This window comes from Crateriforma spongiae, assembly GCF_012290005.1.
Classification (GTDB): domain Bacteria; phylum Planctomycetota; class Planctomycetia; order Pirellulales; family Pirellulaceae; genus Crateriforma; species Crateriforma spongiae.
Genome location: NZ_JAAXMS010000011.1, coordinates 57,672 through 168,102, shown reverse-complemented (window position 1 = coordinate 168,102; position 110,431 = coordinate 57,672). Strand labels below are relative to the sequence as shown.

The 110,431-nt window shown below is 58.0% G+C and carries 76 protein-coding genes; 37 read left to right on the top strand and 39 right to left on the bottom strand.

What is annotated here, in order from left to right; translation table 11 throughout:
* On the bottom strand, positions 1-264 hold a 264-nt coding region (locus HFP54_RS25355), incomplete at its 3' end, for a hypothetical protein (RefSeq protein ID WP_206036364.1).
* Positions 265-519: 255 nt separating this feature from the next.
* Between HFP54_RS25355 and HFP54_RS23540 the strand changes: the two genes are divergently transcribed.
* Positions 520-999: a transposase gene (locus HFP54_RS23540; RefSeq protein WP_168567025.1), complete on the top strand. Its 480-nt coding sequence runs from the start codon at positions 520-522 to the stop codon at positions 997-999.
* A 78-nt stretch (positions 1,000-1,077) separates the two neighbouring features.
* On the opposite strand, the gene lacZ is transcribed toward HFP54_RS23540, so the two are convergent.
* Positions 1,078-4,251 carry a beta-galactosidase, LacZ type gene (lacZ, locus tag HFP54_RS23535; RefSeq protein ID WP_168567024.1) on the bottom strand — a complete coding sequence of 1,058 codons (3,174 nt, stop codon included), beginning with the start codon at positions 4,249-4,251 and terminating at the stop codon, positions 1,078-1,080.
* 563 nt (positions 4,252-4,814) lie between these two features.
* On the opposite strand from lacZ, the gene HFP54_RS23530 reads away from it, so the two are divergent.
* Together HFP54_RS23530 and HFP54_RS23525 are read left to right on the top strand one after the other, a co-directional pair.
* Complete coding sequence (locus HFP54_RS23530; RefSeq protein WP_197137039.1) at positions 4,815-5,078, top strand: hypothetical protein; 264 nt, start codon at positions 4,815-4,817, stop codon at positions 5,076-5,078.
* A gap of 149 nt (positions 5,079-5,227) precedes the next feature.
* Entirely contained in the window at positions 5,228-6,490 is a 1,263-nt protein-coding gene (locus HFP54_RS23525) for a hypothetical protein (RefSeq protein WP_197137041.1), read from the top strand.
* A gap of 37 nt (positions 6,491-6,527) precedes the next feature.
* Here the strand turns inward: HFP54_RS23525 and HFP54_RS23520 are convergent, their stop codons facing one another.
* The 3 genes from HFP54_RS23520 to HFP54_RS23510 all read right to left on the bottom strand — a co-directional run bounded on the left by HFP54_RS23520 (position 6,528) and on the right by HFP54_RS23510 (position 9,054).
* Complete coding sequence (locus HFP54_RS23520) at positions 6,528-7,547, bottom strand: SGNH/GDSL hydrolase family protein (protein ID WP_168567023.1); 1,020 nt, start codon at positions 7,545-7,547, stop codon at positions 6,528-6,530.
* A gap of 11 nt (positions 7,548-7,558) precedes the next feature.
* Positions 7,559-7,975, bottom strand: a complete 417-nt coding sequence (locus HFP54_RS23515) for a bifunctional nuclease family protein (RefSeq protein ID WP_146413449.1) — start codon at positions 7,973-7,975, stop codon at positions 7,559-7,561.
* Positions 7,976-8,157: 182 nt separating this feature from the next.
* Positions 8,158-9,054, bottom strand: coding sequence for a PIN/TRAM domain-containing protein (locus HFP54_RS23510; RefSeq protein WP_390658187.1), 897 nt, complete (start codon positions 9,052-9,054; stop codon positions 8,158-8,160).
* 338 nt (positions 9,055-9,392) lie between these two features.
* Between HFP54_RS23510 and HFP54_RS23505 the strand changes: the two genes are divergently transcribed.
* Positions 9,393-10,781, top strand: coding sequence for a sulfatase family protein (locus HFP54_RS23505; RefSeq protein WP_235952259.1), 1,389 nt, complete (start codon positions 9,393-9,395; stop codon positions 10,779-10,781).
* A 63-nt stretch (positions 10,782-10,844) separates the two neighbouring features.
* On the opposite strand, the gene HFP54_RS23500 is transcribed toward HFP54_RS23505, so the two are convergent.
* The 4 genes from HFP54_RS23500 to xseB form a co-directional block, all read right to left on the bottom strand.
* Positions 10,845-11,720, bottom strand: coding sequence for an NAD(+)/NADH kinase (locus tag HFP54_RS23500; protein WP_168567022.1), 876 nt, complete (start codon positions 11,718-11,720; stop codon positions 10,845-10,847).
* Between the two features lie 8 nt (positions 11,721-11,728).
* The gene (gene dxs / locus HFP54_RS23495; protein WP_390658185.1) at positions 11,729-13,636 is read right to left on the bottom strand and encodes a 1-deoxy-D-xylulose-5-phosphate synthase; all 1,908 of its coding nucleotides are present in this window, start codon (positions 13,634-13,636) and stop codon (positions 11,729-11,731) included.
* Between the two features lie 98 nt (positions 13,637-13,734).
* A complete protein-coding gene (locus tag HFP54_RS23490) occupies positions 13,735-14,772 on the bottom strand; it encodes a polyprenyl synthetase family protein (protein ID WP_315853966.1) in 1,038 nt (345 codons plus the stop codon).
* A 95-nt stretch (positions 14,773-14,867) separates the two neighbouring features.
* Entirely contained in the window at positions 14,868-15,308 is a 441-nt protein-coding gene (xseB, locus tag HFP54_RS23485) for an exodeoxyribonuclease VII small subunit (RefSeq protein ID WP_168567021.1), read from the bottom strand.
* A 504-nt stretch (positions 15,309-15,812) separates the two neighbouring features.
* Between xseB and HFP54_RS23480 the strand changes: the two genes are divergently transcribed.
* Positions 15,813-17,150, top strand: coding sequence for a hypothetical protein (locus HFP54_RS23480; RefSeq protein WP_168567020.1), 1,338 nt, complete (start codon positions 15,813-15,815; stop codon positions 17,148-17,150).
* Positions 17,151-17,950: 800 nt separating this feature from the next.
* Positions 17,951-18,934 carry a hypothetical protein gene (locus HFP54_RS23475; RefSeq protein WP_206036363.1) on the top strand — a complete coding sequence of 328 codons (984 nt, stop codon included), beginning with the start codon at positions 17,951-17,953 and terminating at the stop codon, positions 18,932-18,934.
* A gap of 169 nt (positions 18,935-19,103) precedes the next feature.
* On the opposite strand, the gene ppk2 is transcribed toward HFP54_RS23475, so the two are convergent.
* The 9 genes from ppk2 to HFP54_RS23430 all read right to left on the bottom strand — a co-directional run bounded on the left by ppk2 (position 19,104) and on the right by HFP54_RS23430 (position 34,450).
* Positions 19,104-19,916, bottom strand: coding sequence for a polyphosphate kinase 2 (gene ppk2, locus HFP54_RS23470; RefSeq protein ID WP_168567018.1), 813 nt, complete (start codon positions 19,914-19,916; stop codon positions 19,104-19,106).
* Between the two features lie 219 nt (positions 19,917-20,135).
* Complete coding sequence (locus tag HFP54_RS23465; RefSeq protein WP_168567017.1) at positions 20,136-20,306, bottom strand: hypothetical protein; 171 nt, start codon at positions 20,304-20,306, stop codon at positions 20,136-20,138.
* A 267-nt stretch (positions 20,307-20,573) separates the two neighbouring features.
* Entirely contained in the window at positions 20,574-21,785 is a 1,212-nt protein-coding gene (locus HFP54_RS23460; protein ID WP_168567016.1) for a DUF1559 domain-containing protein, read from the bottom strand.
* A 747-nt stretch (positions 21,786-22,532) separates the two neighbouring features.
* Positions 22,533-23,207, bottom strand: coding sequence for a (d)CMP kinase (gene cmk / locus HFP54_RS23455; RefSeq protein ID WP_168567015.1), 675 nt, complete (start codon positions 23,205-23,207; stop codon positions 22,533-22,535).
* 117 nt (positions 23,208-23,324) lie between these two features.
* Positions 23,325-26,018 (bottom strand): transglutaminase TgpA family protein, encoded by a 2,694-nt coding sequence (locus tag HFP54_RS23450; RefSeq protein ID WP_168567014.1) that lies wholly within the window; start codon positions 26,016-26,018, stop codon positions 23,325-23,327.
* Positions 26,018-27,406 carry a DUF58 domain-containing protein gene (locus tag HFP54_RS23445; protein ID WP_168567013.1) on the bottom strand — a complete coding sequence of 463 codons (1,389 nt, stop codon included), beginning with the start codon at positions 27,404-27,406 and terminating at the stop codon, positions 26,018-26,020. The genes HFP54_RS23450 and HFP54_RS23445 overlap by 1 nt, the downstream gene beginning before the upstream one ends.
* A gap of 46 nt (positions 27,407-27,452) precedes the next feature.
* A complete protein-coding gene (locus tag HFP54_RS23440) occupies positions 27,453-28,349 on the bottom strand; it encodes an AAA family ATPase (protein ID WP_146414367.1) in 897 nt (298 codons plus the stop codon).
* Positions 28,350-28,504: 155 nt separating this feature from the next.
* Complete coding sequence (gene alaS, locus HFP54_RS23435; protein WP_168567012.1) at positions 28,505-31,336, bottom strand: alanine--tRNA ligase; 2,832 nt, start codon at positions 31,334-31,336, stop codon at positions 28,505-28,507.
* Between the two features lie 243 nt (positions 31,337-31,579).
* Entirely contained in the window at positions 31,580-34,450 is a 2,871-nt protein-coding gene (locus tag HFP54_RS23430; protein WP_168567011.1) for a sulfatase-like hydrolase/transferase, read from the bottom strand.
* A 546-nt stretch (positions 34,451-34,996) separates the two neighbouring features.
* Between HFP54_RS23430 and HFP54_RS23425 the strand changes: the two genes are divergently transcribed.
* Positions 34,997-36,022 (top strand): alpha/beta hydrolase family protein, encoded by a 1,026-nt coding sequence (locus tag HFP54_RS23425; RefSeq protein WP_168567010.1) that lies wholly within the window; start codon positions 34,997-34,999, stop codon positions 36,020-36,022.
* 50 nt (positions 36,023-36,072) lie between these two features.
* Here HFP54_RS23425 and HFP54_RS23420 read toward each other — a convergent pair whose 3' ends face one another.
* The 6 genes from HFP54_RS23420 to rfbB all read right to left on the bottom strand — a co-directional run bounded on the left by HFP54_RS23420 (position 36,073) and on the right by rfbB (position 44,306).
* Positions 36,073-36,690, bottom strand: coding sequence for a hypothetical protein (locus tag HFP54_RS23420; protein WP_168567009.1), 618 nt, complete (start codon positions 36,688-36,690; stop codon positions 36,073-36,075).
* A 127-nt stretch (positions 36,691-36,817) separates the two neighbouring features.
* Positions 36,818-38,371 (bottom strand): OprO/OprP family phosphate-selective porin, encoded by a 1,554-nt coding sequence (locus HFP54_RS23415; protein WP_235952257.1) that lies wholly within the window; start codon positions 38,369-38,371, stop codon positions 36,818-36,820.
* Between the two features lie 337 nt (positions 38,372-38,708).
* The gene (rsmH, locus tag HFP54_RS23410; RefSeq protein ID WP_168567039.1) at positions 38,709-39,605 is read right to left on the bottom strand and encodes a 16S rRNA (cytosine(1402)-N(4))-methyltransferase RsmH; all 897 of its coding nucleotides are present in this window, start codon (positions 39,603-39,605) and stop codon (positions 38,709-38,711) included.
* Positions 39,606-39,661: 56 nt separating this feature from the next.
* Positions 39,662-40,606, bottom strand: coding sequence for a sugar phosphate isomerase/epimerase family protein (locus HFP54_RS23405; protein ID WP_168567007.1), 945 nt, complete (start codon positions 40,604-40,606; stop codon positions 39,662-39,664).
* A 151-nt stretch (positions 40,607-40,757) separates the two neighbouring features.
* Positions 40,758-42,860, bottom strand: a complete 2,103-nt coding sequence (locus HFP54_RS23400) for a BBP7 family outer membrane beta-barrel protein (RefSeq protein ID WP_168567006.1) — start codon at positions 42,858-42,860, stop codon at positions 40,758-40,760.
* 426 nt (positions 42,861-43,286) lie between these two features.
* Positions 43,287-44,306, bottom strand: coding sequence for a dTDP-glucose 4,6-dehydratase (gene rfbB, locus HFP54_RS23395; RefSeq protein WP_168567005.1), 1,020 nt, complete (start codon positions 44,304-44,306; stop codon positions 43,287-43,289).
* Between the two features lie 214 nt (positions 44,307-44,520).
* Here rfbB and HFP54_RS23390 point away from each other — a divergent pair, with 214 nt between their 5' ends.
* The 9 genes from HFP54_RS23390 (at position 44,521) to HFP54_RS23350 (ending at position 59,269) form a co-directional block, all read left to right on the top strand.
* The gene (locus HFP54_RS23390) at positions 44,521-46,794 is read left to right on the top strand and encodes an alpha/beta hydrolase family protein (protein WP_168567004.1); all 2,274 of its coding nucleotides are present in this window, start codon (positions 44,521-44,523) and stop codon (positions 46,792-46,794) included.
* Between the two features lie 227 nt (positions 46,795-47,021).
* Positions 47,022-48,341 carry a Gfo/Idh/MocA family protein gene (locus HFP54_RS23385; protein WP_168567003.1) on the top strand — a complete coding sequence of 440 codons (1,320 nt, stop codon included), beginning with the start codon at positions 47,022-47,024 and terminating at the stop codon, positions 48,339-48,341.
* 620 nt (positions 48,342-48,961) lie between these two features.
* A complete protein-coding gene (locus tag HFP54_RS23380) occupies positions 48,962-49,825 on the top strand; it encodes an RnfABCDGE type electron transport complex subunit B (RefSeq protein WP_168567002.1) in 864 nt (287 codons plus the stop codon).
* Between the two features lie 108 nt (positions 49,826-49,933).
* On the top strand, positions 49,934-54,886 hold the full coding sequence (locus tag HFP54_RS23375) for a 2-oxoacid:acceptor oxidoreductase family protein (RefSeq protein WP_206036362.1): 4,953 nt from the start codon (positions 49,934-49,936) through the stop codon (positions 54,884-54,886).
* A 10-nt stretch (positions 54,887-54,896) separates the two neighbouring features.
* A complete protein-coding gene (rsxC, locus tag HFP54_RS23370; RefSeq protein ID WP_168567001.1) occupies positions 54,897-56,240 on the top strand; it encodes an electron transport complex subunit RsxC in 1,344 nt (447 codons plus the stop codon).
* Positions 56,237-57,280, top strand: a complete 1,044-nt coding sequence (locus HFP54_RS23365) for an RnfABCDGE type electron transport complex subunit D (RefSeq protein ID WP_168567000.1) — start codon at positions 56,237-56,239, stop codon at positions 57,278-57,280. Before rsxC ends, HFP54_RS23365 begins: the two co-directional genes overlap by 4 nt.
* A complete protein-coding gene (locus tag HFP54_RS23360) occupies positions 57,277-58,047 on the top strand; it encodes an RnfABCDGE type electron transport complex subunit G (protein WP_168566999.1) in 771 nt (256 codons plus the stop codon). Before HFP54_RS23365 ends, HFP54_RS23360 begins: the two co-directional genes overlap by 4 nt.
* The gene (rsxE, locus tag HFP54_RS23355; RefSeq protein WP_146413473.1) at positions 58,047-58,691 is read left to right on the top strand and encodes an electron transport complex subunit RsxE; all 645 of its coding nucleotides are present in this window, start codon (positions 58,047-58,049) and stop codon (positions 58,689-58,691) included. Before HFP54_RS23360 ends, rsxE begins: the two co-directional genes overlap by 1 nt.
* On the top strand, positions 58,688-59,269 hold the full coding sequence (locus tag HFP54_RS23350; RefSeq protein WP_145298543.1) for an electron transport complex protein RnfA: 582 nt from the start codon (positions 58,688-58,690) through the stop codon (positions 59,267-59,269). The genes rsxE and HFP54_RS23350 overlap by 4 nt, the downstream gene beginning before the upstream one ends.
* Here the strand turns inward: HFP54_RS23350 and HFP54_RS23345 are convergent.
* On the bottom strand, positions 59,262-59,495 hold the full coding sequence (locus tag HFP54_RS23345) for a hypothetical protein (protein ID WP_168566998.1): 234 nt from the start codon (positions 59,493-59,495) through the stop codon (positions 59,262-59,264). The genes HFP54_RS23350 and HFP54_RS23345 overlap by 8 nt on opposite strands.
* A gap of 47 nt (positions 59,496-59,542) precedes the next feature.
* Here HFP54_RS23345 and HFP54_RS23340 point away from each other — a divergent pair, with 47 nt between their 5' ends.
* The 4 genes from HFP54_RS23340 (at position 59,543) to HFP54_RS23325 (ending at position 66,233) form a co-directional block, all read left to right on the top strand.
* Positions 59,543-60,403, top strand: a complete 861-nt coding sequence (locus HFP54_RS23340) for a ferredoxin reductase domain-containing protein (RefSeq protein WP_168566997.1) — start codon at positions 59,543-59,545, stop codon at positions 60,401-60,403.
* 263 nt (positions 60,404-60,666) lie between these two features.
* A complete protein-coding gene (locus HFP54_RS23335) occupies positions 60,667-62,820 on the top strand; it encodes an ATP-binding cassette domain-containing protein (RefSeq protein ID WP_235952255.1) in 2,154 nt (717 codons plus the stop codon).
* The gene (locus tag HFP54_RS23330) at positions 62,817-64,154 is read left to right on the top strand and encodes an HlyD family secretion protein (RefSeq protein ID WP_168566996.1); all 1,338 of its coding nucleotides are present in this window, start codon (positions 62,817-62,819) and stop codon (positions 64,152-64,154) included. The genes HFP54_RS23335 and HFP54_RS23330 overlap by 4 nt, the downstream gene beginning before the upstream one ends.
* A 297-nt stretch (positions 64,155-64,451) precedes the next feature.
* Positions 64,452-66,233 (top strand): TolC family protein, encoded by a 1,782-nt coding sequence (locus HFP54_RS23325; protein WP_235952252.1) that lies wholly within the window; start codon positions 64,452-64,454, stop codon positions 66,231-66,233.
* A 916-nt stretch (positions 66,234-67,149) separates the two neighbouring features.
* Here HFP54_RS23325 and HFP54_RS23320 read toward each other — a convergent pair.
* The gene (locus HFP54_RS23320; protein ID WP_168566995.1) at positions 67,150-68,226 is read right to left on the bottom strand and encodes a hypothetical protein; all 1,077 of its coding nucleotides are present in this window, start codon (positions 68,224-68,226) and stop codon (positions 67,150-67,152) included.
* A 116-nt stretch (positions 68,227-68,342) separates the two neighbouring features.
* Positions 68,343-71,225, bottom strand: a complete 2,883-nt coding sequence (locus HFP54_RS23315; protein ID WP_168566994.1) for a hsp70 family protein — start codon at positions 71,223-71,225, stop codon at positions 68,343-68,345.
* Positions 71,226-71,269: 44 nt separating this feature from the next.
* On the opposite strand from HFP54_RS23315, the gene HFP54_RS23310 reads away from it, so the two are divergent.
* Positions 71,270-71,617 carry an MGMT family protein gene (locus HFP54_RS23310; protein ID WP_168566993.1) on the top strand — a complete coding sequence of 116 codons (348 nt, stop codon included), beginning with the start codon at positions 71,270-71,272 and terminating at the stop codon, positions 71,615-71,617.
* Between the two features lie 33 nt (positions 71,618-71,650).
* Here HFP54_RS23310 and HFP54_RS23305 read toward each other — a convergent pair whose 3' ends face one another.
* Positions 71,651-73,465, bottom strand: coding sequence for an Hsp70 family protein (locus HFP54_RS23305; protein ID WP_168566992.1), 1,815 nt, complete (start codon positions 73,463-73,465; stop codon positions 71,651-71,653).
* A gap of 54 nt (positions 73,466-73,519) precedes the next feature.
* Positions 73,520-74,413, bottom strand: a complete 894-nt coding sequence (locus tag HFP54_RS26280; protein WP_146413479.1) for a helix-turn-helix domain-containing protein — start codon at positions 74,411-74,413, stop codon at positions 73,520-73,522.
* A 381-nt stretch (positions 74,414-74,794) separates the two neighbouring features.
* Here HFP54_RS26280 and HFP54_RS23295 point away from each other — a divergent pair, with 381 nt between their 5' ends.
* The 4 genes from HFP54_RS23295 (at position 74,795) to HFP54_RS23280 (ending at position 80,076) form a co-directional block, all read left to right on the top strand.
* Positions 74,795-75,877, top strand: coding sequence for a sigma-70 family RNA polymerase sigma factor (locus tag HFP54_RS23295; RefSeq protein WP_235952250.1), 1,083 nt, complete (start codon positions 74,795-74,797; stop codon positions 75,875-75,877).
* Positions 75,878-75,990: 113 nt separating this feature from the next.
* On the top strand, positions 75,991-77,406 hold the full coding sequence (locus tag HFP54_RS23290; protein ID WP_315853964.1) for a TIGR01777 family oxidoreductase: 1,416 nt from the start codon (positions 75,991-75,993) through the stop codon (positions 77,404-77,406).
* Positions 77,403-77,852 carry a hypothetical protein gene (locus HFP54_RS23285; protein ID WP_168566991.1) on the top strand — a complete coding sequence of 150 codons (450 nt, stop codon included), beginning with the start codon at positions 77,403-77,405 and terminating at the stop codon, positions 77,850-77,852. Before HFP54_RS23290 ends, HFP54_RS23285 begins: the two co-directional genes overlap by 4 nt.
* Before the next feature lie 136 nt (positions 77,853-77,988).
* Positions 77,989-80,076 (top strand): M13 family metallopeptidase, encoded by a 2,088-nt coding sequence (locus HFP54_RS23280; RefSeq protein ID WP_168566990.1) that lies wholly within the window; start codon positions 77,989-77,991, stop codon positions 80,074-80,076.
* Between the two features lie 225 nt (positions 80,077-80,301).
* On the opposite strand, the gene HFP54_RS23275 is transcribed toward HFP54_RS23280, so the two are convergent.
* The 3 genes from HFP54_RS23275 to HFP54_RS23265 all read right to left on the bottom strand — a co-directional run bounded on the left by HFP54_RS23275 (position 80,302) and on the right by HFP54_RS23265 (position 83,166).
* Positions 80,302-80,970 (bottom strand): DUF8091 domain-containing protein, encoded by a 669-nt coding sequence (locus HFP54_RS23275; RefSeq protein WP_146413484.1) that lies wholly within the window; start codon positions 80,968-80,970, stop codon positions 80,302-80,304.
* Positions 80,971-80,997: 27 nt separating this feature from the next.
* Entirely contained in the window at positions 80,998-81,561 is a 564-nt protein-coding gene (pyrE, locus tag HFP54_RS23270) for an orotate phosphoribosyltransferase (RefSeq protein WP_146413485.1), read from the bottom strand.
* 174 nt (positions 81,562-81,735) lie between these two features.
* Entirely contained in the window at positions 81,736-83,166 is a 1,431-nt protein-coding gene (locus tag HFP54_RS23265) for a L,D-transpeptidase family protein (RefSeq protein ID WP_315853963.1), read from the bottom strand.
* Between the two features lie 224 nt (positions 83,167-83,390).
* Here HFP54_RS23265 and HFP54_RS23260 point away from each other — a divergent pair, with 224 nt between their 5' ends.
* Complete coding sequence (locus tag HFP54_RS23260) at positions 83,391-84,737, top strand: Gfo/Idh/MocA family protein (protein ID WP_168566989.1); 1,347 nt, start codon at positions 83,391-83,393, stop codon at positions 84,735-84,737.
* 26 nt (positions 84,738-84,763) lie between these two features.
* On the opposite strand, the gene HFP54_RS23255 is transcribed toward HFP54_RS23260, so the two are convergent.
* The 3 genes from HFP54_RS23255 to rny all read right to left on the bottom strand — a co-directional run bounded on the left by HFP54_RS23255 (position 84,764) and on the right by rny (position 88,380).
* A complete protein-coding gene (locus tag HFP54_RS23255; RefSeq protein WP_168566988.1) occupies positions 84,764-85,519 on the bottom strand; it encodes an apolipoprotein acyltransferase in 756 nt (251 codons plus the stop codon).
* Positions 85,520-85,715: 196 nt separating this feature from the next.
* Complete coding sequence (locus tag HFP54_RS23250) at positions 85,716-86,672, bottom strand: alpha/beta hydrolase (protein ID WP_146413488.1); 957 nt, start codon at positions 86,670-86,672, stop codon at positions 85,716-85,718.
* 139 nt (positions 86,673-86,811) lie between these two features.
* The gene (rny, locus tag HFP54_RS23245) at positions 86,812-88,380 is read right to left on the bottom strand and encodes a ribonuclease Y (protein WP_146413489.1); all 1,569 of its coding nucleotides are present in this window, start codon (positions 88,378-88,380) and stop codon (positions 86,812-86,814) included.
* Between the two features lie 320 nt (positions 88,381-88,700).
* On the opposite strand from rny, the gene tilS reads away from it, so the two are divergent.
* Entirely contained in the window at positions 88,701-89,786 is a 1,086-nt protein-coding gene (tilS, locus tag HFP54_RS23240; RefSeq protein ID WP_168566986.1) for a tRNA lysidine(34) synthetase TilS, read from the top strand.
* On the opposite strand, the gene bcp is transcribed toward tilS, so the two are convergent.
* Entirely contained in the window at positions 89,770-90,243 is a 474-nt protein-coding gene (gene bcp, locus HFP54_RS23235; RefSeq protein ID WP_146413491.1) for a thioredoxin-dependent thiol peroxidase, read from the bottom strand. The genes tilS and bcp overlap by 17 nt on opposite strands.
* A gap of 210 nt (positions 90,244-90,453) precedes the next feature.
* On the opposite strand from bcp, the gene rsfS reads away from it, so the two are divergent.
* From rsfS to HFP54_RS23220, 3 genes are all read left to right on the top strand, one after another.
* On the top strand, positions 90,454-91,092 hold the full coding sequence (gene rsfS / locus HFP54_RS23230) for a ribosome silencing factor (protein WP_235952248.1): 639 nt from the start codon (positions 90,454-90,456) through the stop codon (positions 91,090-91,092).
* Positions 91,093-91,098: 6 nt separating this feature from the next.
* The gene (argS, locus tag HFP54_RS23225) at positions 91,099-93,087 is read left to right on the top strand and encodes an arginine--tRNA ligase (protein WP_168566985.1); all 1,989 of its coding nucleotides are present in this window, start codon (positions 91,099-91,101) and stop codon (positions 93,085-93,087) included.
* A 1,122-nt stretch (positions 93,088-94,209) separates the two neighbouring features.
* Positions 94,210-94,611 carry a hypothetical protein gene (locus HFP54_RS23220; protein WP_146413493.1) on the top strand — a complete coding sequence of 134 codons (402 nt, stop codon included), beginning with the start codon at positions 94,210-94,212 and terminating at the stop codon, positions 94,609-94,611.
* Positions 94,612-94,758: 147 nt separating this feature from the next.
* Here HFP54_RS23220 and HFP54_RS23215 read toward each other — a convergent pair whose 3' ends face one another.
* From HFP54_RS23215 to HFP54_RS23205, 3 genes are all read right to left on the bottom strand, one after another.
* A complete protein-coding gene (locus HFP54_RS23215; RefSeq protein ID WP_168567032.1) occupies positions 94,759-95,220 on the bottom strand; it encodes a glycine cleavage system protein H in 462 nt (153 codons plus the stop codon).
* Positions 95,221-95,392: 172 nt separating this feature from the next.
* Positions 95,393-96,709, bottom strand: a complete 1,317-nt coding sequence (locus HFP54_RS23210) for a coproporphyrinogen-III oxidase family protein (protein ID WP_146413494.1) — start codon at positions 96,707-96,709, stop codon at positions 95,393-95,395.
* 166 nt (positions 96,710-96,875) lie between these two features.
* A complete protein-coding gene (locus HFP54_RS23205) occupies positions 96,876-98,057 on the bottom strand; it encodes a BamB-related PQQ repeat family beta-propellar protein (protein ID WP_168566984.1) in 1,182 nt (393 codons plus the stop codon).
* Between the two features lie 319 nt (positions 98,058-98,376).
* Between HFP54_RS23205 and aroD the strand changes: the two genes are divergently transcribed.
* The 7 genes from aroD (at position 98,377) to HFP54_RS23170 (ending at position 110,314) form a co-directional block, all read left to right on the top strand.
* Positions 98,377-99,867 (top strand): type I 3-dehydroquinate dehydratase, encoded by a 1,491-nt coding sequence (aroD, locus tag HFP54_RS23200; RefSeq protein WP_146413496.1) that lies wholly within the window; start codon positions 98,377-98,379, stop codon positions 99,865-99,867.
* 155 nt (positions 99,868-100,022) lie between these two features.
* Positions 100,023-100,460 (top strand): GNAT family N-acetyltransferase, encoded by a 438-nt coding sequence (locus tag HFP54_RS23195; RefSeq protein WP_146414376.1) that lies wholly within the window; start codon positions 100,023-100,025, stop codon positions 100,458-100,460.
* A 189-nt stretch (positions 100,461-100,649) separates the two neighbouring features.
* A complete protein-coding gene (locus HFP54_RS23190) occupies positions 100,650-103,400 on the top strand; it encodes a hypothetical protein (protein ID WP_168566983.1) in 2,751 nt (916 codons plus the stop codon).
* A gap of 762 nt (positions 103,401-104,162) precedes the next feature.
* Complete coding sequence (gene nusG / locus HFP54_RS23185; protein WP_146413498.1) at positions 104,163-104,714, top strand: transcription termination/antitermination protein NusG; 552 nt, start codon at positions 104,163-104,165, stop codon at positions 104,712-104,714.
* Positions 104,715-104,907: 193 nt separating this feature from the next.
* Positions 104,908-105,885: a GDP-mannose 4,6-dehydratase gene (locus tag HFP54_RS23180; protein WP_168566982.1), complete on the top strand. Its 978-nt coding sequence runs from the start codon at positions 104,908-104,910 to the stop codon at positions 105,883-105,885.
* A 490-nt stretch (positions 105,886-106,375) separates the two neighbouring features.
* Positions 106,376-108,940: an O-antigen ligase family protein gene (locus HFP54_RS23175; RefSeq protein ID WP_168566981.1), complete on the top strand. Its 2,565-nt coding sequence runs from the start codon at positions 106,376-106,378 to the stop codon at positions 108,938-108,940.
* Between the two features lie 378 nt (positions 108,941-109,318).
* The gene (locus tag HFP54_RS23170; protein WP_168566980.1) at positions 109,319-110,314 is read left to right on the top strand and encodes an NAD-dependent epimerase/dehydratase family protein; all 996 of its coding nucleotides are present in this window, start codon (positions 109,319-109,321) and stop codon (positions 110,312-110,314) included.
* Positions 110,315-110,431: the final 117 nt, after the last annotated feature.

The window sequence follows — 110,431 nt, the reverse complement described above, 5'->3', positions numbered from 1 at the left end:
GACCACCGTCTGCGACGGGATATTCAGCTGGGTGCCACTCATCGAGTAGAACATTTGCTCGAGAACGTTATCACTCTGGAGCGTGAGTGTTGGTGTGGTGAATACAGGATCTTCTGGAGTCGAGTTGTCAACAAGTGAGTAACCGACGGCATCTGGTGTCACGCCCGAGGAACCCATCCAGGTGACAATTCCACCTTCAACCGCCGACGTGCCAGAGACGAGAATTGCTAGAACGGCTACATAACCTGCAGGTTGGACTCTCATCAATTCACAAGTCTCATTCGAGTTTTGTCGTTCGTATGCCTATGATTAGATCCGAAAAAGTCTAATTTCGGATTTGACATTTGTCAAAAACGTGGCTGGCACGAACTTAGTCCAGTCCTGTAGGTCATGCTCCGCATGACAGGGACTCTTCGACCGCGGGCGGCGTAGACACCGTCACGCACAGCGTGACCTACTGTTCTATGGTCGCCGCTGGTTGATGGAAGTTCACATCCGAAGTTTGAAGACACAGGAATTTTGACCGCGGGCCGCGCTAGGCGACGTAGACTCCGTCACGCACAGCGTGACCTACTGATCTATGGTCGCCGCTGGTCGGTGGAACTTCACATCCGAAGTTTGAAGACACCGATGAGGATGGAGCACTTGCGTTGCGAAAGTCCTGCGATGGTTCGCAAAGAAGTTCCCTGGCACTTGATTGGCGGCACCCCGATCTGGGCGGCGATGATAGTGTCCACATTGAAGTTCGACCTTTCGCCGACGCGGTTAAGCTTCACCGGTACAATGCAAGCACAGGATGAGTTCGCCGCGTCGCTAAGATTAGGTGCCGGCCGTTTCCAAAAGCAAGGAGAACACCTGCTCGAAACACTAACAGAACTTCGTGCGGGAAACCGACCGGGGCGTCAGGGAGCCATTGAATTGAAACGTCGCGCCAAACAATACAAGCTCATGCAAAAGCCCTGTGATCCGGACCGAAAACGTTGCGCCACGGCAGCTTAGCGCCGAAGTTCGCGCCATCTACGCTTGGTCGCTCAAACGCAGCAGGGCTGTGGATGGGTTGCGGAGAATGGCGTGAGGTTACTTGGGGCGAATGGTGAATGACCACTCTCGATGCCCGGCGGGGATGCGATATTTTTCGAGCGGCATCGCCTTGGGTGACCAGGAGTCGGTTCCGCCCACACCCATTTGTCGGTCATCGAGGTTCAGCGTGTAAAAGCCTTGCTCCACTAGATCGTAGGTGTGTCGGGCTTCATCAATGTTTTCGGATGAGTAGGGCCAAATCGAAAACCCAAAAGGCTTCAAGCCGTCGATTCGAATGGTTTGGCCTTTACCGGACAATTCCAACCATCGCGTTTCGGTTCGATAGCCATTTTCTTGCGGCATGGCGTATTCGAAATACAGATCGTCGGTGGGCTGCGCATGCCGTGCGACTTCCGCACCGCTGTTGCGGTCCCAGTAGTTTTCCCATGGGCCCTTTCCAAAGTACTGCGATGCGGAAAAGACCTCGGAGATGCCCATGGTGACACCGAAGCGAGGAAGGTTGGGCAGCGTTTCGTCCGCGTCCAAATCCAATGTGACCGCAATGGCACCATCGCCGGAGATGCGATAGTCGATCTGTAGTCGCAACCGGTCATGGACCTGGATGACAGTGACGTGCGCGGTGTGTGATTCGGAGGAGTGCAAGCGAACGGACTGCGTTTTCAGCTTGTCGCCCAGTTCCTTCCAGTATTTTTGGCGAACATGCGTCTTTGCTCCTCCCCGGTCGTTGTCCGTTTGGGGACGCCAGAAGTTTGCTCGCAGCGGGCTCTGGATCCACTGGACCCCATCCATTTCGTAACTGACCAATGCACCGGAGGTTCGGTCGATTCGTGCGGTGAATGATTCCCCGACAAAGGTGTATTGATCCGCTTGTTCGCGAATCTCCAGCGTCGCTGATGACGGCGGATCGTCGGAGGCCGGCGATTCCATTGGCAGTTGAAACTGCTCTTTGGCAATTTCATAGCCTTGATCACACCACAAGCGGTCTTTGGTCTCGTGGAAGCTGACACGCAGCCAGTACTCGGCGTCACTGTCGGCGATTGGCATCGAATAGGGAAGCGTGATTTGTTTCGCTTGCCCTGCCGGGAGGTCGATAGTGCCAAAGTCTGCTTCTTCGATCATCCGTCCGTCCTTGGAAATGGACCAGCGGATGGCATAGTCATCCGCATTGTTGAAATGAAAGCGATTGATGACGTTGATCGTTCCTTTGGTCAGGTCAACTGCTTCGAAAGCGATCGGCTGGAAAATGTATTTGCATTCCTGGGTCTTCGGGGTCGGCGTCCGATCGGAGTTGAGCACACCGTTGAGGCAGAAGTTGTTGCTGTTGGGCTGATCTCCGAAGTCCCCGCCGTACGCAATATATCGGTCACCCGCTTCGTTGGTGGTTTGCAAACCTTGATCGATCCAGTCCCAGATGTAGCCTCCCATCAAGTTGGGTTTCGATCGGATCAAGTCCCAGTATTCTTTCATGTTGCCCAGGGAATTTCCCATCGCGTGGGCATATTCACACATCACGATCGGACGGTGGATGTGCTTTGCATCGGCAAGTTCACGCAACTGATCGACCGAGGGGTACATGCGGCTAACGCAATCGACATAGGCCGGGTCATCGGGATTGGCCGGCAAAGCCCAACGTTGTGACTCAAACCCACCGGCTGGATTGTACTGTGGGCTGTTCGGGTCCCCCTGGGCACCTTCGTAGTGAATGAAACGACTCGGATCGTAATCCTTGATCCAACCAGCCGCCGCGGCGTGAATGGGCCCGCATCCCGATTCGTTTCCCAGCGACCATGAAATGACCGAGGGGTGATTCTTGTCTCGTTCCACCATGCGGATCACACGATCATTCACGGCAAAATGCCACGACGGTTCGTTCACCAACTGTCCCTTGATTCCATGTGACTCCAGATTCGCCTCGTCCATGACATAAATGCCGAACTGGTCGCACATGTCATAAAAGTAGGGATCGTTGGGGTAATGGGATGTTCGGACGGAATTGAAATTGAATCGCTTCATCAGGCGAACATCTTCTCGCATGTCCGCTTGCGTTAAGGCTTTGCCATGAACGTGATCATGATCGTGACGATTGACGCCCATTAGCTTGACAGCCACTCCATTGACCAACAATTCGCCGTTCTCACTGACATCAATCCTGCGGAAACCGACTTTGCAACTTCTCGCCTCTGCCAGTTGTCCATCGGGGTCGGTCAATTGGAAGACGAGTGTGTAAAGGTAGGGCTGCTCGGCCGACCACTTCCGAGGCGAGTCGACGTTTGTTTCCATCAGCCCAAACTTCACATTGTCTCGTTGTGGGTATCGTTCGTTCACAATGGCGTCGACGTCGATCTTCAGCTCCGAATCCAAGACGGCTTTACCAGTGGAGTCATGAAGCTGAGCGGACAATGTCCAGCCTTTCCATCCGTCCAGCCGATCGGCCAGGATCCGCGGTCGAATTCGAAGGTTCGCATTTTGGAAGTCGTCATCAAGATCGGTGCGAACGAAGAAATCATTGAGCGCAGTCCTTGGCTGGCGAAGAAGCAGTACTTCGCGATGAATACCACTGAGCCGCCACATGTCTTGGTCTTCGAAGTACGATCCATCGGACCAGCGAAACACTTGGACAGCCAGACGGTTCGTCCCAGGCTTCACCAGCTTCGTCACGTCGAACTCGGCGGGCAGGCGGCTGCCTTGGCTGTAGCCTGCCAATTGCCCGTTGACCCAAACATAGAACGCCGAGGACACACCGCCGAAGTGCAGAATGATTCGATCCTCGGTCCATTGTTCGTCGACTTCGAAATCTCGAACGTACGACCCGACGGGATTTTCCCGATCGATCCGCGGCGGGTCGGGTTTGAATGGGTAGACCGAATTGGTGTAGATCGGCTGGCCGTAGCCTTTGACCTCCCAGCTTGATGGGACAGGCAGGGTGTCCCATTGCGTCACATCAAAATCAGATGCGAAGAAATCATCCGGGCGGTCTTCGGCGTTCGGCGTGAATTTAAATTTCCAGTCCCCGTTTAAAGACGTCATTCGCGATTCTTCTCGATCGCCCGCCAACGCATCTTCCGCGGTCGCGAATGAGTAGGACGTAACGCGCGGGGGCATTTTGCCCTTTTCAATGACTCGCTCGTTTTCCCAGTCGTTAGGGAATACCTGGGCGATTGCGGTCGATGCAAAGCACAGCACGCACGCAACGCAAAACATTCGTGACATGACAAGGGACTCTCGGGTGGGGATCATGATGGCCCGAATTCGAAACGGGCGTCGGCAACTTGAACGCATCGCAATCGGATCGGATGGGGAATCCATTGTCCAAAGTCGCGTGCATTTCGTTCCGCGGTGGTTCCCAAGAATCTAACATCTTCCGCCCGGGGATTCATCCATCGGCAGGTGATGATCCATCCGGGCCGCGCGAAACACATCCAAGGTGTCATTCATTTCGATTCAGGCAATGAGATTGTCTTCTTGAGTTTATAGTCATTCGATTGCCCCCGCGTTGACTGGCAACCAAGCTGCAAAACTGTCGCAGGGTTTATTGATTCGTCCTTCGTTCACAAGGTGAAGCAAACGATGGACATCCTGTCTGTGCGTGGCCCTTTGTGGAAGAAGAACCGAAGACGTGGAAGACTGCTGGGACGTGCTAAACTTGGGCTGAAACGCAGCGTGATTTTCGAGCGATCGCGACTGCGGGTTCGTGTCGGTTATTCCAGTTGCAGTGTTTTGTTCTGGGTGGGTTCTTTCGAATGGTCGAGTATTGCCGACGGTGTCATCGTGCTATGGATCCCGATCGCGATTGGATCGAGCGATTCTTGGTCGAAGGCGCCCCCGATCCACCGGAGTCGCGCGCGACCAAGGCCGACTTGCGACAAGCGATCGCCGAACGGGATTATCTGTTGAAGCAACTGCATGCGATGGCATTACGCATGCTCGCCAAGGAATTGTCGATTGCCTCTTCGCCGCCGTTGTCCGACGATCGTTCGCCGTCGCAGATTCATGAGGACATGCGGCGTTGGCTGCAGGACCAGCGGCCAGGATCCTGAGCCGCTTCGGCGATCGCCCGTCGTTGAACAGTCGTCTTCACTGAAAAATCAGATTCTGGCATCCTAGGTGCACTGCAGCCAGTTTACGTTGACGTCATACACGCCGGGCAATTGATGCGCCGCGATTCATCCGAACGGAGTTTGCCGTTTTGAGTTCCACCGAGATCCTGTCAGACCCGCCGGAGACGCCCGTGGAGTCGGAGGCGTCGATGGATTTGATCGAGATCGGTGTGATCGTTGCCGGCCCGTTGGATTTTGTCGATTCGCGCGCGGCCAAGCTGGCGGTCGAACAGGCGGACGCTCGTTTGACGGAGATGTTCCCCGGTTTTGAATTCAATTTTTTCGAAATACGACGCCCGGAGCTTTCGGCCGGTGCGACGAGTGATTCGACATCGATTGAGCCGGCCTTGTTGTTGCAGCGGGCGCTGGAAGAACGCGACGCGCGGCACTGGGACTTCGCGTTTGTGCTGACTTCTGCGGAATTGGAAGGGATCTATTCGCCGTATTGCTTTGCGGCATTGAGTCGATCCATGGACGCTGCGGTGATTTCGTTGTCACTGATCGATCCGCAAGCCTTGGGCGTTGATGTTGATCACGTCGAACGGATCGAGCGAATCGCCAGACGCCTGAGTCGTTTGATGCTGCACGCGATCGGGCACTTGACCGGATTGCCCAAAAGCGATCACCCAAACGATTTGCTGTATCACCCGCCCGATGCACAGGCGTTGGATTTGATGGCGGCGTTGCAACCGGAGGATGTGGAGCGACAGCGGGAAGTCTTGGAATCGATCGCCGACCAGCGTTTGGAAGAAGGGGCCGGTAAACAATTGAGTTCACCGGCGTTTGCCATTCGTGCCGCATGGATCAACCGCGCCCAGATTTATCGATCGATCTGGGCGGCTCGCCCGTGGGAGTTTCCCAAACGTTTAAGCCGGCTGACGATCGCCTCGTTTTCGGCGCTGGCGATTTTGTTCATGACCGCGGAATCCTGGGACTTGGCATTGGCCCAAGGTGCACCGCGAATCTTGGGTTTGGTCGCGTTGACCGTTTTGACCACCACGATCTTTGTGGTGACGCGACAGCAATTGTTGGTTCGCCGACGCAAACGACGAAGCGAGCAGACGGTGGTCACCAGCGTGCTGGCGATCGCCATCGTCTTGTTGGGAATGACGGTGACTTGGCTGACGCTGTTTTTGGTCGGTGCCGTGTTGTCACAACTGCTTTTCCCCTCGGGCCTGATTGCCTCTTGGGCATCTTCAACGATCGAAACGACCAAAGATCTTTCGTGGATCCATCGACCTCAGATGGCGGCGTTCAGCGCTTCGCTGGCTTTGTTGATCGGTGCTTTGGGGGCCAGTTTTGAATCGCAACACTATTTCCGCCACATCATTTTTGTGGACGAAGAAATCTAGCAAGTGGATGCCGGAACGTGGCTGCGTTTGGTCCGGCTTAGGGTCGAGTCGGCTGTTGTTTCGATTCGATCTGGTCAAAGATTCGGTCGGCTGCTCGGACCGCTTCGTCGATCGGCAAGCCTTGCGGTATTCCGGGACGTTGATGGCCCGCGGCCGTTACGAAAGCGTCACGTAATATGCGCATCGCTTTGACGTATTCGGGCGCCGCCACCGGTTCAAACTCAGAAGCATTCGCGGCATCTTTGGACGACCGAGATTGCCCTAGCTCGTTGATGATGATCGTTGCCATCACCGCGTGACCGCGATCACTGGGATGCACTCCGTCGGGTTGCAAAGGCTCCGCCGACAAGGCAGCCGACGTTTGATTGTGTAACGCATCGGTCATTGGGCCGTGCAAGTCGATCACGGCGTATCCGCTGGAACGCATCGACAGTAACCAGTCCGCATAGGCACGCATCACCGCCGGGTAATCCCCGTCGATTTGTTGTCGAAACCGTGTGGCGTCAAACGACGGCGGTGTCACGTGGATGATGGCAATGTCACGCTGGACCGCAGCATCATGCAAACGCTGAATGCCGCTGCGGAACGCGGCAAAACGTTCGTCGCTGAGCGGTTGGTAAATCCCACAGTTGATGCCGTAGCAGGCAATGATCAAATCAGGACGGCTGACCCGCAGCACGTCATCCAATCGTGAATGCAGATCCGGTCTTGGGAATCGACCGCCGGCGTGACCATCTTCGCTTAAGCCGGAAACGGTTTCACTGGGCAAACCCATGTTGATCACGACTGGCGGCGCATCGGGGCGCTGGTTGCGCAGCCATTGCTGGATGGCCGCCACATAGCGACCGTCAAAGGTGATGCTGTCACCGAGGAAGACGATTCGGTCAGCGTCACGCACCATCTGCCACATCGATGTGGTGGGCTGGTCATCCTTTGTGACCGTCGACGTTTGTGCCAAGCACGGCGAAACCGCCGTTGCCAAAGCGATCAACCATCCGGCGATCGCAGGGGTGATCCAAACGGAGCGACGGATCTGGCGTGACGGCAAACGTGTCATGGCGACGCAGTTCACGAGGTCGTTGATGTGGCTTCTTCCAAAACCGTTTCGCTGACATAAATGGGCAGCGGCGGGTCGAACGTCACGGCCACCGCAATCGCGTCGCTGGGGCGAGAATCAATATCGATGGTTTCGCCGTCGCTGCGGATCAATCGCAATTGGGCAAAATAGGTGTGATCGTTCAGGTCGCTGATGATCACGCTTTCGACCGTTGCATCCAACGCTTCGGCGATGCGGACGATCAGATCGTGTGTCAACGGACGCGGCGGTTGATAGTCTTCTTTAACGCGGCGATCGATATTGGTGGCTTCGAAGATACCGATCAGAATCGGGAACTCACGTTCGCCGTTGACTTCCTTCAGATAGATGACTTGGTTGTCGGTCAGCTCGGAAATGATGATCCGAGCGAGCTGCATTTCGACGGGCATAGGCGTTCGGCTTCCCTGAAACGATTCGAATCATGACGCAACTGCATTGTAGCATTCTGTGGTGCGTCGTAGCGTGCGGTGGCGTCGGCGGGTGAGGTTTGGTCGATGGACCGGGGCCCGGCGAGCGATGAATCTTCACATTCGGCCGGTCTCCGATCGCGCCAGCCATCGGTGGCGGATGATCAGCCGCGGTTGGCGTCGCCGTCATAGCGGGTGAAGATCATCTTTCCGGCGTTGGTTTGCAGGGTGCTGGTCACACGAACCTGCAATTCTTGGCCGATCCGTTTGCGTCCACCCTCGATGACGACCATGGTGCCATCGTCCAGGTAACCGATCCCCTGTTCGGGGCCCTCGCCGGGCTTGATGACGCGGATCCGAAACACTTCGTCGGGAAGATAAACCGGGCGTAGTGAATTGCTGATTTCGTTCAGGTTGATCACCGGAACGCCTTGCAGCTTGGCGACCTTGTTCAGGTTGAAATCGCCCGTGACAACTTTGCCTTCCAAGTGTTTGGCCAACAGCACCAGTTTCAAGTCCACCGACTGGCCGGCAAACTCGGGCAGTTCGCGATCAAAGATTTGTAGATCGACCGTTTCATCGGCCCGCAAACGATTCAGCACATCCAGACCGCGCCGGCCGCGGGTGCGACGAAGCTTGTCACTGCTGTCGGCGATCGCCTGCAATTCGGTCAACGCGAATCGAGGCATGATCAACTGGTTGTCAAAGATCCCGGTGGCCACCAAGTCGGCGATCCGCCCGTCAATGACCACGCTGGTGTCCAAGATCAGCGGCTTGAAGCCTTTGACTTCGCGCACAAATTCGACATACGGGATCAGAAAGCGAAAGTCGTCCTTGGTCTGCAACAACAGACTGGTACACACATAGACCAGGACCAAGCCAACGACCAGCTGGAACGCGCGGCCGTTGACCATCTGTTCCAGCATGGGCGCCATGGCGATCCACAGGATGAACGTCAACAAGACGCCGACCAACACGCCGAAATAGATCGCCGTGATCGTGTCGATGCGCTTTTTAGGGATATAGATGTCGCCCAAAACGACGGCCGACGCCCCCGCCATGACCGTGGTGAACAAAGCGTAGGGAACCCACGATGGCGCCCCGGTCGGCACTGTCGCATCGATGACCGCTGCGGACACGCCGCCGGCACAAGCGATGAACAGACAGCGAAGTACAATCAGTGCCATCGACGATACGTGGTGGATTCGAAACGGTTAAGCTGGTCGGGTGACTCGGGCGGTGGTGATCAAAACGAAGCCTGCCGGCGTGTTGTCACACGACTTCGACGTTCGCGGCCCAAAACCGCGACCGATGATCGGATCGCCTTCCACACTATCGCAAACCAGCAGGATTGGTTTGTCCAGCCCACTGAAAAAACTGCCAAACGGTTCGCTCTGACATGAAAAGCATGCATCTCCGTCATTTTCGCATCTTGTTTGTTCTGATCGCAATGTTCGTCCTGAGCGATGGCTGGGCCGGTCGTGCGGAGGCTGAGGATTCTGCGGGATCTGGATCGGGGGCATCTGGCGGATCGGACCGTCCCAACGTGGTGATGATCATCAGCGACGACCAGGCCTGGACCGATTACGGATTCATGGGGCATGAGCACATCCAAACGCCGCGGTTGGACGAACTAGCTGCCCAGTCGTTGACGTTCACACGCGGATATGTCCCCACCAGTCTGTGTCGCCCGTCCCTGGCGACGATGATCAGCGGGCTGTACCCCCACCAACACGGCATCGTCGGCAACGATCCGCCTTGGGCGGGCATGGACCAGGGGCAACGCCGTCCGCCCCACACGGCCCAACCTTATTTGCAATCGCGGATCGATTACTTGCGGCACATCGATGCGATGACCACCCTGCCCGATCGCTTGGCACCGCTGGGATATCGGTCGTTGCAAACGGGAAAGTGGTGGGAAGGTAACTTTCGCCGAGGCGGATTTGACGCCGGCATGACGATCGGTGACATGTCACGCGACGGACGCCATGGCGACAAGGGCTTGAAGATCGGCCGCCAAGGCATCGCGGAAATCGATGAATTCCTAGACCAGTGTGTCAATGATCAGGCACCGTTCTTCGTCTGGTACGCGCCGTTTTTGCCGCACACACCCCACACGCCGCCCCAGCGTCTGTTGGACAAGTACGAACCCGTCGCGCCGTCATTGCCGATCGCCAAGTATTGGGCGATGTGCGAATGGTTTGACGAAAGCTGTGGTGCGGTGCTGGACAGTCTTCAACAACGCGGGCTGAGCGATGACACGATTGTTCTGTATGTCTGTGACAACGGTTGGATCAATCGAAGCGACGCCAGCCGGTACGCGCCACGCAGCAAACGCAGCCCTAACGAAGGCGGCATTCGCACACCGATCATGGTCCGTTGGCCGGGACACGTCGAACCCAAAATGGAAAGCGACCGGATGGCCAGTTCCATCGATTTGGTCCCGACCGTGTTGGCGGCGGCCGGACAAGACATCCCTGCTGAACTGCCCGGTATCAACCTTTTGGATGCCGCGGCGATCAGCGGAAGAAACCAATTGTTCGGCGAAATCTTTGACCACGACATTCGATCGCAAACCGACCCGGCAGCCAGTCTGCAGTACCGCTGGACCATCCGCGATTCGATGAAGCTGATCGATCCGTCGGAATCGATGGACGACCAATCACTGCAGTTGTATGACTTGGCCGACGACCCGCATGAAAACCACGACTTGGCTGCAGAGCGCCCGGATGTGGTCGAAAGTCTCAGCAAATCGATGGACCAGTGGTGGGCACCGAAAACGAAGTAGGTGTAAACGCACCTGGTGACTGGTTTTCACACATGTCACCGTGCTTCGTCCTGGTGCCAATGGCTAACGATCCGGATTCACGCTGCCGCCCCACCCCAGTTTGTCGCGCAGCGTGCGATGGTCGTTTTGACCGGGGACCGACAGCATGCGGAAACTGACATCCGCGCGACAGATCCGGACACGGTCGCCGGGATACAGCCGGTCCATCGGCCGACCGTCCACGACGATGGAGGTGGATTCGGTCGGGTCGGTGACGGAAAATTCCATCACCGTATCGGCGGTTTCCACCAACGGACGGTACGTCAATGTATGTGGGCTGATCGGGCTGACCACCATCGCCTGCAAGTGGCGGCGCAGAATCGGACCGCCGGCGGACAGATTGTGGGCCGTCGATCCGACTGGTGTCGCCACGATCAATCCATCACAGCGGTAACGCGTTGCCAAATGACCGTCGGCCCAAAAATCGATATCCAAAATTCGATAGGGCGGGCCGCCCAAGATCGCTCCTTCGTTCAACGCCAGTTGCTGCGCCGCGACTTGGCCGCCACGAAACAGCGTGATCTGTAGCATCAAGTGTTCGACGACTTCGAACCCGCCGCAACAAACCTGCGGCCAGGTATCCAGGAAGTCATCGGGCGACAACGCGGCCAGAAAACCCAAGCGACCACAGTTGATGCCCAGCACGGGAATTTGATTGGTGCCCATCTGACGCGCGGACTGCAAAATCGAACCATCGCCGCCCAGAACGATCACCAAATCGTGGTCTTTGTCCGCGAAGTCATACGCGAACTCCAGGTCCTCCACCACGATGTCGGCACGTTCGGCGATCGCCGGCCGAATCCGTTCCAATTCCTTGCGAACCAAATCCCGATCCGGCGCGCCAAGAATGGCAACTTCCGGACGGCTTCGCATTCGGTCCAGCCAAGCGTCGGTGGACATCGCCGCGCTCACGTCGAAACCGAGTTGGAGATGCCCGCCTCTTCACGGCAAACGTCGGCGATGCCTCGCGGTGACAATTGGCTTTCGTCCAGCAATTGGGAACGATCACCGTGTCCGACGAATTGATCGGGTAGCGCAAGCGTGCGGACCCGACGAGTATCCAGACGCTGGCGAGCGGCCGATTCCAAGAACGCGGATCCGAAACCGCCGACCGTCGTGCCTTCCTCCAACGTGATGACAAATCCGTCGCCGCCCACAACATCCGCAATCATCGCTTCGTCGATCGGTTTGACAAAACGAGCGTTGATGACACGTACGTTCAATTCGCCGCTTAACAGATCTGCGGCGGCCAAGGCGTGTTCCAACATCGCACCGTACGCCACGATTGTGCCATCGGCGCCATCGCGAAGGACTTCGCTTTTCCCGATGACGATTTCGTCCGGAATACGATCCAGTTGCGGTGCCGACGCTTTCGGATAACGGATGCCCGAGGGATGATCGATTTCCAACGCCTTTTGAAGCATCAGTTCCAATTCGGCCGCGTAGCCTGGCGCCATCAACACCATGTTGGGGAACAGACGCATGTAACCGATGTCGTAAACACCGTGGTGCGTCGGACCATCCGGACCGGTTAAACCGGCGCGGTCCATCATGAAAATCACGGGCAAGTCTTGCAGGGCGACTTCCTGGAAGACTTGGTCATAGCTGCGCTGCAGGAACGTGCTGTAGATGTCCACGATCGGACGCAGACCTGTTTTTGCCTGCCCCGCCGCAAATGCAACCGCGTGGGATTCGCAAATTCCGACATCGAAGAAACGATCGGGGACTTGTTCGCGAACGGGTTCCAGTTTGTTGCCTTGGCACATTGCCGCTGTGATCACCGTCACGCGATGATCGTTTTGCATTGCACGCAGAATTGCGTCGCGGGCGTGGTTGGTGTACGGGGGAAGCCCCGAACTGGGCAACGTGACCGGGCCTTCGTCGGTGTCTTTGAATGCCGGTGGTGTGTGAAAGAACACCGGGTCTTCGGCCGCCGGTTTGTAACCGTGACCTTTCTCCGTCACGACGTGCAACAAGACCGGTCCCGACATGTTGCGGACCAGTTGCAAATACTTGCGCAGCAACTGGATATCATGACCGTCGATCGGGCCGATGTACCGGATGTCCAATTCTTCGAACAACATCCCACCAAGCAGTCCGGCTTTGACGCCTTCCTTCATTTGTGCCAGCAAGCGTTCGGCCGGATCACCGAACATGGGAACGTGGTCCAGCAAGCGAACGACTTCGCTTTTCAAACCCGTGTAAAACGGATTGCCTCGCAAGCGATCCAAGTACTTCGCCATCGCGCCGGTGCGAGGACAAATCGACATCTTGTTGTCGTTCAACACGATCGTCAGATCGTCGCCCAGTTCGCCGGCGTTGTTCAACGCTTCGAAAACAATCCCGCTGGGGAATGCACCGTCGCCGATGACGGCCACGGTTTTGCGATCGCGTTCGTTTTGAACATAGTCGCCGCTACGCAGACCCACCGCCGTGCTGACGCTGGAACCGGCGTGACCGGTCATAAACAAGTCGTAATCGCTTTCGGCCGGGTTTGGATAACCCATCAAGCCGCCGGCGGTGCGGATCGACGCAAAATCGTGATAGCGGCCGGTGATCAGCTTGTGCGGATAAATCTGGTGCCCGGTGTCCCAGATCAAACGATCGCGCGGAAAGTCGTATTCCGCGTGCAGGGCCAAACACAGTTCGACCACGCCCAGGTTGGACGCGAAGTGAGCCGTTCGCGTCGCCAAAAGATTGCACAAAACGTCTCGGATCTCTGCCGCGACTTCGTCCAACTTCTCGTGCGAGTAATCTCGCAGCGGGCGTGAATCGCCCAGTGCCGCCAGCAACGGGTGTCGTGCGGCCGATGTCACCGGCGCTTGCCTGTCGGTTGCTTCGTTTTCAGTTTGATTCTTCGACACGCCCGATCGTCCTGACACCGGTTGTCCGGTTGGTTGTTCGCTATTGTCCGTCAATGCGTTCGCTCCAGTACATACCCCGCCAATTTAATCAACCGCCACGCGCCGTCACCCAGCAACCGGGCATGCGACACCGCCGATTCGGTCAACTGCACCGCTTTTTCACGCGATGCTTCGACACCCAACAGGCCCGGATACGTCAACTTTCCTCGCGCCGCATCCTTGCCGACTTGTTTGCCCATCGCGTCGGCGGTCGAAGTTGTGTCCAGTAGATCGTCCACAACTTGGAACGCCAGCCCAAGGTCTACAGCGTAGTTGGACAGGTTTTTCCGCGTCAAAGCATCCGCACCGGCCAAAATCCCCCCTAAAGCCAGCGATGCGTCGATCAACGCCCCCGTCTTTCGGCGGTGGATCGCTTCCAGATGGGCCAGTGCCGCTGTGCGACCGGATTCGTCCGACGTCCAATCGTTGTCGCTCTGGCCGGCCTGATCCCGCTCGGCCTGCAAATCATCGGACTGGCCGCCCACCAGGGCCGTCGCGCCCGCCGCAATCCCCAGATGCCGGACCGCCGGACCGACCAAAGCCGGGTCTTGGACGCCGTCGGCCAGAGTCGCGAAGGCAGCGGTCAGCAACGCGTCGCCGGCCAGGATTGCGGTCGCTTCGTCGAACTGCAGATGCACCGTCGGACGGCCGCGACGCAAATCGTCATCGTCCATCGCGGGCAAATCGTCATGGATCAGCGAATACGCGTGAATCATCTCCACCGCGGCGACCGCCGGCGCCAGCCGCCAAGCCGCTTCACTGTGCGGGTCGATCCCACACACCTGCCCGGCCATCAACACCAAGGCCGGTCGCAAACGCTTGCCCGGGGCCATCAATGCGTAACGCATCGCATCGGCCAAGATTGCGGGGCATCCATCACCGGTGACGACGTCGGATTCCAAAGCACGCAACAACATCGCTTCGATGGGCGCCGCCAAATCGGCCATGCCCGTCGCGTCACCGGTCGATGCATCACCGCCGGCCGCGCCGTCGCCGGATGCCCCGCCGGAAGCTTGCTGAGATGAGACTGATGACGATCGTGATGTCACGAGGGGCCGGATCCTTTCAGGCTGCCGCATTCATATCTAAACGGTTCATTGTAGGCAGACGAACACCCAGACAAACGGGGGCTGAAAGCTGCAACCTAGAACAGATGCCCGGCGCCACCATCGTCGTCCGAATCCGCAGACACGTCATCGTCCGATGGCCCGTCACCACCGGCGGTCCGCTTCTTCGCCCCACGTCGGCTGCCACGTGCGGATTGTTTTTGCAGCAGATCGTCGCCGCTCGCGTCGTCAAAGTCTGTCGTGATCGGCTGGCCGTCGGCATCGATTCCGGCCAGCAAGCGGACCTGCTGTTCGGCACGATTCAGATAGTCGTGGCACCGTTTCAGTTCTTTGACCGCCTGTTCGTACTGCTTCAGCGATTCGCCCAAATCCAAATCGCCGCTTTCCAACTGATCGACCACCGTTTCAATCTTTTCGACGGATTCTTCGAACACGAATTTCGGAGCGTCGTTGTCCGATTCCGCCGGATCGGATGCTGCGGCGGACGTTCGGGTGCGTGTCGATTTTTTCTTGGCCATCAGCGTCTCGGGTCTCCCAAAGTCTTTCCGGCGGGGTTACGTCGCCGGAGACCGGCAGGCTAACGCGCGTCGAGATTTTTGTCAGTCCCGGCCATCGCCGCGGCATCGGCCCGTGTTCGCACCCGCCTCTTCCCAACGGCCCGTCCACACCGCACGTTCGCCACGACCGGAATGATTGAATCGATCGGGCATGGTTCGATTCGTACGACGAATTCTTTGACGCCAGGCGGTTTACGACCTAGATAATCAGTGGACGGATGCTCCATTCGGACCGTTCGACACAGGCAAAGAGATTCATGGCTGACCGCAACAATGGCTCGAAAAACAAGGAAACGGAACCGACGTCGCAACTCGCGAAAGCCCGAAACGAAGGTCGCATGCGCCCCCGATACGGCGCTGCCTTCGCAGAATCCTGACGCCGCACCGGTCGACCCTGCGGCAGCCGACGCGTGCAAGAAAGACTCAGCGTCCCGGCAAGACCCCGCGTCCGCGCATGACCCCGTGGTGGAATCACCGTCCGTCGCGTTGCCCGAATCGGTCGCCGCCCATGGGTGCCAACCAGACGACGCAGCGGACCAGTTCGATGTCCCCGCCGGTGACGCCGAAGCGGACGACGTTCGAACCACCGATGATATCGAAGACGTCGTGGCCGCCATCGAAGAAGCGGTCGCCTTGGCCGATGGTCACGACGGTGATGATCCAGGCACGGACCAGAACATCGAACCCACTATCGACGAGGTCGCCGAACCGCAAGCCGATCAGACTGCGGCGGTGGTCACCGATGATGTGGCGACCCTTGATGATTCGACAAGCCTTGTCGAAAACCAGGCGGGCCAGGAAACCGATCTCGCTTATCGCCCGGTCCCCTCGCAATGGGCCCCCGCGTCGCCGGCACCCGAAAGCCCCCTAACCGCGTTTGCGATCGATCAGTTCATGCCCGCGGATCCGGTTCGCCAGCAGGCGTGGGCGACGCAACCATCGCTTGCACCGGAGGCAGGCGTCCCTGCACCGGCAATGTCGTCGGAACTGACCGAGCGATTGCTGGCGGAATTTGCCGACCTTAAATCGCACGTCATCGAAGCCACGGATTTGGAGTCGCTGAAGTCGCGGATCGATGAACTGACCGAAGCCAACGAATCGCTGCAAAAGCAGAACGATGAACTGGCCGAACAAAACGCCGACTTGGCGTCCCGCGTCGCTGGCAGCAACGTCCAACAATCGATCGAATCCGACGCCACCCAATCCGGCGGATCGCCCGATCTGCTGACCTGGGAACAACGCAAGGAATTGATCTATCGGCAAATGGAAGAGGACTCATTCGACGCCGAATCGTTCCTGACGACCTTAAAGCAGAAACAAGAATCCAGTAGCGTCATCGCGGTACAGGCGGCAACACCGGGCGATACCGGATCAATCCACGACCTGGATCCCGCTGATACGGTCACACGTTTGTTCGACCATTTGGAATCGTTGCAGCAACAAGTCGAACGTCGCGACGATGAATTGGGCGAATTGCGAGTTCTGTTGGAACAACGCGGCCCGGCCGAAGACGGCATGACGGTGGGTGCCGCATCGATCGCCCAGATGTTTGACGCGGATGAATTGATCCAGGAAGAACGTCAACGTCTGCAAGACATGCAGGCGGAATGGGAAGAGAAATTCCGCAAAGTCGAAATCGAAGCCTCTCTGGAACGCGCCAAGCTTTCACGCGAACGCCAAGAGTTACAGCGGAAGAACGCTGAATTGGAAGAACGTTTGGCGCACGCACGTCGTGAATGCGAACAGAACAACGCCGGCGGTGAAGGAAAGAAACGCCGCTGGGCCGCCCAACTGGGACTCTAGGCGACCGCTTCTGCAATCGCGGACCGACCGCATCGGCGTCCGCGTAGACCACCGAGTGTTGTCCGCGCATCGACAAGGCCGCCCTTCGCACCGCGTCAGGCGACCCATCTTCATTCGGCTCGGAATCAATGGTCGTCGAGGATCTTCAATAATCGGTGGGCATTTTCAGACGATGGAAACGGCACCGAACCCCGACGTCACCAAATTCGTCTATTTCTTGCGGTGACGAATCTTAGCTCGCATCCTGCGCTTCTTACGTCCGACTTTACGACGTCCTTTACCTGATTTCTTGGTTCCCACCGAGTCGAGTCTCCGAAATGTGATGGATGTTTGCTTGGCCGCCAAATACGGCCACGGAACAATGAAGTGTTTCAGCCAAAGAATACGGTGCGTGTGAGGTCGCCAACGGCCGCAGTGCAGCAAGCGAACCCCGAAATCGCATCGCGGTGGTTGCCCCAAAGAGTCGGGGCCAGGCGGATCGCGGATTTTTGGCGCCTTCCGCGTCGCCCGTTTCGATTCAAAGCAGCACGGAAGATTAGCAAAAATCACGCATTTCACAAGTGATCCTGCCGTTGTCCCGCGGTCAACGGCAGGTTTTTGGCAGCGGCCCGCTTCATTCCTCCGGCCGCGCCACCGAAGCGTTCGGTCCGCCCCGGCGGCCCGGGCCACAAAGATCTTGACGTGCGGGTGTACAGAAAGTTAACCACCGGTTGAAAACCAGGGTCAAGGCAGCGATTTTCGTCGCCGGCCGGTTGGTTTGCCGTTTGTGATTCGCGCCCCGCACCGAAAAGATCAATCGCTTGGCGGTCCGAACTGATTCATCGCCGGAATGCAAATCTCGGCCCCTTCGCCACGCGAAGGGGGCTGCCGCTGGGTTGTTGGCCGCGCTGTCGCTGGCCGGATGTGCCAACTGGCGTCAGAACGAAACGGAGCCTGTGGTCACCCACAAGGCGGAATCGGTTCAAACGCTGCACCATCGTACCGACGCACTGGTGATGAGCAGCCGATTCGTCACCATCCGACCTCCTGAATCGATCGCCAAATCCGCTGAAAGACTGTCCGCGGAAGCGACCCTCGACGGCATGGCAGACCAGGAATCGGAATCGCGTCCCTCCGGTGATTCGTTCCAGCCCGATCCTTGGGACACGATTTGGAACTGGGTCGATGAAACGGTCGTCGATGCGGGCGATCGCCGACGACTGTTGGACAACGGCTTGCGCGTGGGGTTGGTCAAAGACCGTCAAAAGGTCGATCAGTTGTTGGCGGAAATGACACCGCCGTCGGACTTGATCAACGACTTTATGGAACAAACCGAAGTCGCCACGGACGTCTCGGGGCTAAGCGGCGCGTTTCCCGTGCGTTGGGCCGAGCGAACCGAATTGTGGGTACGCCGGGCCGACTCGAAGACTCGAACCGTGCTGGCTCGCATCGACGGCCAAACGGTCGGCCGAACACTGGACGCGCCGCAACCTTTGTTTGCTTTGGAAGCGAATCCGACATCGATGGCCGGTCAAATTCGGCTGACGTTTCGGCCGGAGATTCAGCACGGACCGATGAAGCGTTCGTTCACGCCCAGCAAGGCGGCGGTTCGAATGGAACAACGTCGCGATGCTTGGTCGCTGGCCGAAAATCAATGGGATGTTCGGCTGGGCGAAGGCGACGTTTTGATCGTCGCGCCGACTCGGACCACGCAAGCGTTGGGCAAAGCGATGCTGACGCAACAAACGGCCGATCAACAGACCTTTCATACCGTCGTTCTTTTGACGTTGGACCGGATTCCATAGATTGGGTTGGTTATTTTGGCGGGGGTACTGGCCGCCGCGTTTCCGAAATTGCGTTGGGCCCTCGTTCGGTGCAGGGCCTGTTGCGGACGCCACTTTCGCAGAGCAAAAGGCGACGATTGGGGGCCGCACCAAGCCAGCTTCCAACAAGCGATGTTGCGGCGAAAGCAGATCAATAGTGCTGGGGCACAAAGTTGCGGCCGGACAGGGATGCCGTATCGTCGTAGGCTCCTTCCTTGGACCGCTTGGGCAATTTGACTTCTTCGGCGGGGACCTTCTCGTACGGAAACTGATTCAACAGGTGTCGGATGCAGTTCAATCGTGCGCGTCGCTTGTCATCGGACGGCAAGATGTTCCAAGGTGCGTGGTCCGTGTCGGTGGCTTCCAACATCATGTCGCGGGCTCTGGAATACTCGTACCACTTGCTGCGCGAAGGAAGGTCCATTGCGCTTAATTTCCACTGCCGCAGCGGGTCGGTGATCCTGGCTTCGAACCGTCGCTTCTGTTCCTCGTCACCCACCTCCAGCCAATACTTGATCAGCTGGATTCCGCCATCGGCGATATAATTTTCGACCACGGGACATAGCTGCAGAAAACGCCGGTGTTCTTCTTTGGTACAGAACCCCATCACATACTCGACACCGGCGCGGTTGTACCAACTGCGGTCAAAAATCACGATCTCGCCGGCGGCCGGAAAGTGGTTCATGTATCGTTGAAGGTACATCTGCGACTTCTCGCGATCCGACGGTGCGGGAAGTGCAACCGTGCGAAACACACGCGGGCTGACTCGTTCGGTAATCGCGCGAATCGTCCCGCCCTTTCCCGCGGCGTCGCGGCCTTCGAATACAACGATCGCGCGGATGCCGTTGTGCTTCACCCACGCCTGCAAATGACAAAGCTCTGCCTGCAATTTGCGAAGCTCTTTCATATAGTCCGCACGTTTCATTTTTAACGCGGCACGTTTGGAATCCGGTTTCGAAGCCATGTCGTTTGTCTCGCATCAAGTGGCGGGGGAACCATGCGGCGGGCTGGGCCGAACAATCAAAGCTTAGCGGATGAAGGAATCCAACCGACACACTGGGCATGGTGCCAGGATGTGCTGGTAACCAGGGCCGATGGCGGCACCGACGGAGCATAAAAAAAGGCCATCCGCCACAAGCGTGACGGATGACCCGGTGGGGAAATCGGGGTGGAAGCACAGCGATCAGCGAGCGGCGTCGGCGGCCGCTTGTTCGGCTTCGTAAGCTTCCATTTGATCTTCGATGTCATCGGGTTGTTCGACGACGGTGTTGTCGCCACCACCGCTGCATCCGGTCATCATCGGAACGGTGAAGATCAAAGCGGCAAAAGCCAGAATCATGGAACGAGTCAACATGGATGGAACTCTTCGGGGTTCTAAAAACGGGAAAGAAAAACGGCCCGGGCGACGGCAATGTCGTCACTGCTGCTGACGTTCACCGTCACGTGGGCCGATAGGTTCAAGCCATCAGTGGGTGGTCGAGTCACGACCGGTGGTCTTTGCCGTTCGCCTGGAGCGCGGATGTCTGGACGACTTCACGCGACTCCTGTCTTTGGCAAAGACGCGTCTGGTTAACACGCTGGTGGTTGGTTTCCATCCAGCGTGCGATGTTCGACGGCCGGTTTACAGGTCGGTCGAGTCGTAAGTTTCGCGGCTGGCGCGGGTGCCCATAGCACCCCAAACGCCGTACGGGCTGGCGATCCCTGCGTTGCCAGCGGCCTTGTAAACCGTCTTGGCACGACGATCGCCGGCGTCGATGGCGTCGGAGATGAACTTCACCGCACCGTCACCCATCACGACGTGAACGCCGCCGGGGTGCTGGCTACTGGGCGGATAAATCCCCCAAGTGTTGTCGTTGCCGGTTCGCGAAACGGTTTCGCTGTTGGGCGGCAGGATCGTGTTGAAACCGGTGAACTGGTGACACCCGTCGGACCAACGGAAACCACGTGCACGGCCCGACCAGTTTCCATCACCACCGGTGCTTTGGTCGGTGGTCAAGTTGGTATCGGGCAACCAGTACAGCGGACGATTCGGATCGATCAGACCTTGGTCCAACGCCCATGACGGGTTGTCACGCAACGGACCCGAACCGGGGCCGTCGGCCGGTGCGGTACGGATGTCACGAGTGCCGGAATCCGACAAGATTTCGCCGACCATGATCGTGTTGGACAATCCGTCGACGACGTCACGGAATTTTTTGTACTCGCGACAGACGAACATCCCGCGTCCCGAAACGTTGATCTGTTCAACATTGGCGTTGGAGAAAGTATTCGGGGTCACCCAGCGATAGGCACCGACGTCCAAGTATTCAACCGCGTCACCCATGCAGTTGGCATAGTTGCAACGGCCAAGAGCGGGCGAACCGACACCGGGGTCACTGGGGCAACGGAACGACGAAACGTCGGTGGCCCAAGGACGATAATCGCCACGCCATGGGGCGGGGCCCATCGACGGCCACGGCGGGTTCTTGGGATCGCCGTTGGTCTTCACGGCCATCGGATTGCTGATCTGATCCCACAACGGTTGTTGCTCGATGAACGGCAACAGAGGAACCAGGTAGCTTAGACGCAATTGATTGCTTCGCGTGCTGTCGCCGATGTTGGTTTCGCCGCGCGAGCCGCCCATCATGGCGGGCAGGTTGTTGAACGCCGAGTGATAGTTGTGCAGCGCCAATCCGATTTGCTTGGCATTGTTGCTGCAAGACATCCGACGCGCGGCTTCGCGTGCCGACTGAACCGCCGGCAACAACAGGCCGACCAGGACGCCGATGATGGCGATCACCACCAACAGTTCCACCAGCGTGAAGCCCGGTCGAGTGGAGGATGTTTGTCTCATCTGAGAACTCCAAAACTTCGAGAAAAATAAATCGCCCCGCGGATCAGGTGCGGGTGTACACCTTTTGTCGCACTCGACTGCCCCAGTGCGACAACTGAGTTCCCAGACGCACCATTAATGAGCATTAGTGGTGGACGTTCCAGCAACTTGATCAAACGTTAACGATCAGCGAGTTTCAAATCCATTACGCCGGAGCGAAGGTTCATTAGCTTCTGCCTAATGGGCGATCACTTTTATCGGTGAGTTGCCAATGGTGCGACAAATAGCCCCACGGGGGTGGCGTGTCTGCGCCCCTAGTTGCTCATTTAAAGGACAATGAGATTCCCTTAGGTTCTTTTTGTGGATAGCGACGATTTGTCCCGTAACCCGATTCGGGCACCGAAAATTGTTCAGGAATTTTTCCACCGGTGACGTTATGGCGCACCTGGCACCCGCCAAAACAGCCTGATGGGCGTCTGCGGACCATTGTTTCGATGTCCGCCCTACCGCTGAACAGCAGAAGACGATCAGCAGAAGCTGTGCGGTAAATCACGTCCGCGAGGCAGCTGTGTCAACGCGGAACCGTCACGATGGCGGCAGCCCTTTGGCGTGGGGGTGCAGCTGGCTTCGCGATGGGGGAGGCCAAAAGAGCTGATGTACCCCGACATCGGATTTCGACGCGATAGCTGCGGGCAGAAGTTTTCAGCCAAATAGCAACCCAATGCGTCAGTTTCGGGTTACTAAACCCAAGGCGTTCAGCCCGCGCAGTTAAGAAGCGGTCTTGGACGTTCGGGATTCCAAGACGCCGTGGATGATTTCCAAAACCGCCTGCAGCACTTCATCGCTGGACAGACAGTCGGTATTCACCACGATCGCGTCATCCGCCGCACGCAGCCGTCCAACGTCACGCGTGGTGTCTTCCAGGTCGCGTCTATTCTGGGCGTCCAGGATTTCGTCGATCGAAAGATTCACGCCCGTTTCGGACAATTGCAACTGACGGCGACGGGCGCGGGTCTGCGGTGACGCGGTCAGAAACACCTTGCATTCCGCGTCAGGGAAAACTTCGGCGCCTTGATCGCGTCCCTCGGTGACGATGTCTTTGCCCTCGGCGACCTGTCGTTGCATTTCCGACAGCCTGGTCCGCAGCGGCAAAAGATCGGCGATCCGACCGATGGCGGCGCTGACTTCCGGTTGCCGGATCTCCTCCGAAACGTCTTCGCCGTTAAGAAAAATGCGTTGGTCGTCCCAACGCAATTCCAAGCAACCAGCGAATTGTTCCAGAGCATCGACGTCATCGAAGTCGATGCCGGCCCGAAGGCACCCCAGCGTCACGGCACGATACATCGCCCCGGTGTCAAGAAATTCGAACGCCAGCCGGTCAGCGACTTGGCGAGCGATACTGCTTTTCCCCGCGCCGGCGGGGCCATCGATGGTGACGATCACGTAGCGATTGTTCGCGTTTGAAGTCCAGAAATCAGTCCAACAAAGTATAGCCGTGACTTCGGATCATTCCACCGTTTGTGGGCATCCAGGCCACGGCGAACGAGACGTTTTCGACGCCTAGGGTTTCCCAGCCGGTTCAACAGCATCGGGTTGTCCAGCTTGCCCAGACGCGCCCGCGCCGATGTCCCCCTGGTTCACGATGCGGCCGACTCGCTCATTCAGATCGTCTAACAGCGAATCTGTCACCTTTGCGTCCACACTGTCACCGCGATATCGCATGGCATAGAACAACCGCGTCAGTGCCGCGAAGGGTTCTCCGGCGGGAAAACGTGACCGCGAAGTCTTCGCAGAAATTTCTGTGGACAGTTCGGCGGGGGTCTGCGCCGTGTGTCGATGGACGCCCAAACGCTGCAGCTGATCGACGGCATCGGCATAAAACGCCAGCGTGGGGCGTGCCGCAGCGGTTTCGGCAAGGTCGCCGCGATCGCGTCCCAACAGTGCGGGAAGCTTCAGCCGCAGCAACACGATCACCATCACCGACATGCCGATCGTCGCGAGCGCGGCGGGCAATGAGAATCGATTGCCTTTGGCCAACGAACCACCGCCCAGTTCACCGGCCCGAGCCCGAGCCAAACTGGCCTGCAATCGCTGGATCATTTGGGTGTACGCATCGCTCATCGGCGTCGATCCCGCGGTAGCCGACAGCACGCGGTCTTGGCGTCCCCCGTCCATGTCCACCACGTAGTCGTCCCACAGGTTTTGCGCGATGTCCAGCACTTGGTTCACCCCACCGCTGCGATCCGGTGTGATTCCGCCGCCCGAACCGCCCGGCGTCGGATCCAAACGCACCCAGTAGTATTCCGACGGTCGCTGTCCGGCCAGATTCGCCGTCGGTGGCAATTCGTCCTTGTGCAACAGGGCTTCGACCCAAGCATGGGCATGCAACTGTCGCGCAACGTAGTAGTCCCCCAATTCGTTGTATTCGTCGGTGCAGTAGCCGACGACCATCCGCGCTGGGATGCCTTCGCTTCGCAGTATCATGATCAGACCGGATGCGAAAAACTGGCAATGACCGCGTCGATCAACCTTCAAGAACTGTTCGATCGGGTCGACGCCTTCCAAGATGTCGGCGCTGAGGTCCAAGGTGTATTCGAAGTCGTTTTTGGCGGAGAACAGATTTTCGGCCGCCTTGACGAAGTCGAAAGTGCTTCCACGATCGGCCGCCATGTCCCGTCGAATCATCTTCGCCAACCGCCCGGCCGTTGGGATGTTTTCCCGACTCCATTCGGTGCACAGTTCGAGATACTTTTCCCAGTCCTCTTCCGTCTTGTAACGAAGGTTTCGGATTTCCAACCGCTGTTCTAATTGGGCGTCGTCTTCGGTATCGAAATCCAACAAGTCTTCATCGTTGGCAAGTCTGGTTTCATCTTGGTGCGTGCGTCCCCATGGGTCGTCGCTGGTCCAGGGTGAGATGAATTCCGACTGGTTTCCCAGATAGAACGCGTTGGTCGTGTATCGAATGCGATAGCGTGGATAGCCGCCCGAGGATCGTTTGGGCCGAGACAATTCATAGCTTGCCGGTTTGTGTTGGATCCGTCCCGGACCTGCGACCTCGAAATAGGGAACGATCCCGAACAGCGACTGGGACTTGGTGGCTTCGTGGTTGACGGTGACCGCCACCGAGTCGAACAGGGCGCGGTCTTTGGCGGGGATCCCCTCGTATTCGACGGGCGTGGGCGCGAAACGACTTAGAATTCCCGCATTGCGTGATCGCCACTGGCCGTGGGAAAGCTCGCTGGTCAAATCCACGCTGTACGTCTCCAACGCCCGGCCACGCAGGTACATCGGCCCGGTGATCTTGTACAGTTTTCCCGTCCGCCGATCTTGCATGCGCACGCGCAGCGCCGTTTCACCGCTTTGCAGCAACTTACCGACTTGCATCAAGTCGACTTCATCGTTGAAGCCCACCAATGCGGACCCGGCACTGCCCATCGTCGACGCGTCGGTCATTCGCGGCAACGCGTAGAAAAAGATCGCGGCAATCAACCACACCGCCGGCGTGATGGTCATGCCGATGACCCAAAACGTCCGGCGTCCGGCCAAGGCCAGCGACTGGTTCGATTCCGGTGTGCCGGTCAAGATCCATGCTTCATCCAGATCAATCTCCGGTTCATCGTCTTGGAACATTTCGTCGCTGGGCGGAACCGTGATTCGACCTTGCGCGTCCAACGCACTGTGGAACGTTTGGTCGATCGCCAAGGAATCATCGCCTTCGGTTGCCGCACTGGCGGTGGACAACAGGCTTAAACCAAAGACACCGACCAAACCAATGGGAATCAGAGCAGCGCCGAACTGCAGGGCATCGTTGAACACCGCCGCAACGATCAGTTGCAACAAACAAAAGACGACGATCTGTTCATAGATCCGCTGGGTCTTACGCTGCAGCATCAAGACCGCTTGTACCGACACCAACAAATAGGCGACCGCCTCGATCTGTTTGCTGCCTGGGCCGCCCAAGTCGCTGAAATCGCTGACACAATAAAGTCCGGCGATGCCCATCGCGGTGTACGCCAGCGGCGCGGGCATGGAAAACAAGCGGAAGCGATCGACGAACAGATAGCCGAAAATTGAGAATACGGCGGCGGTCGTGGCCAGGCCTTCCAAATTGTCGCCACGCATCGCCAGTCCGCCCAAGCACGACAACACGGCAAAGGACAACTGGGTGCGATTGATCAGCCGACGCTGGGGTTTGGTGGGGTTGGCAACGACAACCGACCCGTTGGCTTCGCCGACCGTCTGTCCGTTGGCCATCACGCTTCGTCCTTTCGCAGCCCGACCGACGCGGCGGCGTCCGTGTCCAAAAACTGCTTGGCGGTTTGACCGGAACGCGCAGTTCCCGGCGATGGTTGGCTGTTCGATTCGGGGCTGACGATCATGCCGCCGACGGTATCGGTCGTCACGTCCAACCAGCGGATTCGCCCGCGTCGTGCCCACATCGTCAAAATGTCACGCAGTTCTGGATCCCCGTTCATCGCGTCTTCCTGGGATCGCGGGCTGGCCACGATCAAATCTTGGGGCAATCCCACCGCTTCGACGGCGTGGTCCAGTGTTTGTTTGATCGGTGGTTTGGCCGACGGTTGAATCCGAGCCAGGGTTTGAAACAACCTTCGCCGTGCTTCGAACGATGTGCCCGCAATCATCGCGCGACTGCTGACGCCGGCCGAAGCGAAAACGACACGGTTGCCAGGCTGGGATGCCAAGTCGACCAACAACGTGGCCGCCAAACTGATCGCCGTTTCCACATCGTCGCCCGTCCGGATGCGTCCGGACCAATTGGCTCCAGACGATTTCGAACTGGATGGCGATCCCGACAAGACGCTTGGCATGGCTTGGTCCGGTGCGTACCAAGCGTCCAACAGTAAACAAACGTCATAACGTCGTTGCTGTTCGAACTGACGCACCGCCAAGTCGCCCAGCCGCGCGGTGGTGCGCCAGTGGATCCACTTTGGATTGTCACCGGGATGGTATTCGCGCAGCCCAAAAAAGTCGCCTTCGTCATTGCCGCCGCGATGCGCGCCGACCGTCGCGCCGCCGGTCCGCTGCAGTAGGACGTTTTTCCATCCCCGACGCAAACGCAATAACCGCGGATACACGTCAAGCACTTGGCCTAGGTCCGACTGGGCTTCGGCTTTCATCAGGGAAAACGGAAAGGTCGTGGACACCGTGACCGGCCCGAATCGATACGATCCTCGGTCGGCGATCCGGCAGATGTACGACGGTGTCACGGTTTGACGCCCGCCGACGACTCCGATCCCGCTGACCGCTTTGGCGCGTTGTTCCGGACCCGCCGTGCCGCCGCCCAATACTTTCAACCATCGACCACTGTTCCGTTGATCGTCCAGAACGATTTGGTCGGTGATTCGCAACATCCACAGTGGCAAGAATCGATTGTGATTGGTCAATCGGAACCGGACACGGAACGGTGTACCGGCAAAGGCCTCGCTGGGCAAACGTCGGCGGATGTCCACTGATTCTGCCGCTCGAGTGCACCATCGCCACTGCGTGATCAACGCCCCGACCATGATGGCCGCCAAGACCAACAACAGATTCAGCCCGCGGATCGCGCCGCCCAGCATGGCAAAGGCGATGACGAATCCAAAGTGCCAACCCAGTCGTGTCAAACGGGTGCGTCGAATCATGTTTTCGGGGTGACCAAATCAAATAGGTCAAGCGCCGTCCGGTCGATCAAACCGGGACCGGCACCTGTTGCACCAAATCGGCGACCTGTTGTTCGACATAATGTCGATCGGCGCCTTGGAAAATGCCTTCGGGCAACACACGGTGCGACAGCGCGGCGACGGCCAGTTGTTTGATGTCGTCGGGCGTCACATAGTCGCGGCTTTCGGTAATCGCCCGAGCCTGGCATCCGCGGTAAAAACTGAGCGCGCCCCGGGTGCTGACGCCGACTTGGAAAGCGTCGTGTTGCCGTGTCGCTTCGACGATGTCCAGCAAGTATTCGACCAACGAATCGTCAAATTTCACCTCGCGGACCGCCATTTGGGCGTGCCGCACCGATTCGACGTTGACGACGGGCTGCAATTGATCGACTGGTTCACCGGTGCGGTGCGTCGACATGACCTGACGTTCCATTTCACGCCCCGGATACCCCACGCTGGTCCGCAACAAGAACCGGTCCAATTGGCTTTCGGGCAACGCGTAGGTGCCTTCGAATTCGAAGGGGTTTTGCGTGGCGATGACAATGAACGGGCTGGGCAACGGATGAGACTTTCCGTCCACGCTGACGCGTGCATCGCTCATCGCTTCCAGCAACGCGGACTGCGTTCGGGGCGGGGCGCGGTTGATTTCGTCGGCCAACACGACGTTGGCAAACACCGGACCAGGGCTGAATTCGAACTCGTGTCGATCCGTCCGATAGATCATGCTGCCGGTGATATCGGCGGGCAACAAATCCGGTGTGAATTGCAATCGGGCAAAGCTGCCTTCGATGGACTGGGCTAACGCTTTGGCGGCCAACGTTTTTCCGACGCCGGGAACGTCTTCCAGCAAGACGTGTTCGCCGGCGATCAGCGACAGGACCAGCATTTGGACCACGTCGGGTTTGCCCAGCAAGACCTTTTCGATGTTGGCCGATAACAGCCGTGAGGTTTCAAACGCGGGGTCGTACATAGAAAAGCTGGGTTCAAGATCCGTTCATTGCGTCGCCGCCATTCTATCGGATGGTAACGACGCAAGGTGGCCCGTGGGGATCATTGCGCCTCGGATCACGCGTTTTGGCATCAAGCGTTTTCGCTAAGTGCCGCTTGGATCTCCGCGACCGCTGCGTCCAACGCTTCGGGCAACTTGCTGGCGTCTTTCCCGCCGGCCTGTGCCATGTCGGGACGCCCGCCACCGCCACCACCGAGGGCTTTGGCGGCATTGCCCACCCATTTGCCCGCGTTTAGCCCGCGTTTGACCAAGTCATTGCTAAGCCCACCGACCAACAAGACCTTTTCGCCCTGGCGCGCGGCCAACAAGACCGCCGACGCGCTGTCGGACTTCTTGCGAATCTGGTCGATCCAGCCCCGCATGATGTTCGGGTTGGCTCCCGGCGTTTCGGCCACCACGATCAGACAGTCACCGACCGTTTGGCCCGAACTGATCAAATCGTCCGCGGACAATTTGCCGCCTGCGGTCATTTTTTGCAGTTCGTCCAACAGATCCGATCGATCACCCAGCAACGCCTTCAATCGATCCGGCACGTCTGATGTGGCGACGTTCAACAACCGCGCCGTGTCACGCAAAATTGTTTTGGCCGATTCGTATTCCAGGGTTCCCGGATCCGCATTTCCGACGATCGACTCGGCGTGTTCGGTGGCCACGCCGCTGTGCAGTTCCTTTTTGATACCGCGGACATCGTTGGCCAATTCTGTCGCCGCTTTGACCAGATTCTTTTGGCTGCATCCCAGGATCTCCGCAGCCTTGCGAGTCGTTTCGATGGTCGATTCGATGTGCGATTTCGCTCGAGGCCCCGTCAATGCAACGATACGTCGGGTGCCCGACGAAACGCTTTCTTCGCTGACCAATTCGAACGCTTCGACATCGCCCGTGGACGTCAGGTGAGTTCCCCCGCAAAGTTCTTTGCTGAATTCCCCCATCGAAACCATGCGGACGGGGTCGGGGTATTTTTCACCGAACAACATCATCGCGCCGGCTTTGCGTGCATCGGCCAAGGCGACCGTTTGCCAGTGGATCGGGTCCTTGGCTTGGACTCGATCGATGACATCGGTGCGAATCGCCGCCAGCTTGTCTTCGTCCAAGGCCTCCTGATTGCTGAAATCGAATCGCAACACGTCCGCTTCGACCTTGCTGCCCTGCTGTTGGGCGTGCGCGCCGACGTTTTTCTGCAATGCGTAATGCAAGATATGGGTCGCGCTGTGGGCCCGCTGCAACGCTTGACGGTTGTCCTGGTCGACGATCGCTTGGCAAGCGTCGCTTTCGGATACCTGTCCTTTGACCAAGCATCCGTGGTGAACGACCAAGTCGCCGTGTTTCTGTGTGTCGGTGACATTGAATTCGAAACCATCGCCACGGATCACGCCGACGTCGCCGACTTGTCCGCCGGATTCACCATAAAACGGTGTTCGATCCAAGACCAACCGCATCGGTTGATCGGGATCGGCCGAAGCCGATTTCACCAACGTCGATTCGTCCGAATCGTCCTCGGTGCCGTCGCCGATGATGATGCCCTTGATCGTGGCGTCGGCGGTCGTGGCGTCGTAACCCAAAAACTCGGTATGGCGCAGCGATTCCTTCAACGTTTCCAGCGGACCGGTTTGGAACAGTTTGAATTGATCGCCGCCGCTGATTTCGGCGTGACGCTGCATCGCTTCGGTGTAGCCGTTCCAATCGAACGTGAAGCTCTTTTCGGCGCCCATTTGTTGCAACAGTTCCGGCGGCACGCCGTAGCTGGTGTAAAGGTCGGCCGCCTGGTCACCATCGATCATCCCGGTGCCGGATTTTTCCATGTCGCCAAAGATGCGATCGATCCGCTGTAGCCCCGCGTCGATGGTCGCAAAGAATCGCTCTTCTTCGCCGCGAATGACGCCCTGAACCCGCTGGACCGTTTCGGTCAATTCCGGGTACGCGGGTTTCATCGCATCGGCCACCGCGTCGACGATCTGATACAGGAACGGGTCGCGCAATCCCATCTGGTGTCCGTCCAACACCGCGCGTCGGATCAACCGTCGGATGACGTACTTGGCCCCATTGGCACCGGGGTACACGTTTTCGTGAACGGCAAAGGTGGCCGCGCGGACGTGATCGGTGATGCGGCGTAACCGTCGGCCGTTGTCGCTGTCGTAAGCGTAGGGGACCGACGTTACTTCCGCGGCCGCTTGGACGATTGGCATCAGGATGTCGATGTGATAATTCGTCGGGACCTTTTGCAGAACACTGGCGGTTCGCTCCAATCCCATCCCGGTGTCGATGTTCTTGCTGGGCAGCGGCCGCAAATTATCCGGCGGATCACCGACGCGATTGAACTGGGTGAACACCAGATTCCAGATCTCCACGTCGCTGCCGTCGTCCAGCACGTAATAGATTTCGCTGCACGGACCACAAACACCATCGGGCCCCTGGCTGGGTGCCGACGCGGGCCAGAAGTTCTCGTCTTCCTCCATCCGTGCGATCCGCGACGTGGGCAGACCGATTCCTTCGTGCCAGATCTTGGCCGCTTCGTCATCGTCCTTGTAAACGGTGACCGACAGCCGGCCCGGATCCAGCCCCAGCCATTTCTTGTCGGTCAGAAATTCCCAAGCCCAGCGAATGGTGTCTTCTTTGAAGTAGTCGCCGAAGCTGAAGTTGCCCAGCATTTCAAAGAACGTGTGGTGGTACGCGGTCCGTCCGACGTTGTCGATGTCGCCGGTGCGCAGGCACTTTTGGCACGTCGTCGCGCGGGTGAAATCCAGCGTGACTTTGCCCAAAAAGTGGTCTTTGAATTGGTTCATTCCGGCGGGAGTGAACAGCACCGAGGGGTCCCAGGTGGGGACCAGCACGTCGCTGGGACGGCGGACACAGCCTTTGGTTTCAAAAAAGGCCAAGTACTTTTCACGTAGCTCGTCGGTTTTCATCGGTCGCGGCGTGGGGCGAATGCGGTGGCAATTTCTGGCGACGGTGATTCGGCCCGATTCCGAACGTTTGATCAGGGACCAGCGTGGTGGCGGGCCGGTGCGCACCGTCGACAGCGTCTGTTTGGCCCAGAAGCATATCGCAGGAACCGATTCTGCCGAAGACCATCAGACGCCGGTTCTGGCCCGATCCGCCCGCGCGACCGCGGTCACCGAACGCGTCGCCGCGGTCGCAATGGCGACCGCCTATTTCCAGCGCCGCTTGCCGAACCGCTTCTCCTGCTGGGCGCGCGGCACGCTGACCACACCGTCGGCCGGCAACGACTCGTTCCACTGCAGCAACTGATCCTTCAGCCGCTTGGTGATCTGGGGACGTTTGTCGGCCATGTTTTTCGTTTCCCCGATGTCGTTGGCCAAGTCGTACAGCTCCACCGCCGAACCATCGATGTTGCACAACAGTTTCCAATTCTTGTCGCGGATGGCCAAATCCGGATACGGCTGTTGGCGGTTGCCCGGATGGTCCGGCGGCCGACGCCACATCAGCGGCGTGTTCCGTTGGGCCTGGTTGTACCCCAGCAACGCCGACAGCAAATCTTCGCCATCGGGTTGGTAACTTTCCGGGGCTGAAACGCCGGTGGCCTGCAGAATCGACGGCACCAGATCCACCGCCGAAGCGATCGTCGTTTCGTTGACCGTCCCCGCCGCCTCGGGACGAATCAGCCCCGGCCCCCAGACGATCAGAGGGCTGCGGATGCCGCCCTCGTAAAGCTTGCCTTTGAAGCCACGCAGTGGGCCACCCGAGCCCGCGCCGGGTTCATGGCCGTTGTCGCTGGCGACAAAGATCAACGTATTCTTGGCAAGTTTGGGATCGTTGCGGACACGATCAAACAACATGCCCAACTGTTCGTCCATGGTTTTCAAAACAGACAGATACAGCGTGCGTTTCTGTTGGTCGCCGCGACGCCCGGCCGGTGGGAAGTAAGGGGAGTGCACGTCATCGGGCCAAACGTTGACGTAAAACGGTGGTGTTTCATCGCCCTGAGACACTTCGCGAACGAAGTCCAACGTCTCGGCGACAAAACGGGACGTGATCACGCTGCGGTCTTCCCACATGATGGGCCCCTTGCCCAGTTTATCGCTGCCCAAGGCATGCGGCTTGGGCGGCTTTCCGTCGTAGGCGTCTTTCAATGGCAAGACGCGTGGGCCCAATCCTTCGAAGTTTGTCAGCGACCGAACGAAACCGTATTTCGAAATCATGGGCGCATCGCCGACATCGCGCTGGCCGCCCATATGCCACTTGCCAAAGTGACCGCACGCGTAGCCCGCTTGTTGAAGCAATCGAGGCAACGTGACGGCTTCTTCGTCCAGCCAATCGGCAACGCCCCGCTCGGCGTTCAATTCGCGCGACGCCAGGTACGACGTGATGCGATGCCGTGCGGGGTAATGTCCGGTGGTCAATGCGGTCCGCGAGGGCGAACAGATGGGCGAATTGACATAGAAATTCGTCAGCCGAATGCCTTCGGAAGCCAACCGGTCGATGTTCGGCGTTTGACCTTCGATACCGCCGAAGCAGGACAAGTCGGCCCAGCCCATGTCGTCGATGAAGACCATGATCACGTTGGGCGGCTGGCCGGAGGGCGGCAACAGTTTGGCCAGTCCGACGGACTCCGGCTGGTCGCCCTGGTCGGTCATCCACTGGTCCAACCGAGTGCTGAGCCGAGCCAGCTGGCTGTGATATTCCGGATCGCGTGCCAGGTTCAATAACTCCAGCGGGTCTTCCTGCAAGTCGTACAGCTCCTCCGATGCACGCTGTTGGTACCGTCGAACCACGTTGGCGGCGTCGGTGTCATCGCCGGCTTTTGCTTCCCAGCTTGGCCAATACCCAGTGTCGCTTGGCCTTTTGTCGATGTGAGTACCGAACTGGAACTGTGGATACAGATTGCGGATGTACTTGTACCGGTTCCCGGTCACCGCACGCGCCGGATAGACGTTCATGTTGCCGTCGCCGCTGTGCGTGGTCAGGATCACGTCGCGATGCGTGTCGGCTTGCCCGGTCAAGACCGGCATGATCGACCGACCATCCAGCTTCACCGGTGCCGCCGCGTCGGGATCGCCGCCGGCGGCCGCGACCATCGTCGGCAACAAATCGACCCAACTGACCATCGCGTCGGTGCGGACACCGCCTTGGATCTTTCTGGGCCAAGAAACGATCAACGGTGTTCGGATGCCTTCTTCGTAAAGGTTCCATTTGGCGAATGGCCACTGGGCACCGTGATCGCTGGTGTGAATGAACAACGTGCCTTTGCCCAGCACGTCCATGGTCGCGTCATAGACGGCGCCCAATTCGTTGTCCATCGTCTGAACGGCTTGCAGGTAACGCTGGCGTGCTTCCCGCGTTTCTTTGGTGTTCACGTGATGCGGGGGAACACGGACGTCATCGATCGAAAACGCATCGCCCTCGGGCCACGGGACGTGCGGCCAATTGGTGCCCACGAACAAGCACAACGGCTGGTCGCTTTGGCGGGCCCGCAGCCATTTCACCGCTTCATCAACACACTGGTCTTCGTGGTAGTTGAAAAACTTTGCCACGTCGAAACCGTATTCGGGGGTCTGGCGATAGTGGCCGACTTTGCCAAAGGCGGCGACCTCATAACCAAGCTCTTGCAAGTACGCCGGCAGCTTCTTCAAGTCCGCCGCCGGTCGCGCGTGGTTGCGTTCCGCCCCGTTGCGCGCGGGGGAAATCCCGGTCAACAAGGCGGCGCGGCTGGGGGCACACGAAGGCGACGCGACATAGGCCCGATCGAATGTCATCCCGACGTCGGCCAAACGCTGCATGTTGGGCGTTCGGATCTCGGTGCTGCCGTAGACCGAACTGTCGGTGACCGTGTGGTCATCGGAAAGGAAGACGACGATGTCGGTTGGCCGTGTGCTTGCCTCCCGTGGTGTCTCGGGCGTGTCCGGCCTGCCATCATCGGCCCGCAGGTCGACCGCGACCGTACAGAAAACAATCGCCGACGCGACACCGATCCTTGCGATCAGGTTCGCGGAAAAAAGTCGATCGCAAAACGAAAACACACGATTCGCCGTTTGGGACGGCCAGCGGTTTCGAAAGAACATGGTGGGATGTGGGATGTGGGTTGGTTGGGAACGTGAACACCGTCAATGACGCATTACGTACCAAGAGTCGCAGACTTCGACAAAAGATTTGCGAAAGCCGTCATCAGTGTAGAAACCCGCACGAAAACGTGCATCCAATCACGCCAGAAATCGGACGGCACTTGCGACGGCCTTGCCCAGCAGCGATAATTGAGTTGTCGGGTCGCGGTAACGCGCCGCGACGGACAACTTCCGAACGATCTTCGGTTCCGCTCTGGTTGGCACCTGGAACCGTTGTCGTCAAACCTAAAACGTAAAGGAGGTGATCAAGTGGATTATTGCTGTACTAGCCAACGGGGTGGTAACCCGTAGCGATGCCGGCGGGCTGATGCCGCGGCACAGCCACCCCACTCGCGATCATCTGCTTCGACTTTGATAAGTCTGGCTGATCAACTGCGAGACAAGCCCGTTTGTTGAGATTTTACCTTGGTCTCGACAAGCGGGTTTTTTTATGGACTGACCCCACTCGCCTTCGCAACGCGTGTTCCCTTCTGCTCATCAGCATCCATGACGGATTTTCTGCCGATCGCCCGCCACGCATTGTCGATGGCACTGTTTTGGGGGATCCCGATCGTTGCCGCGGTCGGGCTGATTGCATACTTCGGATTAGCACGATTGATCGCGTCCAAGTTGCTCGGACGTCGCGTCCTACGATGCACCGAAGAAGAACGTCCCGCCGATCGTGGTTTTGAGCAGACCGCGTTTGAGATTCAGGTTCCTCCGTTTGACGCGGCCGACGGTGACACCGAAACGCCGAAGTGTCGCTTGGACGGTTGGCTGATTCGGCCGCCCGATGCCGGTCCTGACGACCGACCGCCGTGTGTCTTGATGGTGCACGGATTCAGCAGCCACAAGAATTGTTTGTGGACGTTTCCCGATGATCCCGACTATCGCGCATCCTTGTTGCACCAAGGTGCCGATTCGCTGTGTCGTGCCGGATTCGCCGTTGCCGCGATCGACCTGCGGAACCACGGTCAAAGCGACGAAAACGGTCCGGTCACGTTGGGAATCCGTGAATCGTACGATGTCTTGGCGACGCTGCGATACTTGAGAGCCAATGCGGACCGATTCGGGATCGACGGCAGCCACTTGGGTTTGCGCGGCGAAAGCATGGGCGGGGTGACCAGCCTGATCGCGGCCTCCAGAGACGACAGCGGGTTGATCGCAGCGGTGTGGTGCGATTCGACCTTCGCCGATGGTCACCGAGTGGTCGGCGATTTTTTGAACTATGCCAACGTCTGGCGTGGCTTCGCGCCGGCGACGCGACTGTGGCTGAAAACGCTGACCGGGCTGGACGTCAATGACGCCAGCCCGGTTCGTTATGTCGAAAAGATTCGCTGTCCGGTGATGCTGGTTCACAGCACGGGCGACACGATGGTTCCGATCGAACACTTTGACCAGTTAGCTTCGGCCGCCTGGGTAAACCCACCGGAAACTTGGCGTTTGGCGGGCCACCGTCACAACCGTTTATGGAAAGAACCCGATTACCACCAGCGGCAAATCGAGTTCTTTCGGCAACATCTGGGGGCCTGATCGATCGTCGATCCGATGTTTGGCCGCGTCGACAGCGTCAAGTCGTCCGTTTACTGGACGACTGCTGATTCCAATTTGGCGGGAACCGGATTCACTTCGATCGGTGCAAAGTAGTCCATCGCGGTGTCCTCGGTTTCCCCTGACTGATCGTCTTGGGCGGCTTGCGGTTTGCCGGCCGCGACGTGCAATTCGGGGAACCCACCAGCGGCCCATTCTTCGTTGACCACCATGCGGATGGTTCCGTCTTCCGACATGGCCGGCAGTCCGACTTGTTCCGGCGGCGTGTTTTCGCTCAGGTGCAGTTGCTTGCAGCGCAAACGGTGGATCTTGCGATAACACGACTTGCAGACCGTGACGACCGACCAGTCATAAGTGCAGACCTTTTTGGTGTGCGTCTCGGTCACCAATTTGCGAACGGTTCGAATGCGACCACATGGTTTCAGCGGACCGCATTCCCACCAAAACCGGACCGGCGGAATGCAGATGTCTTCGCATTCGACATCACGGCATTCCACATCAACTTCTTCGGTATCCACGGTGACGTGGCACCGCTTGGCTTGGCAGACACAGCAGGTTCCGCATCCTGCCAGTGCGGTGTTGGATAACAATGACGCGGTGGCGACACTGATCAGAAAGGCGACTTTTGAAAACAGGCGTTGAATATTCATGACACTTTCCATTGATTTTGCGATTCAGATTCGGTGGGAAGGCTCCGGTGGATCTGTCCCGGTCCGACGCGATGGCCGGACCCAAGTGATGCACCGGAGCGATGGATCGATGCGATGCGTGTGACGATTAGAAGTCGACCATGTACCGCATCCCCCAGATCATGAAATCGCCGCCGTCGAACGGTGCCGCTGCGGCGTTGTCTTCGATGTTGCCCCAAATCAGGTTGGTCTGGACTTTGCTGTACGCGGTCCAGTGCCAGTTGAAGCCAAGCGTTGCCATGTCGGCGACACCGCCTTGGATGTTGCTGTCGCTCAGGTCCAAGTGGTCGTAACGGGCGGCAACCTGGAAAGCACCCAGTCCCCAACCGCATCCGCCGCGGCAACGATCCACCAGGAAGAAGTTTTCAAACGGCTTGACCCGGTCCAGCACACCGTTGGATCGCTTGTACGGGTTGAATTCACCGGTCAGGAAGTACGACACATAGACGTAGCCGCCGTGGAAAAACAGATCGTCGTCGATGGCGACGTTGTCACGCTGCATCGGCGTCAAGAAGTATTCCCCGGTGATCTGAAGCGAACCGACGTTGAAGATGGATTCGAACGCGACCACTTCGTACCAGTCGGCACCTTCGATGCGTCCGGTGTTCAGCCAACGCTGGGAACTGCGGGCCAGCGGGCGGGTACGGAATCGTCCTTCGTTGTTGTTGTCGTCCAAGTCCGTTTCGCCGTCGCCGTCCGGCTTGGCGACCGCACCGGCCAACCCCAAGTGCCAGTAACCTCGACCGCCGCTGGTTTCGTCATACCATGGCGACGCCCAAATACGAGCGTAACCGCCCATCTGCAACGCATCACCGATGAAACGCCCGGATGTGTTGATGTTTTCCAGGTTGTAGATGCCGTAAGCCCAACCGATGGATTCTTCATCGTTGTGACCGTACATCGCCAAACCGAACCGACGGGCGTCTTCATTGAATGATTCGACGGCCAGAGGACGTTCAGCGAAAACGTTGAAACGGCTACTGTTCAAGTGGTCCAAGCCCAACGGACGCTTTTGGTTGCCCAGGATCAGCCGATTGTTGCCTGGCAATGCGGCCCAACCGATATAGGCATCTTTGATTTCCGGCGTGCTGGGGCGGTTGAAGTCAATCTGCATCCGCCAGAACATGTCGCCGGGCACATCGCCCTTCATTTCCATACGCAATCGGCGGAACGTCCAGCGGTCTTCCGGGTCATGATTCGGGTCACCGTTTTCGATGATGTTGATTCCCGGATCCGTCTCCGCAAAGTTCCAGTTGTCAATGTGGACTCGGCCGTTGATGCTGGTCGACGGCTTCTTCTTGGCCGCGGCTGCTTTTTTATCCAGACCTTCTTGGAAGTCGTCCCAATCGCTTTGCAGAGCTTCCAATTTCTCGGTCAGCTCTTCGATGGTCGCTGCCGTTTCGTCTGCCGCGGCTTCATTCTCCGGTGCATCGAACAGTTCGGGCGATTCGCCCTCCCCGTCGGCCTCGATCAGCGAAGGTTCATCGGCGCGCGGCGCGAAATCGCTGTGCGGTTGTCCCGTTTCGACATCGGACAACACGGGTTGGGCCAGCACGAACTGATCGGCTGACAACGTTGGGGCAAAGCCCAGAATACCTGCCAGCGCAGACGCCAAGGCTGACGCCTTTAGTGAATGATTCATCCTTGAATCCATGATTGCAACGACGTGACTGAATCAACAATCACAATGCACCCGAAGGGCCGTGACCGTTCCGCTTTGTGTTTGAAAAGCCCTCCTGGCCGACAAACACCTGTCTTCGCCGGTTCCATCGCCACAGACGTGGGAACCCGCCTGTTGACAATCTTCGGACCAGACCGACATTTCAAGAAACGGGAACGTTGGGGACTTGATCAATCTTCATATACCTGCGTCCATCGACGCAAATAACCCGTACGATCCGTTCGTGGGGACACAGACGGTCCGCTTGTTAAGACCGATCATTCGCGTGAGCGCAAACGACAAAAGTTGACAATGTCGTTCAAGTTTCAGCGTCACGCCGCTGTGCGACGCGTAGTTTTGCGCTCCGGCTGCGCGGGTTGTGCTGGATTTCCTGGTCGGTCGGGCGCAAGGGTTTCTTTGTCAACACTTCCAAGCGGTCTTCCTGGCGAAACGCGTTCTTGACGATCCGGTCTTCCAGGGAATGAAAGCTGAGCACCAAGATTCGTCCGCCAGGGGCCAGCCAATCCGTGACCTGTTGCATGGTGCGCGTCAGGATGTCCAGTTCCTGATTGACCGCGATCCGCAGCGCCTGAAACGTTCGTGTGGCGGGATGGATGTCGTGATTCTTGGACCGTGGAACGCATCGCCGGCAAATGTCCACCATTTCCGATACCGTGCGAACGGGGCGTTTGGACCTGGCCCGAGCGATGATTTCACGGGCGATGCGGCGGCTGTAACGTTCTTCGCCGAACTGATAGATCGCGTCGGCAATCGCCTTTTCATCGTGACGCAGCAGCCATTGATGCGCGGGGATCCCGCTTTCCGGATCAAAACGCAAATCCAGTTCCCCGTCGCTGTTGAAGCTGAACCCACGATCTCGATCGGCCAGCTGATCACTGGACAAACCCAGGTCCAAGATGATCGCATCCGCGTCCCGAAATCCTGCTGAATCCAACGCGATGGGAGTCGATTCATAGCTTCCCAGATACAGATCAATTCTGGGGTCCAGCGGAATCGATTCGGCACGCTGTGAAACCGCAGGGTCACGATCCAGCGCCACGATCGAAAGCGAATTCCAAGACACGTCAGGCGTGTTGTCACAACAGTCGTCAAAACGCTGCAGGATCAATCGACTGTGCCCTCCACCGCCAAAGGTGCCGTCGACGACCACACGCGGATGGATTTCACAAGCGTATTGCACGATCTCGTCGGGCATCACCGACAGATGGATCGATTGCGCGGTGTTCGGCTGCGGTTCCGATTCAGACGATGTCACGCTTTGGGTTCGTCGCAATGAAGGGCCGATTCCATTTGTTGCCGAACGGTCTTCAGATGCTGAAGATCGCCACCGCCGACTTCCGCTGCCAGCCAGCCGCTGTATCCGATTTCCCGCAGTGCCGCACGAACATCATCCCACGGCAAATCACCTTCGGTGATCGCGGTGAACTTGTCTTCGCTGCGCGAAAAACCTTTGATGTCCAGCTTCATCACTCGGTGGCCCAGCGTCCGAATCCAATCACCGGGTTGGCCGTACTTCCAGTGATTGCCAATATCGAATTGCATTCCGACCAAGGGCGAATCAAACCGGTCGACAAAGTCCGCCATGGCATCAGCGGTTTGATCGTTCGGGCCGTCGTGTTCGTACAAGAATTGGTTCCACACGTTTTCGATCAAGATCTTGACCCCCGAGCGCTCGGCTTCCGGCAACGCGGCTTCGACGGCCGCGACGGCGCGATCCATGACCACATCGGGCGTCCCGTCGGTGCCCCGCCCCGGGACCAACAACATCGTGTCCGCGCCGACGGCAGCCGTATTGCGAATCCCGTCTCGCAGCAAGGACAACGCCTCCGCACGGACATCCGGATCCGGATCGGTGTGCCGTGTTCGCCAGTGATACCCGCCGACGGTTCCGTCGATGATCAAACCGGTTTGCTCGGCTGCGGCGATCGCATCGTCGACATCGATGTTGGTCGTCATCAATTCCACGCCCAAAAAGCCCGCGTCTTTGGCAACCTGGAACTTCTCGGCCAACGTTTCGCCTTCGCGGACCATGCCGATCTTCAGTGTCGTCCAAAGCCAAGCCTCGGTATCAGGCGTGGTTGAACTCTGCTTGGGATCGGTGGCGGCGTCTTGCGCAGATGCTCCCAGCGATTGCACCGCGCCATAGACGGCGGTGCCGGCGGCCAGACTGTGTTGCAGGAAGTGGCGACGTTTCATGTGATCGGTCTCTTGCGGAAAATTCCAGGTGGCAAACGCGGACGCCATGACAGGCATTTTGCCAGTGTACGAAAGACGGCCGCGACAGGTGACCCGTCGCGGCCGTCGAAGAATTTTCAAGCGACCCACCGATCGGCGGGCTTGCCGGGCACTAGAAGTTGAAGTCGGCTCCTACGTACGCACCGTGCAAGAAAACGCTGTCGGTCGCGTGAATCGTGTCGGGGTGACGCGACGTTCCATAGTCTTGTGCGATCTGGCTGGTGCTGGTCGCCACACCGCTTAGCCCCATCACGCGATAGCCGCCGCGAACGGTCCAGGCGTTGGACAGTCGATAGCCCAGTCCCAGATCCAGTTCGCCCAACGTCGCCAGGACGGTGTCTTCGATATTGGTTTCCGCCAAGTCCATGGGATCGCCGAACCGATAAGCCGTGACGTTTTCGGTACCAACGCGGCGATAGGCCTGGGCGTGGTTGCCGTACAAGCCGAACTTGCCGGAGCAGTTCAGGTTCAAGCGATTGGTCAAACAGAACACCAGTCGACCGCCGGCTTGGTAACCGAACAAGTCGTTTTCAACGCACGAGGTGTCATAGATGTCGTCGAATTGGTATCCGGCCGTTCCGTTGATGTTGTAAGCCAGCTGCGTCTTGTCATCGAACTGGAACCAACGGAATCCGTGACTGGAAACGATCTGCAGTCGGCCGTTGCAGGGACGTACCAGCGGGCCCGCCGCACCACCGTACCCGAATCGACCGCCGTAACCGCCGGCGCCCAATCCCAAGAATTTGCGATACCAGTGTGCCGATGCGATGCCGTCGCCACACATCGGTGCGGCACGCTGGGCTCCCATCAAGCCAAAGCAATACAGATTGACTTCCACGCCGTCAAACTGGACATCACGTTGGGCTCGCACATTGGCTGCACCCGATGACCCCCCCGAAGTTCCCGTGATGTGGTTGTAAACCTGTTCCTGACCGCTGCCGAAATCCATGTGGTAATCGTGATACGACTGCATCGCGGGACGAATGAAGTTCGTCGCGGTGATCGCACCGGGGTGCGTGTAAATGAATGTCTCTTGATCGGGATCCAGGTGGAACACACCAACGCCAATGCCCCAGCGTCCACAACCGACGTATCGGCCACCATAAGCTTCGAAGCCGACTGACGAATCGGGATCCACGATGTCGGACCAAACGGCGGGATAGCCGTTGTCGATGCCGTAGACCTTTCGCGTGTTGTCTTCAAAACTAAGGAACAACAGATTGAATCCGCCGAACCATGGGAACAAGGTCGGCCGTGCCGCCACGCCCATCGGGCCACAGGTGTCCGTTCCGCAAGCACCAGCGGCCATCGGCATTCCGGTCGCCGACCAAGGTGCCGCCGCAGCATCGGTGTACGCATTTCCGGAACCCGTGTTGCACGTTTGGCAATCGGATCCTTGCACCGGAGCCTGCATGATGGGAGCCTGCATCACCGGCGCGTCGATCACTGGGCCGCCATTGGGCGATCCCATCACGACGCCTTGATGCGACATGCCGTTTTCATAGGCACCCATGGGCACATACGATTGCGGAACCCCCGCGTGAGAATAGCCCTGCGCGTGCCCGGTGGACGCTTGTGGTTCCGGCGTTGGTGTTGGAATCGGCTCCGGCTTTGCATCGGCATTGCCGTCATCCGAGGCTGCTTTGAACAAGCTCATGAACCCACCGGTCTTCGATCTTGCCGGCTGGGCCGCCGTCGGCTGCGCGGCGTATTGCGGCGCCGAATAGCCGCTCTGGCCTTGATAGGTTTGCGGCGTTTGTGGTTGCGGCGTGGGCTGGAAAGCTTGCGGATTGAAATTGTTCCACTGGCTGGGGCCCGACGGCGTTGCAGTTGGGCCGCCCGGCGGCATGTACCCCGGCGAAATTTGGCCCGGCATCATTGCGTGTGGCGAAGGCTGGCCACCGGGGTATCCCACGGTTTGCGCGGCAACGCCCGTCGGCTTGGCTTGGGGCGATGCACTTCCTTGTGCAGCTGGCGGATACATCGTCGGGCCGCTGGGCGATGCGACCGAACCGGTCGGGGGCAAAACCGTTGCCGCCGCAGCCGGTCCGAACATCGAAAACGGGCCCGATGTTGCCGGCGCGCTGGCGGTTGTGGGTTGCGGATAGCTTTGGCCGGCGGCGGGTTGATTCGCCACGACGGTCGACAGCATTCCCGTACTCAACACGCCGACGCCCAACGTTCTGGTCAGCGGCCGCAAAATGTCTGCCTTCATCGAAACAATCCCTTTATCGTGATTTCCGCCCCGAAGTTGACCCTGGCGGTGCTGATCGATCCCAAACAAGTCGCCGTTGCGCTCGATGCGAATCGGGCGAGCATGAATGCTGCCAGATCCCATGGAACGAAGAACCGGCGAGACCCGCGGATCAACCAAAACCGTCAAATCCGTCTGAACGGTTTCAAACCGGACGACCCAAGGGCTCGTTGCGTACAGATCGACGCAGTGGGGCGTGGACACACTCCGTAAAATCGGAATCTGCGGCAGATCAGGCAGTCCTCAAACGCAGATCACGAATCCTCGGCACATTCGGATCGATCCAAGCTTCCGGCTCAATTGCGACAAGCCCGACAATCGTCAAAGTTTCCCGGGGCCAAAGACAGGTGGCCAGGACCGGGTTGTCACCACGACCGCCGCCAATCCTCAAGCCAGCGGGTTGGTTTGCAAGAAGTCGCGATGATCCAAATACCAGGCGACGGTTTCACGAATGCCTTCCTGAAACGTCACTTCGGGACCCCATCCCAGTTCGCTGCGAATCTTTTCGCCGCGAATCGCGTATCGAAAATCGTGTCCGGGGCGATCGCGGACGAACTCGATCTGATCGACGGACGGTTCAGAACGTCCCAGCACCGTGTCCACCGACTGACAAACGGTTTTGACAATGTCCAAATTGGATCGCTCGCCACCACCACCCACGTCATAGACTTCGCCCGGACGGCCGTGTCGCCAAATCTGTTGCAGCGCACGACAGTGATCGCTGACGTGAATCCAATCGCGAACGTTGGTGCCGTCGCCGTAGACCGGGATCGGCTGTTGTGCGACCGCCTGGCGTATGACCACGGGGATCAACTTTTCGGGAAACTGCCAGGGACCGTAGTTGTTGCCACAGTGCGTGATGATCGTCGGCAACCCGTATGTCTGGTGATACGCACGCACCAAATGATCGGACGCGGCTTTGCTGGCGGAGTATGGCGAATTGGGGCGATACGGCGACGATTCATCGAACGCCCCGTCGTCACCCAGTGAACCGTACACTTCATCGGTGGAAACGTGCACGACACGAAAGACATCGCGCTGGTCGGCAGGCAAGTTTGACCAATACTGCTTGGACGCTTCGACAACCCCGAACGTGCCCTGGACGTTGGTCCGCACAAATTCACCGGGACCCGCGATACTGCGATCGACGTGGGTTTCCGCGGCCAAGTGGATGACCGCGTTGCAATGATGTCGCTTCAACAGATCGGCAACCCGATCCACATCGCAAACATCCGCCTTCACGAAGGTGTAATTCCGGTCACCGGCGACATCCGCGACCGCTTCGGAGTTTCCCGCATACGTCAGCTTGTCCAAGTTCACCACACGACAATCGCCCCGACCGATCAGCTGGTGAACCAAATGGCTGCCGATGAATCCGGCGCCGCCGGTGACCAAAACCGTGTGCATGAATTTGCGATTGATGGAGGATTGGGGATCGAATCGCACCCGGAAAAGATTGCCCCGGCGCCGGACATCGGCACCATCATGATCGCTGTCGCCGAAGGTGTAAATTGAGAGCTTGCGTCGGATTCGGCTATAACGACGCGACTTGAAACCGAGAGTGCCAGTCCTATGCACCCGGTCATTGTCGACCGAAATACAACGAAGAAGCTTCACGGGAATGAAATTGCATCGACAAAATACACGCGTCACGGGTTCAATCCGCTCGGCGGCCACCTTCGCGATGGTTTTGCTGACCGCTTGCGTCGCATCCGCCGAACGTCTGACGCCGGAAAGGTTGTGGGATCTGCAACGCATCGGTGAATCGGCCGTTTCGCCGGATGGTTCACAGTTAGCCTTTCTGGTGACGTCGTACGACCTGGAGAAGAACGAAGGTCGAACCAGCTTGCACTTGACGTCGCTGGACGACAAAGCGGTTGGCAAAGCCGATCGAGTCGCCACGGCGTTCGAGACCCCCTTGGCGAACTTGAAAACACGGGTCCTGATCGCTGACGTGAAAGGACTTAGCAATCTGGCTTGGCTGGATCACACATCGGGCCCCCGACTGTTGTACATCGCCCCCGCAGAAATCGAGGATGCGGACCAGTCGGATGACGACACTAACGATGCCGATGAATCAACGCAGAACGATCAAACGGATGATGAGAACGAAGACGACGAATCATCCTCCGACGAAACGCCGCAGGTATTCATGCTGGACCCGGACGGCGGAGACCCAGTCCAGTTGACTCATGTGGCCAAAGGCGTCGGTAACTTGAAGGCGGCGTCGACCGGAGATCGAATTGCCTTCACCACCGAAGTCAAGTTGGGAACGACAACGAAAGAACAGTATCCCGATTTGCCCAAAGCCGATGCTCGCGTCATCGATGCGTTGATGTATCGTCACTGGGACCACTGGACCGAACCGTCCTACAGCCACGTTCACGTCTGCAGTATCGACGAACAGGGCATTGCATCGGAGCCGGTGGATTTGATGGCATCGCTTCGTGCCAACTGCCCCATGCCACCGTTTGGCGGCAAAGACGAGTTTGCGTTCAGCCCCGACGGCCAAGAAATTGCATTGACGTTGAAGCTGGTCAACAATCCGGCCGAAAGCACCGACAGCAATATCTACATCGTTCCGACCGAGGGTGGACGACTGACCAACATCACACCGGGAATGCCGGGCTATGACCGTAGTCCCGTCTATTCGCCGGACGGTCGCTATCTAGCCTTTCATTCGATGCGCCGCGCGAGTTTTGAATCCGACCGCAATCGGATCATGATCTACAACCGGTCCAGCGGCGACATCCGCGAAGTCACCGTCGGTTTGGACCAAACGGCTCATTCAGCGACGTGGGCATCCGACAGCCGCTCGCTGTTTTTCTACAGCGAAATGCGAGGCACCGACCAAGTCTTTCGGATCGATCTAGAAGGCCAGTTGCAGCAAATTTCCAGCGGGCGTTTCAATCATGCGATCGTCGACACGCTGCCCGGACGCGATGCGGTCTTGGTACGCCAACAAAGCATGCTGCGACCGGTTGAATTAGCTTGGCTGGATACCGAATCCGCCAAGCTGACCACGATCACCGACGTCAACGGATCGATCTTCAAAGATCTGGAACTGCCGACCGTCGAACAACGCTTCTTCAAAGCCAGTGACGGCAAGATGATTCACAACTGGGTCGTCTTGCCGCCCGATTACGATCCCGATTCCGATCGCCAGTGGCCGATGCTGACCTACTGCCAAGGCGGTCCCCAAGGTCAAATCGGTCAATGGTTTTCATACCGCTGGAACTTCCACATGATGGCGTCTCATGGTTACGTCGTCTTGGCGGTCAACCGACGCGGGCTGCCCGGATTCGGACGCGAGTGGAATGATTCCATCAGTGGCGATTGGGGCGGCCAAGCGATGCAAGACATTCTGGCTTCCACCGATGCGATGATGGCGGACCCGACGATTGATCCGAAACGTGTCGCCGCGATCGGCGCCAGCTTCGGTGGCTACACCGTCTACTGGATGATGGGCAACGCGGACGATCGGTTCTGCAGCATGGTGTCCCACTGCGGCGTGTTCAATTTGGAATCGATGTATGGTTCGACGGAAGAATTGTTCTTCGTCAATTGGGACTTGGGCGGACCGTACTGGAAAAGCAAGGAAGTGGCGGAGGCTTACAAGAAGTTCTCACCGCATCAATACGTCGACCGATGGAAAACACCACTATTGATCATACATGGCCAACGGGATTATCGGGTTCCGGTGACCCAGGCGATGGAGGCGTTCACCGCAGCCCAAGTGCAGGGCGTCCCCAGTCGATTCTTGTACTTCCCTGACGAAGGCCACTGGGTTTTGGGGCCGCAGAACGGTGTTTTGTGGGGCACGGTCTTCTTTGACTGGCTGGACAAGTACTGCCAGCCCGGTCAGCAGAACGCTGCTGCCGCGGACGCAAACTAAGCGGCCCAAGGGTTCTCGCTTCCGCACACTGCGGACGTCCTGATTTCGGTCACGCGGAATCGGGGCGTCGGCACGTCAATTTGTCACGGTGGCTTGCCAGCCCAGATCACTTTGGTCCACCTGATGACCCAAAGGATCGCGCAGCCGCGTCCGAGCCACCGGCGACGACCATGTTCGTCTGCGCAAGAGATTCCCGCTTTCCGCCGATGCATCACAAGGACCGTCTGATGACAACCGCAGTGACACGCCGTGGTTTATTGAAAACCGCAGCCGCTTTCGCCGCACCCACCTTCATCCCCGCAACCGCGCTCGGCCGCGATGGCGCGATCCCGCCCAGCGAACGCGTGACCATGGGCTTCATCGGTTGTGGTCGCCAAACCTATTTCAAAAACATTCCACTGTTTGTACGCACAAGGGGCGTGCAGGCGGTCGCCGTTTGTGATGTCGACCGGTGGCGATTGGCCAATGCCATCCCTCAGATCAAATCGCAATACGACAGCGGCAAAGCCAAAGGCACGTTCGCCCAAGTCGATCAATACGAAGACTATCAAGACCTGTTGGCGCGAGACGACATCGACGCGGTCTGCATTGCGACGCCGGATCATTGGCACGCGGAAATGGCGATCGATGCCATGCGGGCCGGCAAGGATGTCGCTTTGGAAAAGCCCATCATCCGCACGATTCGACAAGGCCAAGATTTGGTTCGTGTGGCAAAACAGACCGGACGCATCTTCCGTGTCGACAGTGAGTTCCGCAGCGGTATGCCCGCGCACCGCGCGACGACCCTCGTTCGCAACGGCTACGTGGGCAAAGTCCGCCGCGTCGTCACCAGTGTTCCCGAAACCGATATCCCTTGCCCGCCACAACCGGAGATGCCGATCCCCAAAGAACTGAATTTCCAGCGGTGGCAGGGACCGGCCCCGAAGGTCCCCTACACGACACTGGGGGTCCATCCGCACCAAGATTACTCGCGTCCCGGATGGATGCGCCGCTTGTTGTATTGTGACGGAATGATCACCAACTGGGGCACACATCTGTGCAACGGCGCGATGTGGGCGACCGACACCGAGCGTACCGGTCCGGTGGAGATCAAAGGCACTGGAACCTATCCCGATCGCGAAAGTTTTTGGAACGTTCTTTTGAATTTCCAAGTCGATTTTCGGTTCGCCGACGGTCTGCAATGGGAATACCGCACCGAATCACCTTACCTGTTGATCGAAGGTGATGAAGGTTGGGTGCGTGCCGGTTTTCGAGAGATTGATGCGCATCCAAAATCGCTGCTGACTGTGAAGCCCAAACCGACGGACCAGAGCTTTCGTTTCAAAAGCGAAAAACAAGACTTCATTGATTGTGTCCGCGACCGATCCGAAACGCTTGAGCCTGCGGAGGTTGGCCACCGTGTCACATCGTTGGGGTTACTCGCGCACATTGCGATCCACAGCGGTCGATCGCTTCAGTGGGATCCCGATAAGGAAATCTTCGTCAACGACGACGATGCCAACGCTTACCTGGATCAACCCATTCAACACCGCCCGAACGACGCTTAAGTATCCAATCAAAGCCAGGCAAGTCGCACCGATTTCCCGATAGTCATTCAGGCGTTTCCCGATAGGCGGATTGTCGCTGGCGCAAAGGTTTCACCGTCACCTGTTCTTGCGTGCCCTAGGTTTCATTCGAGACGGATGAAAACCGGCCGCGACAATCCGACACGCTATCGCCGCGAACAGGTTTTTACCCCACACGTCGACGGGGCAAGAAACGACGTGTGGTGTCAGGAACGCCCGCTTTTTCCCGACTCATTGCGAATCACACTGCCTGCGACTGCTAACGATCATTTGTTGCACTGAACCAAACATTGGATAAACCAGGCAGCTTGTCGGACCGCGACAAATCGTCTTCGGTCTTCCAACGGTTCGAACAATCGTGTCATCATGGCACATGAGCGATGTGCAGGGTCAACACGCGACCCATTGTGGATCGATCAAGGTAGGAATACCGCCGACATTTGTGTGCAGCAAAACCCCGTTTTCACATTATTGGTTGTTTTAAGTGCGAAGTGGAATTTTTCCAATACGCAATGCAACAGCCATACACTGCTGTGACAAAATGTCATAACGGAACCGAAGGTTAGCTTTCGTTCCGGTGACTTGAACAAAGTCGATGCAAAATGAACGTTGTCATCTCGGTCCTTGCAATCGTCGTCTTGACCAGCCTGCTGGCCACGTTGTTGGTCGTTGCCGGTCGTTTTCTTCATGTCGAAGAAGATCCCCGTATCGACGAAGTGGAGGACATGTTGCCGCACAGCAATTGTGGGGCCTGTGGTAAACCGGGTTGTCGTGCCTTCGCCGAAGCCTTGGTGGCCGGCGACGCATTGCCCAGCGGATGCACGGTCGGATCACCCGACGATCATGTCAAAATCGCCACCTTCTTGGGCGTGGACGTCGGATCACAACAACGGCGGGTCGCGCGACTTGCCTGTGCCGGTGGAAACAACGTGGCACGTGACCGAGCGCATTATCAGGGAATGGAATCATGTGCCGCTGCGGCACTGGTGGCCGGAGGCGGTAAAGCATGCTTCTGGGGTTGCCTGGGTTTGGCCGATTGTGCCAACGCCTGCGACTTCGACGCGATCACCATGAATCAACACGACTTGCCGGTGGTCAACGAAGACGCCTGCACGGCATGTGGTGATTGTGTGCAAGCGTGTCCTAAGGATTTGTTTTCCTTACAAGTCGAAGCCCAACGCTTATGGGTCGCCTGTTCATCTTTGGCCGAAGGCGACGGAGTCATGGAACAATGCGAAGTCGGCTGCACCGCATGCGGACGATGTGCGATGGATTCTGAAGGTCAAATTGTCATGCGTGACAACTTGCCCGTGATTCAACCATCGGCAAATCCGTTGACCGCCACACCCACCAAACGATGTCCCACCGGCGCGATTGTTTGGATTGACGAGACCGCGGGAATCGTCAAAGGGGACGCCGCCGCGAAAGTCATTCGACAAAGTGAGATTCACGATGCAATCACTTGAACCATCCAGCGGGTAGTTTTTCCTTGGGTCCCATTCCCAATCATTCGACATCCCACATTTCCCACACTTCATCCCATCCTTTGAATTTTCGAATCGGCGAAGGCAGTCATGTCTGATCAAAAGAACCAAGCCGGCACCGTCAAATACCCCGGCATCCGCGTCGCAATGGACGGCAACACGGCGGTCTCGATGTGCGAACGTGAAAGCACCGATGCCGCGGGCGCGTATCCGATCACGCCGTCGACTCAGATGGGTGAAGCCTGGGCCGAAAACGCTGCGAAAGGCTATATCAACATCGCCGGCCGTCCGCTGATATTCATCGAACCCGAAGGCGAACATGCGGCCGCTGCCGTGACCGCCGGTTTGTCGATGACGGGATTGCGGAGCAGCAATTTTTCGTCCGGCCAAGGTATCGCGTACATGCACGAATCGCTGTACGCCGCGGTCGGAAAACGTTTGACCTATGTGTTGAACGTTGGGGCCCGCGCGATGACCAAGTCAACGCTGAACGTGCATGCCGGGCACGACGACTATCACTGCATGGACGACACGGGTTTCTTTCAGTTGTTCGCCAAGGACGGACAATCCGCGGCCGACCTGAACATCATCAGCCACCGGATCGCGGAACTGTCGCTGACCCCCGGTGCGATCGCTCAAGACGGTTTCCTGACGACGCACTTGATTGAATCGATCAAAGTGCCCGAACGTGCCTTGATCGCGGAATACCTGGGGCTTCCCGAAGACATCATTCAAACCCCCACCGCCGCCCAGCGGATCATTTACGGGGAAACGCGTCGTCGTATCCCCGAATTGTGGGACGTGGACAATCCGGTCATGTCGGGCACGGTGCAAAACCAAGACGCGTACATGCAAAGCGTCGCGGCCCAGCGTCCCTACTTCTTTGATCACATTCGCGATCTGTCCGAACGTGCGTTCAAAGAGTTTTACAATCTGACGGGACGGCTGTACGAACGCGTGACAACTTATCGCGCCGAAGACGCCGAATACCTGATCATGGGCCAAGGCAGCATGATCCCCACGGCGGAAGTGGTCGCGGATTATCTACGCGAAACCCGCGGCATTCGGGTCGGCGTGGTCAACCTGTTGATGTTCCGCCCGTTCCCAACGGATTTGGTCGGCAAGATCTTGAAGGGGCGCAAAGGCGTCACAATCCTTGAACGTCTTGACCAACCCCTGGCGGTCGACTTGCCCATCATGCGGGAAGTCCGATCGACGATCAGCCGTTGCATGGAAAATGGTCGCGAACCCGACCGGCCGCCGTTCCCGCAATGCGCGTCATACCAGCACATGAACGATGCCCCGCCCCTGTATTCCGGCTCCTTCGGAATGGGCAGCCGCGACTTGCAACCCGAAGGCATCATCGGCGCCGTCGAGAACATGATCGACAACGGCGCTCGACGAAAGTTTTTCTATCTTTCGATCGACTTCTTGCGCGAAAATCCGGTCAGCCCGAAGCAACGGATTCACCAGGAAGCCATCTTGGATGCGTATCCAGAAATCGGCAATCTGGCGATCCGCGGCTCGGAAAATCCCAATCTGATGCCCAAGGGTGCCGTCACCGTGCGGATGCACAGCGTCGGCGGTTGGGGGGCGATCACGACGGGCAAAAACCTGGCCCTGACATTGTTCGAATTGCTGGGATACCACATCAAAGCGAACCCGAAATACGGTTCGGAAAAGAAGGGTCAGCCAACGACGTTTTTCCTGTCGGCCGCACCGGAACCGATTCGCGTCAACAGCGAATACTTCTATGTCGATTGTGTTCTGTCACCCGATCCGAACGTGTTCGGACACACCAACGCGCTGGCTGGTTTGAAGGAAGGCGGTGTCTTCATCATCCAATCGGACAAGACGTCAACCGACGCGGTCTGGAAAAGCATTCCGGAACCTTACCGCCGTATCATCGTCGACAAGGACATCCAGCTTTATTACTTGGACGCCTTCAAGATTGCCCGCGAAGAGGCGAGTGATCCGGACCTGCAGTTGCGGATGCAAGGCAACGCATTCCAAGGCGCATTCTTTGCCGCCAGCGGTGTCGGCCAAGGCGCCGGGCTGTCCGAAGAACAAATGCTGGAAGCGATCGAAGCACAAATCGAAAAGAAATTCGGTGCCAAAGGTGCGCGGATCGTCAACGAGAACATTCGCGTCGTCAAACGTGGCTTTGTCGAAGTCAAAGCGGTTCCGCATGGCGATGTCGACGTCAACGGCGATGCCAACGGCGCCAAACGCGAACCGGCATTGCCGATCGTGTTGCGTAAAGAACCCAAGGGACGTCAACCGCTGACGGACATCCATCGCTTTTGGGAAGAAACCGGCAACTTTTATGCCCGCGGACAAGGCAACGACGGCATCGCCGATCCGTTCGCCGGTCTGGGCACGATGCCAGCCTTGACGTCGATGTTCCGCGACATGACGGGCATTCGATTTCACCACCCGCAATGGGTCGCGGAAAACTGCACCGCGTGCGGTCGCTGTTACACGGTGTGTCCCGATTCGGCGATTCCCGGGTTGGTCAACGAAGTCACCCAAGTGTTCGACACGATCGTCGCTCGGGTCCGCCAGCACGGAAACGATCTGCAACACCTGGGCGGCGCGGTCCGCGTGGTTGAACAGAACCTGCGTTCGATCTTTGCCGAAGCGGAAGAAAGCGACAACGTCACCGGAATGTTGGACGAAGCGATCGGAAAGACGATCCGCGACAGCAAGCTGGACGGCGAGCAACGCGAAGGCTTGAAGCGAGAACTGCAAATGTTCCGCGACGAACTGGGCGAATTCCAGTTCGCCCTTTCACGGCCGTACTTCACGATGAAGGAAAAGGAAGCGCAGGGCGAAGGCGGTTTGCTAAGCATCACCGTGAACCCGTACACATGCAAAGGCTGTATGGAGTGCGTGGAGGTCTGTGACGACAACGCTTTGGTATCCGTCCCGCAAACGGAAGAATCCATCCAGACGCTGCGTGACAACTGGGATCTGTGGGAAGCATTGCCCAACACGCCGCAGAAGTACGTCCGCGTCGATGACATCGAAGAAGGCGTCGGTGCGTTGGAAACGATCCTGTTGGACAAGGGTAACTACATGGCCTTGGCCAGCGGCGACGGTGCCTGCCTGGGTTGTGGCGAAAAGAGTGTCGTGCACATCTTCACGGCCACGGTCGAAGCCCTGATGCAACCACGCGTCAAGAAACACATGCAGAAGCTGGACGAACTGGTTTCAGCACTGCAAGCGCGAATCAAAGAGAAACTGGTCAGCGAGATCGATCTGGGGAACACCGATTCCTTTGCCCAGATCATCGACGACATCAGCGGCGGCGATCTGACGCTGGCCGGCATCGCCCAACAAGTGGAAAAGCAACGCGGCGGCGATCCGATCGACCAAGATTGGCTACGCCAGGTCACCAAGCTGATCGGCGATTTGAAAGAACTGAAGTGGAAGTACACCGAGGGCGTCACCGGACGCGGACGATCCAACGCGGGCATGTTGAATGCCACCGGATGTTCGTCGGTTTGGGGAAGCACCTATCCGTACAATCCCTATCCGTTCCCGTGGGCCAATCACTTGTTCCAAGACGCCGCATCGATCTCGATGGGTATCTTCGAAGGACACATGGCCAAGATGGCCGACGGCTTCAAGACGATCCGCATGGCGGAAGCCGAATTGGCCGGCAAGCCGATCGATCCGTCCACGCTGACCTACTTCAACTGGGAAGCCTTCACCGACGAAGAATGGCAACTGTGCCCACCGGTGGTCTCCGTCGGCGGCGACGGTGCGATGTACGACATCGGTTTCCAAAACCTGTCGCGTGCTTTGATGTCGGGTAAGCCGATTAAGGTCTTGGTGCTGGACACCCAAGTGTATTCCAACACCGGCGGACAAGCCTGTACGTCCGGGTTCATGGGCCAAATTTCCGATATGGCTCAGTTCGGAAAAGCCACCCAAGGCAAGTCAGAAATTCGCAAGGAAATCGGCTTGATCGGTATGGCCCACCGCACCGCGTACGTCTTGCAAAGCAGCGTGGCCAATCCGAACCACATGATCGAAGGCTTCATCGAAGGCCTGAAGACACGCCGTCCGGCCCTGTTCAACTTGTACACGCCGTGCCAGCCCGAACATGGCATCGGCGACGACATGAGTGCGCATCAAGCCAAGATGGCGGTGGAATCACGTGCCTATCCCATCTTCAAGTACGACCCTGACCAAGGCGTCACACCAGAAGAATGCTTCGACCTGGAAGGCAACCCGTCGATCAAGCAAACCTGGCCGACGTACACGCTGAAGTACCACGAAAACGGTCGCAGCAAGTCGATGGAATTGCCGATGACTTTCGCCGATTTTGCGGCGACCGAGATCCGGTTCCGAAAACACTATCGCGTCGCTCCACCGGAAACGTGGAACGACAATATGATTCTGTTGGCCGACTATTTGGAACTGGACGCCGACGATCGCGAGGGCATGTTCCCCTACATCTGGAGCGTCGACCGCGAAGGCAATTTGATGCGTTTGCTGGTCGCCCAACCCATCGTCGGATCATGCGAAGATCGCCGTGATTTCTGGGCCATGCTGAAATCGATCGCCCGCGTCGGCGAATCGGTGATCGATCGAACCGCGATCGAAGCGGAGGTTCGACAAGAGGTGTCCGGCCGATTGGCACAAGGCATTTTGCAGCTGATCAGTGGCGACGCTTCGGCTGCCGCCCCCGCCATCGACGTTCCGTCCGCAACGCCGACCGCTGCTGCACCGACGAAAGCGGAAAGCAATGGATCGGCCGCCGAATCCAACGGTTCGGGATCCTACATGGCCCCGTGGATCGACAGTGCCCAGTGCACCGCCTGTGACGAATGCGTCAACTTGAACCCGGACATCTTTGTCTACAACGACCAAAAGAAGGCGGTGATCAAAAACCCGCAAGGCGGACCGTACCGCGACTTGGTCAAAGCGGCCGAGCGTTGTACCGCCCAGGTGATTCATCCCGGATTGCCCAAGGATCGGTCGGAAAAGGACATCGATAAATGGATCGCTCGCGGCGAGAAGTACAACGGATGAGAACGGTCGCATGAGGCACTTACTGGGAACCAAGACGTTCGCCCACGGTATCCATCCGCCGGAATTCAAGGCGGATACAAAGGATCTGGCGATTCGTCAGTTTGATTTCGCGTCGCTGCTGATCGTTCCGCTCAGCCAACACCTTGGCAAACCGGCGGTTCCGATCGTTGGCGAAGGCGCCGAAGTCACTCGCGGACAGTGCATCGCCCAACCGGATGGGTTCATGTCGGTGGCGATCCACGCGCCGGCAACCGGCGTGATTCGCAAGATCGCGCGTTCACCGGCCATCAACGGCAAGATGATGCCTGCGTTCTTTCTGGAACCTTTCCCGGCATCGACCCAAGAGATGCCGGGCGGGAATCCGTGCGATGCTGAAACGGCATCAAAGGACGAAATCATCGCCGCAATTCAACAGGCCGGCATCGTCGGTCTGGGCGGCGCGGCGTTTCCCACGCACGTCAAACTGAAAGTCCCCGACGACAAACAAGCGGATTTGGTGATCGTCAATGGTGCGGAATGCGAACCGTACTTGACCACCGACCACCGCGTGATGCTGGAACACGCCGACGACATCATGCGTGGCATTCCCTACGTCATGAAAGCGACCGGTGCGCCGCGAGCCATCATCGCGGTGGAAGACAACAAACGTGATGCCGCTGAAGTGATGCGGAAGGCAATCCTGCCCGGTCAGCCGATCAGCGTCGAAGTCCTGCCTGTAAAGTACCCCCAGGGCGCCGAAAAGATGCTGATCACGGCCATTTTGGGTCGCAAGGTCCCCTCCGGCGGTCTTCCGATCGATGTCGGGGCGGTCTGTATCAATGTCGGCACGACGGCGCAGATCGGTGCGTTGTTGCCCAGCGGCCAAGGCTTGCAGGACCGCGTCATCACCGTCGGCGGCCCCGGCGTTCAGCGAAAGGGCAACTATCGCATCCCGATCGGTACGCCACTGCGTTACATCTTGGACAAAGTTGGCACCGAACCGAACGTATCGACCGTGGTGATGGGCGGTCCCATGATGGGCCACGCCGCGTCCAGCCTGGATATTCCCATTACCAAGGGTTCCACCGGAGTCATCGCGATGGTCGACGACCAGACCGACACGATGATTTCACGACACGAATACCCGTGCATTCGTTGTGGCCATTGTGTGGACGCTTGCCCCTTATTCTTAAACCCGTCACAGATGGGTTTACTGGCCAATGTCCAGCGGTATGACGAAATGGCGTCGGATTATCACCTGATGGACTGCTTTGAATGTGGATGTTGCACATTCGTCTGTCCATCGCACATCCCATTGGTGCAAAAGTTTCGTGTGGCAAAGTCGGCAATTCGAAAGGCAAAGGCGGCCGTATGAATTCCCTGGCAAAAACACTGACGATTCGTAGTTCGCCGCACATCGCTGCGGTGGCCGGCGTCGATACAATCATGTTCAACGTGGTCATGGCGTTGATGCCGGTATCGTTGTACGCGGTCTATGCGTTCGGGCTATCCGCATTATTGGTCATGGTGACCGCCGTATTGTCGTGCGTGTTGACCGAACATCTGTTGTGCCGTGTCAGCGGACGCGCGACAACGATCGGCGATTGGTCGGCTGTGATCACGGGTCTGCTTTATGGATTGACACTACCGCCCAGTTTGCCGCTTTGGATGGTCGTCGCCGGTGGTGCGATCGCAATCGGACTGGGCAAGTTTTTGTTCGGCGGCCTTGGCGGTAACCCGTTCAACCCGGCTTTGGTGGGTCGAGCCATTTTGCAAGCCGCGTTTCCCGCCGCGATGACCACTTGGCCCGTCTATGAAGACCGGCCTTTCGCATCGCTGCCGACCTCGACGTTGACGCTTCCGATGACGGTCCCGCAGTACGACGGCATGACGGCGCCGACCCCACTTTCGGATTGGAAGTTTAATCAAGTTGCTGCATCAACGGGCGATCTGTTCTTGGGTGCCACCGCCGGATCCACCGGCGAAACCTGTGCGTTGCTGATTCTGATTGGCGGCGTCTACTTGGCCGCACGAAACATGATGTCTTGGCGGATTCCGGTCGGTGTGATTGGAACGGTCGCCATTCAGAGTTTCGTTTTGAACTTATGGAATCCTGACAAGTATGCCGGACCCTGGTTCATGGTGTTTTCCGGCGGGCTGATGCTGGGTGCCGTCTTCATGGCCACGGACATGGTGGCATCGCCAATGACGCATCTGGGCGGCTTGGTTTACGGCGCGATTATCGGGTTGCTGGTCGTGCTGATTCGCGTCTGGGGCGGTATGCCCGAAGGCGTGATGTACGCGATTCTGATTGGCAATGCGTTATCACCACACATCGATTCGCTCATTCAGCCGACGGTGTATGGAACCGCGAAAGGCCGCAAAAAGGAATTGGCAAAGGGCGGTGCGAAATGAACCAAGACAAGAGTGGACAGCAAGGCCAAGCCGGCCAACCAGGAACGCGACAACCCGGAACCGTCCAGATCTATTCGGTCCTGCTGGGAATGGGCGCGTTGTGCACGCTGGCGATCGTGGGTGTGTTCGAATTCACGTTGCCCATCATTCAACAAAACCGAATCGCCCAACGCGAAGCCGCGATTCTGGACGTGTTGCCCGGTGCGACTTCCAGCCAAACGTTCGAACTGGGCGCCGACAACGAATCGTTTGACGTGCCCGCCGATCCGAATGTCGCAGGCCAACCTATTTACGCGGGCTACGACGACGATGGCAACTTGGTCGGCTTGGCGATCGAAGCCAGCCGGATGGGTTACCAAGACGTCATCCGCATGCTTTATGGCTATTCGCCGGATCGCGATGCGGTGATCGGCACGCGGGTGCTGGAAAGTCGCGAGACGCCTGGACTGGGTGATCGGATCGAGAAAGACGAAGCGTTCCTGGCAAACTTCGAAGCGTTGGACGTGTCGGTCGATCAGGATTCGAAACAGTTGCGAAACAAGATCGAATTTGTGCCATCGGGCGAAAAGACACAGCCTTGGCAGATCGACGGTATCACCGGTGCCACGATCAGTTCCAGCACGGTGGCGGAAATGCTGCGTGAAAGTACCGCCCAGTGGGTGCCCGTGTTGAAGTCACGTCAAAACGATTTCGAATCCGGATCGGTGCCCGACGGCCAACCGGAATCTGCGCCGGAGTCGGAATCCGAACCTGAGGGGGAACAGTGATGGCTGTGGGCCTGCAAGCCGAATCGTCGGTAACCCCGGCGGACTTTTGGGACGGGGTTTGGAAACGAAACCCGGTGTTCGTCCAGGTGCTAGGCATGTGCCCCGTTTTGGCAGTGACCAACACGGCGATGAATGCGTTGGCGATGGGGTTGGCAACCTCGTTTGTTCTGTTGATGTCCAACATCGTCGTTTCACTGATCCGCGGTATCGTGCCGAAACAGATTCGGATCGTGACCTTCATTTTGGTCATCGCGACCTTTGTGACGATCGTCGACTACGTCATCCAAGCGATCAGTTTGGATTTGCACAAAACCCTTGGGGCTTTCATTTCACTGATTGTGGTGAATTGCCTGATCCTGGGTCGCGCCGAAGCGTTCGCATCTAAGAATGGGACCTTTCGATCAGTTCTGGATGCGTTGGGCATGGGAATTGGATTCACCTTGGCGCTGCTTTGTTTGGGCGGTGTCCGCGAAATTCTGGGTGCCGGATCGCTGTTCGGCGTCCGATTGCTGGGTGGTTCGTATCAAGAATGGGTGGTCATGATGTTGCCGCCCGGTGGGTTCTTCACGCTCGCCGGATGGCTGCTTCTGATCCAGTGGTTCAATCAGCGATCGGCTGACAAAGCAAAGGACGTGGCATCATGAACGAAGAACCTCTGGGAACGATTTTCATCAATGCCTGTCTGGTGAACAATTTTGTGCTGGCCTATTTCCTTGGGATCTGTCCGTTTCTGGGCGTTTCCGGAAAGCTGACCACGGCGTCACGCATGGGCGTCGCGGTGACGTTCGTGATGTGCGTCAGTTCGGTGGCCGCCTATTGCATCCACGCCATCTTGGCCGCCATCGGGGTGGAATTTCTGCAACTGATCTCGTTCATCGCCGTGATTGCGTCGACGGTTCAGTTGGTGGAAATGTTCATCAAAAAGACCAGTCCCGCGTTGTTCAACGCGTTGGGCATTTTCTTGCCGTTGATCACAACCAACTGTGCGATCCTTGCCGTGGCATTGTTTCAAACGAATCGAAACTATGGCTTGCTACAGTCCATCGTGTTCGCATTCGGTGCGGGCGTTGGCTTCACCTTGGCTTTGATTCTGATGGCGGGATTGCGGCAAAAGATGGAACTGTCCAATCCTCCGGATATCGTCCGCGGAACCGCAGTCACGCTGATGTTGGCGGGCCTGCTTTCCATTTGCTTCATGGGCTTTGCCGGATTGTTCAACTGATGAAAACCAAAGACATCTGGCGACCGACACCAATGACTTCCACAGCGGAGCGTTCACGATGATGCTGTCGTTGTTGAAAGCCCTGCTGTGCATGGCAGCCATTTTGGGGCTGTGGTTGTCCATTCAAAAACTGTGGTGCCTTTGCGAGAACAAACCGGCCCAGCACGATGCGCTGCAGGGTCGAACCGGTTGCAAAGGTTGCGGCGGCGGTCGCTGCAAAAATCACCCCACCTCATCCAATTCTGTACGTTCATCAACAAAGGGAATGCAGCGATGCAGTTGAAAGATTTCGACATCAGTACAAGGTATGCGGCCCGCGTGGTCCGAAACGAACGCATCACTGCACCGGAGTCCGGTCAAGAAGTCCGCGAGATCGGTGTCGAGGTCGATGATCCGGATTTCGACGTGGAAGTCGGCCAGAACTTTGGCGTCCTGGCACCCGGCAATCCGGCACTGGGCCAGGAACACCACCTGCGGCTGTACAGTATCGCCGATGTGCCCCGCATCAACGGTGACGGGACCACCGAATTCACCATGTGTGTTCGGCGATGTGACTACATTGATGATTTCAGTGGCGAACGATACAAGGGTGTGGCATCGAACTTCTTGTGCGATTTGACGCCCAACCAAACATTCACGATCACCGGGCCCTACGGTCACGCGTTTGATGCGCCGCGTGAAAACAACGCCACACTAGTGCTGATCGGGATGGGAACCGGAATCGCCCCGTTCCGCGCGTTCGTGAAATACTTGCACGCCAGTCGACCGGAATACGTGGGCCGTGTCATCTTGTTCCATGGGGGACGCACGGGCTTGGATCTGCTTTACCGCAACGACAAGAAGGACGATTTTGCGTTGTACTACGACAGTGAAACCTTCGAAGCCATCAACGTCCTGAGCTCGCGGCCCGCACTGAGCGACTCGATCGACTGGGGGTCCGCAATCCTGCCTCTCGGGGAAGAAATTCGGCGGCTGATGGAACAGGACGATACCTACGTGTACCTGGCCGGGCTGACACCGATTCGAAATGATCTGGACACTGTCATGGGCGAAGTGTACGGATCTGCGGAGGCTTGGCAGGATCGGAAATCGCAATTGGAATCCGACGATCGCTGGGTCGAACTGCTGTACTGATTCGTCGCTTCGCGATCGCCAATTCCCATGGGGCAATCGTTGCCTTGTCCCGATCAGGTCGACACTTGATGGCAGGCGGCCCCCACGCGGCACCGTCCGGCGATCGATTTGACAGTATTCCTACCCTATCGGAGGTACCGTCTTTTCAGAACAATTTGCGGAAAACATGGGCACGACCCTTGAACCAAACACGCAAAATAGACGAAACCTATTTCGCGTAATTGTTTTCACATCAGTTCAAACCCGAAATCCGCAGAGCGTTCATGACGGCGACGGACTCGACCAAGACGGCCGCAGATCCGATGATGGATTCCGGTCGTGAAGATCGTGTGTACCGGGTGCTGGTCCAAGCCGGGCTGGCCTTGGGAATCTCGATGGAACGCAGCGATTTCGATTTCGCGGCGTTGTCCAAATCCGCCGACGAAATCACGCATCTGGTGGACGCGGGACGACAGGTCGGCATCACGCTGAAACCGACCTCGACTCGGGATTCCCAGGCGTTGTTTGACCTGGTCGCCGAACGCTTCCCCGTCATCTTGGCGATGTCGGACGGTCGATATTTTGTCTTACAGAGGTCGCTTGCCCACGGAATCGAAGTCAGCCAGATCGGCGAAATGGTGACGTCCGTTCGTTGGTTCCGGCGAGATCTGCGGCGACAGTTGCGTGGGGACCCCAAGGCGACGGTGTTCATCGCCAAAGAAGAATTGCAATGTGCGCCGATCTCTTCCGGTGATCATGGCGATTCCGATTCTGGCCACGATGACGATCATCACCACCACCATTCGCCGATCCGACGCTATTTTCGGCTGCTTCGGATGGACGGCCGAGACATCGTCATGGTCGCCCTGTTCGCGTTCGTCGCCGGAGTGCTTTCACTGGCGACACCGCTTGCGATCGAATCGTTGGTCAACGTGGTCAGCTGGGGAACCTATCTCCAGCCGTTGGTCGTCCTTGGCATCATGCTGTTGGCCTGCTTGGGGCTGTCGGGCGTCTTGCAAGTCTTGCAAACGGTGGTGGTTGAAATCATCCAGCGACGGCAAATGGTCCGCCTGGTCGGGGATCTTTCGCACCGTTTCGGACAGGCCAACCAGGCATCGCTGCACGACGTTTATCCGCGCGAATTGGCCAATCGACTGTTTGACATCGTGACCATTCAAAAGTCCACGGCGGCTTTGCTGTTGGACGGCATCACGATCGTGTTGACAGCGATTTTGGGCATGTTCTTGTTGGCGTTCTATCACCCGTTTTTGCTGGGCTTTGACATCGTTCTGTTGCTCAGCATGGTTTTGATCACATGGATCTTGGGGCGCGGTGGTATTCGAACCGCGATCAACGAATCGATTGCCAAGTACGAGATCTTCCACTGGCTGCAGGACGTCCTGGCGTTACCGACCGCGTTCAAAATCAACGGCGGGCAATACCTGGCGGTGGATCGCACGAACCGGTTGGCGGTGGATTATTTGGATTCCCGCCACCTGCAGTTTCGCGTGATCTTGCGACAGGTCATCTTCGCGGTTTCCGTGCAAACGATTGCCTTGACGGCGTTGCTGTGCCTGGGCGGTTGGCTGGTGATCAATCAACAGTTGACGCTGGGTCAGTTGGTGGCCAGCGAATTGGTGGTCACCGTGGTCGTCGGTGCGTTCGCAAAAGCGGGCAAGACGTTTGAAAAGTATTACGACGTCATGGCGGGCGTTGATAAAGTTGGGCACCTGTTAGACATCCCGATCGATTCGCACCGCGAACTGGGTGACTTGGCCGGCGGACCGGCGTCGATCCGTTGGGGCGGTGTCAAGTTTGCCGAATCGCCAGCCACCAAAGTCGAACCGGTGACGGTGCAAGCCGGCCGCTCTGTCGCCATTTGCGGCGACGATGTGGACGGACGGTCGTTGTTGATGCGTTCGTTGGCCGGACTTTCACGACCCGCCGGCGGCGGACAAGTCGAAATCAACGACATCGACGCGGCATTGGCCGCCCGCGAGGGCGGCGGTCAGGTCGTCGGTTACGCGGGCGGCGCGGAAATCTTTCACGGATCGATTCGACAGAACATTGATTTGGGACGATCCTCCGTCAGCCGGAACCGGGTGCGTGAAGTCTTGCAGGACCTGGGCCTTTGGACCGATGTGATGCGTCTGCCCAACGGCTTAGCGACTCCGCTTCTTACCGGCGGCGAGCCGCTGCTGCCCAGCCAACGCGCCAAACTAATGTTGGCACGGGCGATGGCGGGACGTCCTCGCGTTCTGTTGGTCGATGCGGTGCTGGACTGCTTGGCCGGTGAAGATCGAAAACAAGTTTGGTCGGCGATCGCATCCCCTGATCGCCCATGGACGCTGGTCGTATCAACCAGCCACGCGGAAATCGCACAGTGGTGTGACGAGCGAGTGTTCTTGCGTCGAACATCCCAGGAGACGGGTCAATGAGATCTGCACAATTGCTTTGGTCGGATTTTCCCGCTTTGCAACTGGTGCGTACCGGTCGCATGGTGCGTCTGGCGGGAAAGCTGACGTTCGTCGCTTTGGTGATCAGCATCACTGCGATGATGTTATTGCCATGGCGTCAAACCGCGCAAGGCGTGGGAAACGTGGTTGCACTGGACCCTCAAAACCGTCCGCAACCGGTGATGAGTCCTGCGAAGGGCGTGGTCAGTTATGTGAAGCCCGGTTTGCGCGAAGGCAGCTTTGTCGAACAGGGCGAAGTCGTCCTGCGCATGACACCTTTCGCAGCCAACAACATCAGCCAACTTGAAACGCAGATCGCCACGTCTCGCGCAAAAGTTGAAGCGTATACCCTGGCGAAAAGCAATGCAGAAATGAACAAGGAACGTCAGGAAGACGCCAACTTGCGAACAATGGAATCGCTGCAGGAAGAACTAAATGCGACCAAAGCTAAATGGGAACAAGCGATTTCAGAAGTCGGTGCGGTCGAAGCAGAATTGCGTGACAAACAACGAAAGTTCGAAGTCGATAGGGCCGTGGCCACGCGTGGCTTGGTTCCCGACGTCGAATTGAACTCTTCACGCCAGGCCTACGAGGCTGCAAAACAAAAGTTGGCCAAGTCACAGCAGTATGCGGAGGAAGCCGAAGCCAACTACATCGGCAAACAGCGATCGTTGGAAGCCAAGAAGGGCGAGCTGGATATCAAGTTGCGCGAGGCAGAGCAGAAGGTTCTGAAAGAACAAACGATGCTTCAAAGCGCGCTGAAAGAACTCAGCGAACTGGAAAACAAGCGTGACGAATTCAATCGATTGGAAGTCCAGGCCCCGCGCAGCGGTTATATCCAACAGTGGTACGGCTTGGCGGGAAGCGACACCGTCAAAGAAGGCGACCAGCTGTTTGTCATCGTCCCTGACGCGGCGGAGTTGGCTGTGGAGATGAAGGTCAGCGGCAACGATATGCCGCTGGTAAGCGAAGGCGATCACGTACGATTGCAATTCGAAGGATGGCCGGCGGTTCAATTTGTCGGGTGGCCATCGGTCGCCGTGGGGACTTTTGGTGGAAAGGTCAATCGCGTCTTTCCGACCGATGACGGCTTGGGCAACTTTCGCGTGGTGGTCACCCCCGAGAAAAATTTTGCCCACGATACCGACTGGCCGGATCGCCGCTACCTGCGCCAGGGTGTTCGTGCCAACGGCTGGATCCTACTTCGGCGTGTGAAACTGGGTTATGAGATCTGGCGACAACTCAACGGTTTTCCGCCGGTCGTTGCCTCGGAAGAACCCAAAGAAAAGCTGTCCAAGGTTCCGTTGCCGAAGTAACTCGTGAAACGCAGCATGAAACCGTCAGTTGCCGGCGTTGGATTTGCGGAGTGAGGCAACGTTAGAACGCAGTGGTCGATGACGTGGTTGAGCATCAGAGCTTTGATTTCGGGTCGCTCCGACAAGCTGCCCGAAAAGTCAACCAAGCTTCACTGACCCGTATGCGACTGCGTTTTTTCTGTTACCCCGGTACGACCAGTCAAACCCTGCGGAATAGTTGTGTCGAATGATGAAACGGGGTTGTGCCTGTCACTCCGTTTATGCCGCTAGAAGCTCACTGGCAAGGATGCCCGCGTGATGTTGTCCTCACGATCGATCAATCGCATCGCCATAGCGCTGGTTCTTGCGCTGACGCCGACGGCGTTAGCCCTGGGGCAAGAATCATTGCTTCCCGATTCAGACGCGTCTTTTGCGCGAATGATGATGCTGATCGCTTCCGGAGATGAAGGCCCCACCGATAGCGGTTCCGGCGATGAGGCGGACGAAGCCGAGGCCAATGGTCGCGATGGAGCGGCGGGTGAAAATGACTCCGCGGGTGTGGAGAACGAAACACCGGAATTCACGCCGATTGAGATCTTTGATCCACAGGTCACGCAGGCCACCACACTGACGATTGCCGATGTTGTCGCGAGCCTTTATCGACACTACCCCAAGGTGATCGAAGCCAGGCAAGAGCCCGCCGTTGCTCGGGGCGAATTAGTGGCAGCTTATGGCGCGTACGACACCAAACTGCAGGGTTATTCGCTGAACGAAGCCATGGGGTTTTACGAGAATTACCGGCACGGGATCGGCGTGGTTCGGCAATCCTGGTGGGGGACCTATTTGTCGGCCGGATATCGAATCGGACGCGGTTCGTTCCAGCCTTGGTACAAGGAACGAGAGACCAACAAGGGGGGTGAGTTCAAGCTTGGTTTGGGGCAACCGCTGCTGCGAGGCTTTGCGATTGATCCTCAGCGGGTCGCGGTGTTCCAGGCATCGATTGACACCTTCGCCGCAGAACCCAAGATTCTGCAGGCTCTGCTTGATGCGTCGCGCGATGCCGCCAACAGCTATTGGGAATGGGTCACCGCGGGAGCCATTTTGCAGGCTCAACAAGAACTGTTGACCCTTGCGGAAACTCGTGGCGAACAGTTCAAGATATTGGTTGATGCCGGAAAGTTCGCGGAGATTGATTTGATCCTGAACGAACAGTTGATCGCCGAACGTCGCGGCAAGGTTTTGGAATCGCAACGTAAATTCCAGGCGTCCGCGTTCAAACTAGCACTTTACTTGCGAAACGACGTGGGCAACCCATTGATACCACCGGCGCAATGGGTCCCCCGTCAATTCCCGGCGGTGACGGCGCCTCCACAGGAGAACTTCAACGATCAGCTTTCCGCCGCTTTGGCACGTCGACCCGAACCACAACTGTATCAATACCAAATTCGCCAAGTCGAATTGGACCGCAGGCTGGCGTGCAACGATCGATTGCCGCGTCTGGATCTGATCGGTGAAATCTCACAGGACATGGGGGAAGCGGCGACGTCGTCGCGAGACAAAGGCGATTTTCAGTTGGTCATCGGCGTCGAGGGCGAGGTACCGCTGCAGCGTCGCAAAGCACTCGGGAAGATTCAATCAACAACCGCAAAGATCCGACAGTTGACGGAGAAACTGCGTCTTCAACGCGACCAGATCGCAACCGAGATTCAGATCGCGCGAAATGCACTTGAATTGTCCAGTCGCGTCGTCGATCAAGCGGAAGTCTCTCTGGAAGCCGCCATCGAATCGCTCGATCGATATAGCTTTGCGTTCGAACGTGGCAAAGTCGACTTGATCTATTTGAACCTATTGGAAACCAAAGCCAACGAGACGGAGATCAAGTTGATCGAAGCTCAGCGTGATTGGTTCGACGCGTTGGCCGACTATCAAGTCGCTTTGGGCTTGGACCCACTTGATCAAGCCATGAACGTCGCTGCCCTGCCCCCATCGGATCTACCCAAGGCCGGTCGCACTCTGCTGCACGAACAGCAACCAGACGACCTTATCGACCCCGAAGAATTTGAAAGCGATTGGGAAAAGCACACCGCACCCATCGAATGAACGACGACGCGTCCGCACTCCACTCCCCGCCGCTCACTTGAAAAAGCCCCTTTTTTATAAGGGGCCACCCATATTCTGTCGTAGAAAGCGTAAAACGCAAAAAGAGCCACCCATATTTTGCTGATCTTCAGGAGGGCGATAGGGCACACCCAAGAATCTGCCGTCATCCCTCTGCGTCACGACAGAAGAATGACGAGGCCACATCTGTCGTTTGCGCGTTGACGTTTTGCCTGTTTCCTGCCGCGACGATGCAGTGCCGCTGGTTAAAGAACCGCGAATCGCCGCATGGGGCCGTGATCGTCTTTCAAATTGCGGTGCAGAATACCCATCAGGCGCAACATTCAATGCAACGCCTCGGTAGGACGCCCATTGATCTAGCTGAAAATCTCGTCGCGAACGCTTGCAATTCGTCGCTAGTCGGAACAGAGCCCCAGTGGGTTATCCGGGGCGCACACCCAGTGCTGTCCGCACCGCACTGCTTCGCATGTTAGGGACCACCCATATTTTGCTGATCTTCAGGAGGGCGATGGGGCACACCCAAGAATCTGCCGTCATCCCTCTTCGTCACGACAGAAGAATGACGAGGCCACATCTGTGGCGTAAAAAGGGCCACCCATATTTTGCTGATCTTCAGGAGGGCGATAGGGCACACCCAAGAATCTGCCGCCATCCCTCGGCATCACGACAGAAGAATGACGTGGCCACATCTGTCGTTTGCGCGTTGACGTTTTGCCTGTTTCCTGCCGCGACGATGCAGTGCCGCTGGTTAAAGAACCGCGAATCGCCGCATGGCGCCGTGATCGTCTTTCAAATTGCGGTGCAGAATACCCATCAGGCGCAACATTCAATGCAACGCCTCGGTAGGACGCCCATTGATCTAGCTGAATATCTCGTCGCGAACGCTTGCAATTCGTCGCTAGTCGGAACAGAGCCCCAGTGGGTTATCCGGGGCGCACATCCAGTGCTGTCCGCACCGCACTGCTTCGCGTGCGAGACTTTCCGGCGTCCCCGCCGCACGCTTGAAGACGCGGCCAAAGCGGCGAACCACATCACACCAACCCCGAGAGTCGACGCCGATGCGCGACAGAATCGGAGCCAAGTGTTTTGGAATCGCTCCCGGTTTATCCGACCGAAGTTGCCGACCGGTCCAGTCGAGCAACTCCAAGTATCGAACCAGTGAAATCCCTAAGAAACCTTTCGAACTTGCCCGCCGTCCCGAATTCTCAATACAGGGGCCGACCGGATCTTTCGCCTCGTTGATCTCCACCGGGCTCATCCATCCGCTGTGTCGGCGGCGGCGACTTCGCTCCCACTCGTGCATGCTTGGCCGCAATCGACTCGGTTGCCGGGGCAGGTCATCGATGCGGTCTTTCGCTCCGGTGTAAGGGCTCGTTTCGGGTGTTTCGGCAATCGCTGCACGCACCGGATTCAAATCCACATAGGCCGCACAAGCGAGCAGGCTCGCTTCGTCCAGCAGACTTTGCAGCCGGTACCGCCCCTCCCAGAACCTGCCCGTGCATTCATCTTCGCGGTTGGCACGCCTGGCGATGAACTCGGCAATGCACCGCATCCACCAACTGACATCGGACAGTCGTCTTCGACGTTCGCCCAAGACCTCCGATTGATTCACCAGCGCCGCGATGTCCGCCTCCGTCGGCGGTTCGGCTGAACCATCCGGACGCCGGCGAATGGGGAACAGTCGCAGCCATCGATCGGCCACTTCCTGGTCGCTCCATGCAGCGACCACGTCCGGACGACTGCGAAGCACCAAATGCAAATGGTTGCTCATGACCGAATAGGTCAAGCAATCGATACCGAAGATTCCGGCCAAGAACTCCAAACGATCCCGAATCCACCGCCGCCGGTGTTCGAAAGATTGGCCAGTCAGCGGATCTTCACCGCACAAAAACGCCCGGCGGACGCAGCGTTGTACCGCGTGAAAGACTTGTACCTGGGCAGGATCCGCGACTTCGTAGCGTGGTTTTCGAGGCATCAATCCATTCCCTGTTTGTCAGTCGAGTCAACCGATCGTACGCATCGGCGGCCCGAGAGGCAAATAAAATGGGTGGCCCCTATTAAAGAGGACGGGGCGGTGATGGCTGCTTGTCGCTATCCGTTTAGGCGGATGCCGAGGGGGAGTGATTCGCCGAATACGGCGTCCTGCTCTTCGCTGGCAAGGTCGCCGCCGCTTTGAACGAGCTGAACGTAGTGTTCGGACGCGCTGTGTTGCCTGAGGAAAGAGGAGACTTGATCGCGGTCGCTTTGTGAAAGGTCCACGAATCGGTCGCCGGTCCGCCGGGCCAGTTGAACAAGAGCAAGTTGCAACATGGTGACAGTCTCGGGTGTCAGCGTTTCCGAGTTTGATCGTCCAAAGCGAATCAAGTCGTCACACCAAATCTCCGCTTGCCGTCGCGGCACGATCGACGACATCACGCCGGCGACCGGTCGCCGGCTGCCCAACCGTCCAATCGACCAAACCAAAGTCGGATGCTGTGCGGCGCGTTTGGGACGCTGCAAATCGGCGACCGCGGCATTTCCAAATCGAATTTTCTGTTCCACCGCGATCTGTTCCAACGATGCAATCAAACGCCACGCTTCGATGGCTTCATTGGCGGGAACACTCGTTTTGCCCACCAGAATCGACTGCCACGTGTTTGACAGTTGATTCTGTTGCGTTGACGTTAATCCACCGGCAATCCGACGCCATAGGATCAATGTCTCCAAACGCGATGCGGCTGCCGGAAACGCGATCTTCCCATGCACGCGACGCCACGTTTCGGCTACCCGCCAATCGTCCACGGCCATTCCGTAACCAGGGCGAAGACAGTAACCCGCCAGATTCAACCAACGTGCTTCCCGAGTGGCATCGGTGCGTCGGCCGGCTTCAAGATCCATCAGACTTTGCCATAGCTCACGAAGAAGTGAGGGTGGCCATGCCGACCGGTGCTCACCGATCACACGCTGCAGTTCCTTCACCAACTTTCCAGGCTTCAACGCACCCGCCCGCTCTGAATCGAACACCGATGCGATGCACGCTTTAGCCTGCTGTACCACCGCTTGATCCACGATCCCGGCCGCTTCGCCAGACGATTGATGGGCTTCGCGATCCGTTTCGATAGTGCTGCGAATGTCAAAGTCAAGTTTCCAGCGTTGACGTGAATCGGTTTGCACACAGTGGATTGCAACCGTGCCAATTTCGCTCAACTCCGCTTCCAAACGCACCGCAACCGATCGATCATCGTTTCGGTTGCGGCCCTTCACCGCTGTCCGCACCGGTGGCAACGCAGACATGGATTGATTGTCGATTGGTACAACCTGATCCGATTGATCCGCCAACCGAGTGCTGCTGACCCAAACAGGAAATTGCACCGGAGTCCCCAACTGCATCATCAGCGGGTGCGAATCTGCGGTAAAGGTTTGGCCTGGCTGAGCGCTGCCCGGAATCAAAACCAAACCTGCCGGCGGATCTTGTTCGACTTGAAGGTAGTAGGAACGCCCCAGGTTGGCCGCAATTCGAACCCCTTTGCCGCGTCGAACCATTGCGTAATAGGCTGCCCCGCGGGCAACCGCCAAATCCAAACGGGCCGGCGTCAAAACTTTCGGTGTGTGACGAAACCAGCGTTGAATTGATTCGACGATTCGGTTCTGTAACCGGCTGGACGACATGACGCCGCCGTTGAACAGCACCAAAGTCGGATGGGTCTGGGCGGTTTCATCATCTTCGTCGATGCCGCTATGACGATGTTCGTTCAAGAATGCAGCCAGATGTCGCGTGATCGCCGCGTCGGCTGCATACGGTAATCCGAATTCTTGAAAGCCGCTGGACCCGGTCTGAGGCTTGTCCGCAAAGTCGACGACGGGAAAGAAACCATCTAAGACGACGCCATCAATTTCTTCGGCCGTCAATGTGACCTGCAATCCGCCGCTCAACAGCCCCGATCCTTCTCCCGGCAAATGAATCGTGTATTCGACCGGACGGTCATCCCCCAACATGACTTCTTTGGCGGTCCTGGATGCCCCGATCAGACGATCCCATTGGCTGGGTGACAATCCATCGGGACTGGCATCCGGCATGCCTTGTAACAGTTTCTGCTCGGCAAACTTGGCGATCGCCAGATCCAGATTGTCGCCACCCAAGATCAAATGGTTGCCGACGGCGACACGATGGAACTGAACCGTTTGCGTCGAATCGCTGTCGGCCGATCCGGATACCGCTGCCGATGCCGGCTTGACGCGAATCAGGGTCAGGTCGGTAGTTCCACCGCCCACGTCACATACCAGGACCAAGTCGCCGGGACGAACGGATTCGTGCCACTGGCCACCTTCGCGATCGATCCAACCATAAAACGCGGCTTGGGGTTCTTCCAATAAGTGCAAGCGTGGCAAACCCGCTTGCTTGGCCGCCTGCACCGTCAACTCTCTAGCGACTTCGTCGAACGACGCCGGCAAAGTCACGACCACATCCTGTTCACCCAGCGGGTGTTCAGGGTGTGCGTGATCCCAAGCGGATCGCAGATGCCGCAGGTAAGCTGCCGATGCCTCCACAGGCGACAATCGATCCGCTGTCGGGTCACCGTGCCACGGCAAAAACGCCGCTGATCGATCCACACCGTCGTGCGACAGCCAACTTTTTGCCGATTGAATTCGACGTCCCGGGTGTCGCTGCCCCGCGGTTCGTGCCAAAGTCCCAACACACCGGTCCGTCGACTCGGTATCCCAGGCCATCTGCAATGACGCGCCGGAACGTTCCGCATCGGTGCATTGGTAGTGGAACGATGGCAACGTCAATCGTGATTCACGAACGCCAAAGTCGACCCACTGCGGCACGGTAAAGTCGTCCACCTGCCAGCTGGACGCATCACCGTGTTCGTTATCCACGAAAGCCAACGCACAATTGGTCGTTCCCAAATCGATTCCGACGGCATACCGTGGCGATTCGTTGACGGAGTCGTCGGCATCGGCATGCGTTGCCCGGTTGGCGTCTTTGTTCATCACAGCGGCTGAGGGTTCGGTCGAAACAGGACGCAGGATTTTCGATGTCAAATCGTTCCGACGCAACCGGCGATCAATCACGCTGCACAACCAACGTGGACACCGACATGTGGGCTGCGTTTGCCAAGGCCGTGGAGGGCCTTCGTCCCGGCGAAGTCGTCAGCTATGGCGATATCGCTTTGGCCGCCGGGTATCCGCGTCGGCATCGTGCTGTCGGCACACTACTGCGGCAAAGTCTGGATGCCCTGCCTTGGTGGCGAGTCGTCTATTCGTCCGGACATCTGCCGCCGGTCAACCCGACTCTCCAAGCGTCCCGTTTGATGGACGAGGGTGTTCAGATTTCCGGCCTGAAAGTCACCCGGTCGCCATTGGGACGATTCGCCGAGGCATAAAACACCAGCGGCCCGGCAGGATCGTCGAAATTGTCAATTCGCATCATCACGGACGTTGAATTCCATCTTCCAAGCATCATCCGATTTGGTGCTGTGACACCACAATTCGAACATCCCCAATTCGGTGACTCGACTGCGGAACTGCACCGGAATGAAGGGATCGTCACCGGCCTGCTGGCTGGTCAACGTCAATTCAATCGGATCACTTTCGACCAATTCGTCTTCGGACCATCGGTCCAGTTGCACCCCGACGCCATCGTCGGCACGCACGCTGCTGGCGAAGAATCGGAACCGTGCCGGCGCACCGACGACAAGCCCGACCGGTTCGCCCGGGACCTCTGTCTCGGTCCCTTCTTCCATTCCCTGAGGCGCCACACACAATGCACGCAGCGGACGCGGTACCCCGGGGATCGCCAAGCCGGCCGTTTCGATGCCAATGTAATAGGACCTCGCTGTACCCCCGCGAATACGTATGCCGCCGCTTTGTTTGGACCAGCCGTAGTAGGCCGCACCGATGGCCACGGACGTGTCCAAGTCCTCCGGTCCGCCCAACACGGTCGGTGCGTTGTCGCACCACGACGCGATGGTCTGGACGACACGGTCACGGATGGCCGACGAGCGAAAAACACCACCATTAAGCAACACGTGGGTGGGTTGTGCCAAAGCCGAATCCGATGCGTCACCACCGGTTGCACCGGAGTGCTGTGCCAAGAACGTCGCGATGTGTTTTGTAATCGCGGGATCTTGTTCAAAAGGCAAACCGATATCTTGGAAACCCGATTGAGGTTGCCGCACAGGACGTTCGTCGGCGGAACAAGTCGGAAAGAACCCGTCCAAGACACAGGCAACAACTTCATCACGATGCAACGTCGTGCTGATGGTCGAAGCGATCAATGAACTGCCGCGTCCCAGCACCGACACCGTCTGTTCGTCCGGACCTTCCCCGGACAACAGTTTTTCCTTTGCGGCGCGACAAGCGTGCCAGAGCGCGACGCTTTGCCAAGGATCCAATTGGTGGCCTTCGGTGGCCAATTTTTGCGAAGCCAAGTGGGCGAGAGCCAAATCCATGTTGTCGCCACCGACCAGCAAGTGGTTGCCGACGGCCATCCGCTTCAGATTCAGTTCACCGTCGTCTTCATCAATCGACACCAAGGTAAAGTCGCACGTGCCGCCGCCAACGTCGACGACCAACATCACGTCGCCGGCTGACAATTCCCGTCGCCAATGATCCCCGCGTTCGGCCAGAAAACGGTACACGGCCGCTTGAGGCTCTTCCAGGAGCACAAAGTTCTCGTTCAGCCCGGCATCGATCGCCGCTTGTCGGGTCAATTCGCGAGCCGCCGGATCAAACGATGCCGGCACCGTTAATACCACTTGCTGGTCCGCCAAGCGGTGACCTTCGTGCTTGGATTGCCACGCTGCGATCAGGTGGCTCAGATACCGACCGGTGGCCGCGACAGCCGAAACCTTGGGCACATCGGCCGGTGATTGCCAAGGCAAAACGGCACTGCCCCGGCCGACCGACTGGTGACACAACCAACTCTTGGCGGCCACCACGACACGATGGGGATTGTCGGCGGCCTGATTGCGGGCATAAATGCCGGCCACACCGCCACCCGGTTCGCTTTGCAACGTGGTTCGCAGCGATTCAATTTCACCATCGCGCGGCAAATACAAGAACGATGGCAAATGCAGAAACGATTCCATCTGGCCCGGTTGCGCCAGTTGGTCGATCGGCATCACCGCGTCGGCGACGTCGTCGGGCGATACATCGGTTTCGTTGGAAAAGGTTCCCACCACACAATTGGTGGTCCCCAAGTCGATGCCGACGGAATAAGCAGCGGTCATAGATTGGTTTTCAGGCGAAAGACATCGAGATCGAAAAATCGACCCCGTTTTCTGTTAGTTTCGCCCAAGATTCAATCGCATCATCGCCGCCAGTTCCACCAGGTGTCGCAGACCGTCGCAATGGGCGGTGTAACGCAAACGAGGACGCAGTTGATCCGAAAGCGCCCGCCCGCCGATCAAAAGCGGTACGTTTTCGCCGATCGCTTCGGCCAGACGCACCTGAGCGGCGACAAAATTGGCGGCGTCGGCGACGACCGAAACGCTCATCCAAACCAATTGCGGCGAATAGTCATGAGCCGCCTGGACGAAACTGTCCATCGGAACGCTGGCCCCCAGACTGGTCGCCCGCCATCCGACCTCGCGGAGCGCCAATTCCACCATGGCGGTCGGCAATTGATAGGGATCACCCTCCGGTGAACCGCCGATCGCAACCGGTGCCCCCGCGGGCGGATCGGGCATCTGCGATCGCAAATCGTAGATCAGACGCATCGCGATGTCGCACCCACGACGCTCCTGATAAACGTCCAATTCGTTGCATTCCCAGGCACGACCGAATCCGTGCATGGCGTCGGTGATCAAGTTTTCCGCCGCTTCGCTGCGCGTCATCCCGGCGTCGATGCGTCGAGCTAATAAATCGCGGCAACGACGTTCGTCGCCCGCCGCTAGCGAATCCCGAAACTGCTGCTGCAACGGATCGGAAGCATTGCCGATCTGCGTCCGCCGATTGGGCGGCAAGACGGGCAAGCCCAGCACTTCCGGTTGGCTGAGCGAACGGTTCTGTGAAGCCAAGAAATGTTGCAGCGCATCCAGCGTGATCCTGCGGTGACCGCCCACCGTTCGGATCGTCGGAATCAGTCCTCGATCGCACCATCGCTTGACCGAGGATTCGCTGACCTGCATCGCCTGGGCAATCTGCTTCGGTGAATATTGCGGTTGTCGGGCGGCCACGGGATCTCGATTTGAACGTTTATGAAGGAGAAAACGAGCTGACGTGAACGTTTTGCGTCGAATCGTTCACTGCGACTGTAGGCAATTCGTCCAGTCTGGCAGCGTTCTTGGACGCAAAACAGCCAATTCGACGGCCCCACTTCCCATCGGTCGGCCGTCGGTCGCAAACAATCATACGCCTGTAAACACGTAGAAAAAGGTCATTTCCCGCATTTCTTCTCCAATCGACGGTATGCTGCTTGCTTTCCGAACCGACGAAAGATAGAACTTCCCTTGCGATGAACGTTTTGGCTGTTTAAAACGTCCACGTCGGCCGGTTGAGGTAACGATCGCCTCCACTCGCCTTTCGCGACTCACCAGATCTCTTACCGAGTGTTCGACATGCCCAAGACAATGCCCACGTCCGCCCGTCGCCCGGTCAGCCCCACCGAAGTCCAATCGCCCACGCCCAAACGGGCCAGCGATTTTCCCGCACGACGCCCCGGGTGGATGAACAGTGACGAATTGGCCGAAGCGGTCGCCGAGGTCGCTGGTGACCTAGTCGACTATCAATCGATGTCGGACGCTGAGCTGCGAATCGTCACCAAACGGCGTCTGAAAGCCGAAATTGATTTCATCGCCAACGACAACTTCACCAAGCCGGGTTGTGGCCAAGAGGTGTTTCGCGAGTCACTGGATCTGGCACCGCGACAAACCAGTCTCGGCATCGCCGCGATTCGAAAAAGCGGAATCGACTTGCCCGTCCACCTCAGTCGGTTGTGTGAGGCACCGCTGTTGAAGCCGGAGCAAGAACGGATGCTTTTCCAGCGAATGAATTTCTTGCTACAGCACGCGTCGATGCACCGTGCTTTGCTGAACCCCGATCGTCCGTCACGGCGACGACTGGAACTGATCGACGAGATGATCCGATTGGCCGATTGGCACCGTGATCGGATTGTGGAAGCAAACCTGCGTTTGGTGTTTTCGATCGTCAAAAAGTTCGTGAACACAAACAACGGATTCGACGAACTGCTTAGCGATGGCATCGTTGCCCTGATTCGAGCCGTTGAAAAATTCGACTTCGATCGCGGTTTCCGATTCAGCACGTACGCCACCCAGGTCGTCCGTCGTAATTCGTATCGGACGGTTGTTGTGAATCAGCAAGAACGCCAAAAGGTGGCCGGGGGAATCCAGGACATGGACATCGATATCAGTGACGACGAACGAACGTCGGCGATCAGCGAAAAACGCTGGCATGAATTACGAAGCCGACTGGCCGTGATGTTGAACGACTTGGATCGACGCGAGAAGTTGATCATCCGTGCTCGATTCAGCCTGGGTTCGCACCGTAAAGTTCATACGCTGCAATCGTTGGCCGATCGCTTGGGTGTTTCCAAAGAACGTGTTCGCCAATTGGAACGCCGAGCCATGGACAAATTGCGTGCCATGGCGGGGGATGTCAAACTGGCTGACTTGGAAGCGTAAACGCTGCACCGGAAAATTCGTCCGCAGCCGTGTAGCGTTTTCGTCGGCTGGTCAGACACTTCCGTCGCCGGATCGGTAAGAACCGCCACCTTTTAACTTGGGGCCAAGCTGTCGTGACTCGATATGTTGCCGAAAGCCGGTTGCCGGTGTCGCAGGAGCAGGCGTTTGCCTATCACGAACGCCCCGGATGTCTGCAGCGTCTCACGCCGCCCTGGGAATCCGTCTCGGTAGAGAAATCGGACGGAACTCTGCAAGCGGGCAGTCGCGTTGTTCTGAAAACGTCATTGTTTGGCGTTCCTTTGCGGTGGGTCGCGAGACACACCGTCTACGATCCGCCATCGGAGTTTGCGGATGTTCAAGAATCGGGCCCGTTTGCCCGTTGGGAACACCGTCATCGCTTCGTCGCGGACGATCAAGATTCGTCTCGCCTGATCGACGACGTAACTTACACCGTTCCGGCGGGTTCGATCGGCAATGCACTCGGCGGCGGTGTCGCCCGAGGCAAAATTGAATCGATGTTTGCGTATCGCCACCGCGTGACTCGTGACGATCTGGAATTGGCGGCTGGTACACCACTGTCGCCACAACGAGTTGCCATCAGCGGTGCGTCCGGGATGGTGGGAGATGCTTTGTCGTCGATGATGACGCTGCTCGGTCATGACTGCCGTGACATCGTGCGAGACAAAGCCAGCGATGAAAGCGAAATCGGTGCCTGGTCGGACGATGACGCGGTGCAAAAGTTCGAACAGGTCGACGCCGTGGTTCACTTGGCCGGAAAGCCGATCGCGTCGGACCGCTGGACCGACGAAGTCAAGCAACAAATCCGTCGCTCACGTGTCGACAAGACTCGCGATCTTTGCGAGACGCTTGCCAAGTGCACGAACAAACCCAAGGTGTTGATTTGCGCGTCGGCCAGCGGCATCTACGGAGATCGTGGCGACGAAATATTGACGGAGGATAGCGAGCCCGGTGATGACTTCTTGGCCGATGTGGCAAGTCAGTGGGAATCCGCCTGTCGTCCTGCGGTCGAAGCGGGCATTCGTGTCGTGAACGCTCGGTTCGGTTTGATTCTTTCGCCTGCGGGCGGTGCGCTTGAAAAGATGCTGACACCGGCCAAGTTTTGCGGCGGAAAGTTGGGTAGCGGCAATCAGTTCTATTCCTGGATCGCCTTGGACGATGTCCTCGGTGGGATTTATCACAGCATCGCCAACGACTCCGTCAGTGGCCCGGTCAATTTTGTCTCGCCCGAACCGATTCGCAACCGCGATTTTGCCACCATCCTTGGTCGTGTGCTGGGACGTCCATCACTGTTTCCCGCGCCGTCCGCCGCACTGCGACTCGGTCTTGGCGAAATGGCCGACGCGTTGCTGCTTTCAAGCACGGCAATCATCCCAAAACGGTTAAGCGATTCGGGATATCGATTCCGTTTCACGGATCTTACGGACCAACTGTCTTACTGTCTGGGCAAACATCGATTGCCGTCATCGACATCGGATCCCAATTCCGAGAAAACGGTCCAAGCGGCATGAACGCGGGTCAGTGGGCAGTTTTATTGAACGTCGCGTCGACGTGGTACATGGTCGGCCTGATTTGGGTCATACAGATCGTCCACTATGCGATGTTTGACCAAGTCGGCGAACAGAATTTTCAACGATACGCAGTGGATCATGCCCGACGAATCACGCCGGTCGTCGGCATCCCGATGCTGATTGAATTGGCAACGTCGGCTTATCTGGTTTATCGCCCGCCGCCACAGTTGAGTGTCTTTTGGCTGTGGGTCGGACTCGTGATGGTGGGCTTGATCTGGTTGTCCACCGCGGCGATTCAGGTGCCGTGTCATGATCAGTTGGGACGTGGATTCGACGCGGACGTTTGTCGCCGCCTGGTTCACAGCAACTGGATTCGCACGGTCCTCTGGTCGGCTCGCGGTGTCTTGACCTTCTATCTGGTCAGCCGATTGTTGTCGGCGGATTGATTCGTTGTCGCCCGACGGACATGTTATATGTCGCACGCCGGCGGTTTTTCCGGTGTGATTTCAAAGGCCTGTAGGGACGAAAGTGACCTTTGCCGGATCCGCTTTCCGACGCATTCAAATAGGGAGCATTGCGGGAATGAAGTTTTGTCTAACCAAGGACACGTGCCGCCGAATCTCGGGGCTCGCCGCCGCGTTGTGGATCGGATTGACGATTGTACCCAGCGTCCAAGCCCAGCAATCAGCCGATTCGCCGCGTCGACAAGCCAGGGCCAATCGAACCAAACAATCGGGGATCGACAAGACGCTGTTCGCCGCGGACGTCGACCCAGGTGACAACTTTTACCGCTATGCGAATCAAGTGTGGTTGGACTCCACCAAAATTCCCGGCGACAAAGCGGATTACGGGATCTTCACGGTCTTGAGCGACCGGACACGACAACGTGTGCGAGTGCTGATCGAAAACGCGGCACGGAAAGAGGCTGAACCGGGAACGCCGGCGCAGAAGGTCGGTGACCTGTACAACGCCGTGATGGACACCGCGGCACGCAACGAGGCCGGGTTACAGCCGATTCAATCATTGATCGACAGCATCGATGCGGCGGAGGATCGTGATTCGTTGGCGGCCGTCATGGGCAAACTGGTCACCGCCGGTGTGTATGGCCCGTTTGCGCCGTATGTCTCGGTGGACGCAAAGAACAGCGACGCCTACACGGTGTACGTCACGCAGTCCGGACTCAGCCTGCCCGATCGCGACTACTACCTGGAAGACAACGAACGCTATCAAAAGTTGCGTCAGCAATTGTCCGAGTACATTGCGGATCTGTTGAAGGTCAGCGGAGGTGACGTAGAACAAGCTTCGGCGGTGATCAAGATTGAAACTCAGATCGCCGAAAACCACTGGACAAAGACGGAGAATCGCGACCCCGACGCGACCTACAACGCAACGAGCCCCGCCGATTTGAATCAAATGCTGGGTTCGTTCGATTGGCCGGCATTTGCATCGGCTTGTGGGATCGAAGGGCAAGACAAGTTTGTTGTCCGTCAGCCGAGTTACTTGCAGGCGTTCGGCAAGTTCTTTGAACAACAAGATCTGGCGGCGTGGAAAGCCTACTTGAAGTTCCACACCGTGGATGCGTACGCGTCGTCGCTGACCGAAACCCTGGAAAAACGGCACTTCGACTTTCACGATTCGGCCGTCAGCGGTATCGATCAACAGGAAGCCCTTTGGAAACGCGCGGTCGGTGTAACCGGCAGCGTCTTGGGCGAAGTCGTCGGCCAACTGTACGTCGAAAAGTACTTCACGCCGCGTGCCAAGCGTCGGATGTCGGAGCTGGTGGACAACCTGAAAGCCGCGTTCGAAAAGCGGATTGATCAACTGGATTGGATGGGCGATGGAACAAAGAAACAAGCCAAGCAGAAACTGGACTTGTTCACCACGAAGATCGGTTATCCGGACAAATGGAAAGATTATTCGTCGCTGAAAATCGAAGATGGCCCTTTGGCGAAGCATTTGATCGATGCATCGCGTTTTGAACACCAGCGAGAACTGGACAAGTTGGGCGGACCGATCGATCGCAACGAGTGGCATATGACGCCGCAAACGATCAACGCGTACTACAACCCGGTGATGAACGAGATCGTTTTCCCGGCGGGTATTCTACAACCCCCGTTCTTTAACTTGGCCGCCGATGATGCCGTCAACTATGGCGCCATCGGTGCCGTGATCGGGCATGAGATCTCGCACGGCTTCGATGACAAGGGCAGCAAGTACGACGGACATGGCAACTTGCGGATGTGGTGGACGCCGGATGATCGCGATGAATTTGAACGCCGTGCATCCGTTTTGACGACTCAGTACGACGGCTTTGCCCCCTTTGACGACATGAATGTCAACGGCAAGCTGACGCTGGGCGAAAACATCGGTGATCTCGGCGGATTGAGTGTTGCCTATGAGGCGTACCGCTTGTCACTTGACGGAAAAGAAGCGCCGGTCATCGACGGTTTGACTGGTGACCAGCGGTTCTTTCTGGGGTGGGCACAGATCTGGCGGCGGCTGTATCGCGAATCGGAGTTACGCAAGCGGCTGATCACCGACCCGCACAGTCCCAGCGAATATCGGGTGAACGGAATCGTGCGAAACATGGACGCTTGGTATGACGCATTCGACATCCAAAAGGATGACGAACTGTACCTTGCACCGGAGGACCGGGTCCGTATTTGGTGACGATCTGATGGGTGTTTAGCAGACCGTGCTTCGCCATCGTCGTCTTTTGCAGAGTGAAATAGGCGTGTCGGTAATGCAGCGTTCGGTAAGCCATGACATCGCTAGCCAAGGGTTCCCTTGTTTTGCAGGGAGACGCCGACGCTAACGTGCTCGGCGCAATGCACGGCGGGATTCGAACGCTAGTTTCGCAGAGCGAAAGGCGACTTTGCGGACAAACGCGGTGTCCTAAGCGGCTTTGTACAGGATGCCGCTGCGTTTCCGACCGTGGGCTTCGATTGCACCGGTTTGTCGCAACACATAGGCGATCTTTTGTGCCACCCATCGCGGCCGATCGATTCGTTTTGCTAAATCAGCGGTGTCGAACGCTTCACCGCCGTCGGGCAACCCGACCAGTGCCAACAAATCCTCTCGCTGACGAAGCTCAATCGATTCGCCGATTGATTCCAACATCACATCAGCAACGTCATAGTCGGTGTTCCACCGGCGGCGGCGACGCCGGCCCTTGGTCGGAACACGAAGCTGTTGAACGTCGACACAGGGAGCTTCGATGACCAGATTTGGATGTGGGAAAAGTCGCGTGAAGTAGATGAGGTCTTCGAACAGATCCAGCGGGCCGCCCTTTTTCGGGCTAAGCCGACGCGACGTGATGGGCCCGTCTTTTTTCTTGGACTTCAAGATTCGCGTCCGGTGGACCACCGGTTTGACCACTCGCACACGATGGCGTTTGACCAAGTCCGCGATCTTGCGACCGATCGCGGACAGCGATGCACACTGGACCTCGATCAGTTCGTCGCCGCGCAAGGCATCGATGCGATAGCGGCCGATCCGCATTTCAATTTCGTGCGGCGAACCGGCGTACAGTTCTTTCAACTGGCGGTGTAGCGTCGTTTCCATCCATGACCACGCTGGGACGATGCCAGCCTATTCCGGTTCGATGCCGAAATCGCGGATCGTGCATAAGGTTTTTAGTTCCAGATCGACTTTGGCAAATGCTTCGCTACCACCGGCCAAACGGTCGATGATGCCGATCACGTACTTCACATCCAATCCGAACTCGCGTGCGGCTTGGACGGCGCGAATCGCACTGCCACCGGTCGTGATCACGTCTTCGACGATCACCACCGACTGACCCGGCTGAACCGGGCCTTCGACTTGTTTTCCAGTGCCATGTTCCTTGGCTTCTTTGCGAACCATGAAGCCTTTTAGCGGCAACGATTCCAGACCGGCAACGGTCACGATCGATGCGGTGATGGGATCGGCACCGATGGCCATGCCACCGACGGCGTCGGGCAACGGACCGGACTGCTTCATCACGTCCAGCATGCCGGCGGCGATCAACGTTGCACCCTTCGGATGCAAGGTGATCTTGCGGCAATCCAAGTAATAGCTGGCCTTTTTGCCGCTGGCCAAGGTGAATTCGCCGCGCTGCAAAGACTCCGATTGCAGCAGGGCCAACAAAGCGTCGCGGTCGTAAGGGACGTTCATTGTGGTCAATCAGTCAGGTCGGTGAATGGATGCGATCGGTCGCGGCGGTGCGTCGCCACGGCTCGCAGGTCCTTTCCCCCGCGAACACGCCAAGCGTAATGATCGGCGTCAGATGACAACAGTGGACGTGCCTTGGGCGTGTTTGAAATGCCGTCATCCCGAACGCGTCGACGCCTAACGTCGGATCGTCACGCTGCTGCCCTGTGACAGGATGCCGAACAAGTCGCCGGCAAATCGACCGGCCACGCTGATGCAACCTTTATCGGTCGGACTGTTGCTGTCGGGGCTGCCGTGAATGCAAAGCTGACCACCCAAGTCCATCCACATGCTGCCGTAGGGATTGTTGGGGCTGCCGGGCGGAATCGGCGATCCCGCGGCATCGTAATAGGTGCGTGCTGATTGTTTGTCCAACACGGTGAACGTGCCTTCGCGTGGCGATGGATCACTGCCGATGGCGATCGGGAATCGCCCCGCATAAAGGTCGCCCAAGAACAACGTCATCTCGTTGCGTTCCAAGTCGACTGTTGCACGAAACGGACCACGCAAGACCTTCAGATCTGTTCCCGGCAACACGGTGATCGGATCGTCGATGCCATTGATGTTCGCCAACAACTGCCAAGGAATCTCGTACTTCGCGGCGACTTGCATCAGGGTTTCGTTTTGCCCGACGCGGTGGGGCTGTTCCAACAAATGCTTGGTCGAATAGACGACTTCGCGAGCCAACGGGTCCAGTCGGCTTAGCAGTACTTCGCGATCGGCATCGGACAGGCCCGGTTTTTCAAAGAACAAACTGAGTGTCGCCAACGCTTGCTTCTTTTGATCGCTGGCGTACTGCTGGTCAGCCATGTGAACCGCGTTTGCCAATCCGAAATCCGAGCTGGACGATTGCGATGAATCCTTGGCAACTTCGGCGGAATCAAACAGCGGGTTTTCACGAATGCTGCCTTGACCATCGTCGGCGAACGTCGGTGAATTGCTACCCAGTGCGTCGACTGCAGAGCCATCGTTTTCGGCGGGTACGTTGGTCGGAAGGTCGGACTGAGCACTGACTTGTTGATTCCATCCGCTGTCGGTGCCATCGAAGACGGCGCCGGCGAGTTCGGCCGAAGGCATGTTGAAGTCGTCACTGCCGGTCGAATCAAACTGCTCGGTTCCGCTGATTTGAATGTCGGCGGTTTGGCCACCGGTGTCAGGCAAATCCATCTCGGGGGTGGACGATGACGGGCCGCCCAAATCCGCGTACTGGTCGGAGATGTCGCCGTGGATGGCACCACCGCCATCGCCCAGCAGACTGGAGGATTGATCGTCGATACTGCCGGTTACCCCGGTTTGGGGCACTCCGGCGGGCGGCATTGCCCCACCGTCGGCCATCATCGGATCGCCCGATGCGAACGCGGTACCGGTGTCAAAATCGCCCATTTCATCGCCCAGACTGATGTCCAGATCGCCGGGCATGCCGACGTCGATGCCGAATTCTTCGGTGGCACGGACGAGTTCGTCCATTGCGGGGCCGGCCGTTTGAGGTGGCGTCGTCAGCGACACGTACGCAGCGTACATGACCGTGACCAGTAAAACGACGATGGCGGATGTCTTCAGCGTTTGCACGACGGTCCTCCGTGACCGCTGTCGGAGCGAGAACTAAAAGCAGCTTCGTAGGCTTTAGCAGGTTCCCCCCGCTGGGTTCTAGATCAATTGGAATGCGCTCGGTCAGATTCGCTAAACTGACCGCGGCGGTTAAGATTTAGCAATCTTCTGCGTGATCTTCGCCGTCGCAATGATCTCGTCATGAGGTTCGCCACGCCCGTTTGTTCTTCAGCGAAAAAACTTCCATGAATTCGAACAAGACTCAGAAAACCACAGCTTCCGAAGCCGCTCCGGTGCAACCTGCTGCAAATCGTCGTCAATTCTTGTCGACCGCCGGCGCCGCGGCAGGGGCCGTCGCCGCAACATCGGGGGTACACACCCAAGTATTGGGCCAAAACCCTCAGTCGCCAACCGAAGCGGTTCGAATCGCGTTGGTCGGAGCGGGCGGACGTGGCGGCGGCGCGGTCAACAATACGTTGACGATCAACCCGAACGTTGAACTGGTGGCGATCGCCGACATCGACGAAGAAAAGCCCGCGCGACTGCGGGACCAAATGGCCAAACGCTACGAGAAGAAGGTCAAGATCACCGACCAGTCGCTGTACACCGGTTTGGATGCGTACAAAAGAATCTTGGACGACGAGAGCGTCGACCTTGTCATCTTCACCACTCCGCCCGGCTTCCGTCCGCAACACGTGATGGATGCCGTCGACGCCGGCAAGCATGTGTTCGCGGAAAAGCCCACGTGCGTCGACCCGGCCGGATACCGCGTTTGTTTGAAAGCGCACCAGAAGGCGATCGCCAACAAGACCGCGATCGTCACGGGTACCCAGTATCGTCGCCAGGTCAACTATGTCGAAGCGATCCGTCGACTGCACGCGGGTGAAATCGGCGACATCATCGGTGCGACCAGCCGCTACTGCAGCAACGGCATCTGGTACCGCAATCGCCGCGACGGAATGTCGGACACCGAATACCAAATCTACAACTGGATGCACTTCATCTGGTTGTCCGGTGACCAAATCACCGAACAAGCGGTGCACAACATCGACCTGATGAATTGGCTGATGCAAGGCCCGCCGGAATCCGCATTCGGCGGTGGCGGCCGGTTCACTCGACCGGAAGACAGCGAAATGTGGGACAGCATGTCGATCGACTATCGCTATCCCGGCGACCGTTTCATCAGTTTCAAATGCCGACAAATCCCCGGTGCCAAAGGCGAAACCGGAACCAAGATCTATGGATCCGAAGGCACCGCGCAAATCTTGGGCGGCAACGGCGGCGCGTGGCTGAAGGACAAAGACGGCAATGAAATTTGGTCGATGAAGGGTGACATCGGTGCCGCGTATGAACAGGAACACAAAGACTTGGTTCAGTCGATTCGTGCCGGTGACCCGATCGTCGAATTTGCGGAAACCGCCGCCAGTTCGCTGACGGCCGTGATGGGTCGGATGGCGGCGTACAGCGGACAATACGCCACTTGGGACTTTGTGACCAAAGAATCAACGTTGCAACTGTTCCCCGACGAAATCGATTTGTCGGCGTCGCGTGAATCCAGTCACGCGATCCCGGGCAAGACCAAACTGGTCTGATCGCCCACCGCAGCAACGCCGCACGTCTAGCGGCGCGGGATGTAGAAATCGACCGTGTCTTTTCGCATGATGCGGTACTTCACCCCGTGCCGCCAAAGCACAAAGTAGGGACTGAACGGGTCGACCAGTGCGATCGCATCCTGGTCGTTCCCGTCGCCCGCTTGATCACGGACGACTTCGCGATAAAGCGGCCACATCAAATAGTCTCGCAGCATCGCGTCGCAATTGATGAAGTAGAAAGCGGGACGCAACGTTTCCGCCAAGCCCGCGTGGGGCATTTCGATTCGACCCGTCAACTGGCCGACGCGATCCTGAAAGACCTTCAACAATTCGCTGCGATTCACATCGTCTTTGGGGTGCTTGGGCGGTGCCCCTTCCAAAACGCGAATCTCCGGCATTGGATCCAATGCGGCGGCCGTGATATCGTCGCCCGTGATCGCGGCAAGAGCACGCAAACCACGCAGCCAGTCACGCCCCGCCTTGGAAACGATTTCCGCGGGAATCGGATCCGGACGACGAACGACAAAGTACAAATCACGACGTCCGTCGGGCCGTTGGTTGTGTCCGGCAACGTCGTACAGACGGTCCAACCGATCGTGGACTTCGTCACCGCCCGGAAGATCGCGAAACACGTCGCCCAAGCCGGTGCCGTCGGGACGAAAGTGTTGGAAAAAGCCGATCAGACTGTCCGGGCCGTCCATCACCGGACCACCGGCGTCATCTTGGCCGATGATGTTGGCGGCATCACGACAACGTTCGATCAATTCGGCCGGTTGAATCAAGAACGTGAATCCTGGTTGAAGGTCGATGGATCAAGCGCGCCGCCGGAACCGATTCGCCAGACGTCAAGACGGCCCGAGAACATGCGGGCATGGACGGTCATGGGGGCATCCACGGTGTCGGCTGCGAAAACCGGGTTACTGTAGCGGCGCGATCAAGTCGCACCAGGTCCGGCGGTGATCGATCGACCTGAAGCGTCTACTGACGCTCGATCCATTCATTGATTTCGTCGGTGATCGTCACGTATTCGCCGATGAACTTCATCATCCCCGCGACGACCGGTTCGTGCGTCGCCAACGCCAGCCCCGATAAACTGTTGGACTGCATCATCGGGACCAACCCGGTCGCCGATCCACGACCGATGCGTTTCTTGGTGGCTTCGATTTGCTTGGCCAATCGCATCGCCTCTTTCGCATCGTCCGAACCCGAACCGGCGACGATCATCGTTGGCAGACGGATCATCGCAGGGTCACGAATCACTTTGTCGATCGCCAATCCTTTGAATGTCTTTTTGGGGCTGACATAGATCACCGCTTTGACGTCTTGGCCCTGTTTCTTGCGGCCGACACTGGGAAAGGCCCAGTCGCGTTGCGTCCAGGTCGCGCCAAAAATGGCGCCTTCGCCGACGCCGATCACCACCAAAGCGTTCAGGTTCAGCTTGCCGTCGTTATTCTCGTCCTTCAAGAAACCCTTGGCGGCTTCCAAGTCCGACGACACGATCGCTTCCATGTCGGAGCGTCCCATCCGCTGAGGATCAAACTCTCTTTCTCGGCCGCTGCGGTCCACATAAGTCCGGCTGCCACCGTGGGCGCGGTACTCGGGGATCAAAACCGCAAAACCTTGCTTTTGATAAAACTTGGCCATCGGCAAGTATGGACTGGCTTGCCCGCCCCATTCGTGAATCAACAGAATCGGGATCGCCTGTTTCTTCTTCGTCGACTCCAGATAGATCGCACGCAACTTCACGCCGTCGCGAGTGGTCAGGGTCACGGTGCGTGGTTCTGGTTCCGCCGGCTTTGCCGTTCGGCGCTGTCGCCCCGGACGTGTTTCTTGGGCCGACGCACTGGACGGCAGACCAACGATCAATGACGCGGCCGCCAACAACAACAGGCCCGTTCGTCGTGACAAAATTTGAAAAGACAAGCTTGAAAGCATGATTGGAATCGCCAGAAGATTCGGTCGGTTCGAATGATCAATGTTCATTCTAACCACCGACGGTCACCGCTTCACATCCTTTCCGTCGATGCGACCCGGCATCAAGCAAGACCGACGGCGTATGATTTCGATCCAGCGTTTACCTGGCGACTTCGATGAAGTGGGATTCACGCACCACGGTGACCTTGATTTCACCCGGGTACGTCAATTCCTGTTCAAACGCTTTCGCGATCTCGCGACAGATCACGGCGGCGTGTTGATCATCGGTGTTTTCGCTGTTGACCAAGACACGAAGCTCTCGACCGGCACTGATGGCGAAAGCCTGATGAACGCCGTCGAACCGCTTGGCGATCGCTTCCAGTTCTTCCATCCGTTTGACATACCGCTCCAGCGATTCACGGCGAGCCCCGGGGCGACTGGCGCTGCAGGCATCCGCGGTCGCTACCAGCATCGTATACGGATATTCGGTCACGATTTCATCATGGTGTCCACGAGCCGCGTGGACGACGACATCGCATTCCCCCGACCTTGCCAACAGATCGCCACCGATTTTGGGGTGGCCGCCTTCCAGTTCGTGGTCCGCCGCTTTGCCAATGTCGTGCAGCAGTCCTGCGCGGCGTCCGAGGTCGCCGTCCAGTCCGATCATTTCGGCCAACAGCCCGCTGATGAAGGCGACTTCGACACTGTGACGTAAAACGTTCTGGCTGTAGCTGGTCCGAAAATGCAATCGGCCCAGCATCTTGATCACGCGTTGATGCAGCCCGCTGACGTTGACTTCATCGGCTGCTTCGATGCCTTTGCGTTCGATGAAGGAATCGATTTCCTTCTCCGTCGCATCGACCGTTTCTTCGATCTTCGACGGGTGAATCCGTCCGTCGGTGATCAGCTTTTCCAGTGATGCCCGCGCGATCTCGCGACGCACCGGATCAAACGCGCTGACGATGACCACACCCGGCGTGTCATCGATGATCAAATCCACGCCGGTCTTCTTTTCGAACGCACGAATGTTTCGACCTTCGCGACCGATGATTCGTCCTTTCATGTCATCCGTCGGGACGTCGACGGTGCTGGTCGTGGATTCGGCGGTGTGTGCCGACGCGAAACGCTGGATCGCGGTCAACAACATCTCACGACTTTGTTGTTCGACTCGCTGCTGCAATATTTTTTGATGTTTCAGAAGCGTCGCACCGACTTCGCTTTGAAGTTCATCTCGCAACGAATCCAATAATTGATTCGTCGCCTCGGCCCGCGAAAGCCCGCTGGCCTTTTCCAACACCTGGGCCTGTTCGTCGATGCGTTGTTGCAACAGTTCGCGTTGTTGATCCAAGTCACGCGTTTTTTTGGTCAACACGTTTTGACTGTGTTCCAAACCGCGCTGTTGTTTGATCAGACTTTCTTCCTGGGTGGCCAACAGTTCTTCGCGGCGTTCCAGCTTGCTGATCAGCTTGTGTTGTTGGGCACGTTCGGCGGCCAAGTCCTGTTCGGCATCGCGACGCAACTGCAACGCTTGTTCTTTGGCGTCAACGATGATCCGGTTCCGCTCGACTTCCGCTTCCCGTCTGGCGGCTTCTTTGGTTTCTTTCGCCTGTGTTTCCAAGCGTTGTTGGAATCGAGCGTACATCCGCTGGGCCACCGCCAACACGGCGGCCACGCCCAAGAAGAAAAAGAAGAGGCAGTAAAGGATGAATTGAGCTGTCTCGGCAGTCATGTCGCCAACGCGCGTCTTGCTGGGTCAGGGACGTTGAATCTCGTTGCCGGAATCGAAGCCCGTAGTGACCTTTCTATGTCAAAAGCGACCGCCTAAGGACGGCTCGCTGAAAGTTGCCATGGTAGCGGTATTTGTCCACCGGCGGTATCACCGTCGCCTCGCCCCGCCAGACCCGCATGCGGAAAAGCATCCGTCGTGCGGGGAATGAACCGGTCAGGCGGAATGGGTGGCCATCAACGGTTCCCGTCGCGGCGGTGATTGTCGCCCGCAGCGACCGTGGCCATGATTTCGATATGTCCAGCCGTCCGATCGAAACGTCGATGTCCCCCCCGCCACAGAATCACTGGGACCGCCTGTTGGCCGGCATCGGGCAGCGTTGGCCGGCCTCACGTTGGACCGACACGGGCGTGGTGGTCGGTTGCAGCGGTGGTGGCGACAGCGTCGCATTGCTGTTGGCCTTGCACACGATCCTGCGACAGACCGACGGTTCCGGGTTCTTGGTCATCGCACACTTCAACCACGGTCTTCGCGGCGACGCATCGTGTGGCGACGCGGAATTTGTGTCGGACTTGGCGAACAAGCTGGGTTTGACGCTGCGGTCAATTCAGGCGAGGCCTGGCGAAAGTGTGTCCGACGAATCAGCCCTGCGCGACCAACGCTTGGACTTCTTTCATCGCGTCGCATCCGACACCGGAGCCCGATACGTCGCGCTGGGGCACACCCGCGATGATCGCGTGGAAACGTTTTTGCACCATTTGTTACGCGGCAGCGGACCGGCCGGTCTGTGCTCTCTGCCCGCCTTTCGGCCACTCGGTCACACGCCCGAACGCAACGATTTCGTCATCGCACGGCCGCTACTGGATCTGCACCGCAGTCAAATTCGCCAAGCCCTGTCGGAGATCGGCCAGTCATGGCGCGAAGACGCCAGCAACCAGGGAACCGAATACACACGAAACTGGATCCGACACGACGTCCTGCCGGTTTTGCGTCAGCGGTTTCCGCAAAGCGACGACGCCATTCTTCGCGCCGCAGCCACGCTGGAATCTTGGCGGGAAGTCATCGACGAGTCGGCCCAGCGATGGTCAGACCGAGCGATCCGATGCCTTCCGGCGACGCCCGACGGACCGACCATCGAAATCGACGCCGGCGATCCACCCGCGAAGGCCGTCGTCGTGATGGCGGTCCAACAATCCTGGGACCAGTTGCTTTGGCCTCGCGGCGGCATGAAAGCGACGCACTGGACAACGATCGACCAACATGTCCGACTGGGCGACGCTGTTGCGCGAACCGAAAAGCCCACTGCCCGAGACACCGTCGTGCCCGCATCGGCCACCGTGATGTTGCCCGGTTCGGTTCGACTTTTGCGATCCGGTGAGCGTATTCGGTTGATCAGGCCAGCGCCTTGACCGCTTCGATCACTTGATCGTCGTGCCCATCGACGCGAACCCGTTTCCACACTTTGGCCACTTTACCGTCGGCGTCGATCAAAAAGGTCGACCGTTGGATGCCCATCGACTTTTTGCCGTACATGTTTTTCTCGCGATACGCACCGTACTTTTCCGACATCTTGTGATCCTTGTCGACCAGCAATGGAAAAGGCAGGTTGTATTTGTCTCGAAAATCCTGGTGGCTTTCGGCCGTGTCACCGCTGACGCCCAGCAATTGCACGCCCAGGTCGGTCAGTTCCCCGTAACGGTCGCGAAACGCACACGCTTCCTTGGTACAGCCCGGCGTATCGTCTTTGGGATAGAAGTACACGACGACCGGCTGGCCCTTCAGATCGGACAGTTTGACCTTATCGCCGTCGGCGTCGGGCAATGTGAACGCGGGGGCTTTCGTACCGGCTTCGATCCAGTCAGCCATGGTGTTTGGTTCCTAATTTGCTGCAGTTATGGGGTCGACGGAGGTTTGGACCGCTAATCATTACGGTCACGATCTGATAAAAACGGGTCTCGCGGCAGTTTTACAGCCTGACAATGGTGCCGCGGCGCGTTCCCTCGGATCGTGCACCCTGCCGGGCGGCCTGTCCATCGGACATCCCATGGAATCCGTCATCGCGCAGTGCCCATCCCCATGACGACCGAGACCGTGACGACCGAGAATGATCCCGGCCCGGCATCGTCGATCCCCTTTTTACGAATTGAAGCAGTTTTCGTGACCGAATCCGAAACGCCTTCGAACGACGGACCCGAATTGACGCCCCAAACGGACGCCAGTGGCGATGGCGATACGGGACAACAAAAGTCCAAACCGGTGTCTGCCAACCAATGGATGACGACCGATTCTTGGGCCATCCGGCCTTTGGGGCTGGACGGCAGTCGCAAATTGGCCCGCGCGGCGATGAAAGTCGCACTGGAAAACAAGGCCGACGATGCATTGGTCTTGGACGTGTCGGGACAGTCCGCGGAATTTGATTTCTTCGTCGTCGCGACGGGGACCAGCCGCCGGCAATTGCATGCGATCAGCGAACAGATCGACGACGTTCTGCAGAAAGATCTCGGTGACCTGCGAATGGGCATCGAAGGCTATCAGGAAAGCAGCTGGATCGTATTGGATTACGGCAACGTCGTCATTCACCTGTTCGATGAAGACACCCGCCAGTATTACGACCTGGAATCGTTATGGGCCGATGCCAAGTGCTTGCGATGCGAAGACTTGGATCTGCGGCCCGACGGCACGGAAATGACGCCACCATCTGAATCGAAAGATTGACTCGCGATGCACCTGCCCCGTGAACTGCAACGCCGGTTCCATGAAGTGATCCGGCAACACGTGGACGATCCCGGACAGTATTCAGGGATGATCCGCCCCACCAATGATCCCAAGTTCGGCGATTATCAGTGCAACGCCGCGATGCCGTTGGCCAAGAAGGTCGGCGGTACCAACCCGCGCGAACTTGCCGCCCAAATGGTCGACGCGCTCAGCGTCAGTGATCTGTGTGAAACGCCCGAGGTTGCGGGGCCTGGGTTTATCAATCTGAAAATCCGTGACTCTTGGATTTTGGATCGCGTCGCCCAGATGACCCAGGACGACCGCTGTGGCGTGGCGGTGGCCGACCAGCCGCGTAAGGTCATCATCGACTTTTCATCGCCCAACGTCGCCAAGCCCATGCACGTGGGGCACATCCGCAGCACTGTGATCGGAGATGCTCTGGCACGCGTCCTGAACTTCTTGGGACATCACACGATCACCGATAATCATTTGGGTGATTGGGGCACCCAATTCGGAATCATCATCTTCGGTTACAAGAACTTTGGTGATCCCGACACCGTGGCCAAAAACCCGGTTCCCGAATTGGCCAAGCTGTACCGGCTGGTCAATCAGATCAGCGAGTATCAAAAGGCTTGCAACCAGTTGCCAGCCGCCAAGCAATCGGTTCATGACGCCGAAAGTCTGATCGAAGAGCTGACCGGAAAGATCGAATCGGCCGGTGATGACGCGAAGGCCGTCAAATCGCTGAAAAAAAATCTGTCGGCGGCGAAAAAGCGACTGCAATCCGCCCGTGATTCGGTGGCCGCGATGAATGCCAAGATGGATGCAGTGCAGACCGATGAAGACCTGTTGAAAATCAGCCAACAGTATCCCGACATCGCCCAGCGGTGTTTGTCGGAAACCGCCAAGTTGCACGAAGGGGACCAGGAAAACCTGGACTTGTGGACGAAGTTCTTGCCCTACTGTCGTGACGAAATCGATCGCATTTATGACCGACTGGACGTGCAGTTCGATCACACGTTGGGCGAAAGCTTCTATCACGACCGTCTGCCGGGCGTGGTGGATCAATTAAGTCGTGATGGCATCGCGACGGAAAGCGAAGGCGCGATCTGTGTCTTCTTGGACCAGTTTGACGCCCCCATGATCATTCGCAAGAAGGATGGGGCATTCCTGTACGCGACCACCGATCTGGCGACTCTGCAATATCGACGCGAAGAATTCGCGCCGGACGAAATTTTGTACGTCGTTGATACAAGACAATCCGAGCACTTCGATAAACTGTTCGCCGTCGCGCGACGAATGGGGATGGAAGACGTCCGTCTGGTGCACGTGAATTTCGGCACCGTGTTGGGGGCCGACGGTCGCCCCTTGAAAACACGCAGCGGCACCCTGATCGGGCTGGAAAGTCTGCTGGACGATGCGGTCGCCCGTGCCCAAGCGGTCGTCTGTGATCCCGAGAGGTTACAGCGGATGGATCCGCCCATGACCGCCGACGAACAACAGTCGGTGGCCGAAACGGTGGGGATCGGTGCCATTAAATTCGCGGACCTCAGTCACCACCGGACCAGCGATTACCAATTCAACTTGGACAAGATGGTCGCATTGGATGGCAACACGGCGACTTACATCCAGTATTCGTACGCCCGAACCCAAAGCATTTTGCGGCGCGCGGAGATGGATGAAGAAGCCGTCGTCGCGTTGGCTTCGAAGACCGAGTTGGTGTTCAGCCAGCCACAAGAACGTGCACTGGCGCTTCGTTTGTTGCAATTCGAAGAAGCGTTGGTTTCGGTTTACGAGGATTATGCACCCAATCAGTTGACCGATTATTTATTTGAAACCGCTCGAGCCTACGCCGTCTTCAACGACACTTGTCCCGTCTTGAAGGCGGAAACCGACCAGATGCGTGCCACCCGTTTGGTGCTGGTCGTTTTGTGTGGACGCCTGCTGCGTAAAGGCTTGGAATTGTTGGGAATCGGCGTCGCTGACCGCATGTGATTCCGCCGCTTTTTTCGTGCGGTCCTAGGCGATTGGATTCTGTGGGAATGGCATGAATTCGATAAGCGTTCGGACGCCACTTTCACGGCGTACGACAATGATGGGTGAGCCGCAGGGCGCTAGCCGCGGGTTCGGTCGGTTTTCCGGAACGGCCCGGCCGCTAACGCGTCACGGCTCACGGGGTAGGGCGACTTTGTGAGCCGCAGGGCGCTAGCCGCGGGTTCCGATGATTGACCGGTAAGGCCCGACGCCTGACTTTTGAGGTTGCACCTTTCTGGTATCCCGACGCGTGAGCGAGGGAAAAAGGATGTGGACATCGCCTCGCTCACGCTTCGGGTTACCAAGAATCCAATGCCCCGGATAAAACGCAACTTCAAAACTCACAGGTCAGGCAGCCATTTGGCGCAAGATCGGCTCGGGGAATCGCATTCGATCAATGAGGGTTCGGACGCTGCTTTCACGGCGTACGACAATGATGGGTGAGCCGCAGGGCGCTAGCCGCGGGTTCGGTCGGTTTTCCGGAACGGCCCGGCCGCTAACGCGTCACGGCTCACGGGGTAGGGCGACTTTGTGAGCCGCAGGGCGCTAGCCGCGGGTTCCGATGATTGACCGGTAAGGCCCGACGCCTGACTTTTGAGGTTGCACCTTTCTGGTATCCCGACGCGTGAGCGAGGGAAAAAGGATGTGGACATCGCCTCGCTCACGCTTCGGGTTACCAAGAATCCAATGCCCCGGATAAAACGCAACTTCAAAACTCACAGGTCAGGCAGCCATTTGGCGCAAGATCGACTCGGGGAATCTCATTCGGTCAATGAGGGGTCGGACGATACGGATTCACCCGGCTTTACCCCACTCCAGCGGTGCTTTGTGAATCATCCGAGGAAGTGAAATGCGGGTTTGCAGATTCCTTTCATATAGTTGGGGTTGCAAAGATCAGTCCCGATGCGATTGACAAGGCCAAATATTGTCATAGGCTTTGCCATGTGAATGTGTGATGACATGACGTTCATTACCATTCATGTTACTGCTGTGACACGACCATCGGCCGGATCCGCAACGTTGGCTTCCCCCCTTGGTCCCGTCGCAGCGCACGTGGCCAACTATTCTGAATTGGGAGCCGTTATGGCGAAGAAATCTGCAGGACCGAACAAGTCCGCGGCGATTCGTGAGTACTACGAAGCGAATCCGGGCGCAAAGCCCAAAGAGGTTCAAGAAGCCCTGTCCGCACAAGGCATTGAAACCTCCACTGCGTTCATCAGCACCATCAAGTCGAACATGAAGAAGGGGACCGGCACCAAAAAGCGTGGCCGTCCCGCCGGTACCAGCCGCCGTGGTCGACCCGCCGGCCGTAAGGCTAAGGCAACTGCGACTCGTGGCACCAAGCGTGCCGCAAAGGCAGCCCCGGCGAGCGTCGATGGCATTTCGATGGACGGCCTGATCAAGGCCAAGAAGATTGTCGATGAACTCGGCAGCGTCGAAGAAGCTCGCGTCGCACTGAACGCGTTGGAAAAACTGCTTCGCTAAGTTTGGCGTTGGGTGATCGCTTTCCCAAAAAGCATTCCCACACATCCAGACGATATCGAAAAAAAATTGCCAGCGAACGTGCCCTCCGCGGCATCTTTCGCTGGCGTTTTTTATGCGCACACAGAAACGTAGCTGGGCGAACCAGACCTACAGATTCGCTTGCCCCTTGATCGTCCGCTGGGCGACTTCCCACGCCTTTTCCAAGTGCACCAGATACTCATCGGGCGACATCAGATGCTCCGACACCACCGAATCGATCTGGCCATCGCTTGATTGCATCTCAAATAGCCATCCATTGCCATAACAATCCGCGTTGATCTGTGACGGATCGTCAAGCACGGCGTCATTGATGACCGACATCACACCGGCAATCGGCGCGTACAGATCACTTTCGGCTTTCTTGCTTTCGATGGATCCGATTTCGGCACGATGGCCCACCGCTTGGCCGGGCTGAAAGGTCCAGTCCAGAAAATAGACGTCCTGCAACAATCGAACCGCATACGCCGTCAGGCCAAATCGCACAGTCCCGGCGTCGTTCGGTCCTGTCGCCCACATATGGTTGGCAACATACCGCCGATCGGTCGGAAATTCGGCCTGGTAATCGCCCATGGCGAAGGTCAGTGTCGAATTCAATGCTGGAACAATCCGGAATTGGCGGTGTGGATCAGTAGTTGGGGCGATGAATCGTTCACCGCGCAAACGGGCGGCTAGTTTTCTGTATCAATCCGGGGCGTCGTCACCTTCTGGATTGGAAAGCCGACGATCAAGACAACAGGCATCGTTAGGTGTAGCGGACGTTTTGATGTTCCGGTTCGAAGAATGCCGGCAACATCGAATCAACTTGCAACAACCCGTCGGAGGTCAATTCCACTCGGTCGTCACCAATCGTTGCCAGCCCCGATTCGACATAACCGTCCCAAACATCACGCCAGCGGTCCAGCACATCGACGTCAAACTTGTTGCGAAAGTAATCCAGTTCCAAATAACCGCGTTTGAGCAACAAGATCATTTCGCGGATCAGCTTTTGAAGATCCGTGGGAACAAACCCGCGTCCCAGCGGCAACTGGCCCGATTCAATGGTCGAAAGATACTGGTCCATATGCGGAAGGTTCTGATAATGCACGCCGGACGCATGGCCAAAACTGGCGATGCCGGTGGCCAACAGATCGGCACCCTTCCACAGGTTGTCGCGGTAGCTGAAGTTGACCTTTTGGGGGTCTTTGACCAACGTATAAGCGCTGCTGACCGCATAACCCGCCGCGGTGAATTCATCGAACGCATACCGAACCCAATCGCGTTTGGTGCCCCAGTCGGCGACGGGGCTTTCGCTTTGGTTGCCCAGGATGTCGGCGCTATAAACCGTGTTGTACGGCAATTCCATCTGATAGATCGTCAGACTTTCTGGTGACATCTCCAGCGCCTTTTGGACGTTGAATTTCCAGTTGTCCCAAGTTTCGCCCACCATTCCGGCGATCAAGTCGATGTTGACGTTGTTGAACCCCGCCGCTTCGATCCATTCCCAAGCCGCAAAGACCTGTTTGGAAAGGTGCGCTCGTCCGTTTTCTTCCAGAATGGCGTCGGTGAAGTTTTCCACCCCCAGACTTAGGCGTGTGACGCCCATGACCTCGCGAAGCGTCTTTACCTTCGTTTCGCTTAAGGTTCCTGGTTCACATTCAAAGGTGACCTCTTCCGCCCCGTCCCAAGTGATGTGTTGACGCAGTCGGTCGGCCAGTTTGGTCAGCTGTTTGGGTGACAGAAAACTGGGGGTCCCGCCGCCAAAGTACACGAATCGGAACGGCCGATCACCCATCACGGCGCGACGGCTGACCATTGAAATTTCGTCACACAATGCGTCCACGTATCGCTGCACTTCTGCGGCATTCACGTCGGTGAAGACTTTGAAGTAACAGAACTTGCAGCGTTTTCGACAGAACGGGATGTGCAGGTACAACCCCAGCGGCGTGTCTTCGGTCGGTGGGTTGTCCAGGGCCGTTTCGACCGCAGGCAACTGATCTGATTTCCACTGGCTGTAGGGCGGGTAGTTGGAAATGAAATAGCTTCCAACTTCGGTCTTCTTGTCGCTTGGCGCGGAAGTCATATCCGGTATCGGGTGGCAGGAAAACGGATCGGTGGGTGGTTACGCCGAAATTGTAGGGTCCAGGGCGTCACGATTGATGCGCCGCTTTGCAAAGAATGTCGTTCCGGCGGGCTTTTCCGCAATTGGCATTGATCACGGCGGTGGCACGGCGTGATCGGCCGAGGCGTCATTTTTGGGGCGCGGGCCCCAGACGCCGGACCACACCATCGTCATCGGCGATGATCATGGAATCGGACAGGATCGCGGGCGATCCGTACAACCCACCGCGAAACTCCGTGACGGATTTCTCTTGGCCGGTCTGAAGGTCCAAGCGAACCAAGCGGCCATCAGTGGCGGCGATCCAAACGTCATTGCCGGCGACGACGGGCGACGCATCACTGTGGCGACGTAGTGAATATCGCCAACGATGCTGGCCCGTTTTTCGATCAATCGCGTCGACTTTCTTGTTCTTGCTGCTGACGATCACCAGGTCATCGGTCATCGCGGCGCTGTTGCGATACTCCTGTGCACGATCCGGGTCGGTGTATTCCCAAATCATGGTGCCGTCACGCCAATCGAATGCAAAGATCATGCCTTCCATCGTCGCCACCACCGCTTGTTGATCCCGCACCGACACCGTGCTGCCGGTGGGTCCACCAAGAGGCAACAAGTCGCCGACGGCTTTTCCGCTGCGGACATCGACGACGTGCAAATTCCCGTCGCAACCGCCCAGAAACGTCCGCGTGCCCGCCAAGGTGGGGCTGCAGCGGATCTGGTCGCCCGTTTCGTAGACCCAGACTTGTTCGCCGGTTTTCCCGCTCAGCCGGTACAGCGAGCCGTCTTGGCTGGTCACCAAAACGTCGTCTTCGAAAAAGGTCGCACAGCCGTCGATGGTACCGTCAGTCTCTGCGGTCCAAATTTCCGATCCGTCGGCCACGTTCAGCGCGTACACGTTGCCGTCGATGTCACCGATGACCAAACGGTCGCCGGAAAGCGTGGGCGAAGCGTTGAAGCCGGTTTCGTAATCATGCGTCCACAGCGGCTTTCCCGACTGCAGATCAATCGCCGTCAGTTTGCCCATCACGTCGGCGACGAACACGCGGCCGTCGGCGACGACCGGCGTTGATTCGATCGCTTCTCCGGTTTCATGTTCCCAAATAACGGACAGTTCCGCCGGTAAGGTCTGGGCCACGGTCCCCGTCCCCTGGACGTCGCCACGCGCGGTCGTCCAGGCATCGTCGGCCCCCACCGCCGAACCGGGCATATTCGCCAGCACCAGCATCGATGCAGCCAAGGCGGCGACGCGGAAAACCGGGGGGCGAGAACGAACGGGCCGATCGGCCGACGGACGCGTTCGGATGCATGTCATGAGCACTGGTTCCAGTATTGGTTCGAAAAATTGCGGCGTTTGTCCCCGACAGACGACTGATTTGCGGCATCAATTCTGCCGCATCACCGGTCGGTTTGGGACGACTTTGACGCCGATCCGGTTTTAACGCCCCTTTGGATTGCAATGGCCGCGCCAAAGCCTGATACGACGGGTCCGCACAGCCGGGTCTACGAAAAATCCGAAGGCCATTTATCATAGATGGCCCCGCCGATCGGGTGCGTGCCGTTTTCCCGCCAGGCCAGCGGTCCGTTTTTGTCCAGCGATTCCCGACTCACTCGTTTTATCATCGCCCAGCTTTATGATTTGTGTTTCCCTCGGTCGCGCCCGCCATGCCCGGATGATTGCGGAACACAAGCACCTGGTCGAACAGGGCGTCAAGCTGGTCGAATTGCGTCTGGATTACATCGGCCGCGCCGTGAATTTGAAGCGTCTGATCGACGACCGCCCCGGCCCGGTGGTCATCACCGCGCGTCGACGCGACGACGGTGGGCGGTGGTTGAAGTCCGAAGAAGAACGCACGATGGTTTTGCGGAGTGCCATCGCCAGCGGTGTCGAATACGTCGACATCGAATCGGACATCGCCGACCAGATTCCGCGGTATGGCAACACCAAGCGAATCATCAGCTTTCACGACTTTGACGGCACGCCGGAAAACCTGGAAGACTTGCACGCCGCGATGGCCGCCGCGGATGCCGACATCGTCAAAATCGCGACGATGGCCAACACGTTCAGCGACAACGTTCGCATGATGGACTTGGCTCGACAGTCCAGTGTGCCGACGATCGCCATCTGTATGGGTGAAATGGGAATGTTAACGCGGATCTTGGCCCACCGCGTCGGCGCACCGTTCACCTACGCCACGTTCAGCACCGACAAGAAGATCGCGCCGGGACAGCTGCACTTCAAAGAGATGCAGGACGTGTACCGGTACGACCAGATCAACGATGACACCCAGTTGTTCGGCTTGCTGGGAGATCCCGTCGGTGAAAGTTTTGACCCGCTGGTTCACAACAAGGCTTTTGCCGGCGAAGGCCACAATGCGTGCTTCTTGCCACTGCGGGTGCCGGAAGACGACCTGCACATCTTCATGGATCACGCCCGTGAAATCGGCATCAACGGGCTGAGCATCGATCCGCCCCACCAAGGTCGTTCGATCGATTATTGCACCCAGGCCGAGGCCGCGGTTGCGGGTATCGGCGAGCTGAACACGATGGCGTTCGATGACGAACGAGCGGTCGGGTACAACACCGATTACCGCGCGGCGATGGACTGTATCAGCGAAGTCTTTGAACTGCACGCCGATGCGGAAAAGCCGATGCAAAGCATGTCGGCCACCGTTTTGGGATCCGGCAGTTTGGCCAAAGCGATCGTTTGGGGCCTGCGGTCCAAAGGATGCAACGTCACAATTGCCACGAAGGATATGGAACAGGGCAACGAGATCGGCTTGGCCCACGGTTGTCGCGTCGTCGAATGGGAAATGCGGCATGACTTTCGCGCCAACTTGCTGGTCAATGCCACGGAAATCGGCATGCACCCCGATGTCGACAACAGCCCGTTCAACGCGGACAAACTGAACGAGTTGATGGTGGTGTTTGACACGGTGTACTACCCCGAACAAACGCTGTTGATCAAACACGCTAAGAACATCAAATGTCGCGTCATCACCGGGATCGACATGTACGTCCGCAAGATGGGATACCAGTACAAACTGTTCACCGGAAAGCAGGCTCCGCTGGACGTGATTCGCAAAACGATCAAAGATGCGACCAACCCGGTTCAGCTGAACTAGTCATGGCCTGATTGCGTGTCGCTCGGCAATACCGACATCGCCCTGACCCGAAATCGCACTGAACCGTCACACCGAACATCGGTGCCATTCCATCGTCGACGATTCCACAAGTTTGCACCGATAGCTTTGACGCACAGGAGGCTTCGACCGCGTTGATCGAGATTCGACAAGCGTTGCCCAGTGACGCGGCCGCCATTCACGCCCTGCTGCGTCCCTACGTTTCCCAGCGTTTGTTGCTGCAGCGGAGTGAAGCGGAGATCATCGAACTGACGCGACACGGGTTCGTCGCCGACTTGATCGTCGATGACAGTCCGCCCAAGCCGATCGGGTTTTCTGCGGTCGAAATCTATAGCCCCAAGCTGGCGGAATTGCAGTGCTTGGCCGTGCATCACGAGCACCGAAATACCGGTGTCGGTCGACGTTTGGTCGAAGAGTGTTTGCAACGTGCCCGTGAACTGGGGGTGATGGAAGTCTTGGCGATCAGTTCGTCCGAAGCATTCTTGCGTTCGTGCGGATTCGATTACTCGCTGCCGGACCAGAAAAAGGCGCTGTTCTGCCAGCTGCGACCGCGTCTGTGGCAAGAAGAAGACTGAATCGATCGCGATATGTCGCGGGGATTCGGCTGCCCACGGAGAGTTTTTCCGAGATTCTTGCGTGATGGTCGCACGGATCGATTGCCAGGGCGCCACTAACCCTGGTGTCCCCGCCGCGGCACAGAGGCTCGCACGATGCTCTGGCCGCCGGGGCTTGATGTCCGCCGCCTTTGAACCGACGCCCGAATCATGCGTTTGACCCTTCGCACGTTGTTGGCCTATCTGGACAGCACGCTGGACCCGCAGGACAGCGAGGCGCTGAAACAGAAGGTCCAGGAAAGCGCCTTTGCCGCTGAATTGGTTCGACGCATCCGCGCGTGCACCGCCGATCCAAAGCTGTCGGCACCGTCCCCCGAGGCGATCGGTCCGATCAACGACGCCAACGTGATCGCGGAATATCTGGACAGCACGCTGACGCCGGAACAGATCGCGGAGACGGAGCGTTTTTGCCTGGAATCCGATCAGCACTTGGCCGAAGCGGCGGCCTGTCACCAAATCCTGACCATCGCGTTGGCCCAGAAGGCGACGGTCGATCCCGATTTGCGGGCGCACGTCCTGGGTCTTCCCGATCAAGTCGATGCCAGTGCGGCGACGGCATTTTCGGTCAGCCAGGTTCCGCCGGTCACCAGTTTTTCCGATGTCGATGTGCCGCCAATGGCAGGCACCCCATCGTCGGGCAGCCAAGAATCGTTGGAGTCGGTCGGTGCGGCCGGTCCCGACGACCCGACGTTGGACGCGGTACCACCGGTCGGCCCCGACGATTCGGGCGTTCGCACCGCCGTGACCCGTATCCGTGACAACGCCCCACTGGGAACCGCATCGGCCAACACGCCGTCCGCGATGGCCGGCGCGAAGCCGCGACCCATTGGCCGTGATTTTTACAGCGGCACCGTGCGACCATCGCGAATCACACCGTGGCTGGTCACGTTGGGCTTGGCGGCGGTGTTTTTGTTCGTCTTCTCCAAAGCGTTCGAACCCGTGCTGAATCGCGAAACGGCCATGCAGGACACGGACGCCGAGTTGGATTCAGAACCTGATTCGCTGCCCAGCGACGCTCCGGCAGCTGTGCCCACGGAGTCGCAGGACACGTCCGCCGGTTCGAACACTGAACTGGATACTGAGGCTGAATTGGATGGGGACGCGGACGCCGAGCGGGCGATGGACGAAGCCGGCGATGACACGACGGCAGACGAAGCCGATCCAGAAGCCGCTTCGCCAGCCGTCCCAGACGATGAACCGACTGTGGCTGAGACCACGGACGACGGATCGGCAACTTCGCCCGGCGACGCCGATTCGCCGTCAAACGACACGATCGCATCGGACTCCACTTCTTCGGAATCTGGAAACGACGCGTCCGACTCGGCCTCCACGCCGGAATCCCCGATCGCGGATCCGGCCGATCCCGTGATGGCTGCGACGGACGATGCGACCACCCCGAACCCACAAAACACCCTGGCCACCGACCTGCCCGCTGATGATTCGTCGGCGATGGCTGATTCGAATGCCTCGGGCGGGCCAGCGGATCCGGCCGCGTTGACGGAGATGTCCGACGATCCAACCGATTCGCCCGCCGAAGATGCGGCACCAGCCGAAGACACCGAATTACCCGGTCCGGTGGTCGCGACTGAGTCGGAGTTGTTGGTCGCCGTTTCGGGCGAATCGACCGAGTTGTTGAAACGGGGCGATGTGCTGGCCGTCGGCGACGACCTGATCGCCGCACCGCTTTATCGCCCCGCCATCCTGACGCGTGACGAATTGACGGTCCGTGTCATTGGACCCGCCGAGATCCGCATCGCCGACCCGCCGCTGGGCCAGGCCCCTTCGGCGGTGTCGCCGGAGACGATCCAGCTGCAAAGTGGCGGGTTGTTGGTGACCACGGCGGAAGCGAACGGTCGCTTCACCTTCGTGTCCGGTGATTTTCGGGTTCAAGTCGATGCACCGGAGCCCGAGACAACGTTTGCGATTCGCCGCCGATTCCAAAGACCGCCGGGCGCATTGCCGCTGGCCCCCGACAGTGTCTCGCGGTCGATCGAAGTCACTTCGCTGGTCGGCCCAATAGAGATCACCACTGAAAAAGCGGCCTTAACGGATTCGACGCCGGAAGAGTCCATTGAAAACGACGACGCCGAAGGTGACACCGGCGATGACGGTGGCGTTGATCCCGGTGACGTCAATTCAAGCGACGACGCACAGGCCGATGCACCGGAGGAAGCCGATTTGGCGGAATCTGAACCGGCGACCACGCGACAGTGGGTCCAGGTCGGACAGACCGAACAGATCGTGGAGGGGGCACAGTGGCTGGTCGATTCGTCCGGAAAGACGAAGGTACAGGCGCCGACGGAAAAACCCGACTGGTTCACGCTGGAAGGTGAAAACTTGACTGCGGTTCAACAGAGTGCCAAGGACGGATTGCTGGCGTTGATCGAACCTGAGAACGATTTGCTCCTGGAACTTCGTGAGGCTCTGGACTTTCGCCGCAGCGAAGTCGGCGCTTTGGCAGGCCAAACCTTGCTGGCACTCGGGCACCCCGACGTGTTCTTCGGATCCGCGGGGCTTTTGAACCGTCCGCGTCAGCGTCTGCATTGGCAAAGTCATTTCGAAGCGTTGCAGGATTACCTCAACACCAGCCCGGAACACGCCCAGGCGGTGTTCGACGCCATCGGGCGGATGGAAATGGCGGACCAACCGATTTTGACGGAATTGCTGATCGGGCTGACCAACAAGCAGCTGGCGGCCGGCGCCGATGCGGGCTTGGTCGGGAATCTCGACTCGCCATCGATGTCCGTCCGCGTTCTGGCCGTAGAGAATCTTCGCCAGATCACCGGCACGACCGCCTATTTCAACGCTGCAGAGACCAACCAGTCGAAACGCCAAAACGACCTCAAAAAGTGGCAAATCCGCGTCCGCAAAGGTGACATCCGCTACCCGGATTCACCTTGACGCCCCCAACTTCCTTCGCCCTCCTTCCGGGAGGGGCGAGCCTGAGCGAGGGTCGCACCCCATCGACAAACCGAACCCGCGGCTAGCGCCCAGCGGCTCACTAAATCATCCACCCTCTGTGAGCCGTGACGCGTCAGCGACCGGGCCCTCATACCTTCACCCACCCTCCGGGAGGGCCGAGCCTGAGCGAGGGGAGGGCGCTTCTGCGTTGCACTGATCCGGTCGATTCCGGCAGCAAAGATTGCCAGATATACCGTTCAGAAAATGCCGGTTTTTCGGTTTGCGATCTTTCTTACTTACCGCCCCTCGATCGCCGGTCCATTCATCGAAGATTCTCCAATCGGTTCCTTGCGGAAGCCTGGATGCGAAGGCAAGCTACAGGGCGCGGCGGATGAAGCTTATCTGAACGACCCGTTCGGGTCCCAAGGGACATCTTCCCCGGCCGTCGATCCAAATGGCCAACGCGTGTGCACAAACCCAGTGGTTCACGCGTTGTTCCGGTAACGATCGAATCAGTTTGGCAATGAAATTTTGAGATCGACCCGGCAACAAGCACAGACTTGCTGGTGAAATCAGAGAGCCGCATCGGACGGCTGAGGTGTCACCCAAGGGGACGAAGTCCGCGCCGACCGAACGCCCCGACCGACGAAACATGATCCGGATTCAACCGGTTCCCCCACCCTGCTAGGCTTGATGCCACCACAGGTGCACTCGTTCGCTCCCGGCGAACACCAAACGCTCACACACGCACGACCGCCACTCATGCCGATTCTTGCTGCCGAGCCCGACCGACTGCCAGACAACTTGTTTGATCTGGACGAAGTCACCGAACAGCCGTGGTGGATGGTTTACACCAATTCACGGCAAGAAAAACAATTGATGCGTCACCTGCGAAAGCATGACGTACCACACTACGGACCGCTGATCCCGAAACGGTACCGGTCCCCGGCCGGACGCATCCGAACCTCGTTCTTGCCCCTGTTCACGAACTACGTGTTCGTCATGGGCGACAACGAAGCCCGATACCAAGCCGTCTGCAGCGGTTGCGTTTCGACCGCCGCAGAAGTTCCCGACTCGGCGGAATTGGTGCACGACCTGCGACAGATCCATGATCTGATCGAGATGGATGTGCCGCTGACGCTGGAAAGCAAAATTGAAGCGGGCCAACTCGTTCGTGTCCGCAACGGAGCGTTCGCCGGATACGAAGGCACGGTCGTCCGCCGCGAAGGCGAAACACGCCTACTGGTCGCCGTCCGCTTCATGGAACAAGGCGTCAGCGTCGCCCTGGAAGACTGCCAAGTCGAAGCGATTTAAACCCAAAGTCGCCTTTCGCTCCGCGAAAGCAGCGAGAAACTTTTCCACCCTCCCCGGAATCTCGTCCCTCGACTCCGACCCTCCCACAAAGCAGGAGGGTGAATCGCAATATCCTTCACCCTCCCTCCGGGAGGGTCGAGCATCGTCGCCTTTCGCTCCGCGAAAGTAGCGTCCGCCCCCAACCCACCATTCCTTGACCACCTCCCTGATCACCGGCATCACCGGTCAAGACGGCTCCTACCTGACCGAACGCTTGCTTTCGCAAGGCCACACGGTCCACGGGATCGTCCGCCGCAGCAGCACAACCGCCCGAGGCCGAATCGATCACCTGTATCACGACAAGAACATCTATAACCAACGGCTGTTCCTGCACTATGCCGATCTGAACGATTCCACCACCATCCGGCGAATCCTGGTCAAGACCCAGCCGGATCACATGTACCACTTGGCCGGCCAGAGCCACGTCGGCACCAGCTTTGAAATTCCCGAAACGACATCGCAGTTCACCGCGATGGGAACACTGAAGATCCTGGAGATCCTTCGCGATCTGGACAAGCAGCCGCGGTTTCTGCACATCAGCAGCAGTGAGATCTTTGGTCGCCCCGATCAATCACCGCAAGACGAATCCACCGCGATGCGGCCGGTCACGCCCTACGGCGTCGCAAAAACGTTTGCGACCCAGATGGTGCAACTGTATCGCGAATCGTTCGGTTTATTCGCTTGCAACGCGATCTGTTACAACCACGAATCGCCGCGACGTGGTGAATCATTCGTGACACGCAAAATCGCGCGAGCCGTCGCCGCGATCCACGCCGGCCACAGCGATAAGCTTCGGCTGGGCACCATCGATTCACGCCGTGACTGGGGTTACGCACCGGAATACGTCGACGCGATGCACCGGATGTTGTGCCAAGACCAGCCCGACGACTTCATCATCGCCACCGGGCGGCAACATAGCGTCGAAGACTTTCTAGCGTTCGCATTCGACTCGGTCGGCCTGAACTGGAAAGACCATGTGGAACACGACGCCAAGTATGTGCGTCCAAGCGAAGTGTCCAATCTGGTCGGCAATCCCGCCAAAGCCGAAAAACAACTCGGCTGGACCGCCCAAACTCAACTGCCCGAACTGGCCGCACTAATGGTCAAACGCGAAATCGAAAGAATCACCTAACCAAAGTCGCCTTTCGCTCCCTCCACATCCTTCACCCTCCCTCCGGGAGGGTCGAGCCTAAGCGAGGGGAGGGCCGTACCGCTCAACAACCCGAATCTGCGGCTAGCGCCAAGCGGCTCACAAAGTCGCCTTTCGCTCCGCGAAAGCAGCGTCCGCTCCTCACAGAAACACCCTCCCCGGAATCTCGTCCCTCGATCCCGACCCTCCCGCAAAGCAGGAGGGTAAATCGCATCTTCCTTCACCCTCCCTCCGGGAGGGTCGAGCCTAAGCGAGGGGAGGGCCGTACCTCTCAACCACCCGAACCCGCGGCTAGCCCCAAACGGCTCACATCGTCGCCTTTCGCTCCGCGAGAGCAGCGTCCGCCCCCGACTCCCCCAGTCCCCACCCGTCACCGGCCCACCCGTCACCGGCCAACCCGTTACCCGAAAACCCTAAACCCACCTTGCACCTCTTCCGCTACCTAACCGCCTGGACCTCCGCGACGATTCTGATGAGTCTTCCGCTACTGCTGGCGTTGGACTTCGGCGGAGTGCTGTATTGGACGCAATTGATCGCCGCACTCGCGGTCTTCCTCGCGTTCCTGCTTGCGATCCCCAGCCTTTTCGGTCGCGACAATTCCCGAGGCCTCCGTCAGCACTTGTTCCTGCTGCCGCTGGCCATCTGGATCGGATACACGTTCTTTCAATCCGTGCCGCTGCCCTCCAGCGTTGTTGGCCTAATCAGCCCCGGGTCACAAACCGCTTACACCCAGTGGATCGAACCCTTCGTTGCCGCCGACGACATGCCGTCGTTGTTCCCGATCACCGTGGACCAGTACCGCACCCGCCACGGCTTGGCGATGCTGTGCATGCTGGCCACCGTCCTCTGGACCGCGACCGTCGTCTTCAACACGCGAATGCGTCTGACGATCCTGTTGTCGGTCCTGGCCGCCAGCGCCGCGACGGTCGCCGCCATCGGGATCGGCCGGCGATTGATTCCCGGGTTTGAAATGTGGAGCTTCGCCGGTGACGTCAACGCGGGCTTCGGAACCTTCATCAACCGCAACAACGCCGCGCTGTTCTTGAACCTCGGGATCGGATGCGGTTTCGGGCTGCTCGCTTGGCGGATCGCCGCATTGACCGGGCAAGACTTGGATGATCCGGAATTCGACTTCAGCGACGCCTTTGCTCTGATCGGCGACCGAACATCGTTGATCGGAATCCTGGCCGTCGTCTTTTGCGGAACCGGCCTGCTGATCGGTGGATCTCGTGGTGGCGTGGTCGCCGCGATCATCGGCCTGATCCTGGCCTTCGGCTGGGTCCGCCAGCGACGTGGATTCTCCACCATCTTCGTCGTCGGGCTGACCGCGGTGCTGGGCGTCGTTGTGCTGACGGTCCCCACCGACCTCAGTCTGGAATCGATCGAGCGGATGGATTTTCAAACCCAAGCCAATCAGTCGACGATTCTACGCAACGGACGCCTGGATCATTGGCCCGACGGATGGCGAACCGCGATGGCCCACTTCCCCGGCGGTTCCGGAATGGGCAGTTACGGCCACGCCTACCTGCCACACCAAGAAACGACCAAAGGCGGCTGGTTCAAACACGCCGACAACCTTTGGCTGGAATGGTTCACCGAACAAGGCGTGATGTCGATCCTGTTGCTGATCGCCGGCTACGCCATTGCCATCTATGGGCTTTACTTGCTGACCGATTCGCCCGACGCGATCGACCACGGTATCCGTATCGCCGGCTGGTATTGCTTAGGAGCGATCCTGATCAGCCAGTGCTTCGACTTTGGTCTGATCATCCCGTCCTGCAGTGTCTTCGTCTGCATCCTTTTCGCCGCCATCTTGAACCGAGGCGTCCAACAGGACTTGGCAACGCCCGACGAAGACAAGCGGTTTGCCGATCAACCCCGTGATAAGAAGCCGGCCAACCTGTTCGAAAAGAAACACGTGATGGTGGCATCCTGGGTCCTGCCCGGGTTGTTGGTCATTCCCACGCTGTGGTCAACCGGCGTGTTGCGATCGTTGGCGACCGACCAACGGATCGCCCGTGCCGGCGAAGCGGAATTCGAAGCCGTCAAATACGACGTGGATCAACTGGATGCGCTCAGCGAACGCATCGTTGATCGTCTCGGTCCGGTCACCAGTTCCGATCTATTGCAAGTCGGCGCGTTGTACCGAGTCCAATTGGCACGGTTCCGCGAAGTCGAAGCGGCGGGGCCGGTCAACCGCGAACAACAAGCCAGCTTCTACTCGCTGACCGACCCGACGACACGCAGCCCGGCCGACTATGAAGACACCAGCAAGCCGCTGTGGCTACGGAATCGATCGTCGGCCGAACTGTATCAGCCGGTGCTGGAAGATGCACAATCCCTGTTGCTGACCAATCCCTTCAGCCGCACCGCCCGCTGGCAATTCGCACGCCTGGATTTCGCCCACAGCGACGAAGACCAGGCGGCCGACGCGGTTGAGCAGTTGATCCTGTTCAACCAAGCCGATCCGGTTCGCCTAGTGACACTAGGCCGCGAAGCGATCAACCAAGGTCAGTATGATTTGGCTAAGCAAGCGTTCCGCAAGGCGATCGAAGATCGTTGGCAGTACGCCCGAACGTTGTTCCGTGACATCGTCGATACGCCGCAGTTGACGATTGCGGAGGTGTTGCCTGACGATCCATTGGCATTTCGAACGATCGCCGATTTAACGGCGCGCGAAGCCCTGAAGTCGGATTCGCTGATCCGCGACGGGTCGGTTCAGACGATCCGCGACTCGGTCGACTGTGATTCCTGCGAATTAGTAAAAGACCAGGTGCGGTGTCTGTTGAATCGCTTGGAATTGGATTACGTGATGGGCGATCACGATAGTGTTTATAAGACTTACGATCAGATCATCAATCTCGTGCCGGGCAACGCCAGCGTGCGATACCAGTACGCCCAGCGACTATTGGAACAAGGCGAGACCGCCAAGGCGCGTAACGTCAGCCGAGTCGCCCGCGACCGCTTCGGCGAAACCGACCCCCGTTTCGACCGCCTCATCACCGAAATCGCCGCCCTCGAACTATCGGCCGAATAACCCACGCCGGATATGTCCCCTGCGCCGCGACGCGTCAGCGGCCGGGCCAACACGGCTTTGTGCCCCCAGTGAGCCGTGACGCGTTAGCGGCCGGGCCCGCTCATCGACCTCGTCCGCGACATATCGACCAGTAACTCACCAGCTGCCCGGGCCATCCACATCCTTCACCCTCCCTCCGGGAGGGTCGAGCCTAGGCGAGGGGAGGGCCTCCGGCAATCTGATCTCTCTCGGGCCCTACCGCACCCGATCCATCCCACCATTGATCGACGAGGATTCCTGAGTTTCGAAGATCTACGAGTGTCCTAAGGACGCTTGACATCTGAAAATATGCAGGCTCCTAGCTAGACCCAAATGGAACACAAACCGAGTCAATCTTTGATGAACGTCTTCGTTACAGGAGCCGCAGGGTTTATTGGATCTCACGTTTGTCTTCGTCTCGCCGAAGAAGGTCACATCGTTACCGGAATTGACAACTTCAATGACTACTACTCTCCCATATTGAAACGTCACCGTTCCAATGAGTTGGCAAAGCATGGGATCGAAGTCATTGATGGGGACATCGAAGACCTAGCGATGCTCGACCGCATTTTCGCAAAGAACAGCTTCGATGCGGTCATCAACTTGGGGGCACGAGCGGGAGTACGTTACAGCACCGAAAACCCTCACGTCTACATGACGACCAACGGTCACGGAAATCTGAATCTGTTGGAGTGTTGCCGCAAACATGGTGTCGGGAAGTTTGTTCTCGCGTCAACGTCTTCTCTGTACGCGGGGCAGACCGCACCGTTTGATGAAGCCAATCCAACGGTCAGGCCGCTCTCTCCGTATGCCGCGTCAAAACTGGCCGCAGAATCCATGGCCTTCTCCTATCATCACCTCTACGGCTTGGACGTCTCCATCCTCCGATACTTCACCGTTTACGGCCCAAGCGGACGTCCCGACATGGCTGTCTATCGATTCATTGAATCCATCATATCTGGGACCCCAATCACCCTCTACGGTGACGGGACACAGTCACGCGATTTCACCTATGTATTGGACATTGCCGACGGGACAGTTGCCGCTTTGCGGCCCGTCGGATACGAACTGTTCAACTTAGGTGGCGGCCAAACTCCCGTGCCAATGAACGATGTCATCGCCTTGCTAGAGAAAAATATCGGGAACAAAGCCAAAATCGAATACAAACCATTTCACGATGCCGACATGCTCGTCACGCATGCCAAGAATCAAAAGGCCGAAGAAATACTGAATTGGAGTCCTAAAGTCAGTCTGGATGAAGGCATCAAGAAAACCGTCGCCTGGCATCTCAGCAGCCGCGGTCTTTTTCAGGAAATGGATTCTACACCCCTATCGGCTACATCTTTGCGAAGCTGACAAGGCCATCGAACGGCAGCGAAGCAATGGCATCGGACGGAAGCGAAGTTGCGACTCTAAACGCATTGGTTCACCCCCGGACATTTATCCAGTCTTCCTATCCACCCAGCAGAGATG

Excerpts from the sequence above, each read along its gene's own strand:
- lacZ (WP_168567024.1), bottom strand. The coding sequence starts at position 4,251 with ATGTCACGAATGTTTTGCGTTGCGTGCGTGCTGTGCTTTGCATCGACC.
- HFP54_RS23530 (WP_197137039.1), top strand. The coding sequence starts at position 4,815 with ATGGATCCCGATCGCGATTGGATCGAGCGATTCTTGGTCGAAGGCGCC.
- HFP54_RS23520 (WP_168567023.1), bottom strand. The coding sequence starts at position 7,547 with ATGACACGTTTGCCGTCACGCCAGATCCGTCGCTCCGTTTGGATCACC.
- HFP54_RS23515 (WP_146413449.1), bottom strand. The coding sequence starts at position 7,975 with ATGCCCGTCGAAATGCAGCTCGCTCGGATCATCATTTCCGAGCTGACC.
- HFP54_RS23510 (WP_390658187.1), bottom strand. The coding sequence starts at position 9,054 with ATGGCGGGGGCGTCGGCCGTCGTTTTGGGCGACATCTATATCCCTAAA.
- HFP54_RS23505 (WP_235952259.1), top strand. The coding sequence starts at position 9,393 with ATGAAAAGCATGCATCTCCGTCATTTTCGCATCTTGTTTGTTCTGATC.
- HFP54_RS23500 (WP_168567022.1), bottom strand. The coding sequence starts at position 11,720 with ATGTCCACCGACGCTTGGCTGGACCGAATGCGAAGCCGTCCGGAAGTT.
- xseB (WP_168567021.1), bottom strand. The coding sequence starts at position 15,308 with ATGGCCAAGAAAAAATCGACACGCACCCGAACGTCCGCCGCAGCATCC.
- ppk2 (WP_168567018.1), bottom strand. The coding sequence starts at position 19,916 with ATGGCTTCGAAACCGGATTCCAAACGTGCCGCGTTAAAAATGAAACGT.
- HFP54_RS23465 (WP_168567017.1), bottom strand. The coding sequence starts at position 20,306 with ATGTTGACTCGTTCCATGATTCTGGCTTTTGCCGCTTTGATCTTCACC.
- HFP54_RS23460 (WP_168567016.1), bottom strand. The coding sequence starts at position 21,785 with ATGAGACAAACATCCTCCACTCGACCGGGCTTCACGCTGGTGGAACTG.
- HFP54_RS23450 (WP_168567014.1), bottom strand. The coding sequence starts at position 26,018 with ATGGCCAACGGACAGACGGTCGGCGAAGCCAACGGGTCGGTTGTCGTT.
- HFP54_RS23445 (WP_168567013.1), bottom strand. The coding sequence starts at position 27,406 with ATGATTCGACGCACCCGTTTGACACGACTGGGTTGGCACTTTGGATTC.
- alaS (WP_168567012.1), bottom strand. The coding sequence starts at position 31,336 with ATGAAAACCGACGAGCTACGTGAAAAGTACTTGGCCTTTTTTGAAACC.
- HFP54_RS23430 (WP_168567011.1), bottom strand. The coding sequence starts at position 34,450 with ATGTTCTTTCGAAACCGCTGGCCGTCCCAAACGGCGAATCGTGTGTTT.
- HFP54_RS23425 (WP_168567010.1), top strand. The coding sequence starts at position 34,997 with ATGACGGATTTTCTGCCGATCGCCCGCCACGCATTGTCGATGGCACTG.
- HFP54_RS23420 (WP_168567009.1), bottom strand. The coding sequence starts at position 36,690 with ATGAATATTCAACGCCTGTTTTCAAAAGTCGCCTTTCTGATCAGTGTC.
- HFP54_RS23415 (WP_235952257.1), bottom strand. The coding sequence starts at position 38,371 with ATGAATCATTCACTAAAGGCGTCAGCCTTGGCGTCTGCGCTGGCAGGT.
- rsmH (WP_168567039.1), bottom strand. The coding sequence starts at position 39,605 with ATGCCCGACGAGATCGTGCAATACGCTTGTGAAATCCATCCGCGTGTG.
- HFP54_RS23405 (WP_168567007.1), bottom strand. The coding sequence starts at position 40,606 with ATGAAACGTCGCCACTTCCTGCAACACAGTCTGGCCGCCGGCACCGCC.
- HFP54_RS23400 (WP_168567006.1), bottom strand. The coding sequence starts at position 42,860 with ATGAAGGCAGACATTTTGCGGCCGCTGACCAGAACGTTGGGCGTCGGC.
- rfbB (WP_168567005.1), bottom strand. The coding sequence starts at position 44,306 with ATGCACACGGTTTTGGTCACCGGCGGCGCCGGATTCATCGGCAGCCAT.
- HFP54_RS23390 (WP_168567004.1), top strand. The coding sequence starts at position 44,521 with ATGAAATTGCATCGACAAAATACACGCGTCACGGGTTCAATCCGCTCG.
- HFP54_RS23385 (WP_168567003.1), top strand. The coding sequence starts at position 47,022 with ATGACAACCGCAGTGACACGCCGTGGTTTATTGAAAACCGCAGCCGCT.
- HFP54_RS23380 (WP_168567002.1), top strand. The coding sequence starts at position 48,962 with ATGAACGTTGTCATCTCGGTCCTTGCAATCGTCGTCTTGACCAGCCTG.
- HFP54_RS23375 (WP_206036362.1), top strand. The coding sequence starts at position 49,934 with ATGTCTGATCAAAAGAACCAAGCCGGCACCGTCAAATACCCCGGCATC.
- rsxC (WP_168567001.1), top strand. The coding sequence starts at position 54,897 with ATGAGGCACTTACTGGGAACCAAGACGTTCGCCCACGGTATCCATCCG.
- HFP54_RS23365 (WP_168567000.1), top strand. The coding sequence starts at position 56,237 with ATGAATTCCCTGGCAAAAACACTGACGATTCGTAGTTCGCCGCACATC.
- HFP54_RS23360 (WP_168566999.1), top strand. The coding sequence starts at position 57,277 with ATGAACCAAGACAAGAGTGGACAGCAAGGCCAAGCCGGCCAACCAGGA.
- rsxE (WP_146413473.1), top strand. The coding sequence starts at position 58,047 with ATGGCTGTGGGCCTGCAAGCCGAATCGTCGGTAACCCCGGCGGACTTT.
- HFP54_RS23350 (WP_145298543.1), top strand. The coding sequence starts at position 58,688 with ATGAACGAAGAACCTCTGGGAACGATTTTCATCAATGCCTGTCTGGTG.
- HFP54_RS23340 (WP_168566997.1), top strand. The coding sequence starts at position 59,543 with ATGCAGTTGAAAGATTTCGACATCAGTACAAGGTATGCGGCCCGCGTG.
- HFP54_RS23335 (WP_235952255.1), top strand. The coding sequence starts at position 60,667 with ATGACGGCGACGGACTCGACCAAGACGGCCGCAGATCCGATGATGGAT.
- HFP54_RS23330 (WP_168566996.1), top strand. The coding sequence starts at position 62,817 with ATGAGATCTGCACAATTGCTTTGGTCGGATTTTCCCGCTTTGCAACTG.
- HFP54_RS23325 (WP_235952252.1), top strand. The coding sequence starts at position 64,452 with ATGTTGTCCTCACGATCGATCAATCGCATCGCCATAGCGCTGGTTCTT.
- HFP54_RS23320 (WP_168566995.1), bottom strand. The coding sequence starts at position 68,226 with ATGCCTCGAAAACCACGCTACGAAGTCGCGGATCCTGCCCAGGTACAA.
- HFP54_RS23315 (WP_168566994.1), bottom strand. The coding sequence starts at position 71,225 with ATGAACAAAGACGCCAACCGGGCAACGCATGCCGATGCCGACGACTCC.
- HFP54_RS23310 (WP_168566993.1), top strand. The coding sequence starts at position 71,270 with ATGTCAAATCGTTCCGACGCAACCGGCGATCAATCACGCTGCACAACC.
- HFP54_RS23305 (WP_168566992.1), bottom strand. The coding sequence starts at position 73,465 with ATGACCGCTGCTTATTCCGTCGGCATCGACTTGGGGACCACCAATTGT.
- HFP54_RS23295 (WP_235952250.1), top strand. The coding sequence starts at position 74,795 with ATGCCCAAGACAATGCCCACGTCCGCCCGTCGCCCGGTCAGCCCCACC.
- HFP54_RS23285 (WP_168566991.1), top strand. The coding sequence starts at position 77,403 with ATGAACGCGGGTCAGTGGGCAGTTTTATTGAACGTCGCGTCGACGTGG.
- HFP54_RS23280 (WP_168566990.1), top strand. The coding sequence starts at position 77,989 with ATGAAGTTTTGTCTAACCAAGGACACGTGCCGCCGAATCTCGGGGCTC.
- HFP54_RS23275 (WP_146413484.1), bottom strand. The coding sequence starts at position 80,970 with ATGGAAACGACGCTACACCGCCAGTTGAAAGAACTGTACGCCGGTTCG.
- pyrE (WP_146413485.1), bottom strand. The coding sequence starts at position 81,561 with ATGAACGTCCCTTACGACCGCGACGCTTTGTTGGCCCTGCTGCAATCG.
- HFP54_RS23260 (WP_168566989.1), top strand. The coding sequence starts at position 83,391 with ATGAATTCGAACAAGACTCAGAAAACCACAGCTTCCGAAGCCGCTCCG.
- HFP54_RS23250 (WP_146413488.1), bottom strand. The coding sequence starts at position 86,672 with ATGCTTTCAAGCTTGTCTTTTCAAATTTTGTCACGACGAACGGGCCTG.
- rny (WP_146413489.1), bottom strand. The coding sequence starts at position 88,380 with ATGACTGCCGAGACAGCTCAATTCATCCTTTACTGCCTCTTCTTTTTC.
- tilS (WP_168566986.1), top strand. The coding sequence starts at position 88,701 with ATGTCCCCCCCGCCACAGAATCACTGGGACCGCCTGTTGGCCGGCATC.
- bcp (WP_146413491.1), bottom strand. The coding sequence starts at position 90,243 with ATGGCTGACTGGATCGAAGCCGGTACGAAAGCCCCCGCGTTCACATTG.
- rsfS (WP_235952248.1), top strand. The coding sequence starts at position 90,454 with ATGACGACCGAGACCGTGACGACCGAGAATGATCCCGGCCCGGCATCG.
- argS (WP_168566985.1), top strand. The coding sequence starts at position 91,099 with ATGCACCTGCCCCGTGAACTGCAACGCCGGTTCCATGAAGTGATCCGG.
- HFP54_RS23220 (WP_146413493.1), top strand. The coding sequence starts at position 94,210 with ATGGCGAAGAAATCTGCAGGACCGAACAAGTCCGCGGCGATTCGTGAG.
- HFP54_RS23215 (WP_168567032.1), bottom strand. The coding sequence starts at position 95,220 with ATGGGCGATTACCAGGCCGAATTTCCGACCGATCGGCGGTATGTTGCC.
- HFP54_RS23210 (WP_146413494.1), bottom strand. The coding sequence starts at position 96,709 with ATGACTTCCGCGCCAAGCGACAAGAAGACCGAAGTTGGAAGCTATTTC.
- HFP54_RS23205 (WP_168566984.1), bottom strand. The coding sequence starts at position 98,057 with ATGACATGCATCCGAACGCGTCCGTCGGCCGATCGGCCCGTTCGTTCT.
- aroD (WP_146413496.1), top strand. The coding sequence starts at position 98,377 with ATGATTTGTGTTTCCCTCGGTCGCGCCCGCCATGCCCGGATGATTGCG.
- HFP54_RS23190 (WP_168566983.1), top strand. The coding sequence starts at position 100,650 with ATGCGTTTGACCCTTCGCACGTTGTTGGCCTATCTGGACAGCACGCTG.
- nusG (WP_146413498.1), top strand. The coding sequence starts at position 104,163 with ATGCCGATTCTTGCTGCCGAGCCCGACCGACTGCCAGACAACTTGTTT.
- HFP54_RS23175 (WP_168566981.1), top strand. The coding sequence starts at position 106,376 with ATGAGTCTTCCGCTACTGCTGGCGTTGGACTTCGGCGGAGTGCTGTAT.
- HFP54_RS23170 (WP_168566980.1), top strand. The coding sequence starts at position 109,319 with ATGAACGTCTTCGTTACAGGAGCCGCAGGGTTTATTGGATCTCACGTT.